The 109,331-nt window shown below is 60.2% G+C and carries 125 protein-coding genes, 1 tRNA gene and 1 pseudogene (2 of these 127 running past the window's edge); 39 read left to right on the top strand and 88 right to left on the bottom strand.

Translation table 11 applies throughout. The features are described 5' to 3' along the window. The 12 genes in view from AC6H34_RS26875 to AC6H34_RS26820 are tightly spaced (at most 40 nt apart) and all read left to right on the top strand, a layout consistent with a single transcriptional unit that may run on beyond the window. Nucleotides 1-58, top strand: the final stretch of a protein-coding gene (locus AC6H34_RS26875; RefSeq protein WP_497540852.1) for a DUF3310 domain-containing protein. Its footprint begins 362 nt before the window's first position; only the last 58 of its 420 coding nucleotides appear in the window; its start codon lies off the left edge, out of view; its stop codon occupies nucleotides 56-58. 40 nt (nucleotides 59-98) lie between these two features. Continuing rightward, on the top strand, nucleotides 99-311 hold the full coding sequence (locus AC6H34_RS26870; RefSeq protein ID WP_497540851.1) for a hypothetical protein: 213 nt from the start codon (nucleotides 99-101) through the stop codon (nucleotides 309-311). Nucleotides 312-341: 30 nt separating this feature from the next. Next, complete coding sequence (locus tag AC6H34_RS26865; RefSeq protein WP_497540850.1) at nucleotides 342-665, top strand: DUF2312 domain-containing protein; 324 nt, start codon at nucleotides 342-344, stop codon at nucleotides 663-665. A 2-nt stretch (nucleotides 666-667) separates the two neighbouring features. Beyond that, complete coding sequence (locus tag AC6H34_RS26860) at nucleotides 668-940, top strand: hypothetical protein (protein ID WP_497540849.1); 273 nt, start codon at nucleotides 668-670, stop codon at nucleotides 938-940. Next, the gene (locus AC6H34_RS26855; protein WP_497540848.1) at nucleotides 940-1,137 is read left to right on the top strand and encodes a hypothetical protein; all 198 of its coding nucleotides are present in this window, start codon (nucleotides 940-942) and stop codon (nucleotides 1,135-1,137) included. Before AC6H34_RS26860 ends, AC6H34_RS26855 begins: the two co-directional genes overlap by 1 nt. Beyond that, complete coding sequence (locus AC6H34_RS26850) at nucleotides 1,134-1,334, top strand: hypothetical protein (RefSeq protein ID WP_497540847.1); 201 nt, start codon at nucleotides 1,134-1,136, stop codon at nucleotides 1,332-1,334. Before AC6H34_RS26855 ends, AC6H34_RS26850 begins: the two co-directional genes overlap by 4 nt. Next, entirely contained in the window at nucleotides 1,331-1,624 is a 294-nt protein-coding gene (locus AC6H34_RS26845) for a hypothetical protein (RefSeq protein WP_497540846.1), read from the top strand. The genes AC6H34_RS26850 and AC6H34_RS26845 overlap by 4 nt, the downstream gene beginning before the upstream one ends. Next, entirely contained in the window at nucleotides 1,621-1,833 is a 213-nt protein-coding gene (locus AC6H34_RS26840; protein ID WP_497540845.1) for a hypothetical protein, read from the top strand. The genes AC6H34_RS26845 and AC6H34_RS26840 overlap by 4 nt, the downstream gene beginning before the upstream one ends. After that, on the top strand, nucleotides 1,803-2,105 hold the full coding sequence (locus tag AC6H34_RS26835) for a hypothetical protein (protein WP_497540844.1): 303 nt from the start codon (nucleotides 1,803-1,805) through the stop codon (nucleotides 2,103-2,105). Before AC6H34_RS26840 ends, AC6H34_RS26835 begins: the two co-directional genes overlap by 31 nt. Beyond that, nucleotides 2,102-2,776 (top strand): MT-A70 family methyltransferase, encoded by a 675-nt coding sequence (locus AC6H34_RS26830; protein ID WP_497540843.1) that lies wholly within the window; start codon nucleotides 2,102-2,104, stop codon nucleotides 2,774-2,776. Before AC6H34_RS26835 ends, AC6H34_RS26830 begins: the two co-directional genes overlap by 4 nt. Next, a complete protein-coding gene (locus AC6H34_RS26825) occupies nucleotides 2,776-2,910 on the top strand; it encodes a hypothetical protein (RefSeq protein WP_497540842.1) in 135 nt (44 codons plus the stop codon). Before AC6H34_RS26830 ends, AC6H34_RS26825 begins: the two co-directional genes overlap by 1 nt. A gap of 11 nt (nucleotides 2,911-2,921) precedes the next feature. Next, entirely contained in the window at nucleotides 2,922-3,368 is a 447-nt protein-coding gene (locus tag AC6H34_RS26820; protein ID WP_497540841.1) for a DUF4406 domain-containing protein, read from the top strand. 634 nt (nucleotides 3,369-4,002) lie between these two features. Here AC6H34_RS26820 and AC6H34_RS26815 read toward each other — a convergent pair. From AC6H34_RS26815 to AC6H34_RS26630, 38 genes are all read right to left on the bottom strand, one after another. After that, the gene (locus tag AC6H34_RS26815; protein WP_497540840.1) at nucleotides 4,003-4,494 is read right to left on the bottom strand and encodes a hypothetical protein; all 492 of its coding nucleotides are present in this window, start codon (nucleotides 4,492-4,494) and stop codon (nucleotides 4,003-4,005) included. 1 nt (nucleotide 4,495) lies between these two features. Next, nucleotides 4,496-4,729 carry a hypothetical protein gene (locus tag AC6H34_RS26810; RefSeq protein WP_497540839.1) on the bottom strand — a complete coding sequence of 78 codons (234 nt, stop codon included), beginning with the start codon at nucleotides 4,727-4,729 and terminating at the stop codon, nucleotides 4,496-4,498. Continuing rightward, on the bottom strand, nucleotides 4,726-5,043 hold the full coding sequence (locus AC6H34_RS26805; RefSeq protein ID WP_497540838.1) for a hypothetical protein: 318 nt from the start codon (nucleotides 5,041-5,043) through the stop codon (nucleotides 4,726-4,728). The genes AC6H34_RS26810 and AC6H34_RS26805 overlap by 4 nt, the downstream gene beginning before the upstream one ends. 80 nt (nucleotides 5,044-5,123) lie before the next feature. Then, nucleotides 5,124-5,891, bottom strand: a complete 768-nt coding sequence (locus AC6H34_RS26800) for a phage tail tube protein (protein WP_497540837.1) — start codon at nucleotides 5,889-5,891, stop codon at nucleotides 5,124-5,126. Nucleotides 5,892-6,111: 220 nt separating this feature from the next. Next, the gene (locus AC6H34_RS26795; RefSeq protein WP_497540836.1) at nucleotides 6,112-6,465 is read right to left on the bottom strand and encodes a hypothetical protein; all 354 of its coding nucleotides are present in this window, start codon (nucleotides 6,463-6,465) and stop codon (nucleotides 6,112-6,114) included. A gap of 1 nt (nucleotide 6,466) precedes the next feature. Beyond that, the gene (locus tag AC6H34_RS26790; protein WP_497540835.1) at nucleotides 6,467-7,060 is read right to left on the bottom strand and encodes a lysozyme; all 594 of its coding nucleotides are present in this window, start codon (nucleotides 7,058-7,060) and stop codon (nucleotides 6,467-6,469) included. Continuing rightward, the gene (locus tag AC6H34_RS26785) at nucleotides 7,032-7,271 is read right to left on the bottom strand and encodes a DUF7940 domain-containing protein (RefSeq protein ID WP_497540834.1); all 240 of its coding nucleotides are present in this window, start codon (nucleotides 7,269-7,271) and stop codon (nucleotides 7,032-7,034) included. The genes AC6H34_RS26790 and AC6H34_RS26785 overlap by 29 nt, the downstream gene beginning before the upstream one ends. Nucleotides 7,272-7,321: 50 nt before the next feature. Then, entirely contained in the window at nucleotides 7,322-7,885 is a 564-nt protein-coding gene (locus AC6H34_RS26780) for a hypothetical protein (RefSeq protein WP_497540833.1), read from the bottom strand. A 9-nt stretch (nucleotides 7,886-7,894) separates the two neighbouring features. Next, nucleotides 7,895-8,428, bottom strand: a complete 534-nt coding sequence (locus AC6H34_RS26775; protein WP_497540832.1) for a hypothetical protein — start codon at nucleotides 8,426-8,428, stop codon at nucleotides 7,895-7,897. Nucleotides 8,429-8,436: 8 nt separating this feature from the next. Beyond that, a complete protein-coding gene (locus tag AC6H34_RS26770) occupies nucleotides 8,437-8,943 on the bottom strand; it encodes a hypothetical protein (RefSeq protein WP_497540831.1) in 507 nt (168 codons plus the stop codon). Nucleotides 8,944-9,104: 161 nt separating this feature from the next. Beyond that, nucleotides 9,105-10,682 carry a collagen-like domain-containing protein gene (locus AC6H34_RS26765; protein WP_497540830.1) on the bottom strand — a complete coding sequence of 526 codons (1,578 nt, stop codon included), beginning with the start codon at nucleotides 10,680-10,682 and terminating at the stop codon, nucleotides 9,105-9,107. After that, complete coding sequence (locus AC6H34_RS26760; RefSeq protein WP_497540829.1) at nucleotides 10,682-11,116, bottom strand: hypothetical protein; 435 nt, start codon at nucleotides 11,114-11,116, stop codon at nucleotides 10,682-10,684. The genes AC6H34_RS26765 and AC6H34_RS26760 overlap by 1 nt, the downstream gene beginning before the upstream one ends. A gap of 8 nt (nucleotides 11,117-11,124) precedes the next feature. After that, nucleotides 11,125-11,787: a DUF2793 domain-containing protein gene (locus AC6H34_RS26755; protein WP_497540828.1), complete on the bottom strand. Its 663-nt coding sequence runs from the start codon at nucleotides 11,785-11,787 to the stop codon at nucleotides 11,125-11,127. 65 nt (nucleotides 11,788-11,852) lie between these two features. Further along, entirely contained in the window at nucleotides 11,853-14,228 is a 2,376-nt protein-coding gene (locus tag AC6H34_RS26750; protein ID WP_497540827.1) for a phage tail protein, read from the bottom strand. Then, a complete protein-coding gene (locus AC6H34_RS26745) occupies nucleotides 14,221-14,454 on the bottom strand; it encodes a hypothetical protein (RefSeq protein ID WP_497540826.1) in 234 nt (77 codons plus the stop codon). Before AC6H34_RS26745 ends, AC6H34_RS26750 begins: the two co-directional genes overlap by 8 nt. Further along, on the bottom strand, nucleotides 14,454-14,678 hold the full coding sequence (locus AC6H34_RS26740) for a hypothetical protein (RefSeq protein ID WP_497540825.1): 225 nt from the start codon (nucleotides 14,676-14,678) through the stop codon (nucleotides 14,454-14,456). The genes AC6H34_RS26745 and AC6H34_RS26740 overlap by 1 nt, the downstream gene beginning before the upstream one ends. Nucleotides 14,679-14,687: 9 nt before the next feature. After that, entirely contained in the window at nucleotides 14,688-15,554 is an 867-nt protein-coding gene (locus tag AC6H34_RS26735) for a phage BR0599 family protein (RefSeq protein WP_497540824.1), read from the bottom strand. Next, the gene (locus tag AC6H34_RS26730) at nucleotides 15,554-16,834 is read right to left on the bottom strand and encodes a hypothetical protein (RefSeq protein WP_497540823.1); all 1,281 of its coding nucleotides are present in this window, start codon (nucleotides 16,832-16,834) and stop codon (nucleotides 15,554-15,556) included. Before AC6H34_RS26730 ends, AC6H34_RS26735 begins: the two co-directional genes overlap by 1 nt. A gap of 2 nt (nucleotides 16,835-16,836) precedes the next feature. Beyond that, nucleotides 16,837-21,813, bottom strand: a complete 4,977-nt coding sequence (locus AC6H34_RS26725; RefSeq protein WP_497540822.1) for a tape measure protein — start codon at nucleotides 21,811-21,813, stop codon at nucleotides 16,837-16,839. Continuing rightward, nucleotides 21,806-22,027, bottom strand: a complete 222-nt coding sequence (locus tag AC6H34_RS26720) for a hypothetical protein (RefSeq protein ID WP_497540821.1) — start codon at nucleotides 22,025-22,027, stop codon at nucleotides 21,806-21,808. The genes AC6H34_RS26725 and AC6H34_RS26720 overlap by 8 nt, the downstream gene beginning before the upstream one ends. A gap of 35 nt (nucleotides 22,028-22,062) precedes the next feature. After that, nucleotides 22,063-22,476 carry a phage pre-tape measure protein gene (locus AC6H34_RS26715; protein WP_497540820.1) on the bottom strand — a complete coding sequence of 138 codons (414 nt, stop codon included), beginning with the start codon at nucleotides 22,474-22,476 and terminating at the stop codon, nucleotides 22,063-22,065. A 29-nt stretch (nucleotides 22,477-22,505) separates the two neighbouring features. Then, complete coding sequence (locus AC6H34_RS26710) at nucleotides 22,506-23,300, bottom strand: phage tail tube protein (RefSeq protein ID WP_497540819.1); 795 nt, start codon at nucleotides 23,298-23,300, stop codon at nucleotides 22,506-22,508. Nucleotides 23,301-23,344: 44 nt separating this feature from the next. Continuing rightward, the gene (locus AC6H34_RS26705) at nucleotides 23,345-23,839 is read right to left on the bottom strand and encodes a hypothetical protein (RefSeq protein WP_497540818.1); all 495 of its coding nucleotides are present in this window, start codon (nucleotides 23,837-23,839) and stop codon (nucleotides 23,345-23,347) included. Next, nucleotides 23,836-24,474 (bottom strand): hypothetical protein, encoded by a 639-nt coding sequence (locus AC6H34_RS26700; RefSeq protein WP_497540817.1) that lies wholly within the window; start codon nucleotides 24,472-24,474, stop codon nucleotides 23,836-23,838. Before AC6H34_RS26700 ends, AC6H34_RS26705 begins: the two co-directional genes overlap by 4 nt. Further along, nucleotides 24,471-24,872 (bottom strand): hypothetical protein, encoded by a 402-nt coding sequence (locus AC6H34_RS26695; protein ID WP_497540816.1) that lies wholly within the window; start codon nucleotides 24,870-24,872, stop codon nucleotides 24,471-24,473. Before AC6H34_RS26695 ends, AC6H34_RS26700 begins: the two co-directional genes overlap by 4 nt. After that, nucleotides 24,872-25,228, bottom strand: coding sequence for a hypothetical protein (locus AC6H34_RS26690; RefSeq protein ID WP_497540815.1), 357 nt, complete (start codon nucleotides 25,226-25,228; stop codon nucleotides 24,872-24,874). The genes AC6H34_RS26695 and AC6H34_RS26690 overlap by 1 nt, the downstream gene beginning before the upstream one ends. A 65-nt stretch (nucleotides 25,229-25,293) precedes the next feature. Next, on the bottom strand, nucleotides 25,294-26,376 hold the full coding sequence (locus AC6H34_RS26685) for a major capsid protein (protein ID WP_497540814.1): 1,083 nt from the start codon (nucleotides 26,374-26,376) through the stop codon (nucleotides 25,294-25,296). A gap of 61 nt (nucleotides 26,377-26,437) precedes the next feature. Then, nucleotides 26,438-26,875, bottom strand: coding sequence for a head decoration protein (locus tag AC6H34_RS26680; RefSeq protein WP_497540813.1), 438 nt, complete (start codon nucleotides 26,873-26,875; stop codon nucleotides 26,438-26,440). A gap of 65 nt (nucleotides 26,876-26,940) precedes the next feature. Further along, a complete protein-coding gene (locus AC6H34_RS26675) occupies nucleotides 26,941-28,230 on the bottom strand; it encodes a S49 family peptidase (RefSeq protein WP_497540812.1) in 1,290 nt (429 codons plus the stop codon). Continuing rightward, the gene (locus AC6H34_RS26670; RefSeq protein WP_497540811.1) at nucleotides 28,230-29,924 is read right to left on the bottom strand and encodes a phage portal protein; all 1,695 of its coding nucleotides are present in this window, start codon (nucleotides 29,922-29,924) and stop codon (nucleotides 28,230-28,232) included. The genes AC6H34_RS26675 and AC6H34_RS26670 overlap by 1 nt, the downstream gene beginning before the upstream one ends. Nucleotides 29,925-30,010: 86 nt before the next feature. Next, entirely contained in the window at nucleotides 30,011-30,220 is a 210-nt protein-coding gene (gene gpW, locus AC6H34_RS26665; RefSeq protein ID WP_497540810.1) for a gpW family head-tail joining protein, read from the bottom strand. An 88-nt stretch (nucleotides 30,221-30,308) separates the two neighbouring features. Then, on the bottom strand, nucleotides 30,309-32,387 hold the full coding sequence (locus AC6H34_RS26660; RefSeq protein ID WP_497540809.1) for a terminase gpA endonuclease subunit: 2,079 nt from the start codon (nucleotides 32,385-32,387) through the stop codon (nucleotides 30,309-30,311). Then, nucleotides 32,371-33,075, bottom strand: a complete 705-nt coding sequence (locus AC6H34_RS26655; RefSeq protein ID WP_497540808.1) for a DUF1441 family protein — start codon at nucleotides 33,073-33,075, stop codon at nucleotides 32,371-32,373. Before AC6H34_RS26655 ends, AC6H34_RS26660 begins: the two co-directional genes overlap by 17 nt. Next, nucleotides 33,072-33,275 carry a helix-turn-helix transcriptional regulator gene (locus tag AC6H34_RS26650; RefSeq protein ID WP_497540807.1) on the bottom strand — a complete coding sequence of 68 codons (204 nt, stop codon included), beginning with the start codon at nucleotides 33,273-33,275 and terminating at the stop codon, nucleotides 33,072-33,074. The genes AC6H34_RS26655 and AC6H34_RS26650 overlap by 4 nt, the downstream gene beginning before the upstream one ends. A 320-nt stretch (nucleotides 33,276-33,595) precedes the next feature. Further along, the gene (locus AC6H34_RS26645; RefSeq protein WP_497540806.1) at nucleotides 33,596-34,849 is read right to left on the bottom strand and encodes a tyrosine-type recombinase/integrase; all 1,254 of its coding nucleotides are present in this window, start codon (nucleotides 34,847-34,849) and stop codon (nucleotides 33,596-33,598) included. Between the two features lie 207 nt (nucleotides 34,850-35,056). After that, nucleotides 35,057-35,142, bottom strand: a tRNA-Leu gene (locus AC6H34_RS26640). A gap of 34 nt (nucleotides 35,143-35,176) precedes the next feature. Continuing rightward, entirely contained in the window at nucleotides 35,177-36,346 is a 1,170-nt protein-coding gene (locus tag AC6H34_RS26635; protein WP_497540805.1) for an FAD-dependent monooxygenase, read from the bottom strand. 7 nt (nucleotides 36,347-36,353) lie between these two features. Then, nucleotides 36,354-36,599, bottom strand: coding sequence for a zinc-finger domain-containing protein (locus AC6H34_RS26630; RefSeq protein ID WP_284316747.1), 246 nt, complete (start codon nucleotides 36,597-36,599; stop codon nucleotides 36,354-36,356). A 96-nt stretch (nucleotides 36,600-36,695) separates the two neighbouring features. On the opposite strand from AC6H34_RS26630, the gene AC6H34_RS26625 reads away from it, so the two are divergent. The 4 genes from AC6H34_RS26625 to AC6H34_RS26610 all read left to right on the top strand — a co-directional run bounded on the left by AC6H34_RS26625 (nucleotide 36,696) and on the right by AC6H34_RS26610 (nucleotide 39,274). Then, complete coding sequence (locus AC6H34_RS26625) at nucleotides 36,696-37,451, top strand: alpha/beta fold hydrolase (RefSeq protein WP_448147879.1); 756 nt, start codon at nucleotides 36,696-36,698, stop codon at nucleotides 37,449-37,451. A gap of 71 nt (nucleotides 37,452-37,522) precedes the next feature. Continuing rightward, on the top strand, nucleotides 37,523-38,380 hold the full coding sequence (gene cysE / locus AC6H34_RS26620; RefSeq protein ID WP_497540804.1) for a serine O-acetyltransferase: 858 nt from the start codon (nucleotides 37,523-37,525) through the stop codon (nucleotides 38,378-38,380). 127 nt (nucleotides 38,381-38,507) lie between these two features. After that, entirely contained in the window at nucleotides 38,508-38,720 is a 213-nt protein-coding gene (locus tag AC6H34_RS26615; RefSeq protein WP_284316750.1) for a DUF3126 family protein, read from the top strand. A 23-nt stretch (nucleotides 38,721-38,743) separates the two neighbouring features. Continuing rightward, complete coding sequence (locus AC6H34_RS26610; RefSeq protein WP_497540803.1) at nucleotides 38,744-39,274, top strand: gamma carbonic anhydrase family protein; 531 nt, start codon at nucleotides 38,744-38,746, stop codon at nucleotides 39,272-39,274. Nucleotides 39,275-39,327: 53 nt separating this feature from the next. Here AC6H34_RS26610 and AC6H34_RS26605 read toward each other — a convergent pair whose 3' ends face one another. Then, a complete protein-coding gene (locus AC6H34_RS26605) occupies nucleotides 39,328-39,951 on the bottom strand; it encodes a transglutaminase-like cysteine peptidase (RefSeq protein ID WP_448147875.1) in 624 nt (207 codons plus the stop codon). Between the two features lie 294 nt (nucleotides 39,952-40,245). Continuing rightward, a complete protein-coding gene (gene panC / locus AC6H34_RS26600; RefSeq protein WP_497540802.1) occupies nucleotides 40,246-41,109 on the bottom strand; it encodes a pantoate--beta-alanine ligase in 864 nt (287 codons plus the stop codon). A gap of 111 nt (nucleotides 41,110-41,220) precedes the next feature. Here panC and AC6H34_RS26595 point away from each other — a divergent pair, with 111 nt between their 5' ends. Continuing rightward, complete coding sequence (locus AC6H34_RS26595) at nucleotides 41,221-41,919, top strand: DnaJ domain-containing protein (RefSeq protein WP_448147873.1); 699 nt, start codon at nucleotides 41,221-41,223, stop codon at nucleotides 41,917-41,919. 235 nt (nucleotides 41,920-42,154) lie between these two features. On the opposite strand, the gene AC6H34_RS26590 is transcribed toward AC6H34_RS26595, so the two are convergent. After that, nucleotides 42,155-43,726 (bottom strand): SPOR domain-containing protein, encoded by a 1,572-nt coding sequence (locus AC6H34_RS26590; RefSeq protein ID WP_448147872.1) that lies wholly within the window; start codon nucleotides 43,724-43,726, stop codon nucleotides 42,155-42,157. Nucleotides 43,727-44,243: 517 nt separating this feature from the next. Between AC6H34_RS26590 and clpS the strand changes: the two genes are divergently transcribed. From clpS to AC6H34_RS26560, 6 genes are all read left to right on the top strand, one after another. Beyond that, on the top strand, nucleotides 44,244-44,609 hold the full coding sequence (gene clpS, locus AC6H34_RS26585) for an ATP-dependent Clp protease adapter ClpS (RefSeq protein WP_497541284.1): 366 nt from the start codon (nucleotides 44,244-44,246) through the stop codon (nucleotides 44,607-44,609). 10 nt (nucleotides 44,610-44,619) lie between these two features. Then, the gene (gene clpA, locus AC6H34_RS26580; RefSeq protein ID WP_448147871.1) at nucleotides 44,620-47,043 is read left to right on the top strand and encodes an ATP-dependent Clp protease ATP-binding subunit ClpA; all 2,424 of its coding nucleotides are present in this window, start codon (nucleotides 44,620-44,622) and stop codon (nucleotides 47,041-47,043) included. Between the two features lie 114 nt (nucleotides 47,044-47,157). Continuing rightward, nucleotides 47,158-47,634, top strand: a complete 477-nt coding sequence (locus AC6H34_RS26575; protein ID WP_448147870.1) for a ferritin-like domain-containing protein — start codon at nucleotides 47,158-47,160, stop codon at nucleotides 47,632-47,634. Between the two features lie 111 nt (nucleotides 47,635-47,745). Next, entirely contained in the window at nucleotides 47,746-48,930 is a 1,185-nt protein-coding gene (locus tag AC6H34_RS26570; protein WP_497540801.1) for a mandelate racemase/muconate lactonizing enzyme family protein, read from the top strand. Between the two features lie 126 nt (nucleotides 48,931-49,056). Beyond that, a complete protein-coding gene (locus AC6H34_RS26565; protein WP_497540800.1) occupies nucleotides 49,057-50,775 on the top strand; it encodes an ABC transporter ATP-binding protein/permease in 1,719 nt (572 codons plus the stop codon). A 38-nt stretch (nucleotides 50,776-50,813) separates the two neighbouring features. After that, nucleotides 50,814-53,219, top strand: a complete 2,406-nt coding sequence (locus AC6H34_RS26560; RefSeq protein WP_497540799.1) for a phosphoketolase family protein — start codon at nucleotides 50,814-50,816, stop codon at nucleotides 53,217-53,219. Nucleotides 53,220-53,640: 421 nt separating this feature from the next. Here AC6H34_RS26560 and parE read toward each other — a convergent pair whose 3' ends face one another. Beyond that, complete coding sequence (gene parE, locus AC6H34_RS26555) at nucleotides 53,641-55,764, bottom strand: DNA topoisomerase IV subunit B (protein WP_497540798.1); 2,124 nt, start codon at nucleotides 55,762-55,764, stop codon at nucleotides 53,641-53,643. 239 nt (nucleotides 55,765-56,003) lie between these two features. Between parE and AC6H34_RS26550 the strand changes: the two genes are divergently transcribed. From AC6H34_RS26550 to AC6H34_RS26535, 4 genes are read left to right on the top strand one after another with little or no spacing between them, the layout of a single operon-like run. After that, the gene (locus AC6H34_RS26550; protein WP_448147865.1) at nucleotides 56,004-56,900 is read left to right on the top strand and encodes a cell envelope integrity EipB family protein; all 897 of its coding nucleotides are present in this window, start codon (nucleotides 56,004-56,006) and stop codon (nucleotides 56,898-56,900) included. A gap of 40 nt (nucleotides 56,901-56,940) precedes the next feature. After that, the gene (locus tag AC6H34_RS26545) at nucleotides 56,941-57,753 is read left to right on the top strand and encodes a phosphatase PAP2 family protein (protein ID WP_448147864.1); all 813 of its coding nucleotides are present in this window, start codon (nucleotides 56,941-56,943) and stop codon (nucleotides 57,751-57,753) included. Nucleotides 57,754-57,765: 12 nt separating this feature from the next. Further along, on the top strand, nucleotides 57,766-58,515 hold the full coding sequence (locus tag AC6H34_RS26540; RefSeq protein WP_497540797.1) for a glycosyltransferase family 2 protein: 750 nt from the start codon (nucleotides 57,766-57,768) through the stop codon (nucleotides 58,513-58,515). Continuing rightward, nucleotides 58,505-58,873: a lipid-A-disaccharide synthase N-terminal domain-containing protein gene (locus AC6H34_RS26535; protein ID WP_497540796.1), complete on the top strand. Its 369-nt coding sequence runs from the start codon at nucleotides 58,505-58,507 to the stop codon at nucleotides 58,871-58,873. Before AC6H34_RS26540 ends, AC6H34_RS26535 begins: the two co-directional genes overlap by 11 nt. 28 nt (nucleotides 58,874-58,901) lie before the next feature. Here the strand turns inward: AC6H34_RS26535 and metC are convergent, their stop codons facing one another. After that, complete coding sequence (gene metC, locus AC6H34_RS26530) at nucleotides 58,902-60,092, bottom strand: cystathionine beta-lyase (protein ID WP_497540795.1); 1,191 nt, start codon at nucleotides 60,090-60,092, stop codon at nucleotides 58,902-58,904. A 446-nt stretch (nucleotides 60,093-60,538) separates the two neighbouring features. Between metC and AC6H34_RS26525 the strand changes: the two genes are divergently transcribed. From AC6H34_RS26525 to pip, 5 genes are all read left to right on the top strand, one after another. After that, nucleotides 60,539-61,552 (top strand): amino acid ABC transporter substrate-binding protein, encoded by a 1,014-nt coding sequence (locus AC6H34_RS26525; protein WP_448147860.1) that lies wholly within the window; start codon nucleotides 60,539-60,541, stop codon nucleotides 61,550-61,552. Between the two features lie 78 nt (nucleotides 61,553-61,630). Continuing rightward, nucleotides 61,631-62,815 carry an amino acid ABC transporter permease gene (locus AC6H34_RS26520; RefSeq protein ID WP_497540794.1) on the top strand — a complete coding sequence of 395 codons (1,185 nt, stop codon included), beginning with the start codon at nucleotides 61,631-61,633 and terminating at the stop codon, nucleotides 62,813-62,815. A gap of 13 nt (nucleotides 62,816-62,828) precedes the next feature. Further along, nucleotides 62,829-63,965, top strand: coding sequence for an amino acid ABC transporter permease (locus AC6H34_RS26515; protein ID WP_497540793.1), 1,137 nt, complete (start codon nucleotides 62,829-62,831; stop codon nucleotides 63,963-63,965). Between the two features lie 10 nt (nucleotides 63,966-63,975). Then, on the top strand, nucleotides 63,976-64,749 hold the full coding sequence (locus tag AC6H34_RS26510) for an amino acid ABC transporter ATP-binding protein (RefSeq protein WP_448147857.1): 774 nt from the start codon (nucleotides 63,976-63,978) through the stop codon (nucleotides 64,747-64,749). Nucleotides 64,750-64,970: 221 nt separating this feature from the next. After that, a complete protein-coding gene (gene pip / locus AC6H34_RS26505) occupies nucleotides 64,971-65,969 on the top strand; it encodes a prolyl aminopeptidase (protein WP_448147856.1) in 999 nt (332 codons plus the stop codon). A gap of 530 nt (nucleotides 65,970-66,499) precedes the next feature. Here the strand turns inward: pip and AC6H34_RS26500 are convergent. Together AC6H34_RS26500 and AC6H34_RS26495 are read right to left on the bottom strand one after the other, a co-directional pair. After that, the gene (locus AC6H34_RS26500; RefSeq protein ID WP_448147854.1) at nucleotides 66,500-66,670 is read right to left on the bottom strand and encodes a hypothetical protein; all 171 of its coding nucleotides are present in this window, start codon (nucleotides 66,668-66,670) and stop codon (nucleotides 66,500-66,502) included. Between the two features lie 504 nt (nucleotides 66,671-67,174). Continuing rightward, nucleotides 67,175-67,369, bottom strand: a complete 195-nt coding sequence (locus AC6H34_RS26495) for a hypothetical protein (RefSeq protein ID WP_497540792.1) — start codon at nucleotides 67,367-67,369, stop codon at nucleotides 67,175-67,177. A 352-nt stretch (nucleotides 67,370-67,721) separates the two neighbouring features. On the opposite strand from AC6H34_RS26495, the gene AC6H34_RS26490 reads away from it, so the two are divergent. Then, nucleotides 67,722-70,913, top strand: a complete 3,192-nt coding sequence (locus AC6H34_RS26490; protein WP_497540791.1) for an ATP-binding protein — start codon at nucleotides 67,722-67,724, stop codon at nucleotides 70,911-70,913. A gap of 177 nt (nucleotides 70,914-71,090) precedes the next feature. Here the strand turns inward: AC6H34_RS26490 and AC6H34_RS26485 are convergent, their stop codons facing one another. Then, a complete protein-coding gene (locus AC6H34_RS26485) occupies nucleotides 71,091-72,509 on the bottom strand; it encodes a hypothetical protein (RefSeq protein WP_497540790.1) in 1,419 nt (472 codons plus the stop codon). 1,359 nt (nucleotides 72,510-73,868) lie between these two features. On the opposite strand from AC6H34_RS26485, the gene AC6H34_RS26480 reads away from it, so the two are divergent. From AC6H34_RS26480 to AC6H34_RS26455, 6 genes are all read left to right on the top strand, one after another. After that, complete coding sequence (locus AC6H34_RS26480) at nucleotides 73,869-74,093, top strand: DUF433 domain-containing protein (protein ID WP_497540789.1); 225 nt, start codon at nucleotides 73,869-73,871, stop codon at nucleotides 74,091-74,093. Then, on the top strand, nucleotides 74,090-74,320 hold the full coding sequence (locus AC6H34_RS26475; protein ID WP_497540788.1) for a hypothetical protein: 231 nt from the start codon (nucleotides 74,090-74,092) through the stop codon (nucleotides 74,318-74,320). The genes AC6H34_RS26480 and AC6H34_RS26475 overlap by 4 nt, the downstream gene beginning before the upstream one ends. Before the next feature lie 223 nt (nucleotides 74,321-74,543). Beyond that, nucleotides 74,544-74,960, top strand: coding sequence for a hypothetical protein (locus AC6H34_RS26470; RefSeq protein WP_497540787.1), 417 nt, complete (start codon nucleotides 74,544-74,546; stop codon nucleotides 74,958-74,960). After that, complete coding sequence (locus AC6H34_RS26465) at nucleotides 74,957-75,496, top strand: hypothetical protein (RefSeq protein WP_497540786.1); 540 nt, start codon at nucleotides 74,957-74,959, stop codon at nucleotides 75,494-75,496. Before AC6H34_RS26470 ends, AC6H34_RS26465 begins: the two co-directional genes overlap by 4 nt. After that, complete coding sequence (locus tag AC6H34_RS26460) at nucleotides 75,496-75,726, top strand: hypothetical protein (RefSeq protein ID WP_497540785.1); 231 nt, start codon at nucleotides 75,496-75,498, stop codon at nucleotides 75,724-75,726. Before AC6H34_RS26465 ends, AC6H34_RS26460 begins: the two co-directional genes overlap by 1 nt. Before the next feature lie 3 nt (nucleotides 75,727-75,729). Continuing rightward, a complete protein-coding gene (locus AC6H34_RS26455) occupies nucleotides 75,730-75,945 on the top strand; it encodes a hypothetical protein (RefSeq protein ID WP_497540784.1) in 216 nt (71 codons plus the stop codon). Here AC6H34_RS26455 and AC6H34_RS26450 read toward each other — a convergent pair. The 42 genes and pseudogenes from AC6H34_RS26450 to AC6H34_RS26245 form a co-directional block, all read right to left on the bottom strand. Next, nucleotides 75,928-76,287 (bottom strand): hypothetical protein, encoded by a 360-nt coding sequence (locus tag AC6H34_RS26450; RefSeq protein WP_497540783.1) that lies wholly within the window; start codon nucleotides 76,285-76,287, stop codon nucleotides 75,928-75,930. The two genes, AC6H34_RS26455 and AC6H34_RS26450, sit on opposite strands and share 18 nt — an antisense overlap. Nucleotides 76,288-76,327: 40 nt before the next feature. Continuing rightward, nucleotides 76,328-76,651 carry a Pam3-gp28 family putative phage holin gene (locus AC6H34_RS26445; RefSeq protein ID WP_497540782.1) on the bottom strand — a complete coding sequence of 108 codons (324 nt, stop codon included), beginning with the start codon at nucleotides 76,649-76,651 and terminating at the stop codon, nucleotides 76,328-76,330. A 2-nt stretch (nucleotides 76,652-76,653) separates the two neighbouring features. Next, entirely contained in the window at nucleotides 76,654-76,938 is a 285-nt protein-coding gene (locus tag AC6H34_RS26440; protein WP_497540781.1) for a hypothetical protein, read from the bottom strand. A 5-nt stretch (nucleotides 76,939-76,943) separates the two neighbouring features. Continuing rightward, on the bottom strand, nucleotides 76,944-77,327 hold the full coding sequence (locus AC6H34_RS26435) for a hypothetical protein (protein ID WP_497540780.1): 384 nt from the start codon (nucleotides 77,325-77,327) through the stop codon (nucleotides 76,944-76,946). 355 nt (nucleotides 77,328-77,682) lie between these two features. Continuing rightward, nucleotides 77,683-78,228 carry a glycoside hydrolase family 19 protein gene (locus AC6H34_RS26430; RefSeq protein ID WP_497540779.1) on the bottom strand — a complete coding sequence of 182 codons (546 nt, stop codon included), beginning with the start codon at nucleotides 78,226-78,228 and terminating at the stop codon, nucleotides 77,683-77,685. Beyond that, on the bottom strand, nucleotides 78,225-78,350 hold the full coding sequence (locus AC6H34_RS26425) for a hypothetical protein (RefSeq protein ID WP_497540778.1): 126 nt from the start codon (nucleotides 78,348-78,350) through the stop codon (nucleotides 78,225-78,227). The genes AC6H34_RS26430 and AC6H34_RS26425 overlap by 4 nt, the downstream gene beginning before the upstream one ends. Nucleotides 78,351-78,366: 16 nt before the next feature. Further along, nucleotides 78,367-78,903, bottom strand: a complete 537-nt coding sequence (locus tag AC6H34_RS26420; protein ID WP_497540777.1) for a hypothetical protein — start codon at nucleotides 78,901-78,903, stop codon at nucleotides 78,367-78,369. 8 nt (nucleotides 78,904-78,911) lie between these two features. Continuing rightward, complete coding sequence (locus AC6H34_RS26415) at nucleotides 78,912-79,613, bottom strand: hypothetical protein (RefSeq protein WP_497540776.1); 702 nt, start codon at nucleotides 79,611-79,613, stop codon at nucleotides 78,912-78,914. Further along, nucleotides 79,613-81,367 carry a hypothetical protein gene (locus tag AC6H34_RS26410; RefSeq protein WP_497540775.1) on the bottom strand — a complete coding sequence of 585 codons (1,755 nt, stop codon included), beginning with the start codon at nucleotides 81,365-81,367 and terminating at the stop codon, nucleotides 79,613-79,615. Before AC6H34_RS26410 ends, AC6H34_RS26415 begins: the two co-directional genes overlap by 1 nt. A gap of 589 nt (nucleotides 81,368-81,956) precedes the next feature. Then, on the bottom strand, nucleotides 81,957-84,989 hold the full coding sequence (locus AC6H34_RS26405) for a hypothetical protein (protein WP_497540774.1): 3,033 nt from the start codon (nucleotides 84,987-84,989) through the stop codon (nucleotides 81,957-81,959). Then, nucleotides 84,986-86,833 carry a hypothetical protein gene (locus tag AC6H34_RS26400; protein WP_497540773.1) on the bottom strand — a complete coding sequence of 616 codons (1,848 nt, stop codon included), beginning with the start codon at nucleotides 86,831-86,833 and terminating at the stop codon, nucleotides 84,986-84,988. Before AC6H34_RS26400 ends, AC6H34_RS26405 begins: the two co-directional genes overlap by 4 nt. After that, the gene (locus AC6H34_RS26395) at nucleotides 86,833-90,114 is read right to left on the bottom strand and encodes a transglycosylase SLT domain-containing protein (RefSeq protein WP_497540772.1); all 3,282 of its coding nucleotides are present in this window, start codon (nucleotides 90,112-90,114) and stop codon (nucleotides 86,833-86,835) included. Before AC6H34_RS26395 ends, AC6H34_RS26400 begins: the two co-directional genes overlap by 1 nt. After that, nucleotides 90,114-90,590: a hypothetical protein gene (locus tag AC6H34_RS26390; RefSeq protein ID WP_497540771.1), complete on the bottom strand. Its 477-nt coding sequence runs from the start codon at nucleotides 90,588-90,590 to the stop codon at nucleotides 90,114-90,116. The genes AC6H34_RS26395 and AC6H34_RS26390 overlap by 1 nt, the downstream gene beginning before the upstream one ends. Nucleotides 90,591-90,604: 14 nt before the next feature. Next, nucleotides 90,605-92,860 (bottom strand): phage tail protein, encoded by a 2,256-nt coding sequence (locus AC6H34_RS26385; RefSeq protein WP_497540770.1) that lies wholly within the window; start codon nucleotides 92,858-92,860, stop codon nucleotides 90,605-90,607. 248 nt (nucleotides 92,861-93,108) lie between these two features. Then, nucleotides 93,109-93,699 carry a phage connector family protein gene (locus AC6H34_RS26380; RefSeq protein WP_497540769.1) on the bottom strand — a complete coding sequence of 197 codons (591 nt, stop codon included), beginning with the start codon at nucleotides 93,697-93,699 and terminating at the stop codon, nucleotides 93,109-93,111. 3 nt (nucleotides 93,700-93,702) lie between these two features. Next, the gene (locus AC6H34_RS26375; RefSeq protein ID WP_497540768.1) at nucleotides 93,703-94,149 is read right to left on the bottom strand and encodes a hypothetical protein; all 447 of its coding nucleotides are present in this window, start codon (nucleotides 94,147-94,149) and stop codon (nucleotides 93,703-93,705) included. Between the two features lie 11 nt (nucleotides 94,150-94,160). Beyond that, complete coding sequence (locus AC6H34_RS26370; RefSeq protein ID WP_497540767.1) at nucleotides 94,161-95,528, bottom strand: SGNH/GDSL hydrolase family protein; 1,368 nt, start codon at nucleotides 95,526-95,528, stop codon at nucleotides 94,161-94,163. 47 nt (nucleotides 95,529-95,575) lie between these two features. Then, entirely contained in the window at nucleotides 95,576-95,875 is a 300-nt protein-coding gene (locus AC6H34_RS26365; protein ID WP_497540766.1) for a hypothetical protein, read from the bottom strand. Nucleotide 95,876: 1 nt separating this feature from the next. Then, nucleotides 95,877-96,320: a Bbp16 family capsid cement protein gene (locus AC6H34_RS26360; protein WP_497540765.1), complete on the bottom strand. Its 444-nt coding sequence runs from the start codon at nucleotides 96,318-96,320 to the stop codon at nucleotides 95,877-95,879. 48 nt (nucleotides 96,321-96,368) lie between these two features. Then, nucleotides 96,369-97,406, bottom strand: coding sequence for a major capsid protein (locus AC6H34_RS26355; RefSeq protein WP_497540764.1), 1,038 nt, complete (start codon nucleotides 97,404-97,406; stop codon nucleotides 96,369-96,371). A gap of 23 nt (nucleotides 97,407-97,429) precedes the next feature. Further along, entirely contained in the window at nucleotides 97,430-98,245 is an 816-nt protein-coding gene (locus AC6H34_RS26350) for a hypothetical protein (RefSeq protein WP_497540763.1), read from the bottom strand. Continuing rightward, complete coding sequence (locus AC6H34_RS26345) at nucleotides 98,245-98,571, bottom strand: Bbp19 family protein (RefSeq protein ID WP_497540762.1); 327 nt, start codon at nucleotides 98,569-98,571, stop codon at nucleotides 98,245-98,247. The genes AC6H34_RS26350 and AC6H34_RS26345 overlap by 1 nt, the downstream gene beginning before the upstream one ends. Then, entirely contained in the window at nucleotides 98,568-100,292 is a 1,725-nt protein-coding gene (locus AC6H34_RS26340; RefSeq protein ID WP_497540761.1) for a portal protein, read from the bottom strand. The genes AC6H34_RS26345 and AC6H34_RS26340 overlap by 4 nt, the downstream gene beginning before the upstream one ends. 3 nt (nucleotides 100,293-100,295) lie before the next feature. Next, nucleotides 100,296-100,502: a hypothetical protein gene (locus AC6H34_RS26335; RefSeq protein WP_497540760.1), complete on the bottom strand. Its 207-nt coding sequence runs from the start codon at nucleotides 100,500-100,502 to the stop codon at nucleotides 100,296-100,298. After that, complete coding sequence (locus AC6H34_RS26330; RefSeq protein ID WP_497540759.1) at nucleotides 100,477-100,977, bottom strand: hypothetical protein; 501 nt, start codon at nucleotides 100,975-100,977, stop codon at nucleotides 100,477-100,479. Before AC6H34_RS26330 ends, AC6H34_RS26335 begins: the two co-directional genes overlap by 26 nt. Then, nucleotides 100,977-102,269 carry a hypothetical protein gene (locus AC6H34_RS26325; RefSeq protein WP_497540758.1) on the bottom strand — a complete coding sequence of 431 codons (1,293 nt, stop codon included), beginning with the start codon at nucleotides 102,267-102,269 and terminating at the stop codon, nucleotides 100,977-100,979. The genes AC6H34_RS26330 and AC6H34_RS26325 overlap by 1 nt, the downstream gene beginning before the upstream one ends. Further along, the gene (locus AC6H34_RS26320; RefSeq protein WP_497540757.1) at nucleotides 102,256-102,708 is read right to left on the bottom strand and encodes a DNA-packaging protein; all 453 of its coding nucleotides are present in this window, start codon (nucleotides 102,706-102,708) and stop codon (nucleotides 102,256-102,258) included. The genes AC6H34_RS26325 and AC6H34_RS26320 overlap by 14 nt, the downstream gene beginning before the upstream one ends. Before the next feature lie 36 nt (nucleotides 102,709-102,744). Next, nucleotides 102,745-102,936, bottom strand: coding sequence for a hypothetical protein (locus tag AC6H34_RS26315; RefSeq protein WP_497540756.1), 192 nt, complete (start codon nucleotides 102,934-102,936; stop codon nucleotides 102,745-102,747). A 383-nt stretch (nucleotides 102,937-103,319) separates the two neighbouring features. Beyond that, nucleotides 103,320-103,901: a hypothetical protein gene (locus tag AC6H34_RS26310; RefSeq protein ID WP_497540755.1), complete on the bottom strand. Its 582-nt coding sequence runs from the start codon at nucleotides 103,899-103,901 to the stop codon at nucleotides 103,320-103,322. A gap of 4 nt (nucleotides 103,902-103,905) precedes the next feature. Then, a complete protein-coding gene (locus AC6H34_RS26305; RefSeq protein WP_497540754.1) occupies nucleotides 103,906-104,160 on the bottom strand; it encodes a hypothetical protein in 255 nt (84 codons plus the stop codon). Continuing rightward, complete coding sequence (locus AC6H34_RS26300) at nucleotides 104,157-104,363, bottom strand: hypothetical protein (protein WP_497540753.1); 207 nt, start codon at nucleotides 104,361-104,363, stop codon at nucleotides 104,157-104,159. The genes AC6H34_RS26305 and AC6H34_RS26300 overlap by 4 nt, the downstream gene beginning before the upstream one ends. Nucleotides 104,364-104,367: 4 nt before the next feature. After that, the gene (locus AC6H34_RS26295) at nucleotides 104,368-104,688 is read right to left on the bottom strand and encodes a hypothetical protein (protein WP_497540752.1); all 321 of its coding nucleotides are present in this window, start codon (nucleotides 104,686-104,688) and stop codon (nucleotides 104,368-104,370) included. A gap of 47 nt (nucleotides 104,689-104,735) precedes the next feature. Next, nucleotides 104,736-104,885 (bottom strand): annotated as a pseudogene (locus tag AC6H34_RS26290) (ClpX C4-type zinc finger protein); the annotation flags it as partial. Continuing rightward, entirely contained in the window at nucleotides 104,885-105,280 is a 396-nt protein-coding gene (locus tag AC6H34_RS26285) for a hypothetical protein (RefSeq protein ID WP_497540751.1), read from the bottom strand. The gene AC6H34_RS26285 and the pseudogene AC6H34_RS26290, both read right to left, overlap by 1 nt. Before the next feature lie 28 nt (nucleotides 105,281-105,308). Next, on the bottom strand, nucleotides 105,309-106,142 hold the full coding sequence (locus AC6H34_RS26280) for a hypothetical protein (protein WP_497540750.1): 834 nt from the start codon (nucleotides 106,140-106,142) through the stop codon (nucleotides 105,309-105,311). After that, entirely contained in the window at nucleotides 106,139-106,555 is a 417-nt protein-coding gene (locus AC6H34_RS26275; protein WP_497540749.1) for an endonuclease domain-containing protein, read from the bottom strand. Before AC6H34_RS26275 ends, AC6H34_RS26280 begins: the two co-directional genes overlap by 4 nt. After that, nucleotides 106,552-107,109 carry a helix-turn-helix domain-containing protein gene (locus AC6H34_RS26270; protein ID WP_497540748.1) on the bottom strand — a complete coding sequence of 186 codons (558 nt, stop codon included), beginning with the start codon at nucleotides 107,107-107,109 and terminating at the stop codon, nucleotides 106,552-106,554. Before AC6H34_RS26270 ends, AC6H34_RS26275 begins: the two co-directional genes overlap by 4 nt. After that, a complete protein-coding gene (locus AC6H34_RS26265; RefSeq protein ID WP_497540747.1) occupies nucleotides 107,109-107,264 on the bottom strand; it encodes a hypothetical protein in 156 nt (51 codons plus the stop codon). The genes AC6H34_RS26270 and AC6H34_RS26265 overlap by 1 nt, the downstream gene beginning before the upstream one ends. Before the next feature lie 226 nt (nucleotides 107,265-107,490). After that, nucleotides 107,491-107,763: a hypothetical protein gene (locus AC6H34_RS26260; protein ID WP_497540746.1), complete on the bottom strand. Its 273-nt coding sequence runs from the start codon at nucleotides 107,761-107,763 to the stop codon at nucleotides 107,491-107,493. Further along, entirely contained in the window at nucleotides 107,756-108,079 is a 324-nt protein-coding gene (locus tag AC6H34_RS26255; protein WP_497540745.1) for an HNH endonuclease, read from the bottom strand. The genes AC6H34_RS26260 and AC6H34_RS26255 overlap by 8 nt, the downstream gene beginning before the upstream one ends. Before the next feature lie 250 nt (nucleotides 108,080-108,329). Further along, a complete protein-coding gene (locus tag AC6H34_RS26250) occupies nucleotides 108,330-108,839 on the bottom strand; it encodes a hypothetical protein (protein WP_497540744.1) in 510 nt (169 codons plus the stop codon). 4 nt (nucleotides 108,840-108,843) lie between these two features. Further along, nucleotides 108,844-109,331: the 3' portion of a lambda exonuclease family protein gene (locus AC6H34_RS26245; RefSeq protein WP_497540743.1), read on the bottom strand. The gene runs 172 nt beyond the window's last position; the window shows 488 of its 660 coding nt (coding positions 173-660); the start codon falls outside the window, past its right edge — the gene reads right to left on this strand; the stop codon is at nucleotides 108,844-108,846.

Raw genomic sequence — 109,331 nt, 5'->3', positions numbered from 1 at the left:
AGCCGGCACGATCGATTTCCTGATCAGGCAGCAAAAAGCTCTTGCCATTTCGGCATAAAATCAACTATCAGTTTAATATTCAATCAAGAGGTAGCAAGATGTTCGTCATGCATGACATCCGCGACATCTATCGGGCCGCGATGCGCACTTTCATGGATATCCCACTCTTGGGGCCGTCGACGCGGGCGATCACGCATCGCGGGCGGATCATCCGCACCGTCCGGCCCAGACGTACTTCCAGGTACATGCCCCACCAGAATGCGCGCGAGTGTGCCCGCCGTGTCCGGCAGGGCAAGCACCTCGTCGCCTGAACACCCCCAAGCATCAACAGGAACCCCGCAATGAGCGATATCGATGACGAATTCGACGACATCCCGGCATCGAACCGGAAGACGAGCCGCAAGGACAACAACCCTCCCACTGATGCAACATCCGTTGCCTCCGACCAGTTGAAGTCCATCGTCGAGCGCATCGAGCGCCTCGAGGAGGACAAGAAGGCCATCGCCGACGATATCAAGGAGGTCTACGGAGAGGCCAAGGCGAACGGTTTCGATGTCTCTGTGCTCCGCAAGATCGTTCGCATGCGTAAGGTTGCGGCGGCCGAACGCGCGGAGGAGCAAGCCATTCTGGAGATCTATCTCCAGGCGCTCGGGATGGAGATCTGAGCGTGTCGATCGCGAGCACCGTCGTCGACCTGAACACCAAGGGTCTGTTGGTCAACAACCTGTTTCAGCGAAACGACGGTTGGTGGCAGTGCAACTTGCGTGAGGCAGGTCCGGCCGAGCGCGCGACGTTTAGGTGCTTTGCGGTCGGCCGCAACATCGAGGAAGCCTTGGTCGCCGCCAGTTCGGCCCCAGAAACCAAGGTGTTCCTCTCCAAGGACATGCCGGTCATCGCCGGCAAGCCTTCCCAGCAACACGGTTACGAGGATCTGCTGTGATGGAAATCATCTTGATCGGCGTGTGGTTCGTCGGTGCAGCTTTCAGCTTTGGCTTTTCGTGCGTCCGATATGAGCGCATGGATCCTACGGAGACCATAGCAGTCGCCATGCTCTGGCCTGTGGTCGTCTTGGGGTTCATCCCCGCTGTGATCGGCGGCATTGTCGCTGAAGCCATTAAGCCGTCGGAGGAAAAATGAGCACCTTCGACATCCTCGACATCATCATGGTTGTGCTCGTCGTCTACTTGGTCGGCTATGTCGTCAGCGCACTGGTGGCATTGTGGCTGTCATGGGGACCGCTGCGCGCAGTAGCGATCGGCATGCTCTGGTTCATGTTCTGGCCGCTCTACTTTCTGGCCCGGGCCGTCCAGAAGAATTCGGACCCGACCAAATGAGCGCGCCGCTTGAGGACACCCTGCGTGCGCTGGCGAAGAAGGGTGATTTGAACCACATCTCGCTCATTTTTGACCCGATAGTCGGCTTCAGTGCCATGTACCGCCCGGCAAGAAGTGGCGTCTCTGAGCACTTCGCCGACAAGGATCCGGTGAAGGCTGTTCTCGGCGCTGTCCACGGCCGCAAGAAGGCGGAACGTTTGGTGGCGAAAGCTGCTTCCGAGGCTGCGAAGCCCGCCGAACCTGCACCAGTACCGACCGCACCGACATCGGATTTCGAGGATCTGTTATGACCGAACGCGACATCAACGGCCATGTGATCGTTCTGCGCGACGCGCTTAAGCCGGCAATCCGTGCCGATCGTGAGATGACCGAGGCGGAACAGGAAATCGTCATCGACGCAGCCTTTGCATTGCTGGCAGGCTTCCTTGTCGACCTCAACCGGATTGCCGATGCCCAGGTGACTATCGCGTGGGCGAGCAGCACCATGGCGGCCAAGTGATGCAGATCCTCATTTACGACTGCAAGGAAGCCCCGCTGAACCTCCGCTTCTGTGCTCGCTTCATGAGTGGCGGCAAGATCATGCCGGTGACTGCTTATCGGCCAATCCGCGCCGAGGCCGAGGAGGTTGCCGAGGCTTTCCTGCAGACTGAGGTCGCGAAGCTGAAGGCATCCAAGGTCTCGAAGCCTAAACCCGCCACCGCGCCACTGCCGAGCGTCCAGACTCCCAAGCCGGCCGCCAGCGTCGTCAGTGATTTCGAGGATCTGCTGTGATCTATTCCGGTCCGTTCACCGGCCTGCGCCGCAACGGCTATTCGGTTATCCTGGCAGACCCGGCTTGGACCTTTGCCGTTCGATCGAAGAAGGGTGACGGCAGGAGTCCATCCAATCACTACGGCTGCATGTCGCTGGATGAAATCAAGGCGTTACCGGTCCGAGACCTTGCCGCCAAGAACTGTGTCCTCTTCATGTGGGTGATCGACACTCACCTTGAGATGGCTTTCGACGTGATCAAGGCTTGGGGGTTCAAATACAAGACTGTCGGCTTCTATTGGGCGAAGCAGAACCGTGACGGCAGTGATTTCACCGGCATGGGATATTGGACCCGGGCGAACCCTGAGCAGTCGCTCATGGCGACGATGTCAGAAGATGCCCACCAATGCTTGTTGAGCACGAACGGTGCCCCGAAGCGGGTGTCAAAGAAGGTGAGCCGTCTTATTCGCGCGCCGCGTCGTGAGCACTCGCGCAAGCCCGACGAGATCCACACCAGCATAGAAGAACTGGTCGCCGGACCCTACGTAGAACTGTTCGCGCGTAAGTCTCGGCCTGGCTGGGCAACATGGGGCAACGAAAGAACGAAGTTCGACAACCCCTTCGCCTACCTCCTGGACGGCGAAGCTTTACCCATGAAATCAACCGACAGTGGATTTGAGGATCTGCTCTGATGCGCGCCGTGCTCACTGTCCTGTTCCTGGTCGCAGTTTTCGTCGGCTTCAGCGTTGCCGCAGGTCACATCCGCATGAAGGCCACGCCGGTCGAGCCGACGAAGTGGCCGCCGCCAAAAACCGCCCACGCATGAAAGGCACCCCAATGACAACCACAGTGCTCGATGACGTCAACAGTCTCCGTCCGCTCCGAGTTGCCACCAACGGCAGGATCCGCAGCATCTACCTCAGCGGTCCGATGACCGGGTATCCGGAGCACAACTTCCCTGCGTTCCGGTACGCTGCCGCTTCGCTGCGCCGGGAAGGGCACACGGTCTACAATCCGTCGGAATATGGGTGGCCGGGCCTTCCGGAACTTTTCCCTGTCCGTGAAGCATTCGCAGCCTATAGCGACTTCATCTGCACTCGAGCCTGCTCGATCGTGCTACTGCCCGGCTGGCATGCATCCCTTGGGGTCAGCGCCGAGCTCGCGCTCGCTCGCAACTGCCGGCTGGACATCCTTGCATTTTACCCTGGCGAACCTGTCGACCTCCTCACCATATGCCCAGCCGCCGAATCCAAAACCCCTCGTGTCACGAAGGCGTCACGATGATTGATCGCATGTTCGATGAGATCGCTTTCACCTGCGACGCTTGCCCGGCTTCAACCGACTACGTCCCCAAAAGTCAGTTCGATGACCTGGTACGCGAGTCCAAGCTCGCCGGTTGGAAGATCACTCCGACCGACGATGGTTGGAGGCACCTTTGCAAGGAGTGCGCCAGCGAAACGGCGCTAGACCGAGCAAGAAGAAAATTTGGTCTAAAATAATAACGGGGATAACTTTTCAGAAAATGTGTCGAATTTGCAACACTTCGCATTGATTCAATGAATTAACAAAATGTAAATGTGACAAAATTTGGGCCACAGTTCTAAATGATCTCGTGAATTAACCTTATCGCTACGTCACGAGAACCATCTTGTCCATTTCACACCACGTTTTAAACACCATGCCGTTTGTCCAGGCTACATGCCGAGCCGGACTAGATCTGTGGTCTCCCCATACGACAGGTCGTTGGGGCCACGACACATCCACGGGTCGAGGTTATGCGAGCGCGCTGCTCGATCTCATCCGCTCTGAGGGCAACCCGATCCTGCTGGGGTGGGTCGTCCAGGCGATCATCGGCCGAGGAGACTTCGGCCCCGTTGAAATCGGTTTCTTCACGAAGCTGGCTGAAGCGACCGTGGCATCAAAGGGTGCTGGTCGCGAGGTAGAAGCCAATCGTGATGCCGGCGATGAGAGAGCCTGTGGCGATTGCGCACACCACATAGATCCAGTTTCGACCCGGCACGGACCCCGAAATTGTCCCTGGCGCCAGGAGCACGAGGGCACAGGCGCTGAAGATTGACCACGCCGTGAAAGCACTGACCGGGCTGTATAGCATCCAGTCCGGTCGACCGGCCCATCGGAAGGCGATGATCCAAACACGCTGGACGGCGATGGATGCTGCAAGGAAGAACAACCCGAGAGACAGCAGATCCTCGCCATCCTTCATGCCGCCCTTGAACGATCCGAGGGCGGCCGTCGCCCAGGTGATCGCAATCGCGACGGCTGAGCCGAGCACAAGACTCGAGGAAAGCTCGGTCATGGCATCGTAGCCGAGCCCGAAGAAAAGGGGCCAGAACGCCAGGAAGCCGACGAACATGAACCAGAAGGCTGAACTGCTGCGAAACCTTGACACGTCAGATTCCCCCTTGAACGCGCTTGAGTGTGTTTTCGGCGAGGGTGTGTCGTAGTTCCATCTGGCGGCGAGCGGCTTTGACGAGCACGTTATCCAACTTCTTCTGTAAGATGCGCTCGTGCTTCAGGGCGACAGGATCCAGAAAATCGCGAGCCTCGGCACCGGTCGGGTCACTTTCCTGTTCGTCGTGTGACTCTGTGTTCCGATGGAACAGGGACCAGATGAAGCTCATCATGCCGTCCTCTCTTTCAGGAGAGACATTACCGCGTCATAGCTCTTTACGAGTTCCGAAACGGCATTTATGGCAAGTTTCAGTTCCGAGACGCGCGCGTCGTGTAATTCCTTGTTGAGAGAACGCTCGGCGGCGAGTTCGGTTGCATGGCGGGCACGTTCTTGTGCCATTTGTTCATCAAACGCCTTGCGGGTTTGCTTTGCGTCACGCCACAAATAGACTATGATGGCCGACATCAGCATTACAGCTATGCCGAGAAGTCCCTGGGCCACCAGGTACTCGCCCGCAGTCTTCAGTGTTCCCGGGTCTGCGAGCATCCGCCATCAATCAATAGATGAATAATCAACGGATGAGAGGTATACCTCTCATACTCCCAGGCCGCAATCGTTTTCGCCCGTCAGGCTTCGTCGATGTAGACGTACTCGGTGCGGGAATCCCTGCGCCGACCCTCGGCTGTGAAGGTGAGTGTCTGCCACTCGTCGAGCTTCATGTCGTAGGCACCTTCGACCTTGAGGTGCACGTAAGGCATGAAGAGATTGCGGTTGCGTCCGTGGCGGTTCTGCGCGACGAACCGCAGCGAGCCGTGCAACTCGACCTTCGAGGAAATGATGCGGCGATAGCTCTGTTCGCCGACGTTGTAGGTGAGGACGAGTGCGGTCGCCATCGTTAGGTCCGGCGCGTTGTCCAGGACATATATACGGCCGGAGACTTCGTCGATCTCGAAGTTCGTCGTCAGGTCGATCGGCGTGCCGGACTTGTATGCTGCGATATCCGACAGCGCTCGCAGACCGGTGGGTGCGGCCGACGACATTCCAAGCTGGTAATAGAGTCCGCGGCGGACAATCAGTGTTTCACTTGCGGCACTCGCAGCCGACTGCAAGATCTCGATCGGATCGCCTCCGTACCAACGGGCGAGATTTTCAGTCGTGATGTTGTCGGTGCTGAACTTGACGGTGTGGGTTTCGTTCACGATCGGAGCTTCGACCGCTACTTTCTGCCCGCCGATTGAATCGTAGCTGGCAACGGTCGTGATGTCGCGCGTCTTCTGGAACTGCAAGGTGTTCCCGACATACGCTTCACCCTCGGAATCCATTGTTCCCGGGGCGAAGCGTCCGAAGAAGACGTCACCTTGGCCAAGGATGAGTTCTGTGTGCTCGACAGGCATATTGCACCCTCACTTCTTCTCGATTGTGCAAGCCTTGTCGTCCGGCTTGGCGTAGCATTCGCGGACCTGGTCGTACCAACGGCGGGACGCTTTCAGCCTACCGTTGGCCGATGACAGTGCTCGCAGCGCCCCTGCGGCCACGAGCCGGGCATCCTGACCCTCATGTATCGTCGGCGCAGACACCGGGCTCATGAGGTCAGGCGCCACGGGCAAATGACGTTCAATCGGAGGGGAGGAGTGAGCGCAGGCGACGCACGTCATCGCTATTGAGAGTGCAGCGAGTATCCGGCCGCTCGGCCAAAGCCTTCTCGTAGTCATCAATCTTGTCCTGGTTGGCGGCGGCGGTCTGCTCGATGTCGCGCTTTTCGTCATCGGCAATGGCGGCGAGAGCGTTCGCGATGTTCAGGTCCGCCTTGGTCGCGGCGATCTCGGCCTTCAGCGCTGCGACATTGTCGATGGCCGCTTGGTCACGCCGGCCGTAGACGTAGCTCCCGGCACAGGCTGCGATAGCCAAGCCGACAAGCACCACGGCCTGACCGAGTCGAGTCGACAGGAATGCAAGAGCGGCACCCATGTCAGATACCGGAAACGCAAAGCTCGGCCTCGCCGATGCGCGAGGTGTCACCCATCTCGCGTCGATTGACCAAGCCGATGATCATCCTGCCGCCTGCCTTGTTGAAGGCGGTCGCGGCGTTGCAACTGGCGACATACTGGCCTGCCTGGCCGAGACGCGCGGCCGTCGACTTGCACGCGTTACCGACGCCGATGTTCCACGACAGCGAAACCATCATTGCCTGCCACGCAACCGGCTTGGTTTCGAAGCCCGGGATGCAGCGCTTGAGGCCCGGGTAGAATTCGTTGGCGAGGCGACCCTGAAGACGGCGATCGCAGCCTGCGGGCGTCTCGACCATGCCGGGTGACACGTTCTTGGTATCGCCGTCGCAAATCGTCCACACTGGCGGCCGTGCGATCCGGTCGTAATAGGCGCGGAGCTCGCGCCCCTCCCACGGCTTGATCAACGTGGTGGCAGCGAGCACGACCGAGGATGGCATTGCCGGCTCACCTGACTTGGTGACGTACCAGACGCCTCCGATCGCCGTCGAGATCGACATCACGGCGGCGACAGCGGTCTTGGCCCGCTTACTCGACTGGATCTTTTGGGTCGGCATTGGAGACACCTTTCTGGGCCACGAGGCGGGCGAAAAACGCAGCAGCGACGGTCAGGCCGGTCACTGCCGAAAAGAGGGGTTGGGAAATTGGGAGGACGCCGCCGATGAGCGGCCAGGCGGCTTCGAAGCCCGATAAGATCGCGGCCACGAGCATGAGCCGGACGCTCCATGCCCTGCGCAGGATCACATGCCAGTTGTCGACGAGTTTCATAGAGCCGCCATCAGTTGATTTTACGTGTATATACCACTGTCAGTTGATTTTTACCACCAGTCGATGACGCAGCCGCCGTCGACACCGAAACCTTGAGGCGTGATCGAGTTCTGACCAGCCTTACCGAGGATGACAACGAGTGTTGCGTTGGGAAGAACTTGCGGATCACCAATGTCGAAAGTCTTCTCGACGTAACCGGCACCGCCGCCGCCCTTTTCAGACCCGTACCCTGAGGTGCCGAGCGACGGTACAGGTACGCCACGCGTCGGTGTGGCTGGAAGCCAGCCGACGGTCCCGGTCCCATTGACATCACCTCCGGTCCCAACGCCACCAGCGCCGCCGTCGGTGTTGCCCGATTTACCTTGTCCGCCCGTCGCCTTCATGCCTAGTGCATCGATCCTGGACTCTGTGCCGGCCGTGCCATAGGCACCACCCGCGCCGCCAATGACGCCGTCGGTGCGATTACCTCCACCACCTCCACCCGTCATGCGGATGCGCAACTTATTGAAAGTGGAAGGCAGCACCACATTGTGGGTACCGTTGGTCCACAACTCGATCGAGCCGGGCTCGACAGGTTGGATGGCCTTCATGAAATGATGGACGATCCTGCTCATGGGAAGCCTTCAGATTCCGAGCGTCGCACCGGCAATCCAGATTGCATCGGCCTGTTCAGCACTCATGTTCTGGGCAGTCAGGAAGGCCTCTACGAACCGGTGATGGCGGTGGAACTCCGTCACGCTGCTCAACAGCATCTCAGCTTCGAAACGATCGTCGACCGGCAACGTCGCGATGAAATCGACGAAAGGTTGGGGGAGGGTGCCGGTTCGAACTGCCGCCAAGGCATCGACCTGGGAAATTATCCCTTGCTTGGCTGCGATGGTGAAGAATTGCCAGCGAGAGAGTGTCTCGGGCACATTGGGAACATCGATCTCGACGTCATAGACGGTCTTGATTACGCCGTTCTCAAACAGATAACTCGGCTCGCCAACCCGGTGGAATCCTTCCGGTGCAACGAACGGCTCGACCACAGCGAGCCCGACTTCGTTCAAATCGGCGGCCGTCCACAGTTGTTCGATGTTTTCGGGATAAAGCACGCCGTCGTCATCAGGGAGGCGCTCACCGAGCCAGGGTTGCATGGTGTCAATTCGGAAAAGCATGGGGTTTCCTATCTCAATGCCATAGCGACGCCTGAATACGGGCTGACGCTGGTACTCGGTGTTGCAGTGATCGAGACGCTGCCACCGCTTGCCGATTGCAGACTCGCGCCGCTATGACGGGCCTGCGTCGAGCCAATCACCGCATCTACGTCCTCCGTGAGACCGGTCCACGACCATGAATAGGCGCCGGTTTGATAGCCAAGCGCATATCCGAACATCAGGGCGCCGGCCGACACGCCGCTCATGGATAGATTCAGGGGGCTCGTGCCGGTGCTGGCCGTCGCGACGGGAGTCAAGCTCTTCAGCTTTTTGGCTGACCAAACCGTACAGCTTGCGCGAACCATTGCGGCACTGAAGGTCACTGTAACATTGGCAGTGGTATTGCTGCCAAGCGGAGGCACGGTGATGACGTAGAACGCCGCCGTAGCGAAGGAATTGGCTTCGAGACGCACTTTCTGAACGCCCGATATGGCGTTCCAAACCACCGACGAAATCGTGCGGGTCGCTGCCGACATACCGCCTACTGCGACAATGAGGTACTGCGTTTCGGTCGAGGCCGGCACAGTGGCGCTGAAGCTATATGCCGACGCACCCGCCGAACTGCTAGCTGAGCCGAGGAGGCTGTAGCTCGGAAGCGATTTCCGTTTGCGGACGCGTGCGATCAAGCCTGGGAGCATCAGCCCAGCCCACTTGCGCTAATCGAAAGCTGAATTTCGTTCGTTGCCGTGCAGCGCCAGTCGATGATCGTGATTGCGTTCGCAGCGCTGGCAATAGCCTCGGCAGTCTGGCCGTCCCACTTGTAATAGGAACCGTAGGCAAGGGTGCGCCCGCCCGTGGCGTCTTGCTTGATCCGGAAAAAACCCGTTTCTCCGACAAACGGAGCGTTGGATGGGTTCGCCAATGTGGCGTTGGTTGACAGAGACGCTAGCTCGAAATTCCAGCCAGCGGCGAAATCCGGCGTGATGGTTGAACCGGATACCAAGTTGACGACGGCCGCCGCCGCTCGCGCTTTGTCGGCGGTTATGACTTTGTCAACAGTGCCGGCTGCAAGTTCGGCCGCCGTGCCGATGTTCTTCGAAGCGGCACTGCCAAGCGTCGGTTTGTTGTCCAGCGCATTGTAGTCGGTCGTGCCGGCCGGCCCGGTTGAGCCCGTGTCACCCTTGTCGCCCTTCGGGCCAGTGGCGCCCGTCGCGCCGGTCGAGCCCGTGTCGCCTTTCGGGCCCTGGATGCCTTGGTCACCCTTCAGACCCTGAGGGCCTTGGTCACCTATATCACCCTTCGGGCCCTGGATGCCCTGGTCACCTTGGGGCCCTTCGTCCCCCTGATCACCCTTAGGACCGGTCGGCCCGGCCGGGCCGATGTCGCCGGTATCGCCTTTGTCACCCTTGCCGAACGGGATACCAGCGGACCAACCGGATACACCCTGACGGATGTACAGGTTACCTACATCCGTCGCTAAGAATGAAAAGCCAGCCGCCGCGCCATCGTAAGTTGAGCGGTCAGCAAGCAAACCGGTCGCATCGACGGTGAACGCTTCGCCGCGGTCACCCTTGTCACCCTTTGGACCCGTAGCACCGGTTGCACCTGTTGCGCCCGTCGATCCCGTATCGCCTTTGTCGCCCTTTGGCCCCTGCGATCCCGTATCGCCTTTGTCGCCCTTGGGCCCCTGTGCGCCAGTATTACCCTGTGGACCTTGCGCGCCGGTCGCGCCGGTCGCGCCCGTTGCACCGGCCGGCCCCGGGTCGCCGCTGTCTCCCTTGTCACCCATCGGGTATACGTTGAGAGACATGATCGTGTCGGCACCGGGAACGCCGCTGACGCCGATCACCTCAAGCGGAATGGTGCGATAGGATCCGGCGCCGATTGGCACACCGTACCGGCACATGATCCATGTGGTGACGTCGGTCGTGTCGACGAGATGCAGAAAACCCTTGTTGCTGGTCGTAGACGTCGCAATGACGGCAAGCCAAGGCGCAACGTCGTTGCCTTTGGAATCGGTGGTTGAGATCAGCAGGAAGGTGGCGGATTCCGCGTCGATATTGTCGAGCCGGAACTTGCCGCTGCCCGGATCGCCTGATGTGGCATTCGGGTCATATTCGAACGTGAACGACGCCGTGTACCCCTCGCGCGGCATGAAGGAATCCGCACGGATGACTGCGAACTTGTCGTCCTCGGTCGCGCCCGTCGGATCATAGACCGGCATGAGTTCATTGCCGTTTATGACCGCCTTCGGGGTTTTCGTGCTGACTTCCATCACTCACCTCGGTAGGGGAAGCGAGCGCGGATGTCGGCAATCTTGTCGATCCAATCGGATCGCTTGGCCTCGCCGCGCTGAAACTTCATGAAGAGCGGGTCGGCCTCGGCAACCATCGCCTCGGCACGAGCCTGCTTTTGGATGGCATTGAAGGCCGCATCGGATTTTTCCTGCTCTTCATCCGTCATTGGACGAACGTTGCGCGCCAGGCTGAAACCCCGCTTCGGATGGTACGCCGCCGTGATGTCACCGATGACCTGGGTGGCCGGGTCGGCATCCGGAACAATGGAGGTCACTTCATGCCAGCCGTGCCTCTCGTGGTCCTCCTGCGAAAGCAGATGGAAGCCGGTCATGTTGCCGAATTCGGTGGGCAAGCTATCGCGCACCTCGGCAACGGTGTTGCCCTTGAGTCTGACGTAGCGGGTGACCCTCATTGCTGTCCTCAGGTGTACTTGCCGAAGACGGTAGCGCCGCCGTCGTGGGTCCAAAAGATCATGAAGTCAGTGCCGAGCGCGCGCGGCGAGCGAACGGGTGTCGACTGGAACGTACCGTCGGCCTTGCACCACTGAATGGCGGGCCAATTGATCGTGCCGGTTCCACCATTGACGAGCTCGAGGAACATGTCCCCGACTACTCCTGCAGCCGGCCAGCCGGTAAAGGCGATCGTGAGCGCGCCGCCCACGGTGAGTTTCTTGGCCGATCCGCGACCGCGATCGAGCGTCACGGTCCCGGTCAGGATCGTGCCGTGATCGACATAGCTTTCCGTGTAATCGCCGTTCGGAATCGCCCACTTCGCACCGTCAAAGGTGAGAGCCCGGTTCTGCTGCGACTTGATTTTGGCGGTCCAGCCGGTCTTCGGCGTGACCATGTACCAGGCGCCGTTATCGCGAATGGCGATCTTGGTATCGTTGACGCCGCCACTGACAATATAGATCACACCGTCGGTCGGCGAGGCAGGTAGCGCTCCTATATCATCAACTGTCAGTTGAGAAATAGCCGAAGCCAACAGGAGGTTTACGTTCATCCACACGTCCCACTCGCCGGCGCCCCGGTCGGCGTAGGCTTGCAGTCCCAAACCCGGTAAGACCCTCGGGTCTGCGCTCATCGGTGATCTCCGTGGATTCCGTAACGTAAGCTATGTAGCATAGACATGGCAGTGAAGCCACATCCTCAGGTTCCGTAATCGATGCCGTAGCGGATGCCCCAGCCGGAAGGGCTCAACTGTATGAGGATTCGCCTCACGACAGTTGAAAGTGACTGGAAACCATCACGCTCCGAGAAGATTTTGACGTAGAAGGCAGTGTCCACCAGGACGATTCCGAAATCGGCCATCGGGATATGGAACGACGTTCCGGTGATCCCGCTGTAGTCCTGGATGATGGTCTCCATGTCCTCCGCGACCAACTGAATGCGCGTCGTCTGGCCGTCCTCCGGAAGCACGTCGCCGTCGGTCCAGCGCAATACCGTCGAGGTTTCCTGAAGGCGGTTGCGCCGGCTCCAGGTGAGGTCAAGGCCGTCGGCCGCAGACGCCAGCACGGTCAGCGTTTCATCCTTGCCGTTGAGCTTCACGTTCGCCGGCCGGTAGGGAAGGTAGATACGATCGCTGAGGGTGACGGTCTGCACCGGCGCGTTCTCAATCTCGAGCTGATCGATCGAGGTCTTCGGCAGGAGCTTGTAGTTGACCGTTTCGCCATCGGAGCGGGCTGTGCCGTCATTCACGGTCGAGCGAGGGTCCATGACCCAAATGCGGGCACCGGCGCCCCAAGCGAGCGGGATGGTATCCAACACGCCGCGACGCAGGATGAAAGATGACTCCGACAATTCCTCGACGGCGCACATCTCGAAAACCGTCGGATCATCCGGGTTTTCAATCAGCACCGTGAACCCGACCTCAGGATTGCGGCCGCTATAGGAACTGACGGGATAGATGTTCGACTGGTACTCCACCGGCAGCGACGACGACAGCACGCCGTAGCCTTGCTTGTCGACCGAGCACACGCTGATGAAACGCATGTTGCCTACGATGTCGGTCTGGAGTGCGGCGACATCGATCGTCTTGACGTCCGACTCGTGCGAGCCGCCAAGGATTAGAGCTCGGCACTCGGGATACTCGATCGCCTGGGCGAGGTTGTCGCCCATGCCGGTCGCCAGCAAATAGTAAGGCGCGGTGTCCAGCCTGCTATAGGGCAGGGGCTCTGCCTCGCTGCTGGGGTCGGTCCACTGCGTCGGCGGGGCCGTGTACACCGCATCGGCGAAACCAAAGATGTCCTCGGTGACGGACAGGACAATGCCGGGCGTACCCGGGACGCCGTATTCCACGGAGGCCACGCGCACGTAGGCCGTCTCGATGCCTTTCGAGGGCCAGTGGAACCGAAAGACGTCGCCCGCCTTGGTTGCCCAGAAGCTGTGATCCACAGTGATCGTCGCTCCGAAGAGCGGCGTGGCCGCGTTCTGAACGTCGCGCTCGGCGAGCCTGGACGCCAGATCGGCATCGCGAACGCCGTAGTAATTCCTCGAGTCCGAGACGATCGCGCCTTGGATCTGGATATTGAAGTCGGCGTGCGCGGTGACCGTCGCATCCTGCTCGGTCTCGGGATCGGTGTAAGTCACCACGATCTCATTGACGGTTTCACCCCAACTTTTGCGTTGGAAGTCCGTCATGGTCGCGTTGTCTGGCGAGATAGTGCGAAGGTTGTCCTCGTCGTAGTCCTTGCGCAGCAGCCTCAGATAGAAAAGCCCGGTACGCGGATCTAGACCGATCGATCCGGAAATATGGTCGAGGATCTCGCCGACAAAATCCTCGATCGTCGCCGACGCCGTCCACTGCAGCGATATGCCGAACTCCTCGTCGCGCAACGTCTGGGCGGACAGGAGGAAGGAGTCGACGTCGAGGATATAAGGACTCGCCCCCATGCCCCAATCGACGTTGGTCAGGCACTCATAGATGATGTGGGCCGGATTGGCGTTCTCCCCGATCATGGAGTTGGAATCGAGGCCGCGCGGCTTGCGGGTGACGTTGGTCCAGACCGACGGGACATTCGGATTGTTCGACCCCCACTTCCACCCATTGAAGGTCTTGTTTCCTTTGACCGTGCCGCCGACGCCGATTATCTCGCCAAACGCCTTGCCGAAGGAGTTGGCAACGGCGCTCGCCGAGTCGACGCCACGGAAGAAGAGGGCGCAGATGCCCCGGAAGCCCGGGAGTTCGTTCGGATCGCCGACGGGGGAGAAGTCGCCAATATCAGTCGCGGGTTTGGTGTTTGCCAGTCGGACGGCGGCATTCTGCGTCAACAGTTGCGTGTCGGTACCAAGGTAACCTTCGACCACGCCGACGACGCCGCCACCCTCCTTGTCGCCGCCAAACAGGCCGGGCATCGAAACGTTCTGCGACATGTTGGTCGACATCTTGGAGAAGACGGCAACCTTCTTTTCCGAAATCCATATGGCGTTGATGGAATCCACCGGCCCGCGGCAGATCGCGTAGTGGATCGAGAGGTAGTAATCGGCAACCTGCGTTTGAGCTTGACCCTTGCCGCTCTTACCCATTGGTTTCGCTCCGCAGCTTTAGGGTGTGTTCGATGACCTGGACGGCATGGGCATCACCGGTTTCGAGCAGTACGCGAGCCGAGACACCTTCCTTGAAGGCTTTCCGGACATCGAAGCCGCGTCGCTCGAACCACATCTTCACCCCGGCCGGGCAATGACCCGCATTGCGGATGTCCCGCATGGTGATGATCAGACCGTCGATGTCTTCGTCCTTGAAGTCTGCCATCAGTTCACGAACCTCGTGACGACGCGCTTGTCGCCGTACCAAAGGATGTTCGGCCCCTGGACGGTCAGAGTGCCGAATACGACAGGGATAGGTCGGCCTGCCTCGACTGTGGGATTTTCCAGGTCGGTGGCGGCAGTAGGCCGTTGCTTCTTCGCCTTCGGCATGATCGCGTAACTGATCACCTGAAGCGCAAGGCCAATCAGAAGGCTGATGAGAAAATTCATCGAATTACCTTACGTGAATATGGTCACGTTATTGATAGGATTTGTTTTCGGAATCCACAAGCATCCACGGTAATTATTGATGTTGTTGTGGATGTTCTTGCAATCCGCGACATCATGCTTGCAGCCTGGGAAGACCGAAACGCTCAGTCCGACGGTGTCGGCATCGATCAACCCGGAGAGCTTCAGCGTCACCGAGCCGCCACTTCTGGTGATGCCGTAGATGCTTCGGGTCTGGAAACGATCCTTCCTGTCCGTCCACTCCACCATGCCCTTTTGAAAAGCGCTGTCAGGCAGATCAAATGCGGGGGAGGGGGTGACGGTCATCAGATTGCCACCGGGAACCGCGGCAACCGTGCCTGGGCGCGCAATCTTCGCGGCCTTGCAGGTCGAACCGTAGAGATGGACTCGGCACCCGTACTGGTAGTTCCCCTGCAACCCGGGCCGCTGCATTGACAGGCTGATCGGGTCGCAACTCAGGGTCGCCAGGATGTCGTTTTCGTCCTCCGCACAATTGAGGACGCGTCCGGTCCAGGATGCGAGGAACTGCTTGTCCCTGTCTTCAGAGTGACCTTGAAAGATCACGAGGTTGATCACGTAGCTCGGCGGGAAGGCCCGAAACAGCGCCGGGATTTCGAGATCCTGACCCATGAAAATCTTCAGCGAACTCTTGTCCATGGTTCCGCTGATGATGATCTTGTCGCTTTTAATCGGCACGGACTTGTAGATTACATTGGTGCCGAAAGGACCGGGGATCACAATGTCCTGTTCTGCATTGGTGTAATAGAAAAAGTCGGTCGCCTTCGGCCCAATCTGGAAACGAAACAACTGAATCGGTGAGCCGTTACGACGACTCTCTTCGTAACGATCGAAGCTCATCAGGCAATCTCCACGGGATTTGTTGCGATCACGACCGGCGAGCCGTTGATGTAAAGCTGGTCAGGATCATCGAAGGCGTCGTCATCCAACGAACGGGTCGTCAGGTCGAAGGTCGCCACCTCCTCGCTCTGCCAGGCGATCGAGAGGATGTCGGTGGCAAACCGGCACCGCGGAAGCCAGCAAACCATATCAACGTCGGCAGCGAGCAAGCCGGCCGGCAGAGGTAGGGTAAAATTGATCTGCGTGGCCTGGTCCAGAACGACCGGCACCATGCTATCGATCTGCACCGGCACGATCGTACCGGTGCGCGTGATGAAACAAAGATTGCCGAAGCCAGGGACGCCATTCAGCGTCGACACGTCCGTGGTCTTCACCTTGATCGAGGTCGCGCCGGTGGCGAACGGTTCACTCAGGGTGAGGTCGTTCTCCCATGAAGGTTGAAAGAACGCTCCGCGTTGCCCCTTTGCCCGGAAGAAGAAGCGCCGGACGTCTTCCGCATCGGACCGGGTCCGAGCGAGATACGTCGCCTTCATGGTCTTCACAGGGAACTGGTTCGGCATGAAGGTTTTGATCCGACCGAAGTCGAAGTCGAGCAGGTCAACCTTCACCTCGTTGCCGATCTCGATCGCCGACGCCCAATTCGGGCGTAGCGTCAGTACCTCGAGGCCGAGGTGTGAGAGCGGTCCACCCCTGATGCTGTAGTCCAGGCCGGCGTCACCATAGATTTCAGTGGCGGGGTCCACGGCGAAATCTATGGCATACTCGCTCACGTCGTCGGTCGTACGCTTAGACGCCAAGGTGGTTGACAGTCTCCCGAGCCGGAGCGGAAACAGCCGGCCGTTGGTACCGCCATTATCGAGGCCGACGAGAACATGCACGGTGTTGCCTGAGACCGAGACCACTTCGGCGGCGCGGCTGTTGTTGCCGATCTTCAAGCCGACGAATGCGCCCGTAACCAGCCACCCCGGTACTGAATCGACCGTGAAAGTGTCGCCGAAATTTGGAACATTCGAGGTGATGTTGACGAAGTCGGTCAGTTCCGGAATGGCAAACCGCAGACCTTGGTTGTAGGCGATCTTGGTCTTGAGGGCGCGCAGGGTGTCGCCGTACGGATTGCTGGTGTAGGAAAGCGTCTTGCGAGGCGACATGCGCGCGGCGCGTCGCTGCTCGAGTCCGGAGCGCGACGTCAGGATATCCGTTTTGAACTCGTATGCGACTGTATACGTCGACGACCAGTTCGGCAGGATCTCGATATATTTGACGTCGCTCGGCAGGCTCATGATCAACCCAGGATGTTGCGGATCTTGCTCTTGTTGTTGCGGATGAAGTTGAACATGGTCTGTTGACCCGGCTCGGAGGCGAGGCCCTGTGAGACCATGTCGCCTGCGTCGATCGTATTGATGATCTTCAGATCGACCTTGCCGGGCTGGCCGCCTTGGGCACCCTTGCCGCCGTTGAGGACGTTGCGCGGGTCATCCTGCGTGAGCACCTCTTCGCCCTTCTTGAGGATGGCCGGCACTTCATCGGGCGTCAGACCCGGCAGACCCCCGGTGTGGAAGCGCAGGGCACCGGCGAAAACTGCCGGGTTGACGCTACGGGTGACCGCGCCGCCACCGACCATGCCGCCAGTATGGAACATCGAGGCCGGGGCCAGTCCGCCCCCACCGCCGCCGAGCAGCCCGAAAGACTGAAGCGCATTGAGGATCTGCTGTTCGATGATCATCTGGCCGATCTTCATGAGGAAGTTGGCCGCAAAGTTCAGGAACGCGTCCTTCAGAGCCTCGGTTGCCTTCTTGCCGTCACGTAGACCGGACAGGAAATCACCGAAGATATTGCCAAAGCCGCTGGCGAAATCGCGCCAGATGCTATCCATTTGCCGCGAGTTCAGCCCGAGAAGATTGACGTTGCTCGCGGCCGTCCGCATGTTGAGCGACATCTTGGCCGTGCTGGCGGCAACCTTTTCGATCGCAGCATTGGCCTGCGCCATGTCGGCGCCGGACAACGTCCCGGCGAATTCCTTGGCAGCGGGAATGGCATCGTTGATTTTGCCGGTCAGTTCCTCGATGCGCCCCTTGGCTGCACCCATGGCGTTCTGGTCGCCTTCCTTCTGGGCAACGAGGAACTTCTGGTATTCCGCCGCGCGCTCGCGATCCAAGGCGGTCAAGGTCTGGATAGCATCCTTCGCCGCCTTGTTCTTCTCGTCTTCGGCGTGCTTGGAATCCCACTGCTTGCCGAGCAGTTCGGTGCGGCGCTTGATATCCTCCTCGGTAAGATTGACGCCCTTCTTCAGAGCATCGTTCTTGAGTTCCTGGATACCCTTCTCAATGAACGCCTGGCGGGTCGACACCTCTTTGCCGTCGATTTCGGCCTGGATAAGGTCGTTGCCGCGCTTCACGGAGTCATCGAAGTCTTCCTGAGCCTTAACCTTCTTCTCGGCGGCCTTGATCGCGCGATCCTGCGTATCGCCGTTGTCGCCGGTCTCGAAAAGAGCAGCTTCCTTGTTGCGCCGGGTAGAGTTGATGCCGTTGTTGTCCCCGGCATGGCTCCGAATTGCATCGGCGACATCCTTATCGGTGCCGGTCTGCAACGCCTTGAGGATATCCCCGGGCAACTTGCCGTAGTTGTGGACGATCGAGGCCAGAACCGCCTTCTGATTGTCGTCGAGCTCGCTGAACTTCTCCGGGCCGATCTGCTGCGCCAAGTCGGAAAAATAGCCACTGATACGGCGAGTAAGGTCGCGAACGGCATCGTCCAGGGAAACGACCGATTCCTTGGTAGTTGCTGTGACCGAACCGTCCGCGCCCGTCATTGTGTCGGAGCCGTAACCAACACGGTAGTGGTTCACGTCCCAATAGGCATTGGTCTTGAAGCCTTCAAACGTGCTGATGAGCTTGGCGGATTTGCCCGCCGCGTCATTGAAGGCACCGAGATCCTTGCGTAGGCTGTCGATGTCAGCCGCAGCCTTGGCAGCATCCTTCAGGCCGTTCAGTTCTCGCGACAATGCCGCGAACTGATGCACGTCGAGGTTCGCCTGCTGTGCATACCTTTCAAGGGCGGCCCGGGCCTTCTCGAAGATGTCGTCGATCTCGGCCTCTTTTTTGAGGGCCTTCATCTGATCGGCGAGGGCCGGTACCTTCGACTTCAATTCGTCGAGCGCAGAAGTATACGCCTCCTGAGCTTCAGCGGCCTTTTTGGAGTTATCTACGATCTCCGCTTGGGCATCAGACAAGCCGAGTGTCGCACTGGTGGCCTCGGTAATCTTGCCGCTGAGAGCATCGACCACGCCTTGTTGGTTGGCCGCAGCATCCGAGGCCTCTCTGCTTTTGTCGGCAGCGTTCTGCAACTCGAGCGAATAAGCCTTTACTCCTTCGACATTGCTGGCTTCTGCAATGGCCTCCAGCTTCTTTTTGTACTCATCGATGTTTCCACCGAGCTTGATATACTCCTGCTCAAGGGCACGAAGCTGGGCCATCTGGTCATAACCAGGCGTGGCTTTAAATTCGCTGGCAAACTGACCGGTCGACAACGTCGAAATACCCCGACCCGTCGTCGTCTCGTTCGCCTTACGGCTCTGCTCGGCGACCTCCTTCAGCGCAGCGAGTGTGGCTTCGGCCTGCGTTTTGGTGACACCGACAATCTTCGCAGCCATATCGCCAACGGCACCGCTCGCCGCCACGTAGGCTGCGCGGACGGCTTCCACCTGTCGCCGATGTTCGTCGATCGCGGTCGTGGCCTGGTCAACGCGAGTGATCCACTGTGTGACGACCACGCCGGCAATGGCCGCGATGATGCCCGGGATTCCTCCGAAGGCCGCCGACAATCCCCTCGCGGCGACGCTCAAAGCCCCGACAAGGGTGGTGGCGCCGCGCATGGCGCTCATGAAGGCGCCGATATTGCCGATCAGACCGAGGAAAGTTGCACCGATCTTGCTTACGGTGCCGGCGAACTGGAGCCCGATGATCGCACCGAGCACGAGCTTCAGTTGGTTGAAGTAGGGAATGAGCGCCGTCAGTGCTCGCACGACGGTACCAGCGGCCGACCCGATTGCCAGGAAGAAGTCTCGACCCTCACGACTCTGGAAGTACTCCGTCATTCTACGGAGACCGTTTGTGAAGGCGTCGATGAAGCCACCCTGCCCGATTTGCAGCAGGGCGTTGTACGTGGCGTTCTGGAACTGACCGATCGCGGTCGTGGTGGTTTTCAGAGATTCAGGAAGCTGCGAGCCGAACTTCCGATCCAAGGCATCGGCAAATTTGAGCATGGTGTCGCTGTCGGCGAGCACCTCACCCTTCTTCATCATCTTGTCGAGTTCGGCCGTGGACACGCCGATCGCGTCAGCGAACAGAGCGAAAGCGCCCGGCAACCGGTCACCCAATTGACGACGCAGTTCCTCAGACGAGACTTTGCCCTTCGAGATCATCTGCTCGAGGGCGAGGAAAACGCCATTGGTCTGATCGACCGAGAGCTTGCTGACTCGCGCCGCCTCGGCCACGGAAGTGAAGATCTTCCGTGTGTCGGCCATCGTGAAGTTCGAAGTCTTTGCTGCAATGGCGAACTTGGAATACTGGTCCGACAACGTGTCGAACGAAATGCCAAGGCGTGCCGCCTGAGCGTTCAAATAGGCCATCTCGTTTTTGATGGCCCCGCCGTCCTGGTTGAACACTACACCCAAGCGGTTCTGCGCCGCCTCGACGGTCCGATAGGCTGCAACGACCTGACCGAGGGTGCTGATCGCCGATTGAAGGCCGACGTAGCTCGCGGCAAGAGAAAGAACCTGCCCGCGCAGGCGCTGAACAAGGTCGAGAGCTTCGCGTGAGCTATTTCCGGCAGACTGCAAGCCAGAACCGGCACGCTGCGCCGCAGAGCCAAGACTGCTGAGACCTCCGGCCGCCTGCGATGCAATCGACGGCACGTTGCGCAGTGCGTTGGCCGTCTGGTTTGAAGCGTTGGCGAGTGGCTGAACTTGCGTGGCGGCCCGGATGAACTGCGAGAACGTGCTCTGAGTCTGTCCCCGCAGGGCATTCAACTGAACAGCCTGCGCCTGATACGACTGCGTGAGCTCGGCGGACCGTGCCTTGGCGAGCAGGAAATCGCGAGCAAGTTCCTCGGTCGGCGCAGAGGTGGTCGCCATTTCTCGGCCGAGCGCCGTCGCAGCGCGCGCGGCGGCCTCCATGGCATTCTTGGTGACCTGAAGCGCAGCGGCCTGCGCCTTGTATGCGGCAAGATCCTGCGCCGCCTTTCCGCCACCGGCCGCAGCCGTCTGGGCGCGGGCTTGCGTCGGGTCGATGATGGGACCGACGAAGTTGCTGGCATTCTGCGTGCTGGACGTCTGGCGGGAGAGAGCGTCCTTGACCTTGTTGATATTGGCGGCGGCGGCGTCGGACGCCTCGCTGACCTTCCTGAGGTTGATTTCATTGACGCCGAGGGCGGCACCTGCCTGGTTGGCAACGGTCGCCATCTCCTTGAGCGCAAGTTCGCTCTGATGAAGAGAGCGGGTTTCCGCGTCGAGAGACGTCTCAAGTCGGTCGAGCTTACCGGCGAGATCGGCCTGCTCTGAAGCGGCCACCTTGTATGCACCGGAAGCAGCCTTCACCGCGAGATTGGACTCGTTTACCGTCTGCGTCCACTGCTTAACGGATGCCGCGGATGCTTCCATCTGCTGACGGGCGGCGGCGACGTCTCCTGCGAGCAAGGTAGCAGCCGAGTCCTTGGCCGACTTCGAGGGCTGGACGATATCCTTCCCGTAGCTCACACCGTTGCTGGTGGTCAGCCTCGTGCGAGCAAGCTGGTCATTGTACTTCTTGAGAGCGGCCTCGGCCTTGGCTAGCTCGGACGCGTCGTCCCGCTGTGCCTTCTGTGCGGCCTTTAGGCTCTCCGTATTCTGCTTGCGGAGATCGGTTTGCTTTTTCAGTTCGGCATCGAGTGAGCCAGCCTTGCTGTTGGCCTCCTGGCTTGCCGTGACCAACTTCGTGAGTTCGGTGACGGACTCCGCAACGCTGGCCTTCAACTTGTCGACGGTCGCAGCGGCCTTGTCCATCTGGCCGGCGATCTTGGCAAGGGTCTGGAGACCTTTTGATTTGGCCTCCAGTTCCCCCAGGTCTTTCGCGAGGTCGCCGACGACACCACCAGCTTTGGCACCATTGGCACCAATGTCGCCGAGCGCTCCCTTCAAATCCTTCAGGCTGTCGGTGATCAGTTTCGCCGCCGACGATGCCTCGTTTTTCAAACGGACTACGAGGGCGACTTCTTTCTCAGCCATTGTCCTGAAGCCTCTTCAGCGTTTCGTTGAACGCCTTCGTGGCGTCCGGCTTCCCCGACAGCATCGGAGATACGACAGCGGAAACCGCCTGGTACGTCAGGATCGCTTCCGTTCGCAGGCGGGATATCTCCCGCTCACTTACGATCAGCGCTTCCGCCTTCACCCAACCGAGGGGCATGTCGGCGGCAGCGGAGTGTCCATATTCAATGAGCAAGCTGACCTGCTCGCGGGCACTCCAAATCCAGTCGTCTAGCTCAAGGACTTCATGGTTCCCGTGAGCCCCTTGGTGATCCGGGCGACGGTTTCCGCTAGCTTTTTTGGGCCGCCGACCGTCGCTACGGTCAGACGCGCGATGTTCTCCAGCGCATCGATCTGGACGTCGATCGGCAGGCTTGCCGCCACCTCGATCATCTCCGGCTCATTCGCCGAGAGGGCGATTGCATGAGCCGCAGCGGCCGGGGCATAGCGGATGATGTCCATGCCGACATCAATCTGGCTTTCGGTCGACGGACTGCTGACGAAGCGCCTGAACAGCGGTTCGATCTGCTCCCGATTGACCTCGACCAGTTGAACGATGTCGTTGAAGGAGAGGCCGCGGACGACGAAGCTGTCGTCCGCAACCTTGACCGTGTAGGTCGGAAGCCGAAGATCTTTCAAAGCCATGGCAGGGTGAGCCTTTTCAGATCTTCAGGTCAGAGGCCGCCCGGGCGGCCGTCGATATAGAGGGCCTCCATATCGGGGCGCTTGAGGATGTCGAGCGTGAAGGGCAGGGCCAGCAGGGCGTCGCCGATCAGATCGAAATCTCCGTTCGGCGACAACGAAACGTAGGGCAGGAAATAGTCCTGGTCTTTGCCGTGGGCATTGGCCGACACGTAACGCAGGGCACCCTCGATCGGCGTCGAACCGGAAACCGTCCTGTCGCGGGTGCCGCTGTTGGTGGTGTAGCCCGCCGTAAGGTCGTCACCATCGACCACAGTACCGCCCTCGAGAATTTCGAGCATGCCGGTCACAGGGTCGAGCTTGAAGTCGGTGCCGGACACCAGGGCAGTTGCACTCTTCTTGAGGCTGAACGCGGTGCCGGCAGCGCCCGGATAGACGATGTCGCGGGCGCCCGAGGGGTTCGACGGAGAAACGCCAAGCTGATAGAAATAGCCGAGCTTCACGTCGTCGATCGCTTCGGAAGCGACGGTCGCGCCGACAATGGTGAGGACTGACGTCGAGCCGAAGAAGAACAAGGCCAGGTTTTCCGACATGATGGACTCGGTCGTCATCGAACCGGTGCGATTGATCTGCGTGGTGATCGACAGATCCTTCTCCTTCAGGCCGCGCCGGGACGAATAGTGCTCCAGCTTCTCGGCGGCGAAATTGAGCTTGAGCTCCTTGACGTCACCGAAGTCGCGAAAACCTTCAGGATCCTGCGTGCCGGGCTTGAACTTGGAGAAGTACACGACGCCGCGCCCCAAGGTGTAGTTCAGATCGGTTGCCATTGGCTGATCTCCGTTGAATAAACCACTGTCAGTTGATTTCGACCTTACACGAACGGATTGAGCAAGTCTTCCACGATTTTCAACGTGATAATCATGTAGAAGCAGGAGCGATCCGAAGTGTCGTCCGGTGGTCGAATAACCGGTGCCCCAAGGGAAATATCAGTGCACTTGCCCCTCAGACCGAGGAGATTGTTGACCCGAGCGGAACCGACGTCCCTTTTGTGCTCCCCGATTCGCTGGCACACGGCCGCCTGGAGAACATAGCATTCGTCGGTCGGGTACTTCTTGTTGTCCTTCACCCAACCCTGGACCAGAATGTCCCAATCGCCCGCGCGCCCTGTGAAGTCAGATGGACCTTTCAGGTTCTCGATCGCGTGCGGCGGTTCTAACAACGAAACCATGGGCAACGGATCGCCGGGTCCATAGGTCAATCGACCGCGGATCACGCGACCGCTCAGCGTCATACCGTCTGGCAATTCAGCCGTCTCGATGATGTCGGTCAGCGCCTTCATGGCTTTGAGGCGGATGGGATCGCTCATTTCACGTCAGCCTTCTGGAGGCGCTCAAACTCCTTTTCCAGGTAGTCGAGCAAGTCAGGGGAAAGATCTTGTGCCACGCCGCCACCCTGGGCGTTCACCAGGGCCTGTTGGACACTTGGGCCATAGAGGAGCCACAAATCCTTGCCGAGCTTCTTTGCCCCGATGCGGGATTTATCGGGGCGCGCGCCGGGCTTGAGGCGGATTGCGAGACCGAGATTCTGCGCCCCGCTGTCGGCGGTGCCGGACCGGAGTTTGATCAGAAAAGCTGTCTTGAGGAAGCGCGCCGCACCGGGTTTGACTTCGACGGTCAGACCTTTGGCACTCGCATTTCCCTTGAACGTGACCGGTCCCTTCACGAAGCGGGCCAGTGAGGTCGCGCGCGTGCGGGCAGACAGTTTGGCGACCGGATCCTTAGGGGAAGCGAACTTGGTGATGTTCAGGCGACTGTTCGCCCCGCGCAAGTATCCGGGTGGAAACTTGACCTGTTTGGCGATTGCAGAAGCCGCGTCGGTGCGCGCCTTGCGTATCGTGGCATTGACGGCGCGCGAGCCGTTCGCCGCCATCTGCTCTTCCAGCTTGTCGATGTCGGTGAGCGCCGCCAACCCCTCAACCGTGACAACCATGGCGTTGCTCACAGCGTCGACTCCGGTACGGGAAGGTCGGAGGTTTCGCCCTGCTCGATGTAGCTGACATAAAGGACGACGCTGATGTCGTCGGCCGGCGCATCGCGATCGACCTGATAGGCTTCGCCGGGCTGTACGGAAATGATGTCGCCGCGTTTGGGAATGATACCCTTGTCGGCCAGTTCGTCGCGCATGAACGTGATCGTCGGGTTGACCAGGTTCTCGCGGCTCATCCAATTGTTGTTGCGCCCACCAATCTCGTCGGTGGCGCCATGCTTCGCGTTATGCACGCGCGCTGTGATTTCGATCGGCGGTCCAGGATCCTCATCGACAATATAAAGCACCGGCAACCTCATCACTCGATGAAGCTGCCGGTGTGCCTTCCGCATATGATCGCGGAAGATGGTCATCAGATATCGGCCTCGCCGCCTTCGCCTTCGGGCTTCTCATCCTCAGGCTTCTCGGACTTCTCGCCCTTGTCAGCCTTGGATGCGCGACCACCCTTACCCTTGGGAGCTTCGGTCTTCTCGACCTTCTGCACCTTCTCGGTCGTGGCGTCGTCAAAGCCTTCGGCGCTACCGCCGTTCTTGGCCTTGTAGGCGTCCTTTGCCAGGGTGATCTCTTCCTTGGTGGCCTCACGAGCCGCGCCGAGGCGAGCAAGATCCTCGAACTCGTCGGCAGTGGAAGTGAACACCGACTTGGCGGCGACAACCTCCGGACCATTCGGCCCGGTGCGATGAATGGTATGCAAAGCGTACAGCTTCATGGGATGTCCCTTCTAAAATCAACCAGCAGTGGAAAGTGGCGGCAAATGAATGCCGCCACCAGTCGTCAGGCGATAACGCGGGCCTTAAGGCTGCGATTCGGGAACAGCGGAATCGGCAGCGGGCTCGACTCGTGCATCAGGTAGGTGGCCGACGGATCGTCCGCTTCCCACATGGAGGGGAAGATGTCGACCGAGGACAGACCGGCCCGCAATGCCTTGTCGTTCATGATCGCACCGTGCGCCTGTACGCCCGTCGCTCCGGGGGCGAGCATCAGTACGTCGCGCGGATCGAGGATGTCGACGATGTCGCCATTCGCGTTCTCGACAAAGTCGCGGTAGGTCCAGATGTCCAGACCCTCGGCGAGGGAGCCGATATACTTGAGCGGCTGCTCCGTGCGGAGAATGCCGGTCTTGATATTGACGTCCTCGGAACCGCGGAAGTTCTTGTCGAGCTTGGCCTTGATCTCCGTATTCCTGCGGAACAACGGCGCCACCTGGGCACCAACGATCAGGGTGGACGCGGACCCGCCGAACAGCGCGAGGTACATGGTATTCATCCATCCCTCGACGTCGTTCATGATGGAATGATCCGGATCATCCCAGCGGTTGCCGGCGCCGAGCGTGATCGTATGACCGGCGTCGCGACCGAAATCGAGCAGAACACTCGGATTGGATGCGCCCTGATCACGCTCGTAGTTGATCTGGATCTTGGCGTCGATGATCGCACGCGCCGCCATCCAGGCCTTCTGCATCTTGACGGCCCGAAGGTGGAACTCGGTGATCTCGGTGACCCGCCGATCGAAACGCTGCTCGAGCGTCGGACGTCCGCCAGCGGCAAGCACTTCGCTCGGCAGCACGTTACGAGCATCCACCGCGCGGACAGCATCCTTCACCTTGATATAAGGCGGGATGATATCGCTGATCGTCTCACCCTTGCGGCTGAAGATCGGCTTGCCCTGCTCGGTCGGCAGAACGAAGGGCGCCAGGGCACGAGAAGCCTTGGGCAGCTTGCCGAACCTGATCTTCTCGTCGTCCGAGTAGTAGGACTCGGTGAAGAAGGTGTCGAGAAAGTACGACGGAATCGGGTCAAACCGATCGTCGCGCTGCAACTGGTAGAGGTCTTTGCTTTCCCAAAGCTCAATTGCCATTTCAAGGCTCCATGGGTTCGTGTTGCGTAAGCCTTGCGGCTACAGCTTGGGCGTCACCCTCTCAGGGGAGGGTGACCGTTGCGGTTTTGATGGGACGCACGACGATCTGCGACGGCGAGGGCGCACCGCGGAAAGCCTCGAGCTTCTTCTCGTCGGTGTTGTAGGTGGCGTCCCACACCAGCATCGCCGGATTGAACACGCCGCCGCGCCACACGGGCACCGACTTTAGGGTTCCCGAAGCGTCGGTCGCCACATCGATGACGATGATCCCGATGGCCGCCGTGGTGCCGAGAACGGCTTTGATCAGGTTGCCGGAGGCATCCAGACCGACGACACTGTAGGCGGGAAGCGTCTGGCTGGCGGCGACCGTCATGTCCTCGGTGAAGACTGCCGGATAATCACCGGTGATCAGGCCCTCGGGCGTGACGTTGATGGTGTCGCTGCCCTGGGCCGGAATGCCGGCCGACTTGGCAAGATCCTGCGGCGTAATGGTAGCCATTGGTTGACCTTTCGACTTTCAGTTGAGATGGAAGGCGCAAGTTTCCCTGCGCCCGTTCACATTCCTTATGCCGCCTTGCGGGGCTTGTGACCTGCGAGGATCATAGCCTTCTCGGCGCGGCTGAGTTCCTTGTTGCCGCCGCCAAGCGCACCGACATTGGGGTTCTCGGTCTCGGTCATCGCGCGCTCGAAGGCGTTGGACTGCGTTTCGCCTTCCGGGGCCTCGACTACCTCTTCGGCGGAAGCCTTGAGCGTCTCGACGGCAACCTCGGCGGTCATCTCGGTCTTGAAGGCCAAGTGACTGGCAAGGCTCGGCCGCTTCTTGGCTTCCTCCGAGCCGAGGATAGCTGAAATGCGAGCGTGCGCTGCGACGGCCCCTTCCTTGCGGGCGGTTTCGACATCGGCGGCGGCGCTGGCTTTACCTTCTGCGACACCTTCGGCGCGGGCCTTGTCAACATCAGCCTGAGTAATCATGCTTTCGTCCTCTTCATCAACAATGACGTCAGTGGCGAAAGCCACCAATGAATCTTCGAGCGAACCGATCTCATCGGCCAATCCGTTCGCCGTACCTTGTGTGGCAGTGAACGTCGCCGCCTCGGTTGCCCTAACGGAAGACGCATCCATACCACGGTTTCGTGAAACTGTATTCACGAAAACTTCGCCAAGTTCGTCAATTCGAGCCTGAATTCGAGCCTCGGCTTCCTTCGACAAAGGTTCGTAAGGATTACCGTCGGCTTTGTACTTGCCGAAGGTGATGAAGGTGACTTTGACACCTTCTTTTTCCATGGCGCGGCTGTAATCGACATGAGCGGTGATGACACCGATCGATCCGACACCGCCCGTGCGCGACACGATGATCTTGTCGGCAACCGAACCGATGGAGTATGCGGCCGAGTACATGGACTCCGCGGCGTAGGCTCGAACCGGCTTCTGTCCCCGGAAGGCAAACATCTTGTCGACAAGGTCGAAATTGCCGGCGACTTCGCCGCCTGGTGAATCGACCACCAGGGCGACGCCAAGCACCTCCGGATCGGACATGCCGCGCTCGAACGCCTTCCAGATATAGGGATAACCGGTTGCCCAACTACCGAGCGCATATGGGAAGTCGTGCAGCAGCACACCCTTCACCGGAATCTGGAGGATGCCGTCCTTGACGACATAGGGGCGATACTCGGCCCGCCAGTCGTTCGGATCGAACCAGAAATCGTCCGTCATCTGCGGTTTGTCGGCGGCAAGCTCGATCTTGCACAACGCGTTGAAGGCCCCGTCGAGCAGGGCATTCACACGTGCGCTGGAATTCTCGTCGACGAGGGCGACCTGGCTGTTGAAGCGGACCGACAGCGCGTTGAGTGACATCAGACAGTCTCCGTTTCCGGCGCGGTATCAAAGAACAAGGCCTTGGATGAACCGGAGCCGGAGTCCTTTTTCTTCGCGTTCTTGGTCTTGCCGGACCCGGAGGCGGCGTTCATCTGGTTGGTCGTGTCGGTCGGCTGCTGAAGGATGTCGTATTCCTTCTTCCACTCCTGCTCGCGTTTGATCTGGCGGAACTTCTTGCGCCAATCGCCGCCGAGCCGGGCGTGCTCTTCCTCATAGGTGGTCAGGCCGTTATCGATGCGAAGCACCGCGGCCTGCGTTTCCTTGAGCTCATCGATCTGGCCGGTGGCTGCGCCGATCCAATCGCAAAGGGTATAGGCGTCAAAGTTCTGACGCTCATAAAGCGAGGGGACATTCTTGCGCTTCAGCGTCTCGAATTCGCCGCGGTTGAAGGCCTCCTCGAACCACAGGCGGAACATGATAGTCGCCTTGCGGTCGGCGACACGCTGCTTGCGGATGGCAACCGACTGCTTCGTCAGCGAGGCCGCCCCCTTGAAGCCCGAATAATTCGTCTTCGAGAAATCCTTCGAGAACTCCTCGTAGGAGATACCGAGACCGGACGCGATGTAACGCGCGAGGCTGCGTTCGAAGTCGTCGCCGAGCGGGCCGCTCTGCGTGGCATCACGAAGCTGAAGCTTGGCACCGGGCGGAAGGTGAGGGATCTTCACGCCGTCGATCTGGAGGTTCGACGCGGCCTGCATGAACTGTTCGAGCGTGCCAAAGTGACCGGCCATGTAGGCGGCGAGTGCTTCCTGGACCGCTTCTGGCGTCATGTCGACACCGCCGAGCCGAGCGAAGATCTCCGCCGTCGGCATGTCCGATTCAATGGTCGCCGCATAGGTGGCGTTGTGGACCGCCTTTTGGAGGACGATGTCACGGAACTTCTTCGTCATCCGCATCTCTTTGAGGGCGGCGACCATGCGGGCGATGCCGCGCGTCTGGTCCGCACGCTGTTCCTCGAAGATGTGAATGAACTGGAGACGCCCCCACGGCTTGGTGATCGGCACGAACTTCCAGCGAAAGATATCGGCGTTGTAGACGAAGACGTCCGACGGATGGGCGACCTGGATATAGGCCCCCTGAGGTGCGCCATAAACGTTGCGCCGAATCCCGCCGCGAACCAGAGGATCACCCATGAACTCGGGCGGCGTGGACAGGCGATCGGTGTCGATGGCCTGGAATGCTGTCATATATGGACGACGGCGGTCTTCACCTTTCATCCATTCGACGGTTGACAGGTCTTCGCCGTAGAGAATGTCGTTGGACACTCCGAGACGGATCATATCAGTGAACGACTTCTTCCTGGCTGCGTCGATCCAGAAATCCGGCGACTCGGCATAGAGGGAGAACTTTTCCTCGACCTCTTCCTGAAGCTCCGATTCCCAATCGACGTCTTCCTTGCCGAACAAGTAGGTCGACGAGGGTTTGTGCATCAGCACGTATTCCGCACCGACGACGCCATTGGTGGCAGATTGCACGCCGCCCTGGACCTGGGCATCGTTCCTGGCGCTATCCCGGGTGCGCGGATCGAGATTGCGGCGCGAGGGGATGACATCACGATCGGCCGAACCGCGTGAGGCATTCCAGGTCGCCAGTTCGCGGCTGACGTTGGACGCACCCTCGTAACTGCTGGTGTCCCCGACGATCATCAGTTCGCGCCCACGGCCGGACGACACCCCGCGAACGTCCGGCCGTGGGGATTCGCCCGTCGACGGTGTCCCGTCGTCTCCGAGCAAATGCTGAAATTCGTTGGGGTACCGCATCAGAACCAAACCCTCATCGGGCCGGACGATTTCCGCAGACCGAGCTCAATCTCCATCGAGACGATGTAGGCAGCGAGGCGAGTTGCGATGGCGGCCGTGTACTGGATTTCCTTGCCGTCGGCGTCGCGGATCCTAACGACGTTCTCACCCATCATCAGGCGATGATAGGCGTCCCGTGCGTCCTGGAGCATCTCAGGTGTGGCGGCCATCTGTCTCGAATGGGCAGGAGGAATATTCCCGTACGAGACAGCATTACCTTACGTTACGAGTGAAATCAACCATCGGTGGATTTCGGGGTCAGCCAAACTTCTTGGCAAGGTCCGCAAGACTGACCGTAGGTTTCTTTCGAACGACAAAACCTTCAGCGGTAGGTTCGATCACCATTTCATTCTTGTCCCACTCGGCGGCCCAATTCGGCGGCCGGTCCCACCTGATGCGTTCGACGTCGATGAGGTTCGAAAGGGCAAGACCCTCGCTATAGTAGAAGAGGTCCCACGCTTCGTTGTGAGCGCGCTCGTTTGGTTTATCCCAACCGCTGGGACCGCGGACCTCTGTCGTCAACTGAGTGAAAATGAACGGCTCGGTCCAATCGGGAAAATGGATCATGCCGCCCCCGGAAGTCGTGCGCCCGAGTTTGGCGTGCAATTGATCCTTGAGCTTGTTCGAGTGCAGCATGAGGAACGGCACGTCGCCGCGAGCACCGGAGTTGCGGTCCTTGCGGCTCGAATCGATGTAACTGATCTGCCATCGCGGCAATCCTGCATGGGTACGACCGAGGATGAGGCGGAATCGGTTTTGGTGGCCTGAGCCTTGGGTATCGCGAAGCCAGCGCCAAAACGTGATGGCATTGGTTGCTACGCCGGCCTTGCCGCCCGCGTCGCAACCGACTGCCTTAATCTGCATTCGCCGCCCCGAACCGTCGTCCAAGGGGTAGGTCTTCTCGATCACCCTCTCGACGAGCACATGCCAATCTTCTGGATAACCTGCCGGATCGATAATCTCGGGCTCGCCGTCGGGCCCCTTGCGTTCAGAGTGACGGATCTTGAAATAATCGACGAGCCAGACGTCGCCGCCTTCGCCCCAACCCTGGACTTGCACGACGAACGAAGAACGCGTGCCGGCCTGGACGTCGATCGTCGCCACCAGGAATCGAACGCCCTCCGGCACCGTTGGCGTTTCTCTCGATCCCCAATGCTCTTTGCGCTCGGCATACCAATCCGGCAATCGACCCTCGGCGAGGGCGGGCGACAGAAAGGCCTCACCCTGGTCGGCGGTTACTGTCTTTTTGAGCGGGCCGAGGTCACCCGTCGTGTCGTAGGCTCTTTTGGCGCGCAGGTAATCGAGGACAAGGGAATCCCACTTCTGGAACGCTGCGGCCGGGCCGAACATCCAAAATGAAGCGATATCGGACCTGACACCTTCCCCGTAGATCCTGCCGTCCTCGCCCCAGGTTTGACCTTCCTTCAACCACCGACCGGCGATGTTCAGGCGCCGTTTCTCGCTCTGCTCGATGTCCATGGCACAGTGGGGACAACGCAAAGTCACCATCGAGGCGGCTTCCATGTCGTCCTGGCTATCGGGGTAGTTCAGCAGCTTGAAGCGCGGCTCGAAAGGGGCATCGCAATGTGGGCACCGCCAATACCAACGGCGCCGATCGCCGCGGTTATACAGTTCGAGGATACCTTTTGTCGGCGGCGCCTCATGTGGCGTTCGAGGGGTCCATTTCGGATCTTCAACCTCGTAGCCCGGTGAAGCCTCCGCAACAGCCAGACCGAACCGACCGAAGGTGGTGGTGCGCTTGCGGGCAAGGTCGAACGGATTTCCTTCGCCGTCGATATCGATCGGCATGCGGTCATAGTCACGTAACCAGACCCGCTGAATAGTCTTGCCGGACAACTCGGTGATGGTAGGCCATTTAATCTGAAGCTCCATGCCGTTTCGCAAACTTAGGTCATGGACGTTCTTGGTCAACACGCGCTTGCCGGTGAGATTGGAACGCAGGAAACGCTTCAATTCCTTGTTTGACCAATCGCGGGCCACGGCCTGCGTCATGTCGAAGATCGTCATGTCGCCAGGGTCGTAGAGCGCACAATACTGAAACAGGTTGAGAGCGTTCTCCGATTTTCCGGTTCTAGCAGGTGCAACGAACACCGCACCTTGTTGCTTTTTCGATGACATCGCTTCCTGAAATTCCGTCAGGTAGGGCGCAATTTCATCGTCCCATTTCCTGCCGTCGATGAAGCGATGGCGGCGCGTAGATTCAGCGACGCTGATGCGCTCGGAGGGGCGAATGCCTTCGGCAACCGAAACGATCATGCTTTCGATCGAGGTTATTCCGGTGCTGACGATATCTTCGTCATCAAATGTCAGAGTCATTGTCGCCTTCGAGCACCAGCGTTTGCAGATAGCTTCCGGTCGATGTCTTCGACGCTGTCTCGCGCAGATTGCCGAGCAGGTCGTCGAGCATCGAGTCAACGAGCCCTGTCAGGATTTCATGCTGTTCCGGCGTCAGGTTCCCCTTGGTCTCAACCTGATCAGACCAATGCATCGTGTGCTCTTTGATAGTCTTGAAGACTTTCGACAAGGCTTCCATGACCTGTGTCGTCGACCAAAGCTCGCCGGCCTGCCGACGGAAGCGCATCTCCTTCAGCTTCGCATCCCAGAACCTCTCCTGAAGATGCTGCGGCAGGTCGTCGGCTTTGATGTTGCGGAAAAAGGTGTCACGATCCCGGTTGGATGGCACGAGCGCTGCTGCAGCCTCTGCCAGGTCATAGAGATCGCCGATCTGTTTCCCGATAGTTTTTATCGGCGCGACCTTGCCGTCCTGGAGGGCCTTAACGACCTCCGGCCGCCCCTTTCGGAAGATCTTCATCAGGGCCGTAATCGACACGCCCTGCAACACCGTGCCAAGGTCGTTGTCCTTGGATGACCCGGCTGCGCGCTCCAATGCCCGGCGACGCAATACCTCGAGAGGATCAACGGCTTCTTTTCGGGGGCGGCCGGGCCGACGCTTGACCGCAATCGGCGCAGGATCGTCGCCCAACAGTGCCGAGTAATCGGTCATCGATTGGCGCTCAATTTCTCAATGTGGGCGCGCACCTCTGATTGGCGGAACAAAATCGACGAACCTAGCCGGATCGGACGTGGGAACTGCTTCTTTGTGATGAGACGTCTGATGGTGGCTTCCGACAATTTCGTCATCTGAAGAACGTCGGGCATGCGCAGAAGCTGCGTGTCAAATTCGGTAGGGTCATTGTCGATCATCGGGGCTCGCGTCCTTTCAACGGATTGCGAGGATAATCATCTAACAGTTGATTTACAAGTCGGAATGTGCGACACAGATCGCGGTCGGGCACTCTTGCCGCTCGGCCTGCCCACCTCGGGTGTTTCCTCCCTTGACTCAATGCCCGCCGAGAGTTGGCCTTCCAGGCGTCAACCACAGCGGGCATTTCTTTAGGTGAAGTAGGCCCTTGATCCCCTGCGAATGAATGGGCTTATATTTCAGCGTGGACTCGGTCCTGGGGTTTGCGTGTGCAATCCGGTGAGACGTACGGGGTGTGCGTTAGCGCGCCTCGTACGTCCATTCACAGCAATTCCATCCATGGATTGTCGTAGCGCACGCCCTTCTTCGTAGGACCTTCCGCGCGCAGGCTGTCAAGATAGTCGGCCCAGAACTGGGCAGTCTTAACACGGTCGGACCATCGATAGGAGCGGTTGTAGGCCCGCTTGGTCTCACTCTCCTGTGCGTGGGCAAGCATCGGCCAAATCACATCTTCTTCCTTGCCGAGCTCGACGAGCAAAGTGACGGCGGTAGCCCGAAAACCGTGAGCACAATGTTCATCACTCCTGAAGCCCATGCGTCGGAGTGCCGAATTCATGGCGTTTTCTGATAGTGGGCGGAAAAAGTTGCGCATAGAGGGAAATACAAAACGGCTCTTGCCGGTGATGAAGCGCATCTGTCGCAGAACGGTGACTGCCTGTCGGGGCAAAGGTACATCGTGGACGCGCCGCATTTTCATTTTCCCTTCTGGGATCGTCCACTTACCTCTATCCAGATCGAGTTCATCCCACTCCATCGTCCGCGTCTCGCCGGGGCGTTGGAAGCAATATGCCTGTACTTGAAGACATGCGCGTAGGGTAGGCCAACCGTCGTATTCCCATATGCAACGAAGAAGCCCGGCAAGTGGGTCAGGCTTCACGATAGCAGGGCGGGATACGACTCTGACTGGCTTAAGCGATCGGCGCAAAACCTCGGTCGGGTCGCGATCGGTTCGCAGATTCTTGATCCCATATCGAAACGTCTCGCCAATCGCTGCTCGAAGTGCGTGAGCCGTCTCCCTATGCCCGCGGCGCTCGATCTCCTTGCAAACCGTGAAGACCTCGTGAGGCTTAATCTCGTCTAACGGTCGCTTCGTCAGTTTGCGAGCATGATCGGTCAGCAAGCGCCGCTTCTTTTTTATGGTCACCGCCGCAAGGTCGCCATCCTCTTCCAGTTCGGAAAGCATATCGCCAACGAGACCGCCGAAGGTGTTCTTCACTTGCGCAACCGCCTCCGAGCGTTTCTGACGTCTGTCAGTGACGGGATCGCTGCCGGAGGCAAGTAAATCGCGGGCAGCATCCCTGCGACGCCGCGCCTCAGCTAAAGGAACTTCTGGATATGATCCGAAGCTCATCGTGTTTCGCTTGCCGAGGTATTCGTAAGTGAAGCGCCAGGAACGCGTGCCGTTGGTCTCGATCAGAAGGAACAGACCCTTGCCGTCTGACATGCGCTTCGGCTTGTCGCCTGGCGCGGACTTACGAATCGCAGCATCGGACAATGGGAGTACGATCTTTGGCATGTTCGGAGTACCGTAGTCCTAGGTTTCAAGAATATGCCTTTCGGTACTCCGAAATGATTAGGTTGACAAATCGGCCCGGTTGATTCGCAAGCCATTGAAAATCAACCACAATATTCCAAGTCACTGAAAATACAGTCGCTTCACAGTTGAATTAATCCACAGAAAGTTGAAATTTTGAGGTGCATGAGTGCGCATGAAAGGACCTGATGGTGCGGACGGCGGGACTCGAACCCGCACCCGGTTTCCCGAAGCAGATTTTAAGTCTGCTGCGTCTACCATTTCGCCACGTCCGCGATGTTGCCTGCTTAGGGGGGGAATCGGCGGGGCTCAAGCCGTTTTTGCGGGCTTCCAGCCATAGAGCCAGGCATAGCGCTCGAGCATGCGCGGTCCTCCGAGCGCCGCCAGGCCGAGGTCTCTCACCGTGGAGAGGGGCCAGCGCCAATGATAGCGTTCGCCATTGGCGTGGGCCTCGGCCTGGATCCGGCTGACGCGCGGTACCCGCAAGGCGGACCAGGCGAGCAGGCGCGACGCATCCTCGTCGGGGCCAGCGAGGCCTGCGGCGAGTTCGGCGGCGTCCTCGATGGCGGCACCCCCGCCCTGCGCCATGAAGGGCAGCATGGGATGGGCCGCGTCGCCGATGAGTGCGACGCGGTCTCGTGCCATCGGCCTATCACAGCGGCGTTCGTAGAGGGGCCAGGTACGCCAGTCGGCAACGCTGCGGAGCATGGCCACGATGCGGCCGTCCCAATCCGCGAAATGCGGCAGCAGCGCTTCAGGCTTCTGCGGCGTGGACCAGCCGGGAGTGGCGTCCCGGTCGTGCGTGATGGCCACCACATTGAACGCGGCCCCCCCACGCACCGGATAATGCACGAGATGGGCGCGCTCACCGAGCCACAGGCCGGTGACCTTGCCATGAAAGAAATCGGGCACATCATCCATGGCCAGCACGGCGCGCCAGGCACGCTTGCCGGTGAAGCGGGGAGGTTCGGTCAGACCGAGGCTCTTGCGGACCGAGGACCACAGTCCGTCGGCTCCAACGAGGATGCGGGCCTCGATGCCGGATTGTCCGGAAAGGAAGGATATGCGCACCCCGGAAGCGTCCTGCGCAATCGCGCCGACATCGTGGCCGAGAGCGAGCGGTATGCCCCGCTGCCTCACGGCTTCCAGCAGCACCGATTGCAGGTCGCCGCGATGGATGACGCCGTAGGGTGCTCCCCAGCGTCGTTCGCAAAACTCCAGCGGCACGCGCTGGACGAGCTTACCGGATACGCCCTGGCGAATGAGCACGGCATCCTGGCGGACCATGGTTTCATCGAGGGCAGGGCCAAGTCCCAGGTCGAAAAGGACGTGCAGGGCGTTGGGGGAGAGCTGGATGCCGGCGCCGGCTGCTTCAAGCCGATCGGCGCGCTCATATATCGCGACATCGAAGCCGCGGGCATGGAGTGCGAGCGCCGCAGTGAGCCCGGCTATGCCCGCGCCTGCGATGGCGATCGTCATGCTGCGCTCAGGCGGCGTCGGCGATCACCGTGCATTCGGCCGGGTCCGACGTGCCTTCGTGCAGCTTGGGATCATATTTGTAGAGCGTCGAGCAATAGGAGCAGACGGCTTCGTCGTCACCACCGAGATCGATGAAGATATGGGGATGGTCGAACGGGGCGCTGGCGCCCTGGCACATAAATTCCTTCGATCCGACTCGAATGACCTTCAGGCCGAGATCGTTCTGAAAATGGGGGATGGAATGGCCAGCCATGTTTCAAGTCCGCTATTTGCTGTGGGCGGACCATAGCGGTGCCGCGTGCGATGCGATAGGGGCTATTCAACTCGATGGCAAAGGAAAACCGCGCCGATGCTGCGCTTTGATCACAACGGTGTCGAAATCGCCTATATCGACGAAGGGGCAGGGGAGCCTATCCTGCTCATCCATGGTTTCGGCTCCAATCACGATGTGAACTGGGTGGGAACCGGCTGGGTGGACCTGCTGACCCGGCAGGGCCGGCGCGTGATAGCGCTGGACAATCGAGGCCATGGCCGCTCGGCCAAGCTCTATGACCCGGCCGATTATCATCCCGCGCTGATGGCGGGCGATGCGCTGGCGCTGCTCGATCATCTGCGGATCGGTTCCGCCCCGGTCATGGGCTATTCGATGGGTGCCCGCATCACGGCCTTCCTCGCGCTCGAACATCGGCAGCGGGTGGACGCCGTGATCCTCGGGGGACTCGGGGTCCGGCTCGTCCATGGCGAGGCTTTGCCGCCGACCATCGGTGCGGCGATGGAGGCGCCGACGCTGGACGACGTGACGGACCCGATCGGGCGCATGTTCCGCAGCTTCGCCGACAAGACCGGCGCCGACCGGAGAGCGCTCGCCGCCTGCATCCGCGGCTCGCGCGTGCAGCTCAACAGGGCCGAGGTTGCGCGCATCCTGCAGCCGACGCTGATCGCCGTCGGCACCCGCGATCCGATTGCCGGTTCGGCCCGCGAACTCGCGGACATGATGCCGAACGCCACGGTGCTGGACATACCCAACCGCGATCACAACCCAGCGGTAGGGGACAAGATCTACAAGCAGGGCGTTCTGGCATTCCTCACGGAGCAGGGCGTCTAAATCAGCATTGGCACTCGTGGGCTCCCTGCGCTAAAACCTTGGTTGGAAGCGTTCAAGAAGCGGATAGGCAGATGAATCAGTCAAAGCGCCTGGTTTCCCATGGGCTCGACGTCGTGGATCCGATCTGGAGCCGCGTTCGCATGGAGGCGGAGACGGTCACCCACGCCGAGCCGCAGCTTTCCAGCTTCATATTCGCGAACATCCTGCAGTTGAATTCGCTCGAAAGCGCCATCGTGCAGCGCATCGCCTCGCGCCTCGACCATTCGGACATGCCTGCGACGCTGATCGCCCAGGCCTTCGGGAAGGCGCTCGAGGCTGACCCCAGCATCGGCGCCGCCTTCCGGGCTGACATCGCTGCGGTGATCGACCGTGATCCGGCCGCCAACCGCTATATCGAGCCGATCCTCTACTTCAAGGGGTTCCACGCGCTGCAGACGCATCGTCTCGCTCACTGGCTCTGGCAGGCCGGCCGAAAGGATTTCGCGCTTTATCTGCAGAGCCGTTCGTCGGCGGTGTTCCAGTGCGACATCAATCCGAATGTTCCGATCGGCCGCGGCGTCTTCCTTGATCACGCCACCGGCCTTGTCGTCGGCGAAACGGCTGTTATCGGCGATGACGTCTCGATCCTGCAGGATGTCACCCTCGGCGGCACCGGCAAGGAGACTGGCGACCGGCATCCGAAGATCATGCGGGGTGTGATGATCGGGGCAGGGGCCAAGATCCTCGGCAATATCGAAATCGGCCAGTGCGCGCGCGTCGCCGCCGGTTCCGTCGTGCTCAAGCCCGTGCCGCGCAACACTACGGTGGCGGGCGTTCCCGCCCGCGTGGTCGGGGAGGCGGGATGCGCCGAACCGGCGCGCAGCATGGACCAGATCCTTCATGGGCCTGTGCCGCTGGACGATGCCTTCTGGCACGATGTGGGCCTGTAATCGGCAGCGATGTCCCCGCCTTAAAGACGCATGCACGTCGCCCCGGCTTGCGAAGCGGGGCTTGGCATGGCAAACGGCCTCATCGCGGGGCGGTAAGGCGACCCGCTCAGACAATCGAGGAAGTCCCGTGGACAAGAAAGACATGCAGCGCGTCGAATCCTATCTTCGGCGCACCTTCGGCAATGCCACCATCCGCGTGGTGCCGCGTGCCCGCAAGACCGATAGCGCCGAGGTCTATATCGGCGAGGAATCGATCGGCCTGATCTCCGAGGACAAGGAAGACGGCGAGACCTCCTACGACTTCCACATGGCGATCCTCGATATCGATCTCGAGGACTGATCCTTCTTCCCGGAGGCGCGACCATGCCGCTCTACGCGCTTGACGACATCTCGCCCACCGTACCGGCCGACGGCCGATACTGGGTGGCTCCGGATGGCCATGTGATCGGCCGCGTAACGCTGGGCGAGGATGCCAACATCTGGTTCGCCGCGGTGTTGCGCGGCGACAACGAGCCCATGGTGATCGGTGCACGCAGCAACATCCAGGACGGTGCGGTGCTGCATTCCGATCCCGGCTTCCCCCTGACCGTCGGTGACGATTGCACGATCGGCCATTCCGCCATCCTCCACGGCTGCACCATCGGGAATGGCAGCCTGATCGGCATGGGGGCTACCGTGTTGAACGGCGCGAGGATCGGCGAGGGCTCCCTGGTCGGCGCCAATGCACTGGTGACCGAGGGCAAGGAATTTCCGCCCCATTCGCTCATCGTGGGCTCGCCCGCGCGCGTGCTGCGTACGCTGACGCAGGAGCAGATCGGAAAGCTGCTCGAGTCCGCAGCGCATTATGTTGCGAATTCCAGGCGCTTCGCGAAGGATCTTAGAAAGATAGATTAAGCTTCGCTGCCCGCGTTCATGCGGGCGCTGGCAGAGCTGACGATCACGGGTTTTCAGTTGCCCTTGGAGGAGACGATCGAGGTCGTCTGCGTGTCGCCCAGGGAGACCCAGGCATTCTGGTCCGACTGCGACTGGCGCTTGACATACCGATAGCCGGTGGCGCGCCAGGACAGGATCTTGGGTTCCTGGTTGTCGAGCACGAACTCGCCGCGATCCGTCTTGACCATCAGCACGGCGTGCCCTTCACCCTTCTTGTCGCGGACGACGGTGATCAGCAGCGCCGAGCGTGGCCAGCCAGCATCGATCAGCAGCTTGCGCTTCAGCAGGACATAGTCCTCGCAATCGCCATAGCCGTCGGTGGGGTAGGCCCACCACTCGACCTTGCCGTAGTTTTCCAGATCGGTCATCGGCTTGACGGACTGGTTGACCTGGTCGTTGAGGGCGATGAGATCCTTCCAGGCCTGCCGCGAGAGCACGATGTCGCGCGCCTCCTGAGTGCCGGCCTTGCAGTCGGATGGGTTGTCGCGGCAGAACTGGAGATAACCGGACGGTGGGGTGGTGACGTCCCCAACGGGAGCGTACACGGGCATCGCACTGCCGCCCTGAGCCGCGACAGCCATGGTGGCGGCCGCGGGCGCCAATGCAAGCGCAAGTCCGGCAAGTGCTGATTTGATCATGATCCGGATGCGCATTGCGATCTTCAGACCCATTATGCCCCGCCCCGGCAGTGCCGGATAAGGAGCCAGTTACCCGTTCCCGAGGTCAACTTCGCACAAGGCCTGAGGCCACACAACGCTCCTGCCGCAGAAAAACCAAGATCGGCTTGTCCTGGTGAATGGCCTAACTGTTTGTTTCGTCTCATGTTAACGCCAAATTAACCATGGTTTTCCGTTTTCCGCGATCACGCTTTGGTGAGGGGGAGAGTGGCGATTCTGCCACGCTTTCGTCACGGTTCGGCAGCCCGATTTTGGTTAATTCGAGCTCGGTGTCAGGCTGATATTGTCAATCAGGCGAGTGGTTCCCAGCCTTGCCGCGACGAGCAGCCGGCCGGGCGCTTCATTGGGGCTTGCCAGGGGGGCAAGGTCGTCGGCCTTCCGGGCTTCCAGGTAATCCAGCCTGAACCCCGCTTCCTCGACCGCGATGCGCCCCTTTGCAAGTTCACCTTCGAGGTCCCCACCGCTTCGCACTGTCTCGCTGATATGCTGCAGGATGCGGTGAAGGGTGGGCGCCAGGCCCCGTTCCTTGGGTGAAAGGAAGCGGTTGCGCGACGACATGGCCAAGCCGTCGGCCTCGCGTATCGTCGGGACGCCGATCACCTCGATCGGCAGGTCGAGGTCGCGTGCCATCCGCCTGACCACGCAGAGTTGCTGGTAATCCTTTTCGCCGAACAGGGCGATGTCGGCACCACTCATTGTGAAGAGCTTGGCGACGATCGTTGCGACACCCGCAAAGTGCGTGGGCCGGAAACGGTCTTCCAGGCCTGCCGCGGCCGGCCCTTCCAGGCTGACGGTGGTGGTGAAGCCCTCCGGATAGACCTCGTTCACGCCGGGCGCGAAAAGGACGTCGCATTCCGCCTCCCGGAGGCGGGTAAGGTCGGCCACCTCGGTCCGGGGGTATTTCGAAAGATCTTCCGTTGGCGCGAATTGGGAAGGGTTGACGAAGATCGTCGCGACGACCCTGCCGGCGCGCCTCCTTGCCTCCTGCACGAGAGCGATATGTCCGTCATGCAGAGCGCCCATGGTCGGAACCACGCCGATGGTCTCGTCTTCCTTCCTGTAGGCCTTCACGATCCGGCGCAGTTCGGCAACCGTACGGGTTATGATGACTTCTGCCACCGCTGATCACTCCCTACAGACATTCCGGATCTGCTCACTTGACCGCAGCCGGCGGAGGAGCCAAGTGGCAGGACGTAGTGTTTTCACCGCTCTTTCGCAGATCGGACCGCCGTGGGCCAGTTTATTTTCGGATGCGTCATCCTGTTCTGCCTCTGGCCTTTCCTGAAGCCGGGCATGCTCGCACGGACACCCTTGCTCGACAGGCTCATGCGCAATGGCGGCAGCTTCCTGGCGTTTGCCCTCGGTCTGTATCTGCTGACGCGCGGCGTGTGGGGGGTGGGCATCCCCTTCATGATCCTGGCCGCCGCCATGCGCGGATGGTTGCCGCAGCTGCCCGGCGGCAAGGCTTCCAGCACACGGGGACGAAGCGCCTATGTGCGTACGGCAGATCTCGTGATCATGCTCGATGCCGCCCGGCAGCCGGTGGAGGGACAAGTGATGAGGGGGCGGTTCATGGGGCGCAGGCTCTCGACCATGCAGCCTGCTGAACTTCTGTCGCTTCGTGCCGATATCGCGGCCGACTTCGTGGGTCGTTCAATTCTTGAAGCTTATCTGGACCGCCGACTTGCCGGATGGCGTGAACACTTCAAGGACTACGCGAACACGGGGCGGCGGGGTGGGGCGTCGCCCGACGCGATGTCCAAGCAGGAAGCTTACGAGATCCTTGGGGTGAAGCCTGGGGCGAGCACCGAGGAAATTCGTCGTGCGCACCGGACGCTCATGAAGAAAATCCATCCCGATAAGGGGGGCACGACGCAGATGGCTGCCCGTGTCAACCGAGCCAGAGATGTTCTTCTTGAAGGCCATTGACACCAACTCCACACGACGCGGATGAATTGAGCGATGTGGAAAGCCTCGCAGAACATGGTTACGTAAGGATTAAGACGAGTCGCAAGGGGCGATAATCCTGTTGTTTTCGTGGCTTGCGCCAAAGCTGTCCCCAGTTACCGCCCAACCTTGCGGGCTCAACGATTCCCACAACAAAAAACGCGGCTGCCTGGGGCGCCGCGTTGAATTTCTTGGTGAGGACGAAAGCTCGGCGTTTTTACAGCTTCACCGCCACGCAGGCGAATGATGCGGCCTTGAGCGTGCTGCAGGCCGTTTGGGCCTGGCGCTGGTCGGCGAAGCCTCCGAAGCGGGCGCGATACAGGGTGGAGCCGTTGCGGTTCACCGTCTCGGTGAAGGGACGGGCTGAAGCGAGCGCCTGGTTGCCGGCGAGCCTGGCGCTGGTGAGGAGCTGCTTGGCGGCTCCCTCGCTGTCGGTGGCACCGATCTGGATGATCCAGCCGCTGCGCTGCGGTGCGGCCAGCACCACGCCGTCGGACTTGAATGCAACCGTGCGGACGGTCTGCACCGTGGCGGTGGTATCGGGGCTGGCTTCGTTGGCGCGGCCCGCGCGAGCCGAAACCGTTGCGGGCGTGGTGGTTACCGGCTGCGCACCCTGAACCCAGCGCATCGCCGGTCCCGACGGGGCGGTCGCGGCTATGGCGGGTTTCGCCGGCACTACGTCGGGACGGGCTTGCGGAACGGCGGGAGCCGCATCGGCCTGGTCGTCCTCGACGTCCTGCTGAGGCGCAGGCGCGGCGACCGGTGCCGCCAGGCGCGTCTTGGGAGCCTCGGCAACGACGGCCGGGCGGACCGTCGGCAAGCGCGCAGGGGCCATCGCGACAGAGGAGGCTCCGGCGTCGGCGTCGTCTGCCTGGGCGATCTGGGGCTGCGGTGCGGCGCGATCGGCAGCGCCGGCATAGGCCGTGGGCATGTAGGCGTCGATCAGGCGGCGCACCACCACGTCACGCGAGGCTGCGCTGCGGCCGCCCATGACCACCGCGATGAGTTGTCGATTGTTGCGGCGGACATTGGTCAGGATGTTGAAGCCGCTGGCATTGGTATAGCCGGTCTTGATGCCGTCGACGCCGTCGACCGAGCCGAGCAGATGGTTGTGGCTGCCGATCTCCCGGCCCCGGAAGACGAAGCTCTTGGTGGCGAAGAAGCGGTAGTACTGGGGGAAACGCTTCTGGATCGCCATGCCGAGGATGGCGATGTCGTGGGCTGTGGTGATCTGATCGTTGTCCGGCAGGCCCGAGGCGTTGACGTAGCGCGTGCGCGCCATGCCGAGTGCGCGGGCCTTGCGGGTCATGATGGAGGCGAAATTGCTTTCGCTGCCGCCGAGCGCCTCGGCGACCACGACCGCTGCGTCATTGGCAGAGCGGGTGACGATGCCTCTGATCGCGTCGTCCACGCGGATGGTCTGGCCGGCGCGCAGGCCGAGCTTGGTGGGCGACTGGGAGGCCGCATGTGCCGAGACGGGCAGGGGCGTCGCCATGGTGATGCGCCCGGCCTGGAGCTGTTCGAAAAGGAGGTAGAGCGTCATCACCTTGGTGATGGAGGCGGGATGGCGCAAGGCATCCGGCGAGGCCTCGTAGAGCGTGCGGCCGGTCTTGACGTCGACGACGATGGACGCGTAGCGCGGATTGTTGAGCATATCGGCGGGCAGTCCTCCGGTGGAGGCCGCGGCGGCGCGCACGCGCTTGCCGCGCAGGTGCTTGACCGGCTTGCTCTGGGTCGTTGCATGATGGGTGCGGCGCTTGGCATCCGCATCTTCAGGATGAAAGGTCATTGTGGCGGTGAAAGCTACAATGCCCGCTGCAACCATTGTGGTGGTCCGGGCCAATCCGCCCCCGATCCATCGCGATAGCATGCAAAGTCCCCAATACTCACCGGCGCGAGAGAGCGCCGTCCATTACCTGTTCCTGCTTGGCCGGTGGCCATGCTCGCCCTTCATCCTGGGGCTTATCTCCTCGCCTTGCCGACAAGAAGCTGGTCTCACCGTGCCGCTGCAGGAACGACACAGTCAATGACCCTAGAAGGACGCGGTTACGGATCGGTTAAGTGCCCACTGCCCGCGGCATTTTTGCCGCACTATGGCCGGAAAGGTTTTTGACTCTTCCGCTATCCCGGCTTCACGGCGTGTTCACCCTGGAACGCCTACAATTGCGGCTCGTTGCACTAGCGAAATGCAGAGGGCTCTCCTAAATTGAGGCAACGGAAGCTCTTTTCCCTCACGCATATCGTGGTAGGCTGCATACATTGCGGTTGTCGAAATGGAAGACTCACCAATTTCTGATTTTGAGAAAATGGCCGCGCGGAACGATGGTTTCCTAATCGGCATGGCGCGAGAGCCGCGAGCCCCGGGCGGCGGCGAAGGGCCAGGCGCTGCCGTCATTACCAAGACCAAGCCGGCTACAAAACGCCCCAAGCTGTACCGCGTCCTGCTGTTGAACGATGACTACACCCCGATGGAGTTCGTCATCGAGGTGCTCGAGCGCTTCTTCAACAAGGACCGGGACGGCGCCACCCACATCATGCTGCACGTTCACCACAATGGTGTGGGAGAATGCGGCGTCTACACCTATGAGGTCGCCGAGACCAAAGTGACACAAGTTATGGATTTTGCCCGTAAGCATCAGCATCCGCTGCAATGCGTCATGGAAGAAAAGTGAGGAACTGATCGTGCCATCCTTTTCAAGACACCTCGAACAGTCCCTCCATCGCGCTTTGGCGGCTGCCAATCAACGCCACCACGAATATGCGACCCTGGAGCACCTGCTGCTGTCCTTGATCGAGGATCAGGACGCGGCGGCGGTCATGCGCGCCTGCAATGTCGATCTCGACATTCTCAGGCGTAACCTCGTCGAATACATCGATACCGAACTTGAGAACCTGGTTTCGGACGGACGGGACGACGCCAAGCCCACCGCCGGTTTCCAGCGCGTCATCCAACGTGCGGTCATCCACGTGCAGTCCTCGGGTCGTGAGGAAGTCACCGGCGCCAACGTGCTTGTGGCCATCTTTGCCGAGCGCGAGAGCCATGCCGCCTATTTCCTGCAGGAGCAGGACATGACGCGGTACGACGCCGTGAACTACATCTCGCACGGCATCGCCAAGCGCCCCGGCCTGTCGGAGAGCAAGGCACCCCGCGGCAGCGATGAAGCCGAAGGCGAGAACGCCAAGGTTTCCGGCAGCAATGGCGAGGATCCGTCCAAGAAGAAGCAGGACGCGATCGATGCCTATTGCGTCAACCTCAACAAGAAGGCGCGTGAGGGCAAGATCGACCCGCTGATCGGTCGCGACAGCGAGATCACGCGCACGATCCAGGTTCTGTGCCGTCGCCAGAAGAACAATCCGCTCTTCGTCGGTGATCCGGGTGTCGGCAAGACGGCGATCGCCGAGGGTCTCGCTCGCCGCATCATCGAGGGCGATGTGCCGGAAGTGCTGCGCGGCGCGACCGTTTTCGCGCTCGACATGGGCACCCTGCTGGCCGGTACGCGCTATCGCGGCGACTTCGAGGAGCGCCTGAAGCAGGTCGTGAAGGAGATCGAGGCCTATCCGGGCGCCATCCTCTTCATCGACGAGATCCACACCGTGATCGGAGCGGGAGCGACTTCGGGCGGGGCGATGGATGCCTCCAACCTCCTGAAGCCGGCCCTGGCTGCCGGAGCGCTGCGCTGCATCGGCTCGACCACCTACAAGGAATACCGCCAGTATTTCGAGAAGGACCGCGCCCTCGTGCGCCGCTTCCAGAAGATCGACGTGGCCGAACCCTCCATCCCGGACACGATCGAGATCCTCAAGGGGCTCAAGCCCTATTACGAGGACTATCACAAGCTGCGCTATACCAACGAAGCCATCAAGGCTGCGGTGGAACTGTCGGCCAAGTACATCAATGACCGCAAATTGCCGGACAAGGCGATAGACGTCATCGATGAAACGGGTGCTTCGCAGATGCTGGTGGCAGAGAGCCGCCGCAAGAAGACGATCGGTGTCAAGGAGATCGAGGCGACCATCGCCACCATGGCCCGTATCCCACCCAAGACGGTGTCAAAGGACGATACGGAGACGCTCAAGAACCTTGAGATGAACCTCAAGCGCGTGGTCTACGGCCAGGACAAGGCGATCAAGCAGCTTTCTGCGGCGATCAAGCTTGCCCGCGCGGGCCTGCGCGATCCCGAGAAGCCGATCGGCAACTACCTGTTCTCCGGCCCCACCGGCGTCGGCAAGACGGAGGTTGCGCGCCAGCTCTCCGAAGTGCTCGGCATCAAGCTGCTGCGCTTCGACATGTCGGAATACATGGAGCGTCACACGGTCTCTCGTCTGATCGGTGCGCCTCCGGGCTATGTCGGCTTCGACCAGGGCGGCTTGCTGACCGATGGAATCGACCAGAATCCGCATTGCGTCCTGCTGCTGGACGAGATCGAGAAGGCCCACCCAGACCTTTTCAACATTCTCCTGCAAGTGATGGACCACGGCAAGCTGACCGACCATAACGGCAAGAGCGTCGACTTCCGCAACGTGATCCTGATCATGACCACCAATGCGGGCGCGGCAGACCTTGCCAAGTCGGCCTTCGGCTTCACGCAGAACAAGCGTGAGGGCGACGATACGGAGGCGATCAACCGGCTGTTCACGCCGGAGTTCCGCAACCGTCTCGACGCCACCATCCCCTTCGGCCATCTGTCGCAGGAGATCGTCACGCAGGTCGTCGACAAGTTCATCGCGCAACTCGAGGTGCAGCTTGCCGATCGTCATGTCACGGTGGAGCTGTCGGATGATGCTCGTACCTGGCTGGTCGCGAACGGCTATGACGAGTTCATGGGTGCCCGCCCGATGGCTCGCCTGATCCAGCAGGCGATCAAGACGCCGCTGGCGGACGAAGTGCTCTTCGGTCGCCTGAAGTCCGGCGGCCTGGTGCGCGTCACCGTGGTGAAGAGCGAGGACGGCAAGCAGGAACTCGGCTTTGAATATCCGGCTGGCCCCGCTGAGCCGAAGCCCGAACCCGTAGTGGCTGAAGGCGCCAAAGGCCCGGCCAAGAAGAAGGCCGCCAAGCCCAAGGCTCCGCCGGAGCGCGAACCCGATGCCCCGCTGGGAGCGGGATGATTGTGAAGAGGTCGGTCGAAGGACCGGCCTTTTTTCTTGGCTCCTGCACAAGCCGGAACGTTTCCAATCAGGGTGCGTTGATCCCTCGAAGCAAATCTTGCGAGGAGGAAACGCATGCCCGATTCGAAACCCGATAAGGCCGGAACGACCGTCAGTCGCGATCGCCTCGCCGAACTCCTGAACGAGGATCTGGCGCGCGAGTATCAGGCGATCATCGCCTACACCGTCTATTCCCAGGTGCTGAAGGGCGCCGAATATATGAGCATCGCCGACCAGCTCCAGGTCCATGCTGGCGAGGAGCTCAAGCATGCGCTCATCCTCTCTCGCCAGATCGACTATCTCGGTAAGATGCCCACGGTGACGCCCAAGCCCGTGAAGACCTCCGAGGATCCGCGCCAGATGCTGCGCTTCGATCTGGAGAACGAAAACGACACCATACGCAATTATCGCGAACGGGTACGCCAGTGCGAAGCGCTGGGCGAATTCGCCATGGCCGAACAGATCCGCCAGATCCTGGTCGACGAGCAGGACCACCAGATCGATCTGGCCACTGCACTCGGCGAAGAGGTGCCCGACCTCGGCAAGGGCTGAGGCCGGCACTTCCGATGGATATTCGCGACGATTGAGCTTCGTTTGGGAAGGTGGCATCTGTCTCAACCATGCTATGCCTGAGACCTTGCTTTCCCGACTCAGGCACTCTCCATGAAAATCACCGCTATTCGCGCCACGCCGATCAACCTGCCGATCGAGGCGCCGTATTGGTGGTCTTTCGGCTGGCTTCCCGGGTCCTCGCGCTGCGTGGTGGAAGTGGAGACCGACGAGGGCATCGCGGGCCTCGGTGAGGCCGCCTCCTGGCACGCCTGTGCCATCATCGAGCAGCGCCTGGCCCCGGTGCTGATCGGCCGCGACGCCCATGACATCGCAGGAGCCGAACTCGCCTGCCTTCCGAGTTGGAGGGGTGTTTCCTCCAACACGGATTTTGCCGCTATCCGCGCCTTCGCGGCTGTGGAGACGGCGCTCTGGGACATCAAGGGCAATGCGACCGGCCGGCCACTCTATGATCTTCTTGGCGGCGCCGTGCGCAAGAAGATTGCCTTCGCCGATTATTTCGGTTTCCGTCAGAAGAAGAACGGCAAGGGCGGCGAGCTGACGCCGGACGCCGTCGCGGACTATTGCGTGAGCCTGAAGGAGAGCTTCGGCACCACCGTCTTCGAGGGCAAGCTCTGCACCAGGGATCCCGAACCCAGCATAGAGGCGCTACGCCTGATGCGCGGGAAACTCGGGCCCGAAGCTGTGATCCGCATCGATTCCAACATGGCCTATTCGCTCACCGAGGCACGCCGCATCGCATCGCGTATCGAGGAACTCGACATCCGCAACTGGGAGGAGCCGTGCGCTACCTTCGAGGAGATGGCGGCGCTTCGTCGGCACACCGCGATTCCATTTTCCGGTCACAACGTCGATATTCAGAAAGCCGTGGCCCTCGGCGTGCCCGACGCCTTCGTCACGGACGTCAACGTGCATGGCGGCATCGGCCGTACCATACGCTTCATCGGCGCATGTGAGGCGATGGGCATCGACTTCTGGTGCTACAGCGCCAATACGGGCATCGGTAGCGCCGCCTATCTCCATTTGTGCGCCGCCTTCTCCCATATTCGCGAGCCGAACCAGTCACTCTTCCGCATGCAGCCCTTCGACGTCGTGGAGGAGGGGGTGTTTGCCCCCGTCGACAACATGGTCGCCGTGCCCGAGGGCCCGGGCCTCGGCGTAACACTGTCGAAGGACAAGCTCGCCTACTGCCACAGGCTTTTCCTGGAGGAAGGACCCTACACGCAGCACCATGATCCCGAGGAACCGGGGCGGTACAAGAGACTGCCTCTGCGCTGACGGATCCCAGGTGAGCAAGGCTCGCCCTGTACCGGCCCTGAGTTCAATAGCCCGGCAGAACCAATGGTCTAGGATAGGGGAATCCCGAAGGCCGGTGAGCCTCGGACCCAGAGGCCGTTTTGGACCATGGATACGCAGGCCATTCCGCTCAGGACGACCGCTTCGCGCTTCTCCCAGGCGATCAGGGTTTTCGCCAGGTCCGAAGTCGGCTGGAAGGCCAAGTTGATCTTCGGCGGCCTGGTGGCGCTGCTATGCGGGGTAAACGGCCTGAACGTCGTCAACAGCTATGTCGGCCGGAACTTCATGACGGCGATAGCCGATCGCGACAGGGCCGAATTTTTCCGGCAGGCGGTGTTTTACATCGGCGTCTTTGCTGCTTCCACAGCGGTGGCGGTCATCGCTCGCTTCGCGGAGGAGCGGCTGGCCTTGCTATGGCGGGCGTTCGTCACCCGACGAGCCGTAAAGTCCTACCTCACTGATGCAACCTACTATCGCCTCGATGCTGCCGGCCAGCTCGCTCATCCGGACCAGCGGATCGCCGAGGACGTCCGCGCTTTCACGGTGACCACTCTCTCCTTCGTGCTCATGGGGTTGAACAGTTGCTTCACCGTCATCGCCTTTGCGGGGGTGCTGTGGTCGATCAGTCCGCTCCTTCTGCTCGTAGCTGTCTCCTATGCCGCTTGCGGGTCATATCTGACGATCCTGCTGGGCCGCCCCCTGGTGAAACTCAACTACAACCAGCTCGACAAGGAAGCTGCCTTCCGCTCCGGCCTCATCCATGTCCGGGAGAACGCCGAAGCCATCGTGCTTGCGAACCGGGAGGAACGACAGCGGCTGCGCCTGGAACGGCTGCTCGATGAACTGATCGCCAATTTTCGCGCCATTACATTGGTCAATCGCAATGTCGGCTTCTTCACCACGGGCTACAGCTGGCTCATCCAGATCATCCCGGCCCTGATCATCGCGCCGTCCTTTATCAGCGGGGATATCGCCTTTGGCGTGATTACCCAGTCGGCCATGGCCTTCTCGACCTTGGTGGCGGCCTTTTCCCTGGTCGTCACGCAATTCCAGTCGCTGTCGAACTTCGCCGCCGTGGTCGCCCGGCTCAGTTCCCTGCTGAGCGCCGTCGAGCAGGCGCAGGCCAAGGCCGGGCTGCCCATCGAAACAAGTGAGGAGGATGGGCGCCTGGCCTACCAACGCCTGACACTATGCTCGCCGCCGAGCGGTGATATCCTGCTCAAGGAACTGTCCGTATCCATTCCCCGGGGAGTGCACGTGCTCGTTACCGGACCCAATGAAGCCGCGCGCACGGCTCTCTTCAAGGCGACGGCGGGCATCGCCGTCCTTGGCAGCGGAAACGTCGTGCGTCCACCCCCCGAGAAGATCCTCTTCCTTGCCCAGCGCCCTTATCTGCCGTCCGGAACGCTGCGGGAGATTCTCGTTCCTCCCGGGCGCGAGAGCGAAGTCGGCGATGAGCGGATCCTGACGCTGATGCGCGAACTCGCTCTCGATTCCCTTCTCGACCACATCGGCGGGTTGGATACTTCCCACGAATGGGAGGCGTCGCTCTCGCTGCACGAGCGGCACCTGCTGGCCTTCCTCCATATCCTGCTGACAGCGCCCCAATTCGCCTTCCTGGATCGGGTGGACGAGGTGCTCGATGCCGATCAGGTGCGGAAGATCCTGAGCCTGCTTTCGGAGAACTCGATTACCTATCTCGTCAGCGGCAGGGCAGGAAATACTGCCGACTGTTATATGGCCGTCCTCGAATGCCGCGAAGAAGGCGCATGGACGTGGGCCGCGACTCGGCCTGACGTACAATTGACGTCGCAGGGCTCGGCTTGAGAAGCTGACGGGCCACCATCAAAAGGGGTGAACGCATCATGGCAGACTCAAGGACAAGCCAGGAACTGGTACTGATGGATGCCTATTGGCGTGCCGCCAACTATCTGTCGGTCGGCCAGATTTATCTCTATGCCAATCCGCTGCTGCGGCAGCCTCTCTCCAAGGATCACGTCAAGCCTCGGCTCCTCGGCCATTGGGGGACGACGCCCGGCCTGAACCTGATCTATGTGCATCTCAATCGCATCATCCGGAAGCATGACCTGGACATGATCTATATCACAGGTCCGGGTCATGGGGGGCCGGCGCTGGTCGCCAACGCCTATCTCGAGGGTACCTATAGCGAGGTTTATCCAAACATCTCGCAGGACGTGGAGGGCATGAAGCGCCTCTTCACCCAGTTTTCGTTCCCTGGCGGGATTCCCAGTCACGTCGCTCCGGAAACGCCCGGTTCCATTCATGAGGGTGGCGAACTCGGCTATGCCCTGTCCCATGCCTATGGAGCGGCCTTCGACAACCCGGACCTGATCGTGGCTTGCGTGGTCGGCGACGGGGAGGCCGAAACCGGCCCCCTGGCGACGAGCTGGCATTCAAACAAGTTCCTGAACCCCGTTTCCGACGGCGTGGTTCTGCCTATCCTGCATCTCAACGGGTACAAGATCGCCAATCCGTGCGTGCTGGCGCGGATTAGCCATGAGGAACTCGATCAACTGTTCCGCGGCTACGGCTATACGCCTTATTTCGTCGAGGGCGACGACCCGGCCAAGGTACACGAGGCGATGGCGGCGACCCTCGACCAGGTCGTTGCCGAGATAAAGCGCATCAAGGCCGACGCCCAGGCGAACGGTTTCACCGAGCGGCCTCGCTGGCCGATGATCGTGCTGCGCACGCCCAAGGGCTGGACCTGTCCCAAGGAGATCGACGGCAAGCGCACCGAGGGATATTGGCGGTCGCATCAGGTGCCGATGGGGGAAATGCACGAGAATCCGGAACATATCCGCATACTCGAGGAATGGATGCGCAGCTACCGGCCGGAGGAGCTGTTCGATGAGGGCGGCCGCCTGAGACCAGAAATCGCCGAACTGGCCCCGAGCGGAAAGCGCCGCATGAGCGACAATCCGCATACGAATGGGGGGCTTCTCCTCAGAGATCTCCGCCTGCCCGATTTCCGCGACTACGCCATCCCGGTGAAGGGGCGCGGCGAGATCATGGCGGAATCCACCAGGGCCATGGGCAAGTTCCTGCGCGATGTCATGAAGCTCAACCTCGATGCACGCAATTTCCGCCTCTTCAGCCCCGACGAAAACAATTCGAACCGGTGGCAGGACGCACTGGACGTGACCAACCGCGCCTTCACAGGTGAGGTCTATCCCTATGACGACCATCTCGCCCCGGACGGGCGGGTGATGGAAATGTTGAGCGAGCATCAGTGCCAAGGCTGGCTTGAAGGCTACCTGCTGACGGGAAGGCACGGCTTCTTTTCATGCTATGAAGCCTTCATCCACATCATCGACTCCATGTTCAACCAGCACGCCAAGTGGTTGAAGGTGTGCAATCATATTCCGTGGCGCCAGCCGGTCGCCTCGCTCAACTATCTCCTGTCCAGCCACGTGTGGCGGCAGGACCACAACGGCTTCAGCCATCAGGATCCCGGCTTCATCGACCACGTCGTCAACAAGAAGGCCGAAGTCGTCCGCGTCTATCTGCCGCCGGATGCCAATTGCCTGCTGAGCGTGACCGATCACTGCTTGCGCAGCCGCAACTATGTCAACGTCGTCGTGGCCGGCAAGCAGCCGGCACCCCAATGGCTGACGATGGAGGAGGCGATCAGGCACTGCAGCGCCGGGCTCGGCATCTGGGAATGGGCCAGCAACGACCGGGGCTCGGAGCCCGACGTGGTCATGGCCTGCTGCGGCGATGTGCCGACGCTGGAAACCCTCGCAGCTGTGCAACTCCTGCGCAGCCACGCGCCGGACCTCAAGGTGCGCGTCGTCAATGTCGTGAACCTGATGACGCTGCAGCCACCCAGCGAGCATCCGCACGGTATGTCCGATCAGGATTTCGATGCGCTGTTCACGACGGACAAGCCGATCATCTTCGCCTTCCACGGCTACCCCTGGCTGATCCACAGGCTGACCTACCGGCGCCATGGCCACGCCAATCTGCACGTGCGGGGCTACAAGGAGGAGGGGACCACCAGCACCCCCTTCGACATGTGCGTGATGAACGATCTCGACCGCTTCCATCTCGTCGAGGATGTGATCGACCGCGTTCCCAAGCTCGGTTCGCGAGCCGCCTATGCCAAGCAGGCCGTCCGTGACAAGCTCATGGAGCACAAGGAGTATATCGCCCGCTACGGCGACGACATGCCCGAAATCTCCGGTTGGCGCTGGGGCAGGGCGCAAGCCTCCACGGCCCAGAGTTCCACGGAGGCGGACAACGTCTGAGCCTGGGCGCGTCCGCTCAAAAAGTCCTCGAAGATCTTCGACAGCGATCCACCGAGGCGCGACGCTTGGAACTCCCTTCCCCTTCGTGGGGAAGGATAAGGAATGGGGAGCGTGGCGATTAGGCCGCGCACCCTCCCAAGGATCCCCGTCTTTTATCCTTTCCCACAAGGGGATGGGAAGGCTTCGACCTCGCGATCATCCTCGCAGATGAGCGATGCAATCCCGCTCGAATTCGTGAAACGTCACGAGGGACCAGTCGTCGGTGATCCCGAGCAGGCACTCGCCTCGATAGCTCTCCGGGGGATCTCTACCAGCCCATCCGGCGAAGATCGATCAACGTTGCCTCGACCACGCTGACGCTCTGGCCAGGGACGACCTTGTCGAAAGCCGATCGCAGCAGGAGCTTCCGGCGCGAAGCCGCTCAAATATCCACCAGTTCGCCGGCGAATGCCGCTCGCTCCTGGATGAAAGTGAAACGCGCCTCAGGCTTGTTGCCCATCAGGCGTTCCACGGAACCGGAGGTGTCGGCGCGTTCCTCATCCTCCACCATCACCTTGAGAAGCGTGCGCTTCTTCGGGTCCATGGTGGTTTCCTTGAGCTGGGCCGGCATCATCTCGCCGAGACCCTTGAAGCGGCCGATTTCGATCTTCTGGTTGGCCTTGAAGGCGGTGGCCAGGAGTTCATCCTTGTGTGCGTCGTCGCGGGCGTAAAGAGATTTGGTGCCCTGTGTCAGGCGGTAGAGGGGCGGGGCAGCGAGGAAGAGGTGGCCGCGCTCGATCAGGCGCGGCATCTGGCGCCAGAAGAAGGTGATCAGCAGCGAGGCGATATGGGCGCCGTCGACATCGGCGTCCGTCATGATGATGATCTTCTCGTAGCGCAGGTCGTCGTCGCGATAGTGGGAGCCCATGCCGCAGCCGAGGGCCTGTCCCAAATCCTGGAGCTGCTGGTTCTGAGCGAGCTTGTCCTTGCCGGCGGCAGCCACGTTGAGGATCTTGCCCCGCAGGGGCAGTACGGCTTGGCTGGCGCGGTCACGCGCCTGCTTGGCGGATCCGCCGGCCGAGTCGCCTTCCACGATAAACAATTCGGAGCCCTGGGCTGCATTGTTGGAGCAGTCCGCGAGCTTGCCGGGCAGGCGCAGCTTGCGCGTGGCGGTCTTGCGGGCGACATCCTTCTCGGCCCGGCGGCGCAGGCGTTCCTCGGCCCGTTCCACCACGAAGTCGAGAAGCTTGAGGGACTGGGAGGGTGTCGAGGCAAGCCAGTGGTCGAAGGCATCCTTGAGCGCCTGTTCGACGATGCGGCTGGCCTCCGTCGTCACCAGCTTGGCCTTGGTCTGGGATGAGAATTCCGGTTCGCGGATGAACACGGAGAGCATGGCGGCCGAGCAGGCCATCAGGTCCTCGGTGGTGATCTGCGCGGCGCGCTTGTTGCCGATGCGCTCGGCGTGCTCCTTCAGGCCTCGCAGGAGTGCGATGCGCAGGCCCGCCTCATGCGTGCCGCCCTCGCGCGTGGGGACGGTATTGCAATAGGAGGAGACATAGCCTTCATCCTCGGCGAACCAGCCGATGGCCCATTCCACCGAGCCATGCCCGCTTTCCTTGTCGACCTTGCCGGCGAAGATCTGGTCGGTGACGAGTTCGAGGCCCTCGCTCGCGCTGCGCAGATAATCCTCGAGACCGCGCGGGAACTTGAAGCTTTCCTCGACCGGGACGTCACTGACACCCTGCAGAAGCTCCGCCGCGCATTTCCAGCGGATCTCCACACCCCGGAAGAGATATGCCTTCGAGCGCGACATCTTGAACAGGCGCTTGGGATCGAAGGCAGAACCATGCTTGAAGATCTCGATGTCCGGCTTGAAGCGAATGCGCGTGCCGCGCCGATTGGGGGCTGCACCGACATGCTCGACGGGCCCGAGCACCTGCCCGCGCGCAAAGCGCTGGCGATAGAGTTCGCGCCCGCGCGCGACCTCGACCTCGACCGCTTCCGAGAGCGCCGTGACGGCCTTGATGCCGACGCCGTGGAGACCGCCGGACGTGTCGTAGACGTCGGAATTGAACTTGCCCCCCGCATGGAGCTTGGTCATGCTCACTTCGAGCGTGGACATTTCCGGAAACTGCGGATGCGGATCGACGGGAATGCCGCGGCCGTTATCGGTGACGCAAACGAAGCCGTCGGCCGTCAGGTCCACCTCGATGAAGGTGGCATGGCCCGCCACCGCCTCGTCCATCGAGTTGTCGATCACCTCGGCGAAGAGATGATGGAGGCCATCCCCGTCCGGCCCGGTCGAGCCGATATACATGCCGGGCCGCATGCGGATGGCCTCGATGCCCTCCAGCACGCGAATGGACGAAGCGCCGTAGCCGTCTTCCCCGGCCTTGGGCGAGGGCGCCTTCACCCCCGGCTTGGCAGCCGCCCGGGCAGCCATCTCCGCCTTCAGGGCAGCGGCGATCGACTGGGTGGAAAGTTTCTTGGCATCGGTGGATTTGTCGGCCCGGCCCTTGGAGGACGAGGGCTCATCGCCGCCGAACAGATCGGAAGTGTCGCTCATTCACAAACGGTCTCGCAGAAGCGTCGCGCACTGGCGATTCGCAATTTGGATCATTATGGCACGTTCGCACGGCGGCCGCGAACGGACCGTAAACAGGCTTGTTGATGGGTGTGAATTCGCGAGGAATTCAGGCCCTAGTTCCGTCACGATTCGCAGGCTCTTTGTGCATTGCGAGGATGTGGGCTGCTGCCTATAACAGCCTCCTGCCATCGCAGACTTCTGAAACGGATTTTTTCTTCATGCCGATGACACGCGCGGCCAATTTCGGGGCCTTGGTTATTCTAGGTGCGGCAGCCGTCGCCATGCCAGCCTGGGCACAGGATACCGCCACCACCCAGCAGGCTGCTGCGGCTACGCCGCTCAAGCCGGACGAGCCCGTGCCCTTCGTCGCTCATCGCGCGGTCTATGATCTGCAGCTCGACGGTCGCAAGCAGTCCACCAGCGTCGACAGCATGCGCGGCCGCATCGTCTATGATTTCTCCGGGAACGCCTGCGAGGGCTACGCGCTGAACTTTCGGCAGGTTACGGAGATCGGCCTAAGCGGCGGCGGCGTCAACACGTCGGATCTGCGTTCCGTGACCTTCGAGGACAACGGCGGGCACAGTTTCCGATTCAATTCGCAGAATTTCACCAATCAGAAAGTCGATGGCGTGGTCGACGGCCAGGCGAGCCGGGCAGACAGCGGTGCGATCGCCGTAGCGCTGAAGAAGCCGAAGAGCGCCAAGTTCGATCTCTCTCGGAACGTGCTGTTTCCCACCGGCCAGATGAAGGCGATCGTGGCGGCGGCGCAGGGCGGCGAGCATGTGTTCGAGAGCCAGGTCTATGATGGTTCGGACGGCGGCCAGAAGATCTACGATACGCTGGCGGTCATCGGCGCCAAGGTCTCGCCGGACAAGCCACGCGAAGGAGCGGCCGTCGGCGCCAAGCAACTCGACGGGGTCGATCGCTGGCCGGTGACGATCTCCTATTTCGATCCGACCAAGAAGGTCGTGGGCGAGCAGACCCCCGTCTATACCATGTCCTTCGATCTCTACGCCGACGGCATTTCGGGCAACCTCGTTCTCGACTACGGCGATTTCCGGCTCAGGGGCACGATGGCCTCGCTCGATTTCCTCCCGCAGCCCCCATGCAAGTGAGCCCGGAGGCGACAGGCGGGTCCGCCGCGCGCGTGCTGCGTTGAGGAATGCAATCCGGCAATGGAGCCACACGCAGGCCTGGCGGGCGCTGGGGCATCGCCTGCGGGCTCCTGCGCGCCTCCCTTCCTCACCCCTGTTCGGAAGGATTTCGGCACCGGCTGCCGTCGCCTTCGGAGTGGTCCTGATCCTGGCGCTGATCCTGCTGGCGGATCCCGTCTCCCAGCGAGTCCTGCCCGAGTGGCCGCGCAGTGCGGTGCGCGTCGCCTCGATCCTCACCAATCTTGGCGATTCCGGCTATTACCTCATTCCGATCGGCATCCTCCTGATCCTGCTGGCCGCCGTCGATTTCGAACTGCCGCCGCGTCTCGACACCGCCACGCGTCAGCTGTGGCTCCAACTGGCCTTTGCCTTCACCGCGATCGCCGGCACGGGGCTCGTCGTCAATGTCGGCAAGCGCATGATCGGGCGCGTGCGCCCGCTGCATGTCGATCCGGGCTCGTACCTGCATTTCGAGCCATTCTCCTGGCGCGCAAGCAATGCGAGCTTCCCCTCGGGCCACGCCACCACGGCCTGGACCGTAGCGGCCGTCCTGGTGCTGTGCTGCGGGCCGCGCCTTCGGCCTTACGCCTTCGCGCTCGGGACCATCGTGTGTATCAGCCGCGTCGTGATCGGCGCGCACTATCCGGCCGATGTGGTTGCCGGAGCGCTGTTCGGCTGGTTCGCTACCCTGTGGTTTGCGCAGTTTCTGGCGCGGCGCGGCCTTGTTTTCCGGCAAAATGGCGATGGCGCTCTTGCGCTTCGCAGGCAAGACGCGGCAAAGACGCTGCTCACGGCGTGGCGAGCGCGCCGATAAGGTCGAAGGTCCATGACACCTGCAATCAACGCGCCCGAGATCAGCGTCGTGGTGCCCGTCCGCAATGAGGCGGGGAACATCGAGCCCCTCATCCGGGAGATCGCGCAAGCCTTGTCCGGCCGCAGTTTCGAGATCGTCTATATCGACGATGGTTCGAGCGACGCGACGCCGGCGGAACTGGCGCGCCTTAAGGGGGAACTGCCGTTCCTGCGAAGCCTGCGGCACGAGGCATCCTGCGGCCAGTCCTGCGCCGTTCGCACGGGGGTGCGCCACGCCCGTGGCGGCCTGATCGTGACCATCGACGGCGATGGCCAGAACAATCCCACCTACATCCCCGCCCTGGTCGATGCGCTCGTCGCCGGCGGGAATGGCACGGGCATGATCGCCGGCCAGCGCCTCGGACGCAAGGACACCGGCTTCAAGCGCTGGCAGTCGAAGACAGCCAACAAGGTCCGGGCCTGGGTCTTGAAGGACGGTACGCGCGACACGGGATGCGGCCTCAAGGCCATCCGCCGCGAAGTTTATCTTGCGCTTCCCTATTTCGACGCGTTGCACCGTTTCATGCCGGCACTGGTAAAGCGCGAGGGTTACGATGTCGGGCATGTCGACGTCGTCGACCGCCCGCGCCTGACGGGCGTTTCCAATTACGGCTTCTTTGACCGCCTTTGGGTCGGCATTCTCGATCTCGGCGGAGTATGGTGGCTGATCAGTCGCCGGCGGCGAGTGCCGGTCGTCACCGGGGGAGCAAGCGATGCTGGTTGAACTGTCGAACGCCCTCGGCGGCTACCTTCACAACGTCTTCTACAACAAGTTCGATTTCTGGCTTTGGCTCGGCCTGTTCGCGCAGGCCCTGTTCACCGCACGCTTCGTCGTCCAGTGGTTTGCCAGCGAGCGGGCCGGCAAGAGCGTCATACCATTCAGCTTCTGGGTCCTGTCGATCGGCGGCGGGGCGCTGCTGTTCCTCTATGCGCTCGTGCGCGCGGACCTCGTCTACATCATAGGCCAGGGCTCAGGCCTCTTGATCTACCTGCGCAATGTCTCCTTCGTGATGAAGGAGAGGGCAGCTGAAAAGGCAAAGGCCGAGGCGGAAGCCGGAGAGGCGGCGGGCAGGGGGCCGTAGCGGCGGGCCCCTCGCGTCGATCGAAGGCCTATTCCTGGAGGGCCCTGAACCGCGCCAGACCGGCGTCGAGATCAGCGATCAGGTCGGCGATGTCCTCCAGCCCCACGTGAAGGCGCACGGCCGGTCCGCCAGGGTTCCATGTCGTGGCCGTGCGATATTCCGCGCAGTCGAAGGGAATGGCGAGGCTCTCGTATCCGCCCCAGGAATAGCCGAGGCCGAAGAATTTGAGTTCGTCGAGGAAGGCGGCCACGGCCGCGTCAGGCGCCGGCTGCAGGATTATCGAGAACAGGCCGGATGCGCCCTTGAAGTCTCGCTTCCAAATGGCGTATCCCGGGTCGCTTTCCAGGCCCGGATGCAGCACGCGCTGAACCTCCGGCCGGGAGTCGAGCCATTTCGCCACGCGCAATGCGCTGTCCTGATGCTGGCGCAGCCGCACGCCCATCGTGCGCAGGCCTCGCATGGCGAGATAGATATCGTCCGGCCCGACGCAGAGGCCACTGTCGCCGTAGAAGCTCTTGAGCGCCGGCCATGCCTTGCGGGAGGCGGAAACCACACCGAACATCGCATCCGAATGGCCGACGATGTATTTCGTTCCCGCCTGGATGGAGAGATCGACTCCATGGGCGAAGGCATCGAAGAAGAGGGGGGTGGCCCAGGTGTTGTCTAGCAGGACCGCGGCTCCACGCTTGTGGGCGATGGCGGCGATCAACGGCACATCCTGCATCTCGAAGCTCTGCGACCCGGGCGCCTCGAGATAGACCGCTTTCGTATTGGGACGGAAAAGTTCCTCGATGCCGGCGCCCGCCAGGGGATCGTAATAGGTGGTCTCGATGCCGAGGCGCTTCAGCACCTTGTCGCAGAACTGGCGGGTCGGCAGATAGGTTGTGTCGACCATCAGGAGGTGGTCGCCCGAGGACAGGCATGAGAGCAGCGCGGCCGATACGGCGGAAAGCCCAGAGGGGCAGGTCACCACGCCCGCGCTGCCGTCGAGCGCCTTCATGGCCTCGTCGAAAGCTTCGGAGGTCGGATTGCCGCGGCGTCCGTAGGCATAGCGCTGGGTATGGCCAAGCAGGTCCTTCACCGTCGGCGCCAGCACGGTGGAACCGTGATAGACCGGCGGATTGACGAAGCCGTGATAGTCGGATGGGTCTCGGCCGCCGATCACGAGACGGGTGTTCTCGCCGAAGGTGGCGATTTCGCTTTTGCTGATTTTTTTCATGAATGAGTCGACGCCAGTATCACTGGGCGGACATTCCGCTTCGCGGGTGGCTGCGTCAACCAGAAAGGCCGTGATCCGCCCTTGATGTGGCGCCGCCGGCCCTGGACCGGCGGCGCGCGGCGTCGGCGGCCGATGGCTCGTCATTGGCGTGCGAAGGTCTGTTGTCTCATTTGTCGCGGTTTTGAAAAGCCTCTACGGAAAGCGGGCAATCAACTAGAGAGAGGTGCAATAATACCTCATATTGTTGTATGATAGAAGAATTACGCGCTCTGGCTGTATGGCGCTTTTGTGGACATGACAACGAATTAAGCAACAATCCACTTGACTTGCGCTCCAAAGCGCTTGCAATCACTGGATCGTGAAAAAATCACGAACAAAAAGGGGATGCGTCAGAGAGCTCAAGCTCCGGCATGAACCCTTGGATCGAACCAGACAGGGGCTGCTTTATGAAACTCAGGACACTTGCTTTGACGTTTGGCGCGGTGCTCGCCATGGGCACCGCCGCCGCTTCCGCAGCGACGCTTGATGCCGTTAAAGCACGCGGACAGTTGATCTGCGGATCGAACACGGGTCTCGCCGGTTTCGGCATTCCGGACGACAAGGGGCAGTGGACAGGTCTCGACGTCGATTACTGCCGCGCCATTGCGGCCGCCGTGTTCGGCGACCCCACCAAGGTGACCTTCAAGCCGCTTTCCGCCAAGGATCGCTTCACCGCGCTGGGGTCCGGTGAAATCGACGTTCTCATCCGCAACACCACCTGGACGCTTTCCCGCGACACCCAGGGTGCGGACTACGTGGCCGTGAACTATTATGACGGCCAGGGCTTCATGGTGAAGAAGGATGCGGGCGTCAAATCGGTCGCCGAACTGTCGGGCGCCTCGATTTGCGTGCAGCAGGGTACCACCACCGAGCTGAACCTCGCGGACTATTTCCACTCCCACAACATTGAATACAAGATCGTCACCTTCGCAACGTCGGAGGAGACCCGCACGGCCTTCGACACCGGGCGTTGCGATGCCTATACGGGCGACCTTTCGGCCGTCTACACCGAGCGCCTGAAGCTTTCCAAGCCTGATGACGCCGTCGTGCTGCCCGACGTCATTTCGAAGGAGCCGTTGTCGATCGCCGTCCGTCATGGCGACAACCAGTGGGCCGATATCGTTCGCTGGGTGCACTTCGCACTCCTCACGGCTGAGGAGGACGGCGTCACCCAGGCGAATGTGGACGAGAAACTGAAGTCCGAGACCCCGGACGTCAAGCGCCTGCTCGGTGTCGAGGGCGACTACGGCAAGGGCCTGGGCCTGGATAATGACTGGGCCTACAAGGCCATCAAGGCCGTGGGCAACTACGGAGAAGTCTTCGACAGGAATGTCGGCGCCAGCACGCCGATGAAGATCGAGCGCGGCCTCAACAAGCTCTGGACGCAGGGCGGCCTGCAATACGCACCTCCGATCCGTTGATTGTGAAACCATGCGGGCGGCCTTTGCGAAAGGGCCGCCCGTCTTGCTTCAGGCGGACAGATAGAGGGCGCGACAACGATGGCCGTACAGCCGCCGTCCCGGGGGGATGGCACCTCGTGGATCAATGATCCCGATAAAAGAAGCATCATTTTCCAGGTTATCCTGGCGATAGTCGTGATCGCCGCGATCTACTGGATGGGCTCGAACGTTTCCAGCAGCATGGCGAAGTCCGGCAAGTCGGTGGGTTTCGACTTCCTGTGGCAGCCCGCGAATTTCGACATCGCCCAGACGCCGATTCCCTATACGAAATCGGATACCGCTGCCTGGGCGATCATGGTCGGCCTGACCAATACCTTGATCGTCGCCGTCCTCGGCATCATCCTGGCGACCATCCTCGGCTTCGTCATCGGCATCGCGCGCCTTTCCAGCAACTGGCTGGTCGCGAAGTTCGCCACCGTCTATGTCGAGACGATCCGCAACGTTCCGCTCCTGCTTCAACTCTTGTTCTGGTACAAGGCCGTCATCGTGGCGCTGCCCAGCGCCAAGCAGGCGCTGACGATGCCGGGCGGCTTCTATCTCAGCCAGCGCGGCCTTATCCTGCCCAAGCCGGTCTTCGGACCCGGGTCTTCGCTGATCTTCATCGCGCTCCTCGTTGCTGTCGTGGCAAGCATCGCCTTTGCCAAATGGGCCGGGAAGCGGCAGGAGGCGACGGGACAGCGCGCACCCGTTTTCATGACTTGCCTCGGCCTGATCGTGTTGCTGCCACTGGCTGCCTTCTTCGTATCGGGCATGCCGGTTTCCATGGAACTGGCGACGCAGACCAAGTTCGACCTCAAGGGGGGCTTTCCCCTGGGACCAGAGATCTTTGCCCTTCTCATGGGCCTGGTGATCTACACCGCCTCGTTCATCGCCGAGATCGTCCGCGGCGGCATCCGCGCAGTCTCACACGGGCAGACGGAAGCGTCGCGCGCCCTCGGCCTCAATACCCGCAAGACGCTGAACCTGGTCGTGATCCCGCAAGCGATGCGCGTGATCATTCCGCCGCTGACCAACCAATATCTCAACCTGGTCAAGAACTCGTCGCTGGCCATCGCCACGGCCTTCGCCGATCTGGTTTCCGTGGCGCAGGGATCCGTTCTGGTGATCAGCGGCCACGAGTTCGAGTGCATTGCCATCACGATGGGCTTCTATCTGGTCGTCAGCCTGCTGATCGCCGCCTTCATGAACTGGTTCAACAAGCGCGTTGCGCTGGTGGAACGGTGAGGAGGGCACAGGCATGACAACGATTCAGCCTTATGTGCGCTCGGCCTTCAACGAGGCTCAGCCACCGCCGGCTTCAACGACCGGCGTGATCGGGTGGATGAGAACGAACTTGTTTTCATCCATCGGCAACACGGTCCTCACCATCCTCGGCATACTCTTCCTTGCCTGGATCATCCCGCCGCTCGTCCGCTTCCTGTTCCTCGATGCCGTGTGGAGCGGCAGCAATGGCGAGGCCTGTCAGGCCGCCAAGGTGGGGCACGAGGTTGGCGCCTGCTGGGCCTTCGTCAAGGCCAAGCTGAACTACTACACCTATGGCAGCTATCCCGAGTTCGAGCGGTGGCGCGTCGACCTGGTGTTCCTCGGCGGGGTCGTCGGCATGGCGTGGCTGCTGTGGCCGAGGATCGGCGCGAAGGTGTGGGGAGCGCTCTATTTCTTCGTGATCTTCCCGATCGTGGCCTTCTGGCTGCTGCGCGGCGGGCTGGGCCTTGCCTACGTGCCGACCAATCTGTGGGGCGGTATCCTGGTGACGCTGGTAATCGCGGTCATCGGTATCGTGGCCTCCCTGCCGCTCGGGATCATTCTGGCTCTGGGGCGGCGGTCGAAGATGCCGATCGCCAAGTCACTCTCGATCGTCTTCATCGAGTTCATCCGCGGCGTGCCGCTGATCACCATCCTGTTCATGGCCAATCTGATGCTGCCGCGCTTCCTGCCGGAAGGCTGGAACCCGGATCCGCTGCTGCGCGTGCTGGTCGGCGTCGCGCTCTTCTCGGCAGCCTACATGGCCGAGGTCGTTCGCGGCGGGTTGCAGGCCATGCCGAAAGGGCAGACGGAAGGCGCCCAGGCGCTTGGCCTGACCTATGTGCAGATGATGATCCTGGTGATCCTGCCGCAGGCGCTGAAGCTGGTCATCCCGGGCATCGTCAACTCGTTCATCTCCCTGTTCAAGGATACGACGCTCGTATCCATCGTCAGCATCTTCGATTTTCTGCTGACGGTGCAGACCTCCGCGTCGGATACGAACTGGATATCGGAGCGTACGCTTACCTCTGGCTTTATTTTCGCCGCTATCGTCTACTGGGTCTTCTGTTTCGGCATGTCGCGCTATTCGCAATGGATGGAGCGCCGCCTCGACACCGGCCACAAACGTTGAGAGACACGACATGGCAAATGCTTCTGCAGTCAAAGCCGATCCTGCCGTCCAGGGCCTCGCCGTGGACATCAAGCAGATGAACAAGTGGTACGGTGAGTTTCATGTTCTGAAGGACATCGACCTGGAGGTTCGTCGCGGGGAGCGGATCGTGATCTGCGGTCCGTCCGGTTCGGGCAAGTCGACGATGATCCGCTGCATCAACCGGCTTGAGGAGTTCCAGAAGGGTTCGATCACGGTGGACGGTATTCCGCTGACGAACGACCTCAAGCGCATCGACGAGGTTCGGCGGGAAGTCGGGATGGTGTTCCAGCACTTCAATCTCTTCCCGCATCTGACGGTTCTGGAGAACTGCACGCTGGCGCCGATCTGGGTGCGCAAGATGCCGAAGAAGGAGGCGGAGGACCGTGCGATGGCCTTTCTGGAACGGGTGAAGATCCCGCACCAGGCCAGGAAATATCCCGGGCAGCTGTCGGGCGGCCAGCAGCAGCGCGTGGCGATCGCGCGGGCGTTGTGCATGAACCCCAAGATCATGCTGTTCGACGAGCCGACCTCGGCGCTCGACCCGGAGATGGTCAAGGAGGTGCTCGACACCATGGTCTCGCTGGCCAATGACGGCATGACCATGCTGTGCGTCACCCACGAGATGGGTTTTGCCCGCCAGGTTGCGGACCGCGTGATCTTCATGGATGCTGGGCAGATCGTGGAGATGAACGAGCCCAATGCCTTCTTCTCCAACCCCCAGCACGAACGAACCCGGCAGTTCCTCAGCCAGATCCTGCACTGAGGTAAGATCCTGTCGGCCGCGCCCTCCCGCTGGGGCGCGGCAATCTTCCGCCGATGGCAAGCGCCGCTTCGGCCCGGACTTCTTTCCCAGCTGCGCCTTGCCTGCCGCCGGTTCCCCTGCTTGACGAGGGGGATATTGGCGGTAGGTATGTGTGACCATATGGTCAGGCAGGTAGCCTAGGGCTGCTGGCCGATCCGGATTGACAGTGCAGGAATTTGATCATGGCGTTTGATCGCTCGAGCGAGCCCGACGGCACGCTGAGGCGTGGGCTCTATCCCGAAATCGAAGCCTATCGCTCGGGCATGCTCGACGTCGGCCACGGCCACTCGATCTATTGGGAACTCGCGGGAAATCCGGAAGGATTGCCGGTCGCCTTCCTGCATGGCGGTCCCGGGGCGGGCTGTTCCCCCAAGCATCGCCGCCTGTTCGATCCCAAGCGCTGGAACGTCCTCCTGTTCGACCAGCGCGGCTGTGGCCGCTCGCGCCCTCATGCCAACCTGGAGGCCAACACGACGTGGCACCTCGTCGCCGACATGGAGAGGCTGCGCAAGGAGGTCATGAAGGTCGATCGCTGGAGCCTCTTCGGCGGCTCCTGGGGCTCGACCCTCGCACTGGCCTATGCCGAGACGCATCCGGACCTGGTCTCCTCCCTCATGCTGCGCGGCATCTTCACCCTGCGCCGCATGGAGCTCGACTGGTACTATCGCGAGGGCGCATCCTATTTCTTCCCCGACAAGTGGGAGGCATTCCGCAAGGACTTGCCGCCGGAGTCCTGGCCGGACCCGATACTGACCTATCATCGCCGCCTGACGGGGGACGATGCGGCGCTCCGCCTGGCGGCCGCGCGCAGCTGGAGCGTGTGGGAAGGCGAGACGTCCACCCTGATGCCGGAGGGGCCGGCGACGGGCCACGCCCAGGAGCATTTCGCCCTGGCCTTCGCACGAATCGAGAACCACTACTTCGTGCATGGCGGCTGGATGGAGGAGGGGCAGCTCCTGCGCGACGCGACCCGCCTGGCCGACATCCCCGGTACCATCGTGCAGGGCCGCTACGACGTCGTCTGTCCGCCTGTGACGGCATGGGAGCTTTCCAAGCGCTGGCCGAAGGCGGAACTCCATTTCGTGGAGGATTCGGGCCATTCCTTTTCGGAACCCGGGACCTTGCACCGCCTCATCCAGGCAACCGACAAATATGCGCGCGTGCTGGCGGGCGGAGCCTGATCGACGGTTTGGGGGAAAGTGAGGCCCATGTGCCGCTCCCAACCCGCGACGGGAGGGCGTCGGACGGCTACGGGCATCGCGACAGTTCTCTTCATTACCCGCTACGCTGCGCTGTTTTTCTTCCATTCCCGAAAGACATAGTCGCGTTGGTGAGATGCCGCGCTCTGCCACCCGACCTGTCCTGCGGCGTTCCTTTCCGACACGAACGATTTCTTCGCTCGTTCGGGCACGCCGCGCCAAGCTTGGGCGCCACGTGCCCGAACTTTCTGAATGGCTCACCAGCATGCTCAAGGCGCAAGACGCCGATTGGCCAGTCACGAGCTTCCTGGCGGGCGCACCCCGAGACATTCATTGGGATTCCCAATCAGAAGTGAAGGCGGCGGCCAGAAGCCGGTGCGCCGACGATGAATTGCGCATGTTGAGGTGAATTTGTCATCCCGAACCCGGCTGCAACTTCCCCGTCGAAGCTTGGAAGCTGCCCGCAAGGCACTTCCACCGAGTAATACTAGCCACCGCCGCAGGTGCCAAACCTATTGCTTTGGCGGAACGCGGCCAAATACCTCCGTCTTGGTGGCTCCATTCTTCATATCGTTTATTTTCTTTTCGGCTCTCTTGATCGCAGCGTCCACCTCCGTCTGCAATTTCCTCAGGAGATCCGTTTCCTTCTCTAGACGGTCAATGAATTCCTGATCGACGGCCATTTTGTCCCTCCATCTAACCATCGAGTCCAAGCAGAATGCCTACAGCGTGAGGTGCTAGTAGAGAGTGACTACATCAAGCCACCAATAGGAATCATCCTCACCTGTAACATCGTTGTGCGAGGCCAGGAGCGCGATTCCCAATGCTGGACCGGGCTGGAACTTTCCGTTTATCCAGCCCGGCGGGATTCCGTCTGCAGTCCATACCGCGAAATTGTTCGGCCACCCTGTCCACTGTGCGGTTCTTTGAGTCGCTTCCGAGGCGGTTTGCACGACCCAGGCCTCGACCCACACGGGTCTCCAATTCGGGTCGAGTTTCAGCGGTCCTGTCGGCCACTCGACGTGAGCCGTGCTGAAGTTGATATTTTGATAGGGATTCCAATTACCTGGCATGACATACCTCCAATCGCCACCGGGCGACGGCCCGGATGCATGATCAAGACATCATACGGCCTGTTAACTATGTTCCAATTCTTGCAATTCGGCTAGTTTAAATTTTTAAGATAGCTAATCCTTGGCAATTTTTCTTTCATCGGCGTTGCCTGCAAAAGATCTGGCTGCAATATCAATGCAATCTTTATCAATAAGGTCGAGATATTTACTCTCGCCATGACGTTGGGAGGTGGCTGAGAGCTGTACCCTGTGAATTTTTGCATCGATTAGCAGTGATGGGAGTCCGGGGCTGTTTTTTTGCAAGACCACCTCAGCGCTCCTTCAAAGGGTACAGGTTTTTGCAGGCGGCAAAGCATCCGACACCAAAATAATCTTGTTAGCATAGGCGACGAATTGCTTAAGTGGCATCGCGCTCAGATCAAGGCATGTTTCCAGAACCAACGCGCTGCAGAATTGAGAGAGAATAGACGTTCCGTTCGACGATGAAATCGCTCTCTACAGCAATGTCTGACACATCATCGCTGATGGCGACCCAGGCTCTGTGCAATCCGTACATGGTCGTTTCGAGGTAGTACGAAGGCCGACTGAAGTGGTAGCCGTTCTCGGTTGGGCCTGGTGCTGCGTCGCGCTATACTTGGAGTTCGAGATATGGAGTCGAGCCATGTCGTCCGAAGACTATCTCCGGCCTGACCCGAAGCGAAGCCTCCACACGGCTTCCTGGGCCTCTGCAAAGCCAGCAGCGCCGGAGATGCGGGAGCCGCCGCCGGACGTCCGCAAAACGGTCACCGTGCTCTTTAGCGACATCGTCGATTCCTCCCGGCTCGGCCTCTCCCTCGATCCCGAGGCGCTTCGGAACCTGCTCACCCGCTACTTCGACGAGTTGAGCGCCGTCGTTGAACGGCATGGCGGGAGCGTGGAGAAGTATATTGGCGACGCGATCATGGCGGTGTTCGGCGTCCCGAGGCTCCACGAGGACGACGCCCTTCGGGCAGTCCGGACGGCGATCGAGATGCGCGAGACGCTCGCCAACCTCAACCGTGAGTTCGAAGCGGGTTGGGGCGTACGCCTGGCCAACCGGATCGGCGTCAACACCGGTGAGGTGTTCGTTGGCGACCACACGCAGGGGCAACGGTTCGTCACAGGCGAAGTCGTCAACGATGCCAAGCATCTCGAGGAAGCGGCGGCGGCGAACGAAATCCTAATCGGGGAGTCCACCTACAGGCTCGTGCGCGACGCTGTCGTCGTGGAACCGAGCGGTCCACGCGTGCTCAAGCACGGCGAGACTATTCACGCTCTCGCGGTGGTTGACGTCTTGGCGCACGTCTCCGGCTCTGCCCGTCAATTCGATACGCCCTTCGTGGGGCGCGAGCGCCAGTTGGCCGCGCTCGAAACCGTTTTCGGCAGCGCAGTTGCCGAAAGGGCCTGCCAACTGCTGACGGTGATGGGCACTGCCGGCGTCGGCAAGTCGCGCCTCGTGCAGGAGTTCATCGGCAAGGTCGGTACCAATGCGACGGTGCTCCGCGGCCGTTGCCTCTCCTATGGGGAAGGCATCACCTACTGGCCGTTGGCCGAGATAGTCCGGGAAATCACACGCGCGGAGGGCTTGGAGCCCGAGCAGTCGGCGGTGGCGATCGCCGCGCACCTCGTCGGCGAAGAAAAGGCACGGTTGATTGCCGAGCGCGTTACCGAGGCACTCGGGCTCGGTGGCGCCGGAAGAGGGACGAGCGAAGAGACCTTCTGGGCCGTTCGGAAATTGTTCGAAGCGGTAGCGCGGGCAGGGCCGCTTATTGTCGTGGTCGACGACATCCACTGGGCCGAACCGACGTTCCTCGACCTGATCGAGCACATCGCCGACTTTTCGCGCGATTTCCCTATCCTCATAGTCTGCATAGCGCGCCTGGAACTGCTCGACTCGCGCTCGGGCTGGGGCAGCGGGAAACCCAACGCGACGTCGATCGTCCTTGAGCCTCTCAGCGAAGCGGAATGTCGCCAGCTGATCTCGAACCTGCTCGCCAGCCTCCCGCACGCGGCGGAGGCTCGCATCGCCAGCGTTGCCGAGGGTAACCCGCTCTTTGCGGAGGAACTCGTTGCGATGCTTGTCGATGACAGGTTGCTGAAGCGCGAGGGCGACCATTGGGGCACCTCGTCGGACCTGTCCGAAATGCCCGTCCCCCCGACGATCCACGCGCTTCTCGCCGCTCGCCTCGAGGGGCTTCCCGCCGGCGAGCGCGCGATCCTGGCGGCCGCTGCGGTCGAAGGCGTCGTGTTTCATCGAGGCGCCGTCGCCGATGCGGTCTCCACTGTCGAACCGGGACTCGACGAAGGCTTGCTGGCACTGATCCGGCGCGATCTGATCCGGCCCGATGCGGCAAACTTCGCCGACGAGCAGGCATACAGCTTCCGTCATGTGCTGATCCGCGACGCGGCCTACCGCTCATTGCCAAAGAACGCACGCGCCACTCTGCACGAGCGCGTCGCGGCCTGGCTCGACCTCACGGCCAGGGACCGGCGCCGCGAATTCGAGGAGATCGTCGGCTACCATCTCGAACAGGCTTTCCTGAATCGTGTTGCGCTCCGTTCCAGTGACGCGCGCGCGGCCTCCCTCGCCGCCCGGGCCTCCGAGCGGCTCGAAGCGGCGGGACGGCGTGCTCTTGTCCGCAGCGACCTGCCGGCCGCGATCGGCTTGCTCGAGCGGGTGTTCAAACTGCTTCCCGCCGCCGATCCCCGGCGACCGGCGCTGCTCGTCGAACTGGGGGGAGCGCTGATCGAGAGCGGGCGGCTGGCCGAAGCCGGGCACGTGCTTGACGATGCGGAGCGCCTGGCTGCCGCCGCCGAAGATGAGCGCGTGGCATCGCATGTCCTCGTGCGGCAGCAGTTCCTACGGCTCCTTCACTGCGAGGAGGGTGGGCTGGAGGAGGCAGCGCAGGCGGCGGCCGCAGTGATCCCGGTCTTCGCGCGCCTGGAGGACGATCTCGGCCTCTGCCGCGCACGGCGGCTCGAAGCTTGGCTATTTTTCAACGGGGCGCGCGGCGAAGCCGCCGCCGCGGCTTGGGAGCGCGCGGCGGCCCATGCACGACGGGCAGGGGACTGGCATGAGTATTACGAGATTCTCACGTGGATCGCGTCCTCGCTTTGGTTCGGACCGATCCCGGCCGGCGAATGCATTCGCCGTTGCGAGGCCATGCGGTCGGAGGTACGCGAAAGCCCGGAGTCCCAGGCAGCGATCCTTCGCCAGCTTGCATGCCTCAACGCCATCGTCGGCCGCTTCGAACTTGCCCGTGAACTGATCGCTACCAGCAACGCCACCTACGCCGATCTTGGCCTCACGCTCTACGTGGCGTCCTCCGAGCACGAGGCGGTCGTCGAGATGCTCGCTGGGAATCCCGCCGCCGCTGAAAGGAGCGCGCGCGCGGCGTACCGCGCGCTCGACGAGATGGGCGAGCGCGCATTTCGTTCCACGATGGCAGCGTCCCTTGCCGCGGTGATCCTCGAACAGGGGCGCGACGAGGAGGCCGAGGAGTTTGCAAGGCTCAGTGCCGAGCTGGCTGCGAGCGGAGACTTGTTGACGCAGGTTCGTTGGCGCTGTGTGCGCGCACGCGTGCTCGCGCGGCGGGCGCAGATCCAGGAGGCGGAGGCACTCGCGCGCGAGGCATTGGCGATCGCCCAAACCACGGACTTTATCAATGACCGTGCACATGCTCTGGTCGACCTCTCGCACGTGCTCCAGGCCGCCGACCGATGCGACGAGGCCGTAGCCGCCGCGTCAGGAGCATTGCATCTCTACGAACTAAAGGGAAATATGGTTTCCGCGGAAGCGACCCGGCTGCGCTTGGACGACCTCACCAAGACCTGACGCGGCAGTGAAGCGGCAAGGGAAGATCCGTGAATTCTTCCGCAAGCCGCTCGCGTCGAGCTTGATGCTAGCCAACCCAAGCATTGGCCTCGTGGCGGGTTCCCCTGGAGAGAAAGTCGAAGGATAGTCCCGAATCCTCGGCGACGATCGCTTCGGAGAGGGGCGAACCGGTAACCCCTATTGCTGCGCCATGAACCGACGCATGTTGTCCAGCCTCGCCGGCAAGAAGACATCCTTCAGCAAGTCCGAAATGAGGAACCGCGAGGCGTTGCCATCCGGACCGCCCTCGAAGTCGCGCTCGCTTTCTTGCGTGAAACCAAGAGACTGGGTCCAGTTCAGACCTCCGCCCAGATCATTACCTGGATTTGCCGCCGCGCCATTGAGGTCGCGATTGCTGAAACGGTGGCATCCGGCACAAGTCTGCGTCTGTAGACGAGCGACTACTTGGCTTGGCGTGAGCTTCGAGCCTTGATCGAGGAGAGCCTGCTGCAATCGCCCAAATAGCACACCGCGCTCGGCATCGAACTGCATCAGTACGCTGCCCAGCTTACCTCCCGCGCTGATGTTTGCGTCGGAGCTTTCGTCACTCTCAAAGCTATTGAATCTATCCGGGTTGTTGTAGCTGAAGGTATCGATATTTCCTTCGCCACCGAGGCCGCCGCGCAGCGGGCCGAGTTGTCCAATGACCTGATCGATAAAATCGTTGGTGCGCGTCGTCGTGACCGAGGCATCGAAAAGAGACGTGCCTGGGTTGGCCTTCACGGTCTGAGGAACAATTTGAATTGAGCTCGACCCAGTGGGGGTCGGAACGCGCCCGATTTTGAATTCACGCAGCGTCCAGATAAACTCGCGGCTGGCAGTCGGATCGCCCTCTCCGCCGTGATTGACAAACTGATTTGTCCGGATCTGACCCTGACCGTTGCCCCGATAATTATCGACGCTGATAAAGGGAGCTACATTGCTCGAAGGTATCCCCTTTATGTAGAGGTCATGAAGTGCCTTCCCCCGGTCTGTGGTATTCATTGCCGGATTGGAAAGCTTGGACCACGCATCAATAATCGGCTTGCAGCCTCTCAGGTTCTCCATCGAATTCGGATTCGATTGAACCTGTTGCGGGTTGGAAGCAAGATTTACCGGAGGCGCCGGGTTTTTGACCCTGGCTTCGAATATGATCAGGTTTCTATTGGCGGCGGCGCGGCGATCATTCGGATCCGCTCCCGACACGCGCGCGAAAACGATGCGATATTCGCCGCAATCCCGCCCGGCGGGATCCGCAAGGTCGAAGCGGTTGCTATAGGCAATGGGTATGTATCCCTCGGGCTTCGTCGCATCGAAGGGATCCTCGGTTGCCAGGATCCTCTCCGGGCGGGGGCAGCGGTAAGGGAAGCCGTTGAGAGTCGATAACCGAGTCTTCGGTTCCGGTTCACTTTCGTCGTTGCAGTGATGCACCGCATCGGTCACCGGGGTTTTGCCCAATGGTACATGAAGGTCTGCGCTGTCCCACCAGCTATCGAACAGCTGCTTTGCCGTCAGGTTCGGATCCCCGCTTTGGTTGACGAGCTGTTGCATGACTTCTTTGAAGGTAATCTGGCTCATGGTCTTCCGGTCTGTCACGAATATTGACAGTCTCGGGTCCAAATTGGCGCCGGAGGAGACCGCTCCCTTCTGAAGCAGATATCGCTGTTCCTCGGTCTCCAAGAGAAGGCCCCCACGCTCGGGATGTACGGCAGTGGAGTTGGAGGATTGACCCCATGACGGTGACGCGGTGGCAATCGTCATTCCAATACCCCCCAGCACGAGAGTAATGGCGCGCCATAGGTTTCTGGAATCGCCTCCCGTCGAGGCCGCCTCTTCATTGCAAGAGAAAGTCATGGCGATTTAACCCCCTTTTATTGGCGCAGAGGTGCTCAGGCGCGGCTGGCAGGCGTTAAGGAAGCTTCTGCTTCCCCGATCCATGCAGAGAAGCGGCTTCACCGGTCCCTGGGAGAGGCCTCACGACTTGTCAGAGGTTTGGCTAAGCGTATGCATTTCCATGCATGGGCAAATTGCGACGGTCGAAACGCTAGTGTTGAATACAGTAAATCGCGCCAATGTGCTGCGAACTGCAGATTCCAAGCACTAAGAATTGCCTCGAATTGATACGCCGTTCAGGTCGAGGATAGTCTCTAAGTTTGTTGCGATGGTCAATCGCTCAGGTTTCCTTTTCCGGCGATGAGTACGAACAGAATCACGTTCGATTCACGCTCAAAGAAAGGTAGAAAGTCGCCGCTGCACGGACTTCTGCGGAATTCTTCGTCGCGTCAGGCCATCGGATCAATGTATTCGACCTCGCAGGTCCGAAGTCCCGGGGTGCTCGCGGTGGCGCAACGCGTGACCATTCCAGGCCGATGCCTTCATGGACGAAACGGCCGTGTCCTGAACTGCCTTCGCATTGTCCCGGACGTTGCCTGACCTGCACATCGAGCAAGTGATGCCGCGGTCGGACACCCGGTGCTCGAGTTTGCGCGCTTGTCTATCGGTTCCCCAGGCCTGCCGAAGTGCGAGGTTATCGGATTCGCCCCAGCGCCGAATCGCGATGTGAGGATGATGTTGCAGAAAAGTATCTGGTTCGGCGCCGCTGCCGCCAGGGGATGAAGGCGTATAGGTAGGAAGGTGCTTGTGGGCGATACAGCGATCCGTGTGCGGCAGGAGAACAGCGCATTCTGGGGCACCACCCTTTGGTGACCCGAGGCTAAAACCGCGTCACTTGCTGACGAGCGACAAGTTTCGCTTCAAGCCTAAGCAATTGTAAGAAAGGTCCGTTTCGATGGTGGGCGCACTAGTTCTGGTTTTCCAGAACAGCGCCAATACCTTACTGAAGAATGTGGGGTTTCGAGCCCCTATTGATTCAAAAGGTGAAATTCCTGCCTGCCCCACAATGAATCTGGCCCTCCCTCGCACCCAAGAGGTGCTGGGATGAGCGAGATCGGCCCTATCTTCTCTCGCGACCCAGAGATCATGGGTGGCGCACTTTGCATCCATGGGACGCGAATACCCGTATCGGCTATCGAGTCCTTCATTGATGCTGGCTACAGCATCGAAGGCATCCGGAATGAATATCCGACATTAAGCGAACGTCAGATCAGGTACGTTTTTCTCTACGCTGGCGTATTGCCTCCGGACGAGGCACCCCGCCCATGAGCCAGATGCGCACTTTCGATCTGAACTACACCGGCCTGCTTAACGCGTACAGCTCATTGAGGTTTGCCCGTACGCGCGCTGAACGAGCCTGCGTTCTCATTGAAGCATGCCTTCTTAACCGCAAGACTATCCGTCTCGTTATCACCGGCAACGTGGACGCGCTGGACGATCTGTTCTGGACGCTGAGGGATGAGTTCGGGGAGAGGATTAGGGAGGTGAAGGGATGAGTGATCCTGAGCGTTGCACGATTTGCGGTGGCGCATTGACTTGGACACACGATCATAAACCGGATCTTTCCGGTCTAGATGACGGACCCTTCCTCCCGGGCCACGCTCCACGAAAGAAGCCCGCGCCAAAACCAGCAGAGGAAATATCTAGCTCTAAAAAACAGGGCTGGGAAACGCGTCGGCAGAAATACGGCAACCACGGCCATCGCGGGAGTTATGCAAGATGAATGATCTGGTTCGCAATCTCCGCGAGGAAGCCGAACGCCTTAGCGGCCTATCGCTGGATCGTGGAATTCAGGAAGCCGGCATATCGGCCAACATGGCAGACCGTGCCGCCGACGTGATCGAGGAATACCAGGCCAGGGAAATCCTCGCCGATCATGCCCACAAAACGATGACGGCAGAGATTGAGAAGTTACAACGCAACCTTCGTCATTGGCGAGAGGAATGCGGAAAGTTGCATGCCCGTCAAAAAGCAACTCAAGAGACCATCGAAAATCTGATTGCAGGTCACCAAATGGAAATACGGAAGCTCTATGAGGCGCTAGAGCGAGCACTCTCGCATTTTTTTATCATGGGCACAGAACAGGCTTCTCGCGCAGCGGCTGAGATTGAAGCTGTATTCGAGGAACATAGATGAGCATCATAGACCCCGTGAACGCGGCGAAGCCTATTCTGGCAGAAGCGCTAGAAGCTTGGGCACCGATGATCGCATCCGGATATGAGTGCCCGGCTGCGGCTCAGCCAATGTACGAAGCTTCGAAGGCCATCGTCGCCCTCACCACCGAACGCGACCACTGGAAAGAGGTGGCAGAAATGAATGCCACGTCAGGCGCATTCACATTCAAACACCTCGGCATTGCTCATGAAGCGCTGGCTCGTGCCGAAGCCGAACGCGACGCGCTTCGGAAGGAGGTGGAGGAACTCAAACACGATTTGGCGCGATATGTAGATATTGCGACAGAGCATGTGAACGAAGTGGAGGAGTGGCCGGCGCTTATCAAGATCATGATCGATCAAGCGCGCACGAATAGCGGAAGTGTCCCTATGGATGAGCGGCAACGTGATGCGTACCTAAGCGCGCTTTGCCATATCGAAATAGGGATAGACAACGCCGTCGAGTACAGACGCCGCGCCCGCGCCGCCCTGGTGGATGCGGAGAAGGGAGGGGAGTGATGGATAAGGAACTTCTGGAAGCCCTGCGCGCTATGATCAATGACGACACGATGGAGATATTTCGTGTCCATGTGGACGATATCGAGAAACGCACGGCCGAAATGACAGAGAGGGGCTACCGCTTAGCGTCAGCAAGCACGACAGGCTTGCCAAAAGACATATTCCGGCTGACCTATCTGAAGGCGGAATATTTCACTGACTACCAAACGGCGGCAGCCAGCTTCGAGTAACGCATGCAAACATCCGACCGCCGCTTTCCTCGCCCCTGGTCCATCATCGAAGAGGGCGAGAGCTTCAGGGTGGTGGACGCTACAGGCTTTCCGATCTGCTACATCTACTATGATGACGAGCACTCACGGGCCATGAGCAACAGGCGTCCGAACAGGAAGCAGGCGGCGGCGCTGGCTATAAGGATCGCGAAGATTGGGGATCTAGAGCCCCCCGAATAGCTTCTTCAGGAAGGCGATGACGCCGGAGAAGTTTGTCAGAAGCGCCCACACACCGGCCCCTAGCGCCGAAAATGCAATGCCCGCGAAGGCAACAACGCCCATCAGGTTCTTGCGGAAGTCCTCAAGCTCCTCGATCTGATCATCGTGCTTGTCCACCACGGCGGGGATCGGATCGAGCTTCTGTTCGACTTTGTCGATCTTACGCAGGATCTGGTGGTTTTCCGCGATCGATTGCTCCAGCTTTCCTATGATCGTGCGGATATCTTCGTTCAGGTTTTCAACGCGGGCATCCAGTTCGCCAACGGCGCGGTGAAGTTCGGCCTCGCCGTAGCTACGTGCCATGTCGTCTTTCCCCAGAAGGTGAAGGATAGTGAGGCGCCACTCAGGGCGCCACCACCGTGTTGACGGTTTGCGGGGCAACTTTCGCCACCTTCGCTGCGAGGTCTGGGGAGTTGACGGAGACGCCGGTCACCTCGGGCATTTTGGCCACATCTGCGATCTGCTTGGCCTTCCGGTTCGCATAGAACGAATAGCCGATCGTGTAGAGCACGCCGAAGAAGCCTACGACAGTCGGAAGAGCCGACTGGATCGTACTCACCTGATCGGCGGTGACATAGCCATACGTGACGGCTGAGGCTCCCGCGATACCGATCAGCTTCACCAGGAGCGGGACAATCTGGGTCTTGTCGAAGAGGGAGTTGGCCATGATCAAGCTCCAGTCCGGAAGCGCGCGGAAGCCGCGTCGAAGTCTGCGTCGACCTGAGCGTTCAGGGCGTCGATTGCAGCCACCTGCTCTGGCGTCAGGACGTCATTGCCCTGCAGGGTACCGATGATCCCGGTCACCACGGGGATGAGGTCCTGCGCCTCCTTGAGGACGACAGGAAGCCACTGCTGGAGAAGGGCTACGATCCGATCGACGGTCTTGTTATCGGAGATCCCGTCTACGAGCTGGAGGATGATGTTCAGCACAAGGCCAATGGTTGCGATGTCCATCTGGCTTACCCCTTGATATCGGCGTTGAGAGCGGTGGTTGCGGCGATGACAGCGTCATAGGCGGCACGCACTCCGACGCCTTCCGTGGTGCCCTTGGAGGCGACCCAGAGAGAATTGCGGGCAGCCGTACCAGCATCAACGTCAGCAACAATAGTGCGGCCAAGGCTCTGAGTGATGCACCCATCCTTGATGGCCTTCTGCGTTGCCGTGCAGTCCGGCAGCTTGAGGATATTGGTGGCCGTCGCCTTCACTCCGTCGAACGCCTGAACGGCAATGGCGACTTCCTTCTGGGAGACGGTGAAGCCAGCGATCTTGCTGACCGTCGAACAGGAGGCGATGGGCACGGCAAGCGCGAGCATCGCCGCCATGTACACATAGCGGAGTTTCATGAGGTGTTTCCTTGGGGGATTGCCGAGCGACCGGCCGGCGCGGTTTAGTTCCAAAGCTGCTGGCGAGGATCGTGCGGCGCTACGCTGGAGCCGCTGCCGCATATAGCCGGCGTTGAGATCCAGCCAGCGCCGTGCCAGTGAGGTTCTAGGCTAAGCGGCACGCCGCACATCTGCCCGTGTGGGCAGGCGTAACCCATCGGGCCAGTCCATTTCATTCCACACCGTGGACAAGTATACGGTGTTAGCGTCCATGGAGCCGTAATTGGCGGAATGCGGCTGGGATCGTAGGGATCTGTAATCGGGCTGAACTTGAAGCGCTTGATGCGTACCTTGACGCGGAATGTCTCGGTCATGTTCATGCCCTCAGTGCTACGAGAAACTTGGCGTGATACGCTGCAACCAGCGTCGCGCGATCGGTGCCGTTAATTATTCTGCGGGCGTTCACGGGATCGTTGGTCTTGTCGTTGAAGTAGTTCGAGAGCTTGCGGCTCGTGAACCAGCCTTCCAGCATGCCGACGACAGCGACAGGAGCGGCGATGTCGGCATCCATGGCCTTGTCGGGATTGCCCAGCAGGTCGATGCCGAGCTCCTTGGTGGCGCGCTCATAATTGTAGTTCCACGTCAACTGGACATAGCCGCGACCGTAGTAGGTTTTGCCGGTTTTCGGATCGGGCCTGCCATAGGCTTTGCCCTTGCCTTTGCCGTACTCGGCAATCGGCTGCATGGTCTCGGCTGTCTCATGCCAGGCGGTCGCGAAGATGTACGCCAGCTTGCGGACGTCGCCGTCGCCCTTCTGGTCCCACGCCTTCGACAGGATATTGAAGCCATCGACCTGTGATTGCTGCAGCGAGCCCTTGCAGAGCGACGCGCGAATGGCAGTGAAGAATGGTGAGCCGATCACTTTCCACCTCCAACATACGGTGCGAGATTGGGAGAGCCTGGCTGTGACAGCGGATCGCCGGGTGTGACGCAGGCGCTCAGGGCGAGCGCCAGCAGCCCGCAAAGCAGGGTTCGGATGAGCATGGGGGTGTCCGAGGGGTTAGGAGAGCGTCAGTGCCGCGCCTTGAATCCAGATTGCGTCGGCTTGAGCGTCAGTCATGCCCTTCGCCGTCAGGAAGGCTTGGACGAAGGGATGATGGCGGTGGAACTCCTGCGTCCCGCCGAGGAGCATCGTCGCCGGAAACTGCTGATCGGTCGGAAGCGTGGCGATGAAGTCGACAAACGGCGAGGGCATCGTGCCAGCCAGCGCGGCCTGCGCCGCCTGCTGCGTGATGATGCTGTTTAGCGCTGCGACGGCGAAGAACTGCCAGCGGGAGAGGACTTCGGGCACGACCGGCACGTCAGCCTCGGTATCGTAGACGGTCTTGATCGTGCTGCCGTCCAGCTCGTAGCGCGGATCTCCGATGATGTGGAAGCCAGCCGGCGGCGTGAAGGGCTGCGGAACAGCGAGGCCTATTGCCGCCAGATCCGCGGCGCTCCACAGCTCCTCGATATTGGGAGGATAGAGGACGCCGTTTTCGTCGGGCAGCCGTTCGCTGCCGCTCCAGGGCTGGAGCGTGTCAAATCGAATGAGCATGGGAACACCTATCTGAAGGCAGCACCCACGGCGACGCCGTAGGTGAAGTTGGTCGCGTCATCGACGGTTGCGGTCACGGTGAGCGTCCCGCCTGATGCCGTGACCTGATGATTGCCCGTGTAATGAACCGTCGTGGTCGTCACGTTGGCATCGTAATCCTTGGTGCCGCTGCTCCACGTCCAGCCATGGTTGCTTGTCCGGTAATCGTGGACCGCGCCTACCACTACGTCGCCCGCGTTGAGCGTGCCGTAGCCAAGCGAAAGAACCGTGCCGCTCGAATTGTTGTCAGTGGGAGCGCTGATCGGCGTGGTGCTGGTGTAGTCCTTGACCACCCAGGCACCGAACATGGCACGAGCGGCGGCGCCACTCGCGGTGACCGAGATATTCGCCGTAGTGCCCTGGGAGCCTGCCGGGACGACGACGCTATAGAGCGACATCCGGTGATAGTTGGCGGAGATGCCGATACCGCTCGTGCCCAGCGCCGTTCCGGAAATGCTGTTCCAGGAGCACGCGGTGATCGTTGCGCCATTGGCGGCGGTGAACATCGACACGCCAAGCAGGAGGAGCACCGTGCGACCATAGCTCGGCAGGGTGAGGCTGAATGTCCATGTCGTCGCTGAGGGCGAGGAGCCGCCCGATGCGATGAAGTCGACCGATGGGGGCGACACACCCGACATTGCCCCCGGATTAGCGATAAGACCCGGCAGCATCAGGCGATCCCCTTCACAAGCGAAGCGTGGATCTTGGAGGCCGCTGCGTCCTCGACGACGTAATAGAGTTTGTCCCAGGAGCTTGCCGCCGTCGAAAGGACAGGAGCAACGCCGCCCGCGAACTTCCATGCCGAACTGTAGGCAAGCGTCCGGCTGCCGGTACCGTCCTGAAAGATCGAGATGGAACCCGTCTGCCCGGTCTTCATATTGGTTGGGGTGCCAAGCGTACGGTTGCCACCAAGCGTCACGTAGAAGTTGAAGCCGGCCGAGAAATCCACAGCGATAGTTGCCGCGTCCGTGAGCTGGGGAGCCGCTGCCGCGGCCCAAGGGGTCGCTGCATCAAGCTGAGCATTCGCCGTCGCCGCGCGATACTGAGCGACGGTGGCTGGTGCCGTCGCGTTGAAATTCGTGCCATCGCTGACGAGGAGGTAGCCAGCCGATCCAGCAGACGACGATCCTATGCCGCCATTTGCCGGAGCAAGCGTTCCAGTGACATGCGTCGTCAGCCCAACCTTGCCCCATGATGGAGCCGCGCCAACGCCACCGGAACGGAGCACGTTGCCACCTGCGACGTCAGCGAGCTTGGCAAGTGAACTGGTGGTGTCGGCATAAAGAATATCGCCTACGGTATAGGACGAGATACCCGTGCTGCCCTGCGCAACTGGGATGACACCGGACCATGTGACGGTAAACGTGCCGCTCGCGGTGATCGGTGAGCCGGATACGCTCAACCCAGTAGGTACGGACATGGCAACGCTGGTGACAGTGCCGGTGCCAGAAACTGTCAGCCAGCTCGGGCTTCCTCCTGTGCCGCCCGTGGCGAGAACCTGACCTGATGTTCCCGCCGGCAATCGAACGAGGTTTGTGCCGTTGAACCAGAGAAAATCACCCTGAGCCCAGGCAATGGCGGCGATCTCCGCCAGCCTCGCACTGAAGGCCTGCACATTCGTGCCGGGGACAAGCGATAGAATAGTTTGGGCGGCACCTGCCGACGCTGCCGCAAACAGACTCGCTCCCGTTGCCCCCGCACCCAAAGCCGTAAGGGCTGTGCTCGTGTTCGCCGCGGTGAAGACACTTTTGCCAACCGTCGAACCGCCGAGGTTGGTCAAGGCGGTACCAGCATTGTTGAGGTCGGAGAGATTGTTCGCGATGGCCAGCTTGAGCGCTATCGCGGCAGCCTGCGCTGTGCTCACCGGCTTGTTGGCGTCCGATGTGTTGTCTGCATTGCCAAGACCGACGTCTGCCTTCGCCACCACCACGTCGCCGGTTCGGCCGGCAACACTCGTCACGGTATTGACCTGGGCACCGGCCGCGATGCCGTCCAGCTTGGCCTTGTCGAGGTGAGACATCAGGCCATCAGTCGTCGTGGTGACGAGCGATGTGATGCTCGACGCCATCTCACGAAGCCGCTGCCCCCACATGGTGATGCGATCAAAAGCGCCATTGACCGTTGCTGCCGGAACCGGACCTCCGTCGCTGAGCGCTACGCCCTGGGTGATCGGCACATCACGGTAGATGATCAGCGTTGCCCCTGTGACTGGCGCAACTGTCATCGTCACCGTGCCACCGGAGGAATATGGCGGGCTCGATACCGTGTAGTCCGTCCCCAGCACCTTGGTGGTGATCGATCCATCTGCCGCCTGGATCTGGACAACCAAATCCGTGTTCACCGTAAAAGGCGGCGGGAAGCTGAACGCGGTCGTGCTGCTGTTGCCGGCGTAGGTGCGCCGGTTGTCGTAGCTGTTGATTGTCATGGGCTTTCCCAAAGAAAAACCCCGCCGGGGAGGGCGGGGTCACGGATGTGTCACGCTAACGGTCGTTCGAAAGAGGTACCTGCAATTATGCAGGGTATGGGGCTAGGGAAATGATTAGGTTTGTTGTTGCGGCAATGATTGCTGCGTTCTTCTCGATAGGTATCGCACCGGCTTTTGCCGGCAACTGCGACCATTCCTGGGATCGCGCTGCAGACGGCTCAAGTTGCGGAGGGCGGGCTGCCGATCAACGTGACGGCGGTCGTTGAAAGCAATGGGCGCGGGGAGTAATCTCCGCGCTATTGTTTTGGGGGTGGCGGGATGAATTCGGCTGCTTACTTCGTCGGTGGAATTATCGGGATGTCAGCCGACCCGCTTTTGTGGATCATCGCGATAGTGGCCGCGTCTTTCCTTAGAAGACCGTATTGGCTGGCTGCGTGGGGGCTGGTGTCATTGGTCACTGCCGGCGCCTACGTTATCTGCGGCATGGTCTTGCGCGATGGCGATACGGTACGAAGGCTACTTCCAACAATCCTGTGTGCGAGCGTGCTGTGGGGTGGTGTGGCCCTACTCATAACGAGAAAGCTAGGGCCTATCGTGTTCCCCACGTGGTTTGCCCGTAATCCTTGAACCTCTGCTGTGCCGCGCGCTTCGTCGCCCCTGGCGTCGCCCAATCACGAACCTGATTCATGATCAGGTAGTCCAGCGCGGGCTTGGTATAAAACAGATTAGCAAATGGGGTGTTTCCCTGTAGCAGGCTGATCCACTGCGCAGCAGGGCTGGCTGACCTGCCTCCTTCGAGCTTACCTGCGGCATAGTCTCGGGTAGCAACCAGATTATTTATGATCGAGGAAGCCGTACCGATTGTCGGGCCGGCCGCCGTTTCCAAGGCTGAGTTCCCAAAGCGATTGGATTGACCGAATAGATAATCACCATAGATGCCAAGCGCTCCACCCTGCTGGAATGCAGCTAATATGGTCTTCGGATCTGCCGGGTTGCGTGGCGGCCAATGCCCCTTGATGGCATCCTTCATCGCCATAGCCATATAACCAGCCGCTCCGAGCCCCGCAATAATCGTTCCTATATGGGCGCCTTTCTCCCACATCGAAGCGTCGCGACGCTGAGCATAGATGGCCCGACCCAGCACACGCTGCGTGAAGGCAATCGGGAAGCCCTTGAACTGCATGATGAAGCGAACGGCCTCGCCCGCCACGGTCCCCGGCCGCGTTCCCAACGTCGAGACGGCGCGTGACCTGGCGTCCGTAGAGATCATGCCATAGCGACTTTCATCCGCCACGAAGGCTCGGATTTTCATCTCCAGATCGAAACGGCCCTGATCGTAGATGTCCTTAATACGCTGCGCTTGGGCGGCTTCATCGACATTGCCTGCCGCCTCCCGTGCGTCGGCATACCGCTGCATGCGGTCGCTGAATTCCTTCAGTTCGCCCTGACGCTCTGTGTAGTCTGCCAGAAGCTGCGCCGCCTTGTCCTTGCCGACACGCTGGAACTGGCGGTCAAGGTCATCCATTTTCTTGTTGAGCGCGCTTATATCTCGTGAGCCCTTACCTTCAGCCCGGCCGGCCATGCGGGCTGTGATATCACCGTCTGCCAGCCCGGAACGAACGTCAGTCAGCGACTGCCGAACGTCCTGCAATTTGGAACGAAGCTCATCTAACCCAGCATCTCGCTGATCCTTCATCGTCTTGATGCGATCCTCAAGCCGCGCCTCCATGCGGCCCATCCACGCCTCGATCTTAAAGGCGCGCTTCGAAACCCAATCCTGCTCCTTCGCGGTCTTGGCTGCACGATCCGCTTGGCGCTTGATCAGGGCTGCATCAGCCTTGGAAAGCTGGTCCGACACCAATGGATGCACGGCCTCGTCGCTGAGATCCCGCATGCTATCGCCAAGGATATAGGACTTCCCATTCGATAGCTTGGCATCGGCCTGCCGAATGACATTCCAGCGGGCTTCATCAATTCCGTGCAGACCAAGAACATGCTGATAGGCAGCTGGCAACTTGGCGAATTCCGTCTGTGCCCGCATGCCCATCTCAGCGGCGATGGTACGAACGGAGGTGGCGCGGCCAATGCTGTCCCACCACGTCATGCCGTTCCACTTGAAGAACTTTTCCATCATGCCGGACATCTTGCCGAGCGGCGTGTCATTCGCCACGGCGTCGGCGTTGATGTGCCCAATGATGCCTTCGAAGCCTTCACCAAGAAGATAGGCTATTTCCTTCTGCTCCCCCTTGGGGCGCCCCTGAAGAATGCCGCCAAGCTGATCGGTCAGCCCTTTCCAGAAGCCGCTGCCGCGGAACTGAGAGGCAATGGCGTTTGTCACAAGATCGGCCGGCGCCGATGAAATCGTGGCACCGCCAAGCTTCGCCATGGATTGAACGGCACGGATGTTGTTGCCGACAGCTGCCAGATTGGCATCCACCGAGCGAGAAGTCAGGCCGGACATGATGTCCAGCGCCGTACGAATGCTGCCACCATCGGCGCGAAGGCTCTTCAGCAACTTCTGCTTTTCGGCCGGCGACATCTTCACATCGTCGCGGATATCACGCCCCATGCGGTCTACAAGCTTCTGAACCATGTTCTCCGGGTTTGGGCCGAACATCTCCATTGCAGCCGCCAGCTTCGCCGCCTTGGTCTGGTGCGCCATGATCGAGGAAGCAGTGTTGCCGTAGCCATACTTGTCGCGATAGGCGATGACAGCATCGGCGTCCTTGAAATGCAGCACGCGCTCCTTGCCGAGGGACTTTGCCAGATTGGCAGGGTTCACGCGGCCTGCGTCCTGTCGAATAATCGGCTTTGACGAAACGCCGGTCGATATCGTGTCATAGACATCTTCGAGGATGTCTCGCACCTCAGCCTCGGATTGCGCTTCGGGAAAGGTGCGCTGCACATCTAGAAGCTGCCGGATGTCATCCACCCACTTCGGTTTACCTGCTGCGATAAGCAAGTTTTCGTCATGGGTCTGAGCACCGGCCCATCCATCCAGCTTACCGATGGACGCCCCCAGCTTGTTCAACTGGACACGGCTCATCTCGGCATAGGTCGCGAAGGTCTTGGCGACGTACTGCGCATCCTTGTTCTTCGTGACGCCAGGTGCACCGCCATCGCGAAGCTCCATCATCTCGCGGACGACATCGTTGTCAAAGGCGCGATCTGCGAGCATCGCCTCGACTTGTGGGCGCTCTCTTTGCATCTGCGCAAACATGTCGCCCAAGAACATACCGCGATAGGCGAGGGTGTTGGCATCCACCGAAATACGGCTGCCTTCGACGTTGCTTTCCCGGCCGCGCATCAGCGTCAGAAGGGCATCATGCGGCTTCATGCCGCCCGCGCGCATCTTGTCTGTCGTTTCCTTCAGCCGGTCGAAGGTGAGAATGTTCAGGGCTTCGTGACGCTTCTGGAGCGCCGCCGCGATCCTGGCCCGCTCCGTTTCCTGAAGGATCTTCTGCATCAGGCGCTCAGCGCGGTTCGCGGCGCCCGTCGCCTTGAGACGTTCGCTCTCCTGATAGACCTTCTGGAATGCCTGATTGATCTCAGCGTCAGACAGGGCGCCTTTGGCCGCATCCTTGGCGGCGGCAATACAGGCAGCGCTCGGAACATAATTCATAGGATGCACGTCACAGCGGCCTTGAGGGCTTCGCCCCAGGCTTCCGCTGCCTTCACATTTTCATCGGCGGTCTTCATGGCTTCATGGTCCGCAGCCGTCATGCGCCCCTCTGCGTCCAATTGGTCAAGCTGATATTGCTCCGCGAACTCGCCCGTCTTGGGGTCGACGCCATTGGCCTTGGCGATTTCATCCGGCGTCGCAGATTTTGCGATATCTCTTGCGGCCTGAAGTGCCTCTGGAGAGGTTCGCTCAGCAGTCGGTTGAAGAGCGATGTTGTCGCGGTCTGCGGTCTGCGCTATATTCCTTGTGCCCCCGATACCGCCTTGGGCGTTAAGTTCAGGGACGTCAGGCGTCTGACGAGCATTGAACGTACCGGGACGATCAGGCGCCTCAGTCACACCGGGCAAGCTAGCGGAAAGGCCCCCGGGTGTATCCTCCAGAGTGGTTGAAACACCGGATGGGATTGACTGAGGCGCCGGTTGCCTTCTCTCCGACAAGGGAGAATTCGCGTCAGGCCTTGCGGGGTCTTGGACGTAAGTCGTCACAACATGCCGATCACCGTTCATGACCTTGTCGGCATAGACCACAGTTCGGCCTTCCCGTTCCACTCTCCATTCGCGCCGGTTGCCATCCGCGCTGACACGCGACGGCTCATAGTCGCGGATGATCTGAGGGAAGGAAGTCAAGTCTTCACGCGATATTTGAAGCTCCGGTGGCTTGACCGACTCCTCGCCCTGCTTCCAAATGAACTTCACGAAGCCGTAGCCGCGCTGAGAGAATTCGAGGCTGTTTATATCCTTGAAAGCCCCCCGCGCCATAATCGTGCCATCGATTTCTTCAGGCGTGATCCTCACTAGCGGATCATTCACCGGCCCCGTAGGCTGTGCATGCACTTCATCATAGGCACGGCCAACCGCGTCGCTCTCCCTGGCGACTTGGTCTGCCATCTGGGTAACGCGACCCATCGAAGTATCGCCAAGCCGCACCTCACCATCGTTTGCCAGCCCGGCAACCGCCTCACGCAGCGTCGCCATGGACTCCTGACCATTGCGTACTGTGGCAAGACGCTGTTCGATATCCGAACGCAGGCCTTCAGCACGCGCATCGGCGCGAACCTTGAAAATGCCACCAAGAGCGCCGAAGCCGGCGCCGAGCGCCGCGCCCATGGCCATTTGGGAAACCTGGGACTGCCATGAGATGTCGTCGCCAAACTGCGCGCGAGTGGGAGCGGTCAGAAGCCCGGCAATGCCGACGTTGATTGCGGCATCGGCACCACCAATCAGCGCACGGCCTCCGATCACACCCAAGCGTGCTGAAGCTGCGGCGGTAGCGCCCTCACCAAGAACTGGAACATAGTTGATCGGATCGAGCGCTGAGCCGGTGACGTTCCCAGCCGCTGCCGTCCACGGACGGCGACGCGCAATCTCATCGCGCACCGATTGAGCGTCGGCATATTGCGCCAGATCTCTCGCGCGGTTCTCCGTCATGCTTTGATCCCATGGGATCTGCTGGCGGTAGTAGCGGGACGACTTGTATTGCTCCTGATCCAGCGGCGTATCACCACGAGCCGAAACTTCCGCGTTCGTCTCCGGCCTGATCTGGCTCTGAGAGAGATCGACAGGAGGCTCCCGGCTTTGATCGTCGAGCGGGACAAACTGGCGTCCAGCATCCGTCGTTCCAGCCCTGAGGGCAGTCCCGAGCCCAAAGGAACTCAGAACGCCACCAACAGCAGATTGCCCGAACGTCTCCGCCATTGAGAACGGCTGGGCGAATGCCTGCTCAGTGAACTCCTGAGGCGTGAAAGCATCATAGGTCGGGCCCGGCATGAATGAGGTAAGCGCCATTATAGACCACCACCATAGGTATTCGTGCCAAACTGTTCCCGAGCCTGGTTGAAGGCATCATTCCCACTCGTGGGTATATTGCTGGTTCTGGCCGGCGGCGGCGTTGGGATCTTAGGGACAGCCCCAGAAGCTGGCGGTGGCGGAGGAGTGGACCCCTGTGGCGCTACCGGCGTTTGAATTGCAGGTGCTTGTGGCTGGGATGACGGTTGCTGCGACAGTTCATCCGCTTTCTGAATATCACCGAGCGTGAAGACATATGGCTTACCATCAAGCCCTGGGACGGCCTTATTCGTATATGGGTCGATGAAGACGAAGCCATCGCTGCCGTAGTTCGTGATCTCGCCACCATTGATGATATTGTTGACCTGATTTTTAGTCTGAGCGTCGAGAACGGCTTTGCGGGTGGGATCTCCAACAGCCAAGCGGTCATTCAATGCCTGCGCTGACTGGGTGATCGCCGCCTCGATCCGAGGCCGAATGGCAGCAACACCACGATAGAGAACACCCTTGTCGGTGCCGACAGGAAGTGCAGCCGCCATGTTCATGCCGTTGATGGTGTAGTTGAACACCTCATTGTCGGTGCCGAACATGTCCTTAGAGACATCCGCTACCGCCTTGTTTATGTCGGTTTCACCCTGAGCCATGCGCATGCGAACCGCGCGCTGCATGAGATCGGCGCCGTTTTGAGCACGAGCGATATTCTCCGGCCCCCCATAGCGCACGCCGTAGGCAATGCCGCCAATCTGATCAGGAGCCATGACGTCACGTGCAATGGCATCATCAAGATCTGCCTTCTTGATCTTATCTTCCGATGCCGCCGGCAGTTTTGAAAAATCCGTCGTCGCAGCCGTCATCAGGCGATCGCCAGCCCCGACATCACCCCGCGCATATGCCTCTATGGCGCCTTCGGTAACAGAAGGTAGACCTTGTTTGACAAGCTGCTGGAATACGGCGCGCTGTTGGTTCTGGTCTGAAGTGCGGAGAACAGCGCCTGTCACCGCAGCAAAACGCTGAGAAGCGGGAGCATCAGAATTCTTGTACTGGTCCACAACTCGCTGGGCATAGTCATCCGGCAATAGCTTCTGGTCCTGCGGGGCAATGCCGAGTTGCGTCTGAGCTGCAGCCATTCCGGCCAAGGCTGAACGATATCCATCCGTCGTATTGGCATTCTGCCATAGCGCGGCGACCTGAGGCTGTGTGCTCTGCACGTATTTGGCCGGATCAGCCTTACGCATGGCGAGGGTTGTCGCTGCCGCCTTCGATACCGCTTCAAAACGTGACTGCTGCATGGCAAAGCCATCACCAGAACCAACAGGGCGGGCACTCTCGACATCGGCCTGGATCTGCTCAGGCGTCATGGTCTTGAAGCCATCGATCTCCTTGCCAACCTGTTGGACCTGAGCGAATTGGGCAAACCTCTGCGCGCCTTCCTGAGCACCGTACGCCGCCGTGAAATCTTGCTGCGTCGGCATCACACCGTCATACCGCCCATTCGTCATGAGGGCGGCCGTTGCGTCCTGCACGCGAGGCTCGAGGTTGCCGCGGGCAATGGCTTCGTTCTGCGACTGTTGCGCACGGGCGCTGTTGTAAAGCGAATCCCATTGGTCGGGTGACAGAGTGGAGAGAACGGGGTCTTGAGTAGGAGTGTAAGTCTGACCGCCTGCTTGCTGGCCTCCCTGCGAACCATTTGGTCCAGCCCATTCGAAATGCATCGGGTCTGGGCGCCCCTTGATATCCATGCCCCAGACCAACCCCCATTTCTGGGCGAGCTCACGAACGTTCGGCGGCAGATTTGTCTTGGTGCTGCCCTGAGCATTGTTGGGGGCGTCAATATCAATGGCGTTGCCGAAGGCATGCTGTGATAGCCTCGTGCCATCACCACCACGGATCGTGCGATAGTTGTAACCACCGCTGGACTTTGGATCGTATCCCTCCGCCTTCAGGTCGCTCAGGAAGCCCTGAAAAGCTGCCGCTGCCTGCTTGTTGACCTGCCACGTCTGCCCATCGACAGACACTGGCGTGATATTCTGCTCCACCCATCCAGGTGAGCGGGGATCGCCCATGTTCTGGACGTTGGCATAGTTGAAGCGCGAGCCATATTGCGGATTGATCGGCGGCTTATTCTCACTGACGGACGAACCTCGGGCGGGGCCACCAGAAGGGACATCGCCGGAATTAACGTCATACCCCGAACCAAGCACCTTGGCCTTGTAGTCCTGCGTCTCCTTCGGTAGCACCGCGTCATTGCGACCGGATGCAATCCATTTATCGGCAACGCCGGGTCCGGCATTGTAAGCGATGACTGCTGCCTGCGGATCGTTGCCATACTTCGACATCTGCTGGTCGAAATAGGTCCGCCCAATCTTCTCGTTCGCCTCAGGATGCGCGGTGAAATACGCCTTCAACTGGTCGTCGCTCATCTTGGCAACGTCCGACATGCCAAGCTGGCCCGCTACCTGACGGGCTGTGTCCGGCATGACCTGAGCAACACCCTGAGCGCCTTTGTTCGAGACTGCCTCGGGATTACCACTCGCGTTCTCGGCGCCAAGGATATTCTGCCACACACCATTAGGAGTGGTCGGTGCCCCCCCCTGACTCTGCGCTGGCATCCCCTGCAACTGCCGGACTTTGGCGGGGTCTGCGCCAGCAAGGCTCTTCACATACTGCAGAGCAACGCCCTGAACCGCGTTGCGGTAAATGTCTCCCCGCTGTGCCGCTTCGAGGCCAGGCGCCATATCGATGCGTTCTTTGAGACCCTTAAGCAACGTATCTCGCTGGGACGGATCGGCGTTCACTGCATTCAAGGTCGCCGTATAGCTATCGCCCAGAGATTTGACGCTGTTGGAATTAAGCAGCGCATGCTCCTTGCCAGACGCTGTATTCTCAAGTGTCTGACGATATGTACCAAGTTCGCCACGCACACGGTCAAGCTGATCCTGAGGAACGGTCTTCAGGAACTTTTCAGCGTCTTGGTCGTAGCGCTGCAATGTCGTAAGTGTGAAGTTCGTGCCATCAGCAGGAGCATTCTGCAGATCAGTCTGAAACTGACCTGCCTGCTGCGCCTTGAAAGTATCCGTACTGTTGGCAGTATTGAATGCTTCCTTCTGCTTCTGGATTTCATCATATCGGCGCTGCAGATGGGAGAGCCCCATCGCTGCCTCATTCAGCCCTTGGCCAAAATTGGATAGCCCCTGCCCAATAGCTTCGCCATTGGTCGACACGCGCTGCACCTGACCAATGTCAGGCGTGACCTGAGGTTCGTAGTTCTGAAAAACAGGCATTAGCCGTTATACCCAAACATGTTGCCCATGAACGTCTTGTTCGGGTCGTACATCTTGCCCATCTGGCCGAGACCACCAAACACGCTGCCAGCAGCATTGAAGTAGCTGCCGGTCACCGCATTCTGCCCGGATATCTTGGCCAGCCGCGCCTGGTACATGTCATTCTGGGAGCGAACCTTAGCGCCATACAGAATGGCACTACGATCAAGCGACCCCTGGCTTGCAGTCGAACCGATCACGTCGGAAGGCGAACCACCCGTATTGACGCCGCTGGCGGCAATCTGGGCCGTCTGGGAACCGATCTGCTGATTGATTTCTTCCTGCTTGCGATCAGCCTGATACTGCCCCTGAAGCTGCTCCTGCTGGGCCTGCTGCTGATAGGCTTTGGCCTGAGCGTCGGCTTGGGCCTTCTGAGCCTGGCCGGAGGCGATGGAGCCGGCGGCGGAAACGGCAGTGCCCAGCAGGCCGAGTAACATGAAGCACATAACGACTACGGCTCCGAATCTATGGAAGGCGTGATGGACAGGATGGTTGCGGGCTGAGGGCCATCGGCAATGACGACAAGCTCGCCGTTGTCGCTCCATGACGTACCTGGATGGGCCTCGACAAAACCGGAGTTCAGAGGAGGCGCGGCTCCGAGATTGTCAGTCGTGTGGCGGAATACGGCTTGCTCGGCTGTCGAGACATGCCGCCCAACCCTGACAGGTCCGCAATCCACCATGTCGAAGATGACGCGAGAGATCTTCTTGCGCCTGCCAAGCCCAGATCCGTCACCCTGCGATACCGCGGACGGCAATGTTCTGAGGCGAGAGGTATATGGCAGTCCGACAATGACGTTCGAGGCGGCAATATCGAGCGCTATGGCGCCACTCGATACAACCTTATCCTGCTGCCTTGCTCCGTCAGCCAGGACGGAAACTGTCTGGCCTTCAAGATGCCCAAGGCCGCTGATCGTTGTTGCTGGCGTCGAGTTATACTGAAGCCCGCAATCGACATACCATGCATTTGCAGGAACGCCTGTCTTGCTATCGAAGGGCTGTGTCAGGCGTTCGATATAGCGTTTCGTGCCGCCATTGATGGTCCGCTTGACGATCAGCCACGTCTCGTTCTGGCCTGTTCCAGGTATCGTGCACGCACTTTCGACAATCGGTATGCCGGTCCCGAAAACACCGCCAAGCTGGTGGTGATGGAAGCCAGCCATGTTCTGCTGCTTCTCATAGGTCAGGCCGACGAGCTCGCCGTTACCAGCTACAGACCAGACGATGCTGTTCGGCTCCTGCTGGTAGGTGACTTCCACCACACCGGAACTGAGGAGGTGCTCAGACATCACCGAGATATCGGGCGTGTCATAGCCGCTGTTGCTGTTGTCCCCGGCGAATTCACGCAGGGCCTTCCCATAGACAGAAACGAAGACGGTCGACTTTCCCACCTTTGTCGGCCGGACGGCCTGAGAGCCATAGCTGCTCTGCAGAACCTGCCTGAAATTCTTCGCAGAGAAGGCGAGATTGGGACTGTCGCGACCCATGGTGCGTGCCGCGCCACCCGTGCCGATCCCCATGTCCATGCCTTCAGACAGCCACTGGATCTCATTGACGTCGGCGAGCGTGAAGGTAATCGCATCGTCATCGGCTACAGGGACGGTGACCGAGTAGTCGAGGAACGAGCCATAGCCGTTCGACCGCGTGCCCCAGATGCCGGACGGCTGGGCATTGGTGCGCGCATAGACCTTCCGGCCTTCGAAGGTGCAGATATGTGCTGGCCACCCCGGCGTTGCACCCCAGGCACCAAGCCGCCATTGCAGAGTAGTCTGTGCGATCTGCAGCGGTGCATCATCGAGCACTGCAGATACAACCGTCGTTGATGTCACCGCCGTGATAACGAAGGCACGGTAGATGGCGTTGGCGCCAAGGATCGAAACGATGCGCCCGATATCGGCATTGGTGAAGCCAGCGCTGCCATTGATGCCCGTGACCGATGAGGCCGTGATGGTTACGGCCGGCGCCGTCGTCAAGCTCTCTGTGAACGCTAGCTCGGCAATTGCGTATGTCGCGCCGCCATTGTTTGACGACATGTTGATACGATAGCCGATATAGGCCGTCGTATTGATGAAGCGGAAATACCGCGCCTCGCCATCGCTCCATGCCGTCTGGCCATATTGGCTATCGAGCACGATCCAGTTGGTGCCGTCGAAACCTTCGAAGGTCCACGACTTAGGCGCACGCGTGGTGAGCAGATCGCCACCGCCAACCGTGCCGGTGCCGGCCTGGACTGAATAGCCCACGATGATCTTGCTGGATGGAAAGGTATAGGAAAGCCACTCAGAGGCCTTGCCGCTCGAATACCAGAACGCGCCGCTGTCTCGATCAAACCCATTGAAAGCAGACGATGACAACACACTGGATGCCGCGCATGTGCCGCTCGGTGCGGTGTTGCTTGTCATCTTCGGGATAGGGTTCCCCGTGCCGTCCGCAGAGCCGCCGCCGCCGGAAGGCGTCAACGTCGTCGCGGTAACATTGACGTCGAGATAAGGGCCGAACCTGAATGGCACCGTCGCAATCGCCCAGGACGTATCGCTGGAGCGCGTGATGCGCATCGGTGCATAAGACTTGTGAGTCAGGTCCAGAACGTCGTTGGTCTGGTCGAAGTCGATACCGAACAGGTCTGCGTCCGCATAGGGATGGGAGACTTCCACGGTTCCCACGCGGCCATCCAGGGCGTACACCCTGAACACGCCGGCATTGAACACGAGGACATAGGCAACGTAGGTCGCGCCGGAATGATAGATGAAGGGGATTGCCCGTGCTGGCCTGCTGCTGTCCTTCACCTCCATGACAAACTTCGTGCCGGGCCTGCGGCATACGCCGCCCTGCCGCATGACGAGGAAGTTCATAAGTTCCTTGAGGCCTGTCTTGTACAGCTCGAGGTCGGCTCGGCTGTGAAGCTTTGGTGATATCTCGCCGCGGCTGAAAACGGGCTGGATCGCATAGATGCCCATTACTGTCTCGCGTCGATCCAGAAGTCATCGATCGGATCATCAGGCGTACCCTCAAGCGCATCGATCATCTGGGCTTCAAGGAGCGCCTGGCTGGCCTGTTGCCCCAGCGCCTGGGCATAGGACTGCTTGCCAGTGATGAAGTGGCTGATCTTCGCCGCAATGCCGAGAACGAGCGTATCAACGAACTGCTGATCGAAATACGAAGTGTCCGTAATCTTGCGGAGATAGCGGACATTCAGGGGCGCCGGCCAGTCCGTGAGGATCTGCTTGCCCTCAACCTTGTATGGGACTTCCTTGCCATCCTCCGTGCCGTCTTGCGTCAGAGGCAGAACGCGAAGGAAATCGCTCGGCAGATCGAAGCTATAGGCCCACCCAAATGGCGGCGTGCCTGACGCAGATGCAATCTGCACACGGGACAGCACGAAGTTCCATGGATGCTTGCGCATCAGGCTCCATGCGACGGGCCAGAAGTTGCGGCGCAGAAGCTGGGCACGAGAACTGATATCCGTGTCGAAATCCGTGATCGGCGCCTCATCCAGATAATCCAGGGCGAGATTGCAGATTTCCGTGACGGACAGCGTGTTCGGCATGGATCAGATCCGATAGCCGTGCGCTACGACTGCCGCATTGGTGTTGCCGGCGCCGAGGCTTGGTACGGAAACGACAATGGCTGTGTTGGCGGCACTGGCGGGCAGGGGAGGATTGAACTCGACGATCAGCGGCGTGATGCCAACTGCGACGCCGGCCGGAACTGCGATGACATAGGACATGGTGCCACCGATGACGCCAGTTACAGTTGCCACAACCACAGAGGCTGCCGTTGCGCCAGCTCCCGTGATTTCAAAGCCGCTGATATAGGTCGTTGCCGATGCAGCCCCAGCCAGCGTGGCTGTGGCCGTGGCTGCTGCAACGTTGCCGGAGGAGGCGGTAAGCGCGGTTGATCCCGCCGGTGCGCTACCCGTCGCTCCGCTCTGCGTGACATAGAGAGGCCTTGCGGAAGCATCCCCGAGGATGTTTCCGTTGCCATCGGTGATCTGCATGGTAGGTGCTCCTAGCCCGCGAAATTAAAGACCGCATCGCGAATGGCGTTGGCCATGCGGAAAGCGCGATGCTGGTGTCCTGCGACGTTGCAGTGCACACCGTCTGACGAGACGTAGTTGTCTGAATTGCCTGAGCTGTTCGTGGCGCCGGAATATCCCGTGCCGAACTCCCAAGGCTCGAAGGCCGTGCTCACTGGAATGAAGACGGAGAATGGGTCAGCCCATGTCGTGAATTGCGCGGAGAGCGCATTCTCCATGGCGATCGTTGTGGCATCCGGCCCCTTCGCAGCACCCCATACGCCGAAGACAACGATCATCGCCTTGGGCTGCGCAATACGGGCCTTCTGCCAGCAAGCTAGCGCTTCAGTGGCTACCGAGGAGGTCGAAAAGGCGAGGTCGTTGTAACCGCCTGCAAAGATGATCAGGTCATATTTCCCGTTGAAGGCCCAATCATCCATCTGGGTCCGGATCGTCTTGCGCAGTCCGCTTGTGCCGGTCTTGAGATAGCCCGTGCCGCCAAGCGATGTGACCCACATATCCCAGATGCCGAGTAGGCGAGAGGCGATCGCAGAACACCCGCTCCAAGCCGTTCCCGTGAGGCCTGACAGGTTCTCGGTATGGCTATCTCCGCTGATCGCGGCGCGCAGCGGATCGGCTGGCTGTGGCTTCCAGATGCGCGACAGGCTGTCTACCTGCAGCGAGAACCACTGAACCGCGTACTGCCCCTCGATCTCAATCAGGCGCGGCTTGCGCGATGCGAAGGTGAACTTTAGATAGTTGTTGGTGTTCAGGTCGTTGCCGGTCAGATCGACATACTGACCATCAACAATGAACCGGATGGGATTGCTCGCAGCTGTCGCAGCTCCGCGGATCTGGAATACAGGCGCGTCGGTCATGAACTTGAGATACCAGGGACCAACAGCATTCTCGCCGCTCGGGACCGCTGGCGTTGGACTAGCCAGGAAGTTGATGTTTCCACTGTCACCGGCAACGTTCTGGTTGGCGATGGCGCCACGCTGGTTGGTGGTGGAGTAGTAGAAGCGTCCGCCGCAGATAGCCCCAATCGAGGCCATCTTATCCATCGTATAGAACTTGGTCAGGCCAGATGTGTCTGACGATGCAGCCGCCAGCGTGGGCGGCGAAGACATCACCGGATTCAGTTCTGGGTTGCTGAACAACGCACGCTGGAAGACGGCTCGTAGGCGCTGGAGCGTCTTCGACTGCGTGAGCGAAAAGCCGCTATCGACTTTCAGCGAGACGCCGCCTTGTTCAGGATCGGTGTTCGACGTGGAGAAACCAAGCGTACCAGACCGGTCGACAGTCAGGTGTATGCGATCTCCAGGTCCATCGATATGACCGAAGAGGTTGGCGCTGCCCATGCGATGCCCCTAAAGAGAAAGGCCGGAGCGTTGGCCCCGGCCCATTGTCACTTGAAGACGTTCGCCTGCTTGAACTCGGCAAGCTTGCGGGTCACAACGACCATCGGCGTCTTGTCATCGATGGGATGGTTGCTATCGTCGAGGAGCTTCGCCTTGATGGCTTCCGCCCTAATATCCTCATCGACAGCCTTGGCGTCGGCCGCGGCCTGCTTCTTGTTGGCAACGTCATCGACCATGGCAAGGTGTTCGTCGAACTCCGTGACCTTGCCGCTATACTCGATTTCCTCGCCCTCCTGGACGATACGGCCATCGATATAGGACGTCGCCTTGACCAGATAACGTGCCATATCAGAAGCCTCCGACGTTCAGGCCGGAGGAGTAATAAACGATCCCCTGACGATCCATGACGACGAAGGCGCTGACCGTTCCAGCAGAGAAGGTGCCGGAGACCGTGTAGCTCACCCCGATGTAGCGCTGCATCTGAGTGGACAGAGACAGCGCCGGGATCTGCACACGCAGCCATTCCGTGCCGGCGGTGAGGCTGGCAGCGGCGATGGCTGGAGTCTGCACGATGGTGTTCGCGGACGACAGGTCAGCGTTAGCCGACGTGATATAGGCGAACTGGACCGAGGTGCCGCCCGTGAGCGCGACATTGACCTGAATGACAAGCTCAAGGTCATTGTCGCCAATGCCCAGATCGCGTGCCTGAGACAGGTCGATGGTGTTGGTGGAAACGGCGGTCGTGGTGATCGCCTGCTTGTCGGAGAGGACAAGCTGCTGGTCCATGATCATGGACTTTTCTCCAATCTGTTGTTGAGGGAGAGTGGAGGCCGAAAGGCCTCACACCACGCGCGTTTCGGTGTTGAGGATCTGATCGCAGAGACGAACCGGAATCCCGCGGAAGCTGGTGAAGGGATTGCCCTGCGAATCCAGGATCGTCTGGAACGCAAGGGTCGTCTTCTCCATCGCCTGAATGTCAGCCCACGTCTTGACGGCGCGGTTGACATAGAAGGCAGCGCGACCGGTCGGAGCATTCTTCGGAGCCGCATTGCCGTTGGCGGGCAGGTTCGGGATCTTGTTCATCGCCTTGACCATGAGCCGATACAGGTTCGGCGGGGTCGTGGACTGAAGGCCACCGGCAGAGGAGGTCGTATCCACATTGGCAATGCGAACCACGTAGCGCCAGTCGCGCACGGTGATACCGCACTTCCACTGGTACTTGGTGCGATACGCCTGATAGAGGCCTCCCGCGGCATCTGCGACAGGCGCTGGAGTGGTCACGTCCTGATGATTCAGGCCTGCAACGGAACCCTTAGGATAGATGCCGTGGACCGTATTCGGACCCCAGACAACCAGCCAGATCGAGGTGTTGCTCGATGCCGTGCCGCCTGCGTCGATGATGTTGCCGCCATTGCCGGCGGACAGGGACGAGAAGCGGGGAGCAAGACCGGTGATACGCTCTGGGTTGACGCCGACGCTCTCGTAAAGAGCGGCCTGCTGGAACTGCTGCGACATGCCTTCGATGAAAGCCATGTCTTCCGTGAGACGGAAAGCTGCGGTGTTGCCATTGAGGTCGGCAAGATCCTTGTCGATGGTGGAATATGCTTCGAGCATACCCGTCACATCAGTGACCTTGGCCGTGGTGCTCTTGGCGTTGGCAGCGCCATAGTTCAGGCGGCGCCACGTCGCGGACGGCAGACCGGTGCGAACCGTCGTCACATGACCGGTCGGCAGGTTGCCTTCCACCCACGGAATATCCAACAGCATTTCGTTGGTCTGCGACAGGAGTTCGGCAATGATGGTCTGCACCTTGCCGTCGTCGCCCGAACGGCTCGCGATATCGACGAGCGTCGGGTAGGTGTTACCAATGGTGGACATTGGCGATTTCCTTCAAGCAAGACCTACCTTTTGAAAGGATCGGTCGGGTAAAGGGTCTCGGCGGCTGACTTTGCCTGTTGGACCTGTCCACCCGTGACGAACCTGTCTTCCGCATAGAGAGCCTTGCCAGCGGCAGCGAATGCCTGTGCCAGCTTGGGCGACAGCACTGCACCGTTATCGGCAAGCAGGCGGTTGGCCTTCAGTTCTGCCATGAGAGCTTCACCACCATTCTGGTTGATGAAACGATCTGCGAACTGGAGGTTTGCCCTGTAGCTATCGGAAGACTTGTCGCCCCAGACTTTCTCGATTTCTGCGTGAGCGGTTTCCTGACGCTGGTTCATGGCCTGACTGGCGGACTGGAATTGTCCAGCCTGATGGCGCACGAATTCGTCATGCATGCCCTGTGCCTGGCGCGGGGAGAGCCCATACTTGTGAGCCCAACCCTTGTAGGCGGTGGCAGCATCGCCGTCATACGGCAGGTCTTGCGGAAGTCCTTCTGGCAACTTGAAGTCGTAGCCTTCAGGCTTTTCCGGTCGACCAAGCCTCGCATAATACGCATCCCAGTCTTCGGGCTTGGCGTCGTTGGCGGGTGGTACAAGGGCCTTAGACTTGAGGTCACCAATCTCTGCCTTCAGCTTGTCCGCATAGCGGGCGTCGCTGACGACGGTGTTGATGTCCTTGTAGCCTTTGCTTTCGACCCATTGCCTGCTCTCTGCATCTTGCAGGCTGGCAAAGATGTCTGGCGCGGACGCTGCCTGCGACCCATTGGTGGCAGCACCTGCGTTGGCTCCTTCCAGGGTCCCCGCAGTAGCGGCCCCGGCGATTGCCGAATCTGTCATTAGAAGTTGCCTTCTTCAGCGCTGACGAGCGCTTCCTTCCGCGCAGCTTCCACCAGCGCGGCTCTCTCCTCGTCAGTCAGGTTGAGGAAACGAAAGAGCCGCCCGTAGGCGGCTCGCATGCCATCCGAAAACGCTCTGTCATCGGGTGGAATTCCATGTCCATTCACGCGGTAGAAGCCGGTGTAATCGGCAAGATCGGCCAATACGATCTGCACCTCTTCCCTTCGCGCATCGAATAGGTTGTGGTAGGCCAGCGAGAGCTTAAGCTCGGCTTCCTTTCCTCTCGCATTCCAGAAGAACAACCGAGACAGCGACAGCCATTTCATTGCTGCGGCAGCGCTCCGACCTGTCCATTGCCAAGGATGGCCGCGGCCTGCCCAACGGCCGGAACGATGTTCTTCGCTGCCTCACCGCCCGTCTTGGCCATTTCAAGGCCAGCCTGCATCTGCTGTATCTGCTGCTTCTGGGCACGAACAGCATCACGCTCCTCGACACGCTTCAGCATCTTCTGCGGGGCGCCGTTGATCTCAGGCATTTCGCGGGCGATGAAATCGAGGTCGTAGTTGTCAATGATCGAAGGATCTGCCTGCGCCAACGGGATCACGACAGAGAGTGTCTGCTGAATGCCAAGGCCTTCCTTGGATCGGCGTAGCCGGTCAAGCGGCGAGGTGAACCGTGCACCGAACCCACGGCCTTTAAGGCTATCAGGCGGCTGCAAGGGCGAGCCGGGACGAAACGCTCCCTTGCGCTCAAGGATACCGCTCAGCCTGTCCACTTCACGTGACATGGCCTGCTGCAGCTTGCCGCCGGCCGGCCCGAGCAGCTCTCCCTTCTCATTCGCCCTGATCATAGCCTCTGTCGCAGTCATCTCCGGATTTTGCATGAGGATCTGGAACAGGGTGATATAGAGGCTATCATTGACGCCCTTACGCTCTGCCTCGATGATTTCCTGCACAAAGTCAGGACGCTGCTGGGTCAAGATAGGCTGGATCTTGAGCCGCCCCTGGCCATCGATCGCACCATAGTTCATCGCGCGTGGGTTCAGGTTCGGCCGGTTCATCACTCCGTCATGGGCAGTTGCCATCGGCGGGTCGATGAACTGCTGCAGACCGCGAAGCGCCGTCTTGCGAACAGCATTCAGTCCCTTGATATCCGACATGGCGAACATCACCGGAGACTGCGCGTAAGGAATGTTCTCCTCGACAGGTTGCCAGTAGTAGACAACGAAGGGAAATTCGTAATATCCGCTCTCGCCCATCATCTGCATGTTGTCGCGGTCGAGATAGAACGAGGCCCATGGCGCCTTGCGATTTGTGCCGCCACTGCTTCCAACATCGGCACGGGGCTGGACTGCATGAAGGATCTGGAACTGACGATCCTTTTCCGTGGCATTCTCAGCCGCGCGCTTTACATTTTCATGCACGGCATCGCCAAACTTAGCGATCATCTGCCGCGCCGACATGCTGAACTTGCGATAGAGCGTATCAGGTTCGCCCTGTGCATCCACTGCCAGATAGCACTGGCTCAATGGAAGGTGGCGATAAAGGGCAGGAACCGCAAAAGCATCCGCCCCCATGGACTCTTCCAGAAAGACGACGCCGGTGCCAAGCGATATGGCTGAGCGCAGCGCCTTCTGGTGGGCGCCGATGAAGCCAGAGCGGGCATTATAGCGCACCGCGAACATGTAGTCGCGATAGGTCTCGAAGTACTCCTTTTCCTCGTCGCTCTCTTCAGGCGACAGCGGGTCCGTTACAGCGAGGCCGTGCCACTTCTCGCTTTGCGGCGTGACGAGACTTTCCATTCCTGACGCGAGCCGATCAACCGCGCGCAGAGCCGTATCGTCATAGCGAACCCTGCCACGCTCCACGGACGTCGGACCCAGCGCCATGGCGTCGTACCATGACGGGCTTATGGTCGATGAGCCAGCCAAAAACCTCGCGGTGTCCGGCAGGCAGTACTTCGCGATCTCATCCCACACTGTCTCCCATTGCTGGCGATTATGAGCCAGCGCATCGGCACGGGAAATGAGATCGTTGATCAGGGACATGGCTTACTGCGTCTGCCCGAGAAGCGTGGCGCGATTGACGTTCGAACCAAACCCGGCATCGCCAAGCCCGCCAGTCAGGTTGGTCTGGTCGTTGCCATTGTTGCGCAGCTTCTTGATCGAGGCCTGCACTGCTGCCTGGTTGGCATCATCTGCACGATTGGGTATTGGCGGCGGCTTGGGCGGATCAATCTTTGGGCTGGAGAAGCACATCAGTCTGTTTCCTTTGGCGCGTGGCCGCGAACGTGAGAAAGTCGACGCCACCAGCGCCGTAATCGTAGGCGGTGCCTTCAAGACGAAATCCCAAGCGAACCAACCATGCATGGCTGACATCGTGATCGATCGACGTCCGCACTTCGATGCGCCGATACCCTTCTGCAATCAGCAGAGGCTTCACGTGACGAAGCATGAAACGTGTGGCGTGCTTCAGAGCTGCAACGCCCCTTGGCGTCATGTATGCCCAGCCTGATCCCAGCCCCGTGTACAGGCTAGCAACCCCAAACGCCGCTACCGGCGCATCATCGATCCATGCCGTCCAGGCGAGGCTGGGAGATCCAGCAAACAGCATGGCGCCTATCTCAGTGTCCGTCGCATTGATGACGGCTCGTATTTCCCTACGATCCTGATCCCGCATGTTTGCGGCAACGAACGTCATGTCGCGGAGAGTGGCGGGGCGGATGGTGATCATCAATAATCGAAAGGATCGTCCTCTTTGACAGGCTCAGCCCAGGCAATGCCGCGCAGCTCGGGAGCAGCGACAGGCTCAGCAAACGTCAGCGCCAACGCATCGCCTATGTCGGGCGATGGAATGCCGCGCAGCTTCATGTCCGACTTCTTCTCCAGCACAACGCGATTGGCATTGTCGTAGCTGTACTGTGGAGAAACCAGATCCCGTGTCAGTTCCTCGGCATGCTGGCTATCAGGGATCGAGCCACGATCCTTCAGCCAAGAGCGCATCTCGCCCCACATCTCAGCGCGCTTGTTGAGGTAGCGATCCGAGGCATTGGGCTTGCCGCCTGCCTGAACTTCCACAACGCGATAACCCAGCATTCTCAGCCGGTCGACCACGCCGCCGCCAACACCAGCGCCATCAACGAACACAGCGTCTGGACGCTTTAGTGCGGACTCCTCTGCGACCATTGCCGCAAGCTGCTGCGTGTCCATTCCGCGGAAGACACGGATACTCTCGACAACATCGTTGCGCGTCAGGATCACGCTGCGGTCATCACCAAACCTGGCAACGTCGATGCCCATCACTCTTGCACCACCCGGCCTATCGTGAACTCGCTTCCGAGCGGTATCGACAAGATCGGTAGGTATGAACTGCACCACGTCAGGAGCTTCGAAGCTGCACTCCATTTCCTGCGCAATGACAGGAGCCGGCATGTCCTTCGTCATCTCGTCGATTTCGCTCTGCGCCAGCAAGCCGCTTTCGCTGGCCTTGAGCGTCATTGTGAACCAGGCATCGTCCTTTTCGGCCCGGCGGAACTGATCGTAGAACCAATCTCTGCCTTTGGGCGTACCGATGAACACCGCGAAGCCGTGGCGATCAGCGAGGGCAGGGCGGATAACTTCCTCCCACATCGCCTTTTTCATCTGCGCTGGCTCGTCTAGAGCAACACCGTCCAGATAAATGCCACGCAGGCTGTCAGGATTGTCGGCACCAAAGAGTCGAATACGGCGGTCGCCTGGAAGATCGACGCGGAGTTCGGCCTCGTTCACCGTGCGACCTGGGATAACCGCCGTGTAGCGCTTGAGGTAGTCCCAGGCGATGTTCTTGGCCTGGCTGTAAAGCGGCGCGATATAGGCGTAGCGGGGGGCCGTCTTCTCACAGCGAAGTGCCGCGTCGATCAGATCGTTGATGGTCGATACCGTCTTGCCAGCACGGCGATGGCAAACGAGGACGGCGAAGCGGTGCTTGCGACGGTGGAAGGCGTGGAAGGCTTGGCGGGCGCGATAGCCAGTCTCAATCACCGTCACGCGGGACACCGGTTACGATGGTGAAGGCAACATCGCCACTGTGTTCCTGCTTCTCAGCAAGGCCAAGTTCACGAGCAATGATATTGGGATTCAGCAGGTCAGCCGCCGCGCCCGTAAACTTCTGCGTTCGGATGATTTCGTCAATGCGCGTGGTGATGTCAGAAAAACCTTCACGCGATTTATACTCTGTCCAATTTTGAAGACTGATATCGAGAAAGATGCAAAGGCCTGTGATGGTCATGGCCCGCATCTTCGGTAGGCTCTCGACTTTCACCATGCCCTGAAATGCAAACGCCTTAGCCTCGTAGAGCGGATTCTCCTCGACCCAATCGAAGTACTCGACGCAGGCCGCCCACAGATCCTCCGGCGAGGCGAATATCGGATTGCGCCCGTGGGTGCTCCTGGCCTTCCAGAACTGGTTTCCGATGGGAGCAGCCATACGCAAGGCCTCAAAAACAAAAACCCGCCTCGGCTTTCACTGGGCGGTGGGGTTACGGAGAACGGTGCCTCCGTCATATTCGTATTCTCGCCAGTCGATGAAACCGACAGCCTCTGTCTTCTCTTCCGGCTCGTTGAGGCGGGGAAGAACGAAGCCCTTGCCGGGATTGCGGTAGATGCTCTGTCCCTTGCGCTCTGTGCGGCGGATGGGTTTGGGCTTCGGATGCATGCTACCTCAAAACAAAAACCGCCCGAGCTTGATGCTGGGCGGTGTCTACCTGCACGTAGCGGGTAGGGGTTAAGAAGTTCATGCGGACTAGACCACTCGCTACCCACCCCGGTTCGCTCTTGGCGCGGTGGTCGAATATGTGGGGTCGGCCCATATATACCACCGTTGGCCTAGTCGCTTACGGGCCAAAGCCTTGTCCGTCTGCCGCATGAATTGGAACTTACAGGGCGCCTCTCCCTGATCAAGGGCGACTACCCCAGCGCTCAACCTTCCCTTTCGCTACCTACTTGGGGGTTTGTGCGGATTAAAAGCGCCCGAACCTTCCGGCTGGGCGCAAATCTGAAAATGATTAAAATGACATATGAATCAACGCGCTTCGGCTGTCAAGCGGCCCTCTTGTTTGCCACCAGAAATTCACGATAAACCGCATTCAGGCCAATGCGAAGATCACCGTACATGTGATGCAAGCCCTCTGTACCGCGTTCTAGGATATGATCGAAGGCAGCCATGATGGGGGACCGTGCTTCAATGCTGGCCCTATGCAGGCACTGGCGTATCGAGGACCATGCTGCCTTGGCATTGTCGCACCAGCGGGCATAGGCAGCAGGATCGCTCGAAGTGGGCTGCTCGTGCGGTTGCCACTGAGCCCCAGGCGCTTTCACAGCCTGCAGATATTCGTTCCGGCGATGGCAGTACCATTCCGCGGCTTGCCACTGATCGTCGTTGATATAGCCCTGTAGCCTTAGAAGGCCCTGCGGAGTCCCTACGTTGGGTTTTCCTGTTTCGGGCTTCCCATCTACCAGATCTTCCTTCAAGCCCGTCCTGCGCATGCGAGCGGCGATTGCAGTGGCCTTCATTTCACGCTCCGTGAGTTCTGTGCGTTGACGGACTTCTGTGATGCGACGCGAAGCCCTGCCATTGGGCTCGCGGACGACGATTTTCTTTTTGCGCAGACGCTTGGCCATGGGGTTAGTCCTTTGGAAGGGGCTTGACAGCCATAGCGGCTTCGAAACCATCCTTGAAAGCCTCATCGATGAAAGTCTGAAGAGAGCGATATCGGAGCTCTTTGTTTTCTGCTTCCAGCGTGTCAATCTTGCCTTGCATCTGCCAAAGAATTTGCACGAGGTAGGGAACTCGCTCTTTGGGTGGCAGATCAAACAGCTTCTCAGCTCCAATCGGACGCGGCTTCCAACGCTGCGAATTTTGAGTAGTGGTCACGCTCATTTCGTCTCCTTGGATGGCTTGAGTCGGACGGCGAATTCGAGTTCCATAAGCCGCTTCTCGCTCGCCTCCATGATGTCCAGTTGCTTCACGATCATGCGGAAGGCATCGTTGACAGCCCAATCCGTTCGCATGGCTTCGAAGAAATTGGCAGGCAAGCCCAGGCGTCGAGCATGGCGATTGAGGTCGTCGAGGTAATCAGCCATGCCCTCACCCTCCCTTGCTTTCGCAGGGCGAGGGGAGAGGTGAGGCGGCGATCATATCCTCCCACACGATCTCACAAATTTCTTTCATGCCTTCATCACCCCACCAAGGCGCCCAAAGCATCTCTTTGGTAGGTTTTATCGGCACCACCACAAGCCCCTCGCTCTCCAGGCTCTCTGCCAGGTCGAGTATCGTGTCACGGGCGGCGCGGCGGTCAGACACTACAAACGTGATGTGCAGGCTGGCCTCGCCATCGTATTTCGCATACTGCCGCTTCTCCTCGCGAAGCAGCTCCTCGATCGACATCTCGTCGTAGCTCTTGCTCATGCCGAGTCTCCCTTACGATCTGGAAACTTGATTGGCCTGGGGTGCACCAATATTTCCAAGCACAGGAGGACGTCCTCATCGCAGATGTAGGCTCCCGGGCCGGCGATGAGCTTGCTAACTTCGTGCTGACTTTTGCCGCAGAACGAGCAGTAGCAAGTTTGATCCGGTGCCTTCGGATTGGGTATGGCTTTGCTCATCACGCAGCCTCTGCTTTTGATGGTGGGGTGGGGGATTTCTTGTCACCGATGCAGTTCTTGGCGAAGACGGCTTGGAGAGCGGCGGCAAGTTCTGCCTTTCTGGAGGCAGGTACCGATGCATTTTCTCTCAGGCGCTCCGCTTCAGCTTCTCGCCTGGTGCGCTCGTCAAGCATCCATTTCGCACGGTGTGAGATCAGACGGCGACGGTTCATTGCTCCGTCTAAAGCCTCCTTCACTTCGGCAATTGACGGGGGAAATTTCAAACGGGAAGGAAGTCCGCGCACGGGATCAATTGCTTGGCGGCCGATAGATGCTGGATACTCGGCAAAAAGAGCGCAAAGCGCCGTCGAGAAGATATCCGGGTCGTCAAAATCAGCCTTGCGATACAGCGACATCAGGCCCCGAACTAAGCCTATCGCCTCGCTACCTGTGGCCAATTGCTGGCCTGAAGACGCCGAAATCAGAGCTCTGCAGTCCTCCTCCGCCAGAAGAACCGTCGTTTGGTTCAGGACAGTAGGACGGCTGATCTGGTCTGCCAGAGACGACAGCTTCGAGGCGGTCGAGAGATTCAAAGATACCGGAAGGTTTGCCATTTTTCACCCGAGGGCCGTAGTCATTGAAGTTTCCGCACCAAGTACGCCATGCTGCCAGCCAATCGGCCATACGGTTGCCTTTGGCTGTGTGGTAGTCTTGAAATTTCTGGAACTGCGGTGGGATGGCATGAACTGGCATTCCATGCCGCTGGGCCGCTTCGACGTATTCAGTCGGAGGGGAGGGAAGAATGGCGATCAGGGTCCGTGGGAGCGGTTTGGCTTTCCGCGCCTTCGCGGGAAGAGCCGAAGGCTCCTCTTTCTTCTCTGTATCTGTTTCTGTAATATATGGTGCAGTTGCGTCACGTCCCTGCAACGTTGCATCGTCTTTGCGACGACGTTCCCTTAGTTTACGGGAACGTTCTGTGCTGTTGTCGCTCTCGAATTGACGGCGCTGCCAGGCCGCAACAATGCGGCCATCGATCATCCCCAGTTCCTCGAAAGCGGAGAACACGGCTTCGATCGAGGCTACAGGCTCACCAAGGGTAACTGCCACCCTGCGAGGAGTTGTATCGAAACTTCCCTTCTCCTGGGCCGACGCGGCGCTCTCAAGGATGGTATGCCACGCTGCGATTGCTACCGCGCGCGAACAGCCGGCAACCAGCGCAGCTTCTGCGAGCTTTGGGTCCGTTACGGTTCCTTCATAGGCGCGATACCATCTGCTCATTTCAGCTTCCCGCCGTAAGCAATGACGGTATTCTTGACGCCAAGCAGAGTCTCATCGGGGCGGCTGAAAATATCTGACCCTGTAAATCGAATGATGCGATGCACGCCGAGGTTCTTTAGATCTCTCTCGCGCGCTATCTCCTTGAAATAGTTCCGGTGAAATTCTTCTCCGTCGCATTCTATAACAACAACTGCCATGTCCGATGGGCGCATTATTCTAAGCGCAAAATCTACGCGATAGCGGCCTATTTCACATTGTGGGATGATGGTCGTATTCTCATCGAAGGCATTGCGGATAAGGCGATGCATCTCCGTCTCTATCGGGCTTTCATGCTGCCCAATCTCATCCCAGTCATCAACATATTCGGCGGTGCCGTCTGGAAGACGAACTATTTTCTGTGGCATCCTACTCATTTGCGCACCACCGGCGGCAGGCCGTGCCGTTCGGCGTAGACGCGGACGCCGTACATCACAGTGGTGTGGTCTTTGCCGCCGAGATATCTCCCTATTTCTGGAAATGAGATGTCCGGGCGCTCGCTGGCGATGGTGTAGTAAGCCTCCATCCTGGCTTCCACCAATGGGCCAGTTCGTCGGCAGCTTCTGAGCATATCGATCGACAAGCCGTGGGCCGACGCTATGTCAGCAAGAATCTCAGCGACCTTGCGTTTGCGAGGAGTGATTTGCTCTACCTGTTCGATATCGACGACCACAGGAGCGAGGCTGTCGTAGGCAAGGCGATATTTGCTAAGCGCCTCGCGGGTCTTGGCAGCCTGAACTGCCTCCCTCAACTGGCGCTCTTGCTCAAGTCTGAATGACTCTTTGGCTTGAATAGCGGCGAGGCGCTTTGCCTCTTCCTGCTCCTGCTTCGAACGCCTGAAGGCAATGGCAGCGGCGGCAATTCGTGCCCTGGCATCACGGGGATTGGTGACACGGATTTCTGACGGGTCTATCCGGAATGGATTATACATCAGGCGGCGCTCCTGATGATGTATGCACCATCCTTGATGGCTTCCAGGTTGGCGTAGACGACCGCCTCACTGAGACGAAGGTTCTTTGCAATGGCGAAGGTATCGAAGCCGCGGCACCACATTGCAGATGCCTTTTTGATCTGGATGTAATTCATGCTGCGGCCTCGCGCTGCTTGAGAAGGCGGATAACTTCGGCCTCAATCGGCTTAAGTTGGTCGTATAGGAGCGCTGTCTGTTCTAGGCAGATCGCCATTTCCTGCTTTTGAGAGGGAGAAAGATCGGACGGCTTGATCGCGCCAGTTGCGAGCTTGCGGGCGGTCCTGACGAATTGAGCGCGGACGCCGTAGGGTCGAAGGCGCTCTTGAGGTGTTGGGGCCTCTCTCATGGCTCGCCAGCCCAATAGTAGGTCTGGCTGAAGCCAGCGAAGAGTCCGTCCTCAGATGGTTTAATCTTGCCTTTGGCGATTAGCTCAAGCGGTGCTTTCTGACCGCACTTCTTGCGCGTGTCAGAGCAAAAGAACAGGAGCATATGGTTGGCCCTGGCGTCCTCATCTTCACTCACTTCGGTAAAGAGGTAGGCGCCGCGCCTGAGCCGGGCGGCAAGGATGCGAGCATGGTATGATAGTTCGTGTTTGACCTTTTCCATCTTAGGCATGGCGCTTGACTTCCCTGCTGAAGGGGCGACTAGGAAACCGAAAACGGCTCTTCGGCCTTAGGCCGTGATGCTTCTGGTAGATGCGATCGGCCTTGGCGATGTCGTGAACGTCTTTTGAAGTCTTAACCCGATGACACTTGACGTGAGCCAGGCGCAGATTGTCGTCACTGTCATCTCGGGAGAACGCCCATGGAATGACGTGCTCGATCTCCCAAGCCTCGCCTGCCTGTATCTTGCCTTCGCACAGGTAACAGCGGCCTTCGTGGAGACTGAATAGGCGTCCGCGTTCTTTGGCGTTGAAGCTCTTGCGTGTCATGCCGCCCTCCCAGGATGAAGGGAGTCTGAGCAGCTACGGCACAACCAACTGTCGAAGATCGCTTTGTTATGGCAGAAGTCGCAAAGACGGATGTCGCGGATAGCCGCACGTCGCCAACTGCTCGCTGCCTTATAAACATCGCGCGCGCTAACCCGCCCGCAAGGGAATGGGGTTCTCGCCCACATAATGTGTTCGACTAAGTCGTCATCAGCATCGGGAATGACGGCGCGAACAATTTGCAGAGCATTAGTCATGCTGCCCTCACTTCAGCAAGAACGCGTGGCTGGACGCCGATCAGGCAGGCGCAATAGTCGAGCACGGCGTTCTTGCTGCGCTCGAATTTCTCGCGGCCCATCGATCTGGTAGACTGGCTGTGAGCGGTGCGAACGAAGACAACAGCATCGCGCACCACACAGACGGCGTAGGTATCGAGAGCCTTGATGGTGGCGACCGTGCGGATCGCCTCAGCCTTTGAGGCGCTCGCGATCTGCATCTCGTTGCAATAGCCTGTGGCGCAAAGTGCAGCCTTGCGCAGATGCTCCACGCTGAGATAACGCTCGGCTATATCCTCTGGCAGGTTGTGGAACGCCTCGTTGAGCATCGCAAAATATGCACGATGCGATTTGGCCGAGCGCTCCTCGATAATATCGATGCGGTAGCGCTCGCCGATCACATAGGCGTTGTCACATTCCTTGGCGTAGCGAGGCAGCGGAGCGAAGGCTTCGCCGTCCCAGGTGGCAATGAGGGGCGCGGTATCCATCGCATCACCCCGCCATCAGAATGTCATGAGGGATGCGCGGGACCGCAAGCGATGGCAGTTGGTAACGGCGCACCTTGTCTACCGTCTCCGCCAACTCATCGTTGAAGCGGTCGACTGCCTTCGCAAGGTTGGCGATATACACGTCATCGCGGTATGCGCGCTTGGCGAACAGCGGCAGCTTGGGCCAGTAGACCCCGATGTCGATCCATTCACGCTCCGCAACCCAAAGCGCGCCTTGGCATTGGGCCTTGTGCTCGGCCGGAAATTCTCCGCGAAGCAAGACGTCGATGAGCAGATGAGGCAGCTTGGTCTTGATCTCCAACATACCGTCATTGCCGATTAGGCTATCTGGGCTGCACCCCTTCGCTCCGGAACGGATGAACCCGACCTGGTCCAATTCTGCGTCGAACATGAACGAATACAGACTGCGCGCTTCCGGCTCCATTTCCTTGCCGCGCTCCATATGGGCGTTGGAATAGCCCTCCGATAACT

The organism is Labrys sp. ALF-8, from assembly GCF_059699065.1.
This window is presented reverse-complemented; position numbering and strand designations above follow the sequence as displayed.

What these genes read in the sequence shown, in the direction of transcription:
- AC6H34_RS26460 (WP_497540785.1), top strand. Translation starts at nt 75,496, where the DNA reads ATGGATAAGGAACTTCTGGAAGCCCTGCGCGCTATGATCAATGACGAC.
- AC6H34_RS26735 (WP_497540824.1), bottom strand. Translation starts at nt 15,554, where the DNA reads ATGAGCTTCGATCGTTACGAAGAGAGTCGTCGTAACGGCTCACCGATT.
- AC6H34_RS26695 (WP_497540816.1), bottom strand. Translation starts at nt 24,872, where the DNA reads ATGACCATCTTCCGCGATCATATGCGGAAGGCACACCGGCAGCTTCAT.
- AC6H34_RS26305 (WP_497540754.1), bottom strand. Translation starts at nt 104,160, where the DNA reads ATGAGCGTGACCACTACTCAAAATTCGCAGCGTTGGAAGCCGCGTCCG.
- cysE (WP_497540804.1), top strand. Translation starts at nt 37,523, where the DNA reads ATGAATCAGTCAAAGCGCCTGGTTTCCCATGGGCTCGACGTCGTGGAT.
- AC6H34_RS26280 (WP_497540750.1), bottom strand. Translation starts at nt 106,142, where the DNA reads ATGAGCAGATGGTATCGCGCCTATGAAGGAACCGTAACGGACCCAAAG.
- AC6H34_RS26560 (WP_497540799.1), top strand. Translation starts at nt 50,814, where the DNA reads ATGGCAGACTCAAGGACAAGCCAGGAACTGGTACTGATGGATGCCTAT.
- parE (WP_497540798.1), bottom strand. Translation starts at nt 55,764, where the DNA reads ATGAGCGACACTTCCGATCTGTTCGGCGGCGATGAGCCCTCGTCCTCC.
- AC6H34_RS26440 (WP_497540781.1), bottom strand. Translation starts at nt 76,938, where the DNA reads ATGGACATCGCAACCATTGGCCTTGTGCTGAACATCATCCTCCAGCTC.
- AC6H34_RS26350 (WP_497540763.1), bottom strand. Translation starts at nt 98,245, where the DNA reads ATGACAGATTCGGCAATCGCCGGGGCCGCTACTGCGGGGACCCTGGAA.
- AC6H34_RS26275 (WP_497540749.1), bottom strand. Translation starts at nt 106,555, where the DNA reads ATGAGTAGGATGCCACAGAAAATAGTTCGTCTTCCAGACGGCACCGCC.
- AC6H34_RS26465 (WP_497540786.1), top strand. Translation starts at nt 74,957, where the DNA reads ATGAGCATCATAGACCCCGTGAACGCGGCGAAGCCTATTCTGGCAGAA.
- AC6H34_RS26250 (WP_497540744.1), bottom strand. Translation starts at nt 108,839, where the DNA reads ATGGATACCGCGCCCCTCATTGCCACCTGGGACGGCGAAGCCTTCGCT.
- AC6H34_RS26855 (WP_497540848.1), top strand. Translation starts at nt 940, where the DNA reads ATGGAAATCATCTTGATCGGCGTGTGGTTCGTCGGTGCAGCTTTCAGC.
- AC6H34_RS26345 (WP_497540762.1), bottom strand. Translation starts at nt 98,571, where the DNA reads ATGAAATGGCTGTCGCTGTCTCGGTTGTTCTTCTGGAATGCGAGAGGA.
- AC6H34_RS26485 (WP_497540790.1), bottom strand. Translation starts at nt 72,509, where the DNA reads ATGAGCCAGATTACCTTCAAAGAAGTCATGCAACAGCTCGTCAACCAA.
- AC6H34_RS26850 (WP_497540847.1), top strand. Translation starts at nt 1,134, where the DNA reads ATGAGCACCTTCGACATCCTCGACATCATCATGGTTGTGCTCGTCGTC.
- AC6H34_RS26575 (WP_448147870.1), top strand. Translation starts at nt 47,158, where the DNA reads ATGCCCGATTCGAAACCCGATAAGGCCGGAACGACCGTCAGTCGCGAT.
- AC6H34_RS26630 (WP_284316747.1), bottom strand. Translation starts at nt 36,599, where the DNA reads ATGGCTGGCCATTCCATCCCCCATTTTCAGAACGATCTCGGCCTGAAG.
- AC6H34_RS26480 (WP_497540789.1), top strand. Translation starts at nt 73,869, where the DNA reads ATGAGCGAGATCGGCCCTATCTTCTCTCGCGACCCAGAGATCATGGGT.
- AC6H34_RS26395 (WP_497540772.1), bottom strand. Translation starts at nt 90,114, where the DNA reads ATGCCTGTTTTTCAGAACTACGAACCTCAGGTCACGCCTGACATTGGT.
- AC6H34_RS26775 (WP_497540832.1), bottom strand. Translation starts at nt 8,428, where the DNA reads ATGCTTTTCCGAATTGACACCATGCAACCCTGGCTCGGTGAGCGCCTC.
- AC6H34_RS26715 (WP_497540820.1), bottom strand. Translation starts at nt 22,476, where the DNA reads ATGGCTTTGAAAGATCTTCGGCTTCCGACCTACACGGTCAAGGTTGCG.
- AC6H34_RS26515 (WP_497540793.1), top strand. Translation starts at nt 62,829, where the DNA reads ATGACAACGATTCAGCCTTATGTGCGCTCGGCCTTCAACGAGGCTCAG.
- AC6H34_RS26730 (WP_497540823.1), bottom strand. Translation starts at nt 16,834, where the DNA reads ATGAGCCTGCCGAGCGACGTCAAATATATCGAGATCCTGCCGAACTGG.
- AC6H34_RS26320 (WP_497540757.1), bottom strand. Translation starts at nt 102,708, where the DNA reads ATGGCTGCTCCCATCGGAAACCAGTTCTGGAAGGCCAGGAGCACCCAC.
- AC6H34_RS26340 (WP_497540761.1), bottom strand. Translation starts at nt 100,292, where the DNA reads ATGTCCCTGATCAACGATCTCATTTCCCGTGCCGATGCGCTGGCTCAT.
- AC6H34_RS26810 (WP_497540839.1), bottom strand. Translation starts at nt 4,729, where the DNA reads ATGATGAGCTTCATCTGGTCCCTGTTCCATCGGAACACAGAGTCACAC.
- AC6H34_RS26330 (WP_497540759.1), bottom strand. Translation starts at nt 100,977, where the DNA reads ATGATCACCATCCGCCCCGCCACTCTCCGCGACATGACGTTCGTTGCC.
- AC6H34_RS26635 (WP_497540805.1), bottom strand. Translation starts at nt 36,346, where the DNA reads ATGACGATCGCCATCGCAGGCGCGGGCATAGCCGGGCTCACTGCGGCG.
- AC6H34_RS26410 (WP_497540775.1), bottom strand. Translation starts at nt 81,367, where the DNA reads ATGACAATCAACAGCTACGACAACCGGCGCACCTACGCCGGCAACAGC.
- AC6H34_RS26610 (WP_497540803.1), top strand. Translation starts at nt 38,744, where the DNA reads ATGCCGCTCTACGCGCTTGACGACATCTCGCCCACCGTACCGGCCGAC.
- AC6H34_RS26710 (WP_497540819.1), bottom strand. Translation starts at nt 23,300, where the DNA reads ATGGCAACCGATCTGAACTACACCTTGGGGCGCGGCGTCGTGTACTTC.
- AC6H34_RS26800 (WP_497540837.1), bottom strand. Translation starts at nt 5,891, where the DNA reads ATGCCTGTCGAGCACACAGAACTCATCCTTGGCCAAGGTGACGTCTTC.
- AC6H34_RS26790 (WP_497540835.1), bottom strand. Translation starts at nt 7,060, where the DNA reads ATGCCGACCCAAAAGATCCAGTCGAGTAAGCGGGCCAAGACCGCTGTC.
- AC6H34_RS26590 (WP_448147872.1), bottom strand. Translation starts at nt 43,726, where the DNA reads ATGACCTTTCATCCTGAAGATGCGGATGCCAAGCGCCGCACCCATCAT.
- AC6H34_RS26755 (WP_497540828.1), bottom strand. Translation starts at nt 11,787, where the DNA reads ATGAGCGCAGACCCGAGGGTCTTACCGGGTTTGGGACTGCAAGCCTAC.
- AC6H34_RS26840 (WP_497540845.1), top strand. Translation starts at nt 1,621, where the DNA reads ATGACCGAACGCGACATCAACGGCCATGTGATCGTTCTGCGCGACGCG.
- AC6H34_RS26510 (WP_448147857.1), top strand. Translation starts at nt 63,976, where the DNA reads ATGGCAAATGCTTCTGCAGTCAAAGCCGATCCTGCCGTCCAGGGCCTC.
- AC6H34_RS26370 (WP_497540767.1), bottom strand. Translation starts at nt 95,528, where the DNA reads ATGGGCAGCGCCAACCTCTTCGGTCATATCGATGGACCTGGAGATCGC.
- AC6H34_RS26355 (WP_497540764.1), bottom strand. Translation starts at nt 97,406, where the DNA reads ATGTCCACCATTGGTAACACCTACCCGACGCTCGTCGATATCGCGAGC.
- AC6H34_RS26520 (WP_497540794.1), top strand. Translation starts at nt 61,631, where the DNA reads ATGGCCGTACAGCCGCCGTCCCGGGGGGATGGCACCTCGTGGATCAAT.
- AC6H34_RS26645 (WP_497540806.1), bottom strand. Translation starts at nt 34,849, where the DNA reads ATGCCAAAGATCGTACTCCCATTGTCCGATGCTGCGATTCGTAAGTCC.
- AC6H34_RS26725 (WP_497540822.1), bottom strand. Translation starts at nt 21,813, where the DNA reads ATGGCTGAGAAAGAAGTCGCCCTCGTAGTCCGTTTGAAAAACGAGGCA.
- AC6H34_RS26415 (WP_497540776.1), bottom strand. Translation starts at nt 79,613, where the DNA reads ATGCTGCCGGGTCTTATCGCTAATCCGGGGGCAATGTCGGGTGTGTCG.
- AC6H34_RS26295 (WP_497540752.1), bottom strand. Translation starts at nt 104,688, where the DNA reads ATGAGCAAGAGCTACGACGAGATGTCGATCGAGGAGCTGCTTCGCGAG.
- AC6H34_RS26685 (WP_497540814.1), bottom strand. Translation starts at nt 26,376, where the DNA reads ATGGCAATTGAGCTTTGGGAAAGCAAAGACCTCTACCAGTTGCAGCGC.
- clpS (WP_497541284.1), top strand. Translation starts at nt 44,244, where the DNA reads ATGGCCGCGCGGAACGATGGTTTCCTAATCGGCATGGCGCGAGAGCCG.
- AC6H34_RS26805 (WP_497540838.1), bottom strand. Translation starts at nt 5,043, where the DNA reads ATGCTCGCAGACCCGGGAACACTGAAGACTGCGGGCGAGTACCTGGTG.
- AC6H34_RS26380 (WP_497540769.1), bottom strand. Translation starts at nt 93,699, where the DNA reads ATGCCGAACACGCTGTCCGTCACGGAAATCTGCAATCTCGCCCTGGAT.
- AC6H34_RS26675 (WP_497540812.1), bottom strand. Translation starts at nt 28,230, where the DNA reads ATGTCACTCAACGCGCTGTCGGTCCGCTTCAACAGCCAGGTCGCCCTC.
- AC6H34_RS26550 (WP_448147865.1), top strand. Translation starts at nt 56,004, where the DNA reads ATGCCGATGACACGCGCGGCCAATTTCGGGGCCTTGGTTATTCTAGGT.
- AC6H34_RS26625 (WP_448147879.1), top strand. Translation starts at nt 36,696, where the DNA reads ATGCTGCGCTTTGATCACAACGGTGTCGAAATCGCCTATATCGACGAA.
- AC6H34_RS26845 (WP_497540846.1), top strand. Translation starts at nt 1,331, where the DNA reads ATGAGCGCGCCGCTTGAGGACACCCTGCGTGCGCTGGCGAAGAAGGGT.
- AC6H34_RS26650 (WP_497540807.1), bottom strand. Translation starts at nt 33,275, where the DNA reads ATGATCGACAATGACCCTACCGAATTTGACACGCAGCTTCTGCGCATG.
- AC6H34_RS26760 (WP_497540829.1), bottom strand. Translation starts at nt 11,116, where the DNA reads ATGAGGGTCACCCGCTACGTCAGACTCAAGGGCAACACCGTTGCCGAG.
- AC6H34_RS26445 (WP_497540782.1), bottom strand. Translation starts at nt 76,651, where the DNA reads ATGGCCAACTCCCTCTTCGACAAGACCCAGATTGTCCCGCTCCTGGTG.
- AC6H34_RS26570 (WP_497540801.1), top strand. Translation starts at nt 47,746, where the DNA reads ATGAAAATCACCGCTATTCGCGCCACGCCGATCAACCTGCCGATCGAG.
- AC6H34_RS26770 (WP_497540831.1), bottom strand. Translation starts at nt 8,943, where the DNA reads ATGTCGGCAGCGACCCGCACGATTTCGTCGGTGGTTTGGAACGCCATA.
- AC6H34_RS26475 (WP_497540788.1), top strand. Translation starts at nt 74,090, where the DNA reads ATGAGCCAGATGCGCACTTTCGATCTGAACTACACCGGCCTGCTTAAC.
- AC6H34_RS26740 (WP_497540825.1), bottom strand. Translation starts at nt 14,678, where the DNA reads ATGAATTTTCTCATCAGCCTTCTGATTGGCCTTGCGCTTCAGGTGATC.
- AC6H34_RS26795 (WP_497540836.1), bottom strand. Translation starts at nt 6,465, where the DNA reads ATGGGTGCCGCTCTTGCATTCCTGTCGACTCGACTCGGTCAGGCCGTG.
- AC6H34_RS26435 (WP_497540780.1), bottom strand. Translation starts at nt 77,327, where the DNA reads ATGAAACTCCGCTATGTGTACATGGCGGCGATGCTCGCGCTTGCCGTG.
- AC6H34_RS26865 (WP_497540850.1), top strand. Translation starts at nt 342, where the DNA reads ATGAGCGATATCGATGACGAATTCGACGACATCCCGGCATCGAACCGG.
- AC6H34_RS26525 (WP_448147860.1), top strand. Translation starts at nt 60,539, where the DNA reads ATGAAACTCAGGACACTTGCTTTGACGTTTGGCGCGGTGCTCGCCATG.
- AC6H34_RS26535 (WP_497540796.1), top strand. Translation starts at nt 58,505, where the DNA reads ATGCTGGTTGAACTGTCGAACGCCCTCGGCGGCTACCTTCACAACGTC.
- AC6H34_RS26680 (WP_497540813.1), bottom strand. Translation starts at nt 26,875, where the DNA reads ATGGCTACCATTACGCCGCAGGATCTTGCCAAGTCGGCCGGCATTCCG.
- AC6H34_RS26260 (WP_497540746.1), bottom strand. Translation starts at nt 107,763, where the DNA reads ATGCCTAAGATGGAAAAGGTCAAACACGAACTATCATACCATGCTCGC.
- AC6H34_RS26780 (WP_497540833.1), bottom strand. Translation starts at nt 7,885, where the DNA reads ATGAGCAGGATCGTCCATCATTTCATGAAGGCCATCCAACCTGTCGAG.
- AC6H34_RS26870 (WP_497540851.1), top strand. Translation starts at nt 99, where the DNA reads ATGTTCGTCATGCATGACATCCGCGACATCTATCGGGCCGCGATGCGC.
- AC6H34_RS26365 (WP_497540766.1), bottom strand. Translation starts at nt 95,875, where the DNA reads ATGGCACGTTATCTGGTCAAGGCGACGTCCTATATCGATGGCCGTATC.
- AC6H34_RS26660 (WP_497540809.1), bottom strand. Translation starts at nt 32,387, where the DNA reads ATGACTCTGACATTTGATGACGAAGATATCGTCAGCACCGGAATAACC.
- AC6H34_RS26750 (WP_497540827.1), bottom strand. Translation starts at nt 14,228, where the DNA reads ATGGGTAAGAGCGGCAAGGGTCAAGCTCAAACGCAGGTTGCCGATTAC.
- AC6H34_RS26655 (WP_497540808.1), bottom strand. Translation starts at nt 33,075, where the DNA reads ATGACCGATTACTCGGCACTGTTGGGCGACGATCCTGCGCCGATTGCG.
- AC6H34_RS26705 (WP_497540818.1), bottom strand. Translation starts at nt 23,839, where the DNA reads ATGAGCGATCCCATCCGCCTCAAAGCCATGAAGGCGCTGACCGACATC.
- AC6H34_RS26400 (WP_497540773.1), bottom strand. Translation starts at nt 86,833, where the DNA reads ATGGCGCTTACCTCATTCATGCCGGGCCCGACCTATGATGCTTTCACG.
- AC6H34_RS26270 (WP_497540748.1), bottom strand. Translation starts at nt 107,109, where the DNA reads ATGTATAATCCATTCCGGATAGACCCGTCAGAAATCCGTGTCACCAAT.
- AC6H34_RS26375 (WP_497540768.1), bottom strand. Translation starts at nt 94,149, where the DNA reads ATGCAGATCACCGATGGCAACGGAAACATCCTCGGGGATGCTTCCGCA.
- AC6H34_RS26425 (WP_497540778.1), bottom strand. Translation starts at nt 78,350, where the DNA reads ATGCTCATCCGAACCCTGCTTTGCGGGCTGCTGGCGCTCGCCCTGAGC.
- AC6H34_RS26745 (WP_497540826.1), bottom strand. Translation starts at nt 14,454, where the DNA reads ATGGCAGACTTCAAGGACGAAGACATCGACGGTCTGATCATCACCATG.
- pip (WP_448147856.1), top strand. Translation starts at nt 64,971, where the DNA reads ATGGCGTTTGATCGCTCGAGCGAGCCCGACGGCACGCTGAGGCGTGGG.
- AC6H34_RS26455 (WP_497540784.1), top strand. Translation starts at nt 75,730, where the DNA reads ATGCAAACATCCGACCGCCGCTTTCCTCGCCCCTGGTCCATCATCGAA.
- AC6H34_RS26825 (WP_497540842.1), top strand. Translation starts at nt 2,776, where the DNA reads ATGCGCGCCGTGCTCACTGTCCTGTTCCTGGTCGCAGTTTTCGTCGGC.
- AC6H34_RS26450 (WP_497540783.1), bottom strand. Translation starts at nt 76,287, where the DNA reads ATGGCACGTAGCTACGGCGAGGCCGAACTTCACCGCGCCGTTGGCGAA.
- AC6H34_RS26820 (WP_497540841.1), top strand. Translation starts at nt 2,922, where the DNA reads ATGACAACCACAGTGCTCGATGACGTCAACAGTCTCCGTCCGCTCCGA.
- AC6H34_RS26605 (WP_448147875.1), bottom strand. Translation starts at nt 39,951, where the DNA reads ATGATCAAATCAGCACTTGCCGGACTTGCGCTTGCATTGGCGCCCGCG.
- metC (WP_497540795.1), bottom strand. Translation starts at nt 60,092, where the DNA reads ATGAAAAAAATCAGCAAAAGCGAAATCGCCACCTTCGGCGAGAACACC.
- AC6H34_RS26405 (WP_497540774.1), bottom strand. Translation starts at nt 84,989, where the DNA reads ATGAATTATGTTCCGAGCGCTGCCTGTATTGCCGCCGCCAAGGATGCG.
- AC6H34_RS26300 (WP_497540753.1), bottom strand. Translation starts at nt 104,363, where the DNA reads ATGGCTGATTACCTCGACGACCTCAATCGCCATGCTCGACGCCTGGGC.
- AC6H34_RS26390 (WP_497540771.1), bottom strand. Translation starts at nt 90,590, where the DNA reads ATGTTACTCGGCCTGCTGGGCACTGCCGTTTCCGCCGCCGGCTCCATC.
- AC6H34_RS26255 (WP_497540745.1), bottom strand. Translation starts at nt 108,079, where the DNA reads ATGACACGCAAGAGCTTCAACGCCAAAGAACGCGGACGCCTATTCAGT.
- AC6H34_RS26335 (WP_497540760.1), bottom strand. Translation starts at nt 100,502, where the DNA reads ATGTGCTTCTCCAGCCCAAAGATTGATCCGCCCAAGCCGCCGCCAATA.
- AC6H34_RS26285 (WP_497540751.1), bottom strand. Translation starts at nt 105,280, where the DNA reads ATGTCGCTGTATCGCAAGGCTGATTTTGACGACCCGGATATCTTCTCG.
- AC6H34_RS26360 (WP_497540765.1), bottom strand. Translation starts at nt 96,320, where the DNA reads ATGATCATGGACCAGCAGCTTGTCCTCTCCGACAAGCAGGCGATCACC.
- AC6H34_RS26265 (WP_497540747.1), bottom strand. Translation starts at nt 107,264, where the DNA reads ATGAATTACATCCAGATCAAAAAGGCATCTGCAATGTGGTGCCGCGGC.
- AC6H34_RS26765 (WP_497540830.1), bottom strand. Translation starts at nt 10,682, where the DNA reads ATGGAAGTCAGCACGAAAACCCCGAAGGCGGTCATAAACGGCAATGAA.
- gpW (WP_497540810.1), bottom strand. Translation starts at nt 30,220, where the DNA reads ATGGCCGCCACACCTGAGATGCTCCAGGACGCACGGGACGCCTATCAT.
- AC6H34_RS26470 (WP_497540787.1), top strand. Translation starts at nt 74,544, where the DNA reads ATGAATGATCTGGTTCGCAATCTCCGCGAGGAAGCCGAACGCCTTAGC.
- AC6H34_RS26565 (WP_497540800.1), top strand. Translation starts at nt 49,057, where the DNA reads ATGGATACGCAGGCCATTCCGCTCAGGACGACCGCTTCGCGCTTCTCC.
- AC6H34_RS26420 (WP_497540777.1), bottom strand. Translation starts at nt 78,903, where the DNA reads ATGCTCATTCGATTTGACACGCTCCAGCCCTGGAGCGGCAGCGAACGG.
- AC6H34_RS26690 (WP_497540815.1), bottom strand. Translation starts at nt 25,228, where the DNA reads ATGAAGCTGTACGCTTTGCATACCATTCATCGCACCGGGCCGAATGGT.
- AC6H34_RS26500 (WP_448147854.1), bottom strand. Translation starts at nt 66,670, where the DNA reads ATGGCCGTCGATCAGGAATTCATTGACCGTCTAGAGAAGGAAACGGAT.
- AC6H34_RS26315 (WP_497540756.1), bottom strand. Translation starts at nt 102,936, where the DNA reads ATGCATCCGAAGCCCAAACCCATCCGCCGCACAGAGCGCAAGGGACAG.
- AC6H34_RS26785 (WP_497540834.1), bottom strand. Translation starts at nt 7,271, where the DNA reads ATGAAACTCGTCGACAACTGGCATGTGATCCTGCGCAGGGCATGGAGC.
- AC6H34_RS26540 (WP_497540797.1), top strand. Translation starts at nt 57,766, where the DNA reads ATGACACCTGCAATCAACGCGCCCGAGATCAGCGTCGTGGTGCCCGTC.
- AC6H34_RS26490 (WP_497540791.1), top strand. Translation starts at nt 67,722, where the DNA reads ATGTCGTCCGAAGACTATCTCCGGCCTGACCCGAAGCGAAGCCTCCAC.
- AC6H34_RS26310 (WP_497540755.1), bottom strand. Translation starts at nt 103,901, where the DNA reads ATGGCCAAGCGTCTGCGCAAAAAGAAAATCGTCGTCCGCGAGCCCAAT.